Genomic DNA, 114,013 nt, shown 5'->3' on the forward strand with positions numbered 1-114,013 from the left:
ATCTTCGCCGCCAGCGCCGGATCGAGGGTGCCGCGCACGGTCCAGTTGTAATCGAAGTAGGCCGGGGTGGTGGCGAAGACCTTGACCTTGTTGGTGTCGACCTTGCCGGCGTCCACCAGTTTCTGCCAGACGCTGGCGTTCAGCACACCGGCGTCGACCTTGCCGGCCTGCACCCAGGCGACGGTGGCGTCGTGGGCGCCGGAGTAGCCGACGCGGCTGAAATAGCTTTCCGGTTTGATGCCGTCCTTGAGCATGAAATAGCGCGGCATCAGGCTGCCGGAGGTGGACGACACGGAGCCGAAAGCGAAGGTCTTGCCCTTGAGGTCGGCGAGGCTTTTGACGTTCGGGTCGGCGGTGATGAATTTGCTGGTGAACTGCGCGTCTTGCTCACGCTGCACCAGCGGAATGGCGTTGCCGGTTTTCAGCCGCGCCTGAACGAAGGTGAAACCGCCGAGCCACGCCAGGTCGAGGCGGTCAGTGGCCAACGCTTCGACCACCGCCGGGTAATCCGCCACGGGAACGAACTGCACGTCCATGCCCAATTGCTGTTGCAGGTACTTGCCCAGAGGTTCGAACTTGCGCAGCAGCTCGGTCGGGGCTTCATCGGGAATCGCGCTGACCTTCAACACCTCCGCGGCTTGCGCCAGCACGGCGGACAGGGACAGGGCCAGACCAGCGGTCAGTGCCAGGGTTCGCTTGAGCATGGAATTCTCCGTTTCGTGGGCATCAAGGTCGATGCACCCGTCGATGGGCAATCATCGTCGGGTGCAACGTCAGGTTAGACGAAACGGTGAAAGTGCGAGGGCGCCGAGATCACTTCAAGCGGTCAACGAGGGTCTTGCCCACGGCCAGGGCCGACGCCGGGTTCTGTCCGGTGACCAGTTCGCGATCAACCACTACGTGGCTGGCCCACGGCGCCGTGTTACTGCTGAAAACACCGCCAGCCTTTTCCAGTGCCGTCTGCGGATAGAACTTCATCGCACCGCCGTTCAACAGGCCTTTGGCGATTTCTTCTTCCTGATTGCTGATGACCGTGAATGTGTAGCCGGCATACGTCCAGTTGTTTGCCGTCGTGGTTTTGCCGGTTTCCAGTTGGCGGGTGAATGCGGTCGGATCCGTCAGGGTCGACAGCAGTGCAATCGGGCCGTGGCACACAAGGGCTGTGGTTTTGCCTGTTTGATGGAAGTTGTTCAGCAGTTTGCCCAGCGCCTGGCTGTGCAGCAGATCCTGCATCGGTGCGTGGCCACCCGGAATGTAGACGGCATCGAAATGCTCGTAGCCGACTTGCTCCACCCGCGACAGGCTGATGACCGGCGATTCACCGGGCGAGGTGATCTTCAGTTGTTCCAGCAGCGCCTTGTGGGTCTGCAAGGCTGCCACGTCATTGTTGAAATACATCTTGTCGTCGGAGGAGCGATCCAGCGTCGGCGCCTTGCCGGTCGGGGTGGCGAAGGTCACGGTGTGGCCGGCATCGAGCAGCAGCTTGACCGGTTGCATCAGTTCGTTGAGGTAGAAACCGGTGCTGAAGACCTTGCCGTCCTTCAGATCGAGATGGTCGGAGTCCGACAGCACCACCAGCACATTGGCCGCCTGGGCGTTCAACGCGGCAACGGAGAGAGACAAGGCGAAAGCAAGACGTGTAATTGAGCGCATGGCGATTCCAGAAGATGAAGGAAAGTGCGGCTCACTGTATTGATGCTCATCGCGGCGATAAACTCGCGCCACAGCAAAGCATTTGTTCTCTGGAGATCAAGATGAGTCGCCGATTCGATTATCTGGCCGACGTCGAAGTGTTCGTCACGGTGGTGGAGAAGGGTTCGCTGAGCGCCGGTGCAGTGTTTCTCGCAACCACGCCGTCGGTGGTCAGCCGGGCGATTTCGCGGCTGGAGGCGCGCCTGGGTGTGCAGTTGCTGCGGCGCACCACGCGGCGTTTGAGCCTGACCGACGCCGGTGTGTTGTATCTGGAGCAGTCGCGGGCGGCATTCGGCCTGATCGACGACGCCGAGCGGACGATTCAGGGACAGGACGGCGAACTCAGCGGCCGCGTGCGCCTCAGCGTGCCGACCACTTACGGTCACTATCGTTTGCCGGCCATGCTCGCCCGATTCACCCGGCAACATCCGCAAGTGCGCGTTGAGTTGAGCATCAGCAATCGTAATGTCGATCTGGTGGCCGAAGGCTTCGACCTGGCTATTCGGCTGGGCGCGTTGCCGGACAGCGGGCTGATCGGACGCAAACTGGAAGACGCGGATTTATGTGTGGTGGCCGCGCCGAATTATCTGCGACGGGCCGGAACACCGCAGAGCGTCGACGATTTGCAGCGGCATGCGTGCCTGCCATTCGTGATGCCCAGCACTGGCCGTGTTGGACCGTGGCTGTTCCGTGAGCAGGGCGAAGACCGCGAATGGCTGCCCAGCGCCAATATTCAGGTGTCCGACGATGTGCTGGGGATTGTGTCGCTGGCGGAGCAGGGGCTGGGCATCTGCCAGACCTATGACTTCATCGTCCGCGAGCGGATCGAAAGCGGGCGACTGGTGCGCGTGCTTGAACAGTCGGGCGGGCGCTCCCGACCGTTCTCGGTGATCTACCCGCCGCACCGGCAGCTGTCGGCATCGGCGCGGGCGCTGATTGATTGTCTGACCCGGGAGGTCAGTCAAGGCACTGGGGAAGGCCTCGTCTGACGCGATTCAAACGACGGGCAGACGCGTCACCCATTTCCCGCCACCCGCGCCGTCCTTCAGGGCGCGCAAGGCCTGGGGCAATTCATCGAAGTTGAACATCTGCAGCGCCGGGCCGATCAGGCTGCCGTCGAGCAGCGCTTGCAGCAACTGCTCGCCGTTGCGGCGCAAGGTCTGGCGATCGTGCAGGCTGGCGTGGACGTGGAAGCTGTTCAATGCCACTTCATGCAGCGAAATCGCGGTGGTGAACGCCGGCAGCGGCGCGCTTTCCTGACGATCCTGAATGCACACCAGATGGCCGTTGTAGCCCAGCAGGTCGGCCATTTTCGCCGCGTGAGCGCCGCTGACCGTGTCGAATACGGCGTGCAAACGACGTTCGCCGAGGCTGGCTGCGAGTGCGCTTTGCCAGCCCGGTTCGCGGTAATCGAATACGCCGACTGCGCCCAGGGCCTTGAGCTTTTCATGATGCGCGCCGGACGCGGTCGCCCAGACCCGCCATCCGCGTTGTACCGCCAGTTGCACCAGCAGCAGGCCGACCGCGCCGCCGGCGCCGATCACCAGCACATCGGCCGCGCCATTCGCGGGGACTTTTTCCACGGCTTGCCACGCGGTCAGTCCGGGGCAGGGCAGTGACGCCGCCGCGGCATCATCGAGCGCGGCGGGCACCGACAGCACGGTGGCGGCGTCCAGCAGGCAGTATTCGGCGAAGCTGCCATCGTTCGCCAGTGATTGGTGATACGCCACGCGACTGCCGGGTTGCAGTGTCACGCCGGCGCCGGCCGCGACCACCACACCCATGCCGTCGACACCCGGCACACGGCCGGTGCTCCAGGCGGGATGGCCCCACTCGATGATCTTCCAGTCCACCGGGTTCAAGGCGATGGCGCGGTTGGCCACCAGCACTTGCCCGGGGCCGGGTTGCCGGAGAGGTTTGCGGGTCAGTGTCAGGCCATCCAGCCCTTGGCCGGACGTCCAGGCCCAGGCAGCGTAGTCGGTTTGCATTGTGCGGTTTCCCATGACTGTCAATGGCCGCCAGTATCGGTGGCAACGTGCATTAGAAGAACAGGCCCTGGGTCAAAGGTGTTTTGCGTAAAAGTCAGCAATGCTCCCGCAGCACCTCAATCGACCTGCGCAAACCGCTCCACCAGCCAATCAATGAACACCCGCACCCGATTGCTCAAATGCCGGTTCGGCGGGTACAGCACATGAAACGGATACGCTGGCGGACGCCAGTCCTCGAGGATCGGCACCAGTTCGCCGCGCTCGATGGCGGTCCTGACCGTGTAGCTGAAGGTGTGGATGATCCCCAGTCCGGCGAGCCCGGCCGCCAGGTGCGCGTTGCTCTCGTTGACGCTGATCAGGCCTTTGCCTTCGATCTGATGGCGTTCGCCGTTGCGCTGGAAGTTCGACGGCAGGATGCGCCCGGTGGAGGCCGAGCGGTAGGCGATCAGCTGATGGCTGGCCAGGTCGAGCGGGTGGCTCGGGGTGCCGTGGCGTTGCAGATAATCGGGCGTGGCGCAGGTGGTCCAGGACACTTCGCCGAGGCGGCGTACCGCGAGGGTTTGTTCGGTCAGTTGGCCGCCGCGAATCACGCAGTCCACCCGCTCACTGATCAGGTCCACCGGGCGGTCGCTGACGCCCAGATCAACCTGGATATCCGGATAGCGTTCGAAGAACTTCGGCAGTTCGGGGATCACCAACATCGTCGCGGTCGAGCCGCCGATGTCTACGCGGATCTTGCCGCGCGGCAGGCCTTGGGCCTGGCTGAAGCCTTGGTCGATGTCGTCCAGTTGATGCAGCAGTTGTTGGGTCAATTGGTAGTAGGAGGCGCCGTCAGCGGTGACGGTGAGGCGGCGGGTGGTGCGTTGCAGCAGGCGCACGCCGAGGTGGTTTTCCAGTTGGCCGATCAGTTTGCTGACCGTGGTTTTCGGCAGGTTCAGCGAATCGGCGGCTTTGGTGAAAGAACCGCTTTCCACGACGCGGGCGAAGGTGCGGATCGCCATTAACTGATTCATCGGTTCGGGCTCGGTGGAGTAGATGCGGTTGAGTATTGTGCATGTCTGTGCACAAACAAAACCGATTTTGCGGATTTTTCAATTCAATCGATCGGCCTAAAGTCGCTTCCAACGGCTCACCTACGACCCGTCACCTACCTCGAAACGGTTACTGGAGATTCATCATGAGCAACAGACTTGAAGGCAAAATCGCACTGATCACTGGCGGCACCACCGGCATCGGCCTGGCCTCGGCGCAGGAATTCGTCGCCCAGGGCGCCACCGTATTCATCACCGGCCGCCGTCAGGCCGAACTGGACAAAGCGGTCGCCGCCATCGGCCCACGGGCCATCGGCATCCAGGGCGATGTGGCGAAGCTGGAGGATCTGGATCGCATCTACAGCGAGATTTCCGCCAAGGCCGGGCACCTCGACATCCTGTTCGCCAACGCCGGCGGCGGGGACATGCTGCCGCTGGGCTCGATCACCGAAGAGCACTTCGACCGGATTTTCGACGCCAACGTGAAGGGCACGCTGTTTACCGTGCAGAAGGCCTTGCCGCTGCTGCGCGATGGCGCCTCGATTCTGCTGACCTCGTCGACCACGTCGGTGCAGGGCACGGAGAACTTCAGCGTCTACAGCGCGAGTAAAGCGGCGGTGCGCAACTTCGCGCGTTCGTGGCTGCTGGACCTGAAACCACGGCGCATCCGCGTCAACGCCATCAGCCCTGGCCCGGTGCGCACGCCAGGGCTGGCAGGGCTGGTGCCGGCGGAACACACCCAGGGGCTGTTCGATCAACTGGCGTCTATCGTGCCGATCGGGCGTCTCGGCGAGCCGAGCGAGATTGCCAAGGCTGCGTTGTTCCTGGCCTCGGATGACAGCAGCTTCGTCAACGGCATCGAGTTGTTCGTCGACGGTGGCACCGCGCAGATCTGATCTGATTTAAACCGCTTGATGCCCCGGCACTTGTTCAGTCGAGTGCCGGGGTTTTTCCGTTTCTTCGTCCGGCGCGTTATCCCAGATCAGGCGCGGGTCGAAACTCATGGCCGAGAGCATGGTGAACACGACCACCAGGCCGAAAAACAGAATCCCTACGCGCGGCTCGATATCCCCCAGCGCCTGGAATTTCACCAGCGCCGCCACCAACGCGACCACCAGCACATCGAGCATCGACCAATAGCCGATCAGCTCGACGAAGCGGTACAGCTTCGAACGCTCCTTGCGCGCCCAGTGGCTGTCCCGTTGCACGGTGACCAGCAGCAAGGTCAGCGCCACGAATTTCACCCCCGGCACGGCGATGCTGGCGACGAAGATGATGACGGCGATGTCCCACGCACCGTGTTCCCAGAACTCCAGCACGCCGCTCATGATGGTGCTGTCGGCGCCACTGCCGAGCAGGGTGGTGTTCATCACCGGCAGCAGATTGGCCGGCACGTAAAACGCCAGCGCGGCGAACATGTAGGCCCAGGTGCGGGTCAGCGAGTTGGTCTTGCGCCGGTGCAGCGGCGCATCGCAGCGCGGGCATTGGTGCGGTTCGCCGGTCATGTCGCAGGCCAGCCCGCAGCTGTGGCACAGGCACAGGTTAAGTTCGCTGGCAGTCGGTGGCCGTTTCATAGGATGTCCCACAGTTCACGCACGTCGCGCCCGGCGATGCGGATCAGCAACAGGCTGAGCACGGCCAGGGCAAACAGGCCGATGCCGGGAATGACATCGAGCATGCCCGCCAGTTTGAACACCGCGACCATGGCACCGAGCAAACACACTTCGAGCATGCTCCACGGCCGCAAGGTTTCCAGCCAGCGCATGCACAACTTGAACCCCGGGGAACGGCGTGAGGCGAGGGCGAAGCTCAAAACCCAGATCAACAAAACCAATTGGAAGGCCGGGGCGATGATGATCGAGATCGCCGCGACCATCGCCATGAAGGTGATCGGCCCCTGACTCAGGGCCAGCACTGAATCCCAGAGGGTCGCGCTGTTTTTCAGGCCCTTCATGCTGATGCTCATCACCGGGTAGAAATTGGCGAACAGCCACAGCATCGCCGCGGTGAAGCTCAGGGCCAGCCTTTGCTCCACGCTCAGGTTGTTGTAGCGCTGGAGCACGGCGCCGCAACGCACGCAGAGGGTCTTCTGGTGTTTGGCCAGCACGACTTTTTCGTACACGCAGTCGCAATGCTCGCAGATGATCAGTTGATCGGTGCTGGCCATGGGGCGCTCGACGGGAGGAGGGCTTGAACCCCTTCACTATAGAAGCGCTGGGGCATTCGGCAACCGGGGTGCCATTCGTCCAATACCGGGCACTAAGCACCACTCACTCGTTTCACACCTTCAGGTACGAAAATCCCGCAACAAAACGGAGCCCTCCATGGACATTGATGAAGATGCACCCGGCAACCTGTCACAACAGGCCGTGACGCGCACCACCGACAACGAAACCGGCCATGATCCGCGCAAGGATGAGTCGCCAGTCCCCTTGCCGCCGGACGATGAAGCACCACTGGAAGAAGACATGAGCGATGTGGCGGCCAACAATTCGGTGGGTTCTGAGCATCCGCAGGACAGCAACGGCTCGGGAAGCGCCGACGCCGACCCGCAGAGCACCGCCAAGGATGATGAAGACAGAGAGGCGCGGGGCCTGCCGGCGAGCGATCCGGAGTCGGGCGCCTGACTGAGCGACAACCCATCTAAGAGTGTTCAGCGCAACCGATCGTCTCAGAGGACCGGTTGCGTGGCGTCTTCTGCCGCGATGGCCGCCCGCACACTGGGCCGCTCGGCGATGCGCGACATGTAGCTCGCCAGCGCTGGCCAGTCTTCGATGGCGATACTGAATGTCGGCAACCACTTCAGCACGGTGAACAGATAGGCATCCGCTACGCCGAAGGCCTGCATCAGAAACGGCTGGGTCGCGAGGAGGCGGTTCAGGTAATCCAGACGCTTGAACAGTTTGTGTTTGAAGATGGTTTTGGTGGTTTCCGGAATTTCGCTGCTGAACAACGGCGCGCTGCCGCCATGAATTTCCGAGCTGATGAAGTTCAGGTACTCCTGCAAACGCGAGCGCTCCCAGCTGCCATTGGCCGGGGCCAGCGCATGACCGGGCACGAGGTCGGCGAGGTATTGCAGAATGGCCGGCCCCTCAGTCAGCACTTCACCGTTGTCGAGCATCAGCGCGGCCACGTAACCCTTCGGGTTGATCTGGCGAAAGTCCCGGCCGTCGGCGGTTTGCTTGGTCTGGTTGTTGACCCGGATCAGCTCGAACGGCAGCTCCAGTTCGCGCAATACGATGTGCGGCGCCAGTGAACAGGTCATTGGGGCGAAGTACAGTTTCATGGGAGCTCCTTACAGATGGAGGCTCAGAATCCGCCATCGCCGCTCGGCTTCGCAAAGGACATATCCAGTGCTAGCGTATGACAAATTCTCATGGACTGAAGAGGTCATATGCTCCCCCGACTGCCATCGCTCAATGGATTGCGCGCCTTCGAATGTGCCGCCCGGCACATGAGCTTCACCCGCGCCGCCGAAGAACTGAACGTCACGCAAACTGCGATCAGCCATCAGATCCGTCGCCTCGAGGATGAACTCGGCGTGCGTCTGTTCATGCGTTTGAAAGACGGTTTGGCATTGACCGATGAGGGCAATGCGTACTTGCCCGGCATTCGTTCGGCGTTTCTTGAATTGCGCTACTCGACTGAAAAGCTGCTGGAGTCGAGCAACAACAGCGTCCTGACGATCAGCACCCTGGTGTCGGTGGCGTCCAAATGGCTGTTGCCGCGCCTGCCATCGTTTCGCGAGGCGCATCCGCAGATTGATGTGCGGATCAGCGCCTCCACCGAGTGGGTGGACTTTCGCAAGGGTGGCATCGATGCGGCTATCCGCTACGGCGACGGGAACTGGCCGGGGCTGCGGGCTGACTGGTTGATGGCCGACGAGATCTTCCCGGTGTGCAGCCCGCGCTTGCTGACCGGCGACAAGCCGTTGAATACGCCGGTGGACCTGGCCCATCACCCTTTGCTGCAAGTCAGCGGCGTGACCGCCAATGACTGGAACGACTGGCTGCATGCGGCAGGCCAGCCACCGCTGACGGCCAATGGCCCGCGATTGACCTTCGACCTGGCGATGATGGCGGTGCAGGCGGCGATTGACGGGCAGGGCGTGTGCATCGGTCGCTCAACCTATGTCGATGACGATCTGCGCGCGGGCAGGCTGGTGGCGCCGTTTGATCTGCGCTTGAAATCCGCTTCCGGCTTCTACCTCGTCACGCCCCACGATCAGGCCGAATCGAAAAAGATCGTGGCGTTCAGAGGCTGGCTATCGCAGGTGCTGGCCAAACCCTTTGTATAAGCGTGTATCCATCGCGCCGCCGTACACAAACGGGTAACAAACCCCGACCTCAGGACACATCCCGAGTACATGCCCCGCTCAAAGTAGTGGCCAACACATCACTACTTCCAAGAGGACAACACCATGCGCCGCACACTGCTGATGACCGCTGCCGCCGTACTCGTTTCGCTGACCGGCCTCGCACAGGCGGCTGAAACCCCATCTGCCGCCCCGGCGAAGAACTGGCAACAAGGCCTGAGCCGTACCGATCTGGTCCGTCAGGATCTGGGTGCTGCGGATCGCGAGGTGATCCAGGCTCGCGTCGATTTCGAACCGGGTGTTACGTCGCCCAACCATGCGCATCCGGGTGTGGAGGTGGCTTACGTGATCAGCGGCACCTTCGAATACCGACTGGAAGGCCAGGCACCGGTGACGCTCAAGGCGGGTGATTCACTGTTCATCCCGGCGGGTGTGGCGCATATCGCCAGGAACGTCGGCAACGAGAAAGGCTCGGAACTGGCGACCTACATCGTCAAGAAGGGCGAGCCGCTGCTGATTCTCAAGCAATAACGAACAGCGCCGACAAAAAAGGCCTGCCGATGTGGCAGGCCTTCTTGCGTCTGGCGTGCAGCCAAAGTCGTGGGTCGCGGCGAACGTCAGTTTCAACTGTCGTTTTCGAGTGCCGACTCCACGGCCCTGAGCAGCACATCACCGGAGAACGGCTTGCCCAGGCAGGCGAAGGCGTTGTAGCGACGGGTCTCGGCCAGGGCGGCGTCGTCCCAATGGGCGGACATGCAAATGACCGGGAATTTCCTGTCTCGGGACGCCAGCGCCTGCATCACCTCGATCCCTGACAAACCGTGCATTTTCAGGTCCAGCAACAGGCACGCAATGTCCTCGAAATGTTCCTGCGCCAGGAAATCCTCGCCACCGCTGTATAACCGGGCGTGGTAACCGGCGGAGCGCAGCAGGTTGGCGAGGCTTTTACGTACGGACGCATCGTCGTCGACGATGCAGACGATAACCGCGCTGACAGCGAGCGCGGGCGTGTCGGTGTCCTGACTCATGAAGGGTTCTGCACGCCGGACGGTGGCGGCGCGCTGATCAGGCCATACAGCTCGACGAGCCCGACCAGCGAGCGCGTCTGCATTTTCACCATGATGTGTTTGCGATGAACCTTGGCCGTCACTTCACTGGTGCCCAGCTTGTTGGCAATGTGCTTGTTGGACAGACCCGCGACGATCAACGGCAACACTTCACGTTCCCGTGGCGTCAGCAGGGCGGCTCGCTGGCGCACGCTCTGGACCCGCTGCCATTGCTGGAAATCAACCGCTGCACGTTGGCGGGTCGCTTGCAGGATGGCCAGCAACTGGTCGTCGTCGAACGGCTTGGTCAGAAACTCGACGGCGCCCGCTTTCATCGCTTGTACCGACATCGGGATGGTGCCGTAACCGGTCATGAAAATGACCGGCCATGGATGTCCTCGCTCGCCGAGTGTCGACTGCAGCTGCAGACCGGTGGCCTCCGGCAGGCTGACGTCGAGCAACAGGCAGGCGGGTCCGGCCTCGAGATCAGCGCCAAGCAGTTCTTCAGCCGAATTGAAGATCCGGTGGGGCACGCCTTCGGCCCGCAGCAGGCGGCTGAGTGCCGTGCGCACGGAAGCCTCGTCGTCCACGATGAACACTGGCACGCTGTCCGGATCGATCGCAGGCTGAACCTCTGTTGCAGGGGCGCTCGCAACGACCGGGTGGAACGGGGGCAGGGAAGGGGCACTGTCTTTCAATAATCGGTAACCTCGGCGCGGGACCGTCTGGATGATCTCATTCTCTCCAAATAACTTGCGCAGCGATGAGATCTGCACTTGAAGATTGTTTTCCTCGACGACGGTATCGGGCCAGACCTGGGTGAGCAATTCATCTTTGCTGACGATCCGGCCATCGGCCTGCATCAACACCGACAGCAGTTCGAACGCCCGTCCTCCCACGCGCAGCGGCCGCCCGTCAAGAAAGGCTTCACGCCGCTCCAGGGAAATAGTCGCTTGGCCGAGTCGGATCATACGGTTCTCTGCGTGGTGTCGAGGGAGTGGCACAGGGCGCCGGTTCATCAGGACGACACGCTAGGCGACGACCTCGCACAATGCAATTATCCCGAGGGATAAGGCCGGTGGTTTTTCAATCTCTGCAACCGGTCGGGACAGGCGCTCGACGGCCATGATGGTGCCGGATGCGGACATGGGCATCACCACGAAACCTCTGCGCCAGAGCCTTGCGTATACTCCTGCGCCAGGCCTGAAACGAATAATGAGCGGTGACAGCGAATGCCCGGCAGACTTTCCTCCTCTCCAGCCCTCTGCAACCCGGATGTTGTGCCGGATGACGCCTGGCTGGAGGGCTGTGCATTCGAGCTGCTGCGCCGGGAAAACGACCTGACCTGGTTCACCATCCACGATCCTCGGTCGGACTTCCGCTGGCTGGCCGCTCGCGCACCGATCCAGCGTCCTGACGTGGGCAAGCGTCTGGAACGGGATTTTCATCTGCGCCCGGATTCAGCCTGGGCCATCCGGCCGGTCGCCTTCATCCGTTCGGCAGAAGGGCCGTTGCTGGTCTACCCCGAGACGGGCGTGGCCCTGTCTGATCTGCTCGGTCAGCCTGGCCTGCCGCCGGGCCGCTTGCTTGCCATCGCGGTCGCGGCGGCCCATGCGCTGGTCAATGCCGGGAAGGCCGGCGCACGACAGTCCAATCTCTTGCCCTGGCACTTGCGGGTGGGCGCCGATGATTCGGTGAGCCTTCTGGGTTATCACACCGACGAGCAGGCGGGCGCCGTCGCCGAGCTTCCTGCGCTGGAGCACTGGCCCTACCTGGCCCCCGAGCAGGTTCGGCGCGATGGCGCCGGTTTCGATGAGCGCAGCAATGTCTACGCGCTGTCGAGCATTCTTTACCACGCCTTGACCGGCCAGCCGCCCCTGACGGCGCGTGACCCGTCGCACTGGCGGCATGTGCATGCCGCGGTCCAGCCGGCATCGCCGGCCGTGCATGTCGCCGACCTGCCGGAAGGTCTCTGTCGCGTGTTGCTAAAAGGTCTGGCCAAGGAGCCGGGCGCTCGCTATCAGAGCATGGAGTCGATGGCCACCGACCTTGTCTGGTGCCGTCAGCAATGGCTGGAGCATGGCCATGTGAAGGCTTTCAGGCTGGGCACCTTCGATGCACTGCCATCCGTTGCTGACGACCCGGTGCTGTTTGGTCGGGAGGCGGAGCGCGCACAACTGCTCGAGCAGATCAGCCAGGTGCGCAGCGACGGTATCGCCCGAGTGCTATTGGTGGGCGGTACACCGGGGGCGGGCAAGTCAACCCTGATCCATCAGGGCGTGCGGCCGTTGGTTCCCGGCTATTGGGCCAGCGGCAAGATCAACCTGTTGCAGCAGGAAATCCCCAATGCGCCGCTGGCGGAAATCTTTCGTTCGCTGATGACTCAGTTGCTGGGCAAACCCGCACTGGAACTGCAAACCCTCGGCGCGCAACTGATTGAACGGCTCAAGGGGCGCGGCAGGATCCTGGTGGATCTGGCCCCCGAGGCCGAGCTGGTGATCGGTGCCACGCCGGAACTACCCAACATGCCCGCCCGGCACGCGCTTGAGCGGGTCAATCGCACGCTGCTCGATGCGCTGGACGTGTTTGCCCAGCCCGGGCGGCCGCTGGTGCTGTTCGTGGATGACGTGCAGTGGGCGGACGATTCGACGCTTGCGTTTCTGCGCGCTTTCTTCGCCCGGCCACCGCGGCATCTGGTACTGATCCTGGCGTACCGCGACAGCGGGTCGAAGGCCTTTGCGCGGGAGGACGCCATACTCGACGCGCTGCGCGGCGAACAGGCATTGCCCGGCATTCACATCACGCTGGGCGCCTTGTCGGTGTCCGCCGTCGCGCAACTGATGGCCGCAGAACTGGACACCGATCCCGCCAGCATTGAAGTGCTCGCCCAGGTCGTGCATTTGAAAACGGCCGGCAATCCGCTGTTCGTCAGTCAGGTGCTGCGGGCGCTGATCGATGAGCGTCTGGTGCGTTTCGACGCGGCGGCGGATCGCTGGGTCTGGAACCAGAGCGACGTGGACAGCTATCGCTATGCCGACAATGTCGCGGAGTTGATGGTCCAGCGACTGGACCGTCTGACGTTGGCCGAACGAGACGTCCTGCGCACGGCGGGTTACATCGGCGGTCGCTGTGACGAGTCGCTGCTGGGCCGGTTGTTGCCGTTTGATTCGGTGCAACTGGCGCGCGATGTACAAAGTCTGGTCGATGGGGGATTGCTGCTGCGCGCCGGCGCGCAACTGGTGTTCGGCCACGACCGGGTGCTCGAGGCGGCCTGTCAGCTGCCTTCGCCGGTGGGGCGTGGCAGTGAGCATGCGCGCATCGCCGCTGCCATGCTGGACCTGTGGGGCGAACAGGCCCATGAGCGCGTATTCGAGACTGCCGGTCAGATCCAGCGTGTCGACGATGCTGCACTGACGGAGCCGCAGCGCGCTGCGTTTATTGATGTCCTGGTCGAGGCTGCCGAGCGCGCGAGGGATTCGGCCGCCGTGCAACTGGCGGCGGATTATCTGCAGACGGCCGGACGCCTGCTCGGTCAGAGCGGCTGGACCCACCTCTATCCGCAAGCGTTCGCCAGCACCTGGCTGGCTGCCGAGTGCGCGATGCTGCTGGCGGATCTGGCGGGGGCCCGGGGACGTCTCGATGATTGCCTGAACCACGCGCTCACGGACGCGGACCGCGCGAAAACCTATCGCTTGCGTGCCACGTTGCGCACGCTGCACTCCGACTATGAAGGGGCGATCACCGAGGCTTTGACCGGCCTGGCGCTGCTGGGCATCACCTTGCAACGCAAACCTCCCGAGGATCATCTGACCCGGGCCTTTGCGCAGGTGCGCGACCTGATCGGCACGCGAGCGATCGCCGATCTGGTTCATTTGCCCAAGGCTGAGGATGCGCAGATCGAGGCGGCCATGGAGCTGCTCGGCACATTGATTCCTTCGTTCTTCGTCGATGACGATCTCCGCTTGCTGCACCTGGCGAAAATGGTCGAACTCACGCTCGAGCACGGCACTACGCCAAGCAGTGGCTACGGATTTGCGTGGTTTGGCGTGATGATCGCCGAGCGTTTCGGCGAATACGTGGACGGACTGGCATTTGCGCAAGTCGCCCTGAAACTGACTGACCTGCATGGCTATGAGGCCGGTCGCACAGGCACCCTGGTGGCGCTCGATCAGGTCAGCCCATGGACCCGGCCGATGGCGTATGCCCGGCAGACAGCGCTCGCGGCGTTCGAGTGCGGTCAGGCCGGGGGTGACCTGGGCATGTCCTGCTATGCCTGCAATCACATTGTTTCCGACTTGCTGTTCATGGGCGAACCCTTGCAAAAGGTGCTGGACGAACTGGAGCACGGTCTGGCCTGGGTGAGGCAGTTCAATTACGTCGATATCGAACGCATTCTGCTGGCGCAGCAGGCGTTCGCCATCGACCTGCGTGACGGTCGCCCCGTGCGGCCGCTGTCTGAACTGGAGGGCGTGGAACACGACCGTTTCGGCCCCATCGATCGAGCCTGCGTTTCGCAGTCGACGTTGTTCCTGTCGTGGCTGTATTCCGGCATGTCGGCCTTTTATGCAGGCGATGCGCTGTATGCCTGGCGGCGTTTCGAAGCCGCCGCGACGGTGGCCTGGTCCATTCCGGCGCATATCAATCTTGCCGATTACCATCTCTTTCGCAGCCTCGCACTGGCCAGTACGCAAGTGCCGGGTGACGTTGAGCGAAAACTGCAAGTGCTTGAGCAGCAACGCCAGCGATTTCTTGCATGGGCCGCGCTCAATCCGGCGACGTTCCGCAATAAACTGCTGTTGATCGACGGCGTGATCGCGCGCTTGCGCGGTCAGGACCTGATTGCCATCCGTTGCTTCGATCAATCGCAGATCGCAGCGGCCGCCGCCGGTTTCGTTCACGAACAGGCACTGGCGCACGAGCAACTGGCCGACGTCTGCATGTCCAATGAGCTGGTCTCGGGGGCTCATCACCACCTGCGTTTTGCCCGGGATTGCTACGACCTCTGGGGGGCGAGCGCCAAGGCGCGGCAACTGGAAAACCGCCATCCGTTTCTGCGCACGGAACCCGCTTCGCAACCTTCACAACCGATCAACCGGGGCCGGCTGGACCTGGAGGCGGGTATCGAGGCCGCGCGGGCACTTTCCCAGGAAGTCTTGCTGGATCGGCTGGTCGAGACCTTGATGAACCACCTGATGGTTCAGGCCGGGGCTGACCAAGGTGTGCTGATGATGGTCGCTGAAGGCGACCTGCGCCTGGCGGCCGCCGCGTCGATGGAAGCCGGCAATCTGCTGATTGCGCTGGACAGCGATCAGGCGCTCGAGGCGCTGGCGCCTGCGTCGGTGCTCAATGCAACGATGCGTACCCGTGCACCCCTGGTGCTCGACGACGTGCGGGTCGATTGCCCCGAAGCCTATGGCGCCGATCTGCGTCGGCGGCAGACCCGCTCGATGTTGTGCCTGCCGCTGCTCAGACAAGGCACGTTGATCGGTCTGGTCTATCTGGAAAACAGCCTGGTACCCGGCCTGTTCAGTGCCGAACGGCTGACCATGCTGGAAATTCTTGCCTCCCAGGCAGCGGTGTCGCTGGAGACCGCCCGGCTGTATGCGCAATTGGTGGAAGACAACCGCTTGCGGGCGCAGATGGAAGCGGATCTGCGCAGCTCCCGCGCCGAACTGGCGCGCAACTCGCACCTCAAGGTCATGGGCGAACTTTCAGCCTCCATCGCCCATGAGATCAGTCAGCCGCTGCTTGGCATTCAGTCCAATGCCTCGGCCAGCCTGCGCTGGCTCAAGCGTGAAAAGCCCGATCTGGACGAGGCGATTCAGGGCCTGGAAGACATCCGCTCGGACAGCACGCGGGCCGCCGACATTGTCCAGGCCTTGCGCGCACTGGCCAGGCAGGCGCCGCTCAAGCGCTTGCCGGTGCAGATCGACGAGTTGGTGAGTGGTGTCGTTCAACTGACAGCGACCGAACTGGCCAACCGCAACGTTGCCCTGCACACCCGACTCGAAGCGCAATGTCAGGTGTGGGTCGACTCGGTGCAGATCCAGCAGGTGGTGTACAACCTGATCACCAATGCGATGGAGGCGATCGCCGGCGCCGGGGTGCCGGATGGGCGCATCGTCATCAGCTCCACCGTCAGGGACGGCCATGTGCGGGTGACGTTCCAGGACAACGGGCCGGGGATTGGCGTGCCTCAGCGCGAGCAGGTATTCGATGCCTTTTACACCACCAAGGGCAGCGGGATGGGAATGGGCCTGGCCATCTGCAGGTCGGTGATCGGCGCACATGGCGGGACGTTGCTGATCGAGGACAGCGAGCAGGGTGCCCGACTCAGTTTCGACCTGCCGCTGGAACCGGCTGGCGCCGAATAAAAAAAGGCCGCATCAGCGGCCAAAGGGGAGGAGCGGGTAACGTCAGGTTCGGTCAGGTCACGCGTGCGAGGGGTGGGCGTGCCCAGCGTTGTGCACGCTCCAGAGTGCAGCGTCGAGTTCGATGGCAGGCAACTGAAGCGCGATGGGCGCGCGGTTGGCGACGAAGGCGCGACGCCATTCTCGGGGCGGCATGCCTTCGAGGCGGTTGAAGGTGCGGGTGAAGTGCGAATGGTCCGAAAACCCGCATTCGTAGACGACCTCGGTGATCGGCATCGAAGTGATCAGCAGGCTTTTGGCTTTCTCGATCTTCATCCTCAGCCACCACTCCTGCGGTGAGTACCCGGTGTTCTTTTTGAACGCACGGGAAAAATGACTGCGCGAAAGATTGCAGAGGCCGGCGATCTCGCTGATGCGCGCGCTGCGGCTCAGGTCCCTGAGCATCAGTTCCTTGGCGCGACGTTCCTGCCAACTGGTCAACGATCCCAGCGGGCGCATCAGGGGGCGTGGATGGTCGGAAATCAGCGATTGCGGGCTCATGTTTGCTCTCCTTATCGTTGTGCAAAGTCTCTGCGTCGACGCCCTTTAAAGTCCTTAAACAATCCTGAAGAGTTATTAAATTCCCTCGGTCAGCCCCCTGCGGTCAGCGGGTCAGGCATGGGACGGGTAGTCAATGTAGCCACGCTGATCGCCGCCAAAGAACGTGCTCGGGTCCGGTGTGTTGAGCGTCAGGCCTTCGCGGATTCGCCGAGGCAGATCAGGGTTGGCCAGAAACGGTCGGCCGAACGCGATGATGTCGGCGCGTCCGTCGGCCAGGGCCTGTTCCGCCGACTCGGGGTCGTAGCCGCCGGCGATCATCAGCACGCCATCCCATGCCGCACGCAACTGAGCGATGATCGCGTCCCAGCGTGGGTCGAAATTTTCGTCCTTGACGGTGCCGACCACCGCCGGCTCGACCAGGTGCAGGTAGGCCAGCTTCCAGCGGTTCAGCGAACGCACGATGTAGCCGAATGTGGCCTCCGGCGATTCATCGCCCATGCCCATGAAGCGACCCATGGGCGTCAGGCGCACGCCGACACGGTCGGCACCGACTTCGTCGACCACGGCCGCCACCACTTCCAGTAACAGGCGCGCACGGTTTTCCAGGGTGCCGCCATAACCGTCCGTGCGCTGGTTGCTGTTGCTGTTGATGAACTGGTCCAGCAGATAGCCGTTGCCGGCGTGAATTTCCACGCCATCCATCCCGGCGCTCAGCGCATTGCGGGCGGCGCGGCGGTAGTCGCTGATGATGTCGGCGATTTCCGAAACCTGCAGTGCGCGCGGCACTGGCACGTCGCCCCAGACACCGTTGCCCTCGGCATCGACGATGAAGGTCTTGCCCGGTACAGGCAATGCGCTCGGCGCCACCGGCAGTGCGTTGTCCGGTTGAAAGCTTGGGTGCGATACGCGGCCCACATGCCACAGCTGCATGAAGATCAACCCGTCGGCCTCGTGTACCTGGCGGCTGACTTCGCGCCAGGCTTGCACTTGTTCATCGTTGTAGATGCCAGGCGTCCACGCATAACCCTGGCCCTGACGGGAAATTTGCGTCGCCTCGGTGATGATCAGCGCGGCGCTCGCCCGCTGGCGGTAGTACTCGGCGTTCATGGACGTCGGGATGTCGCCCGGTTGCCCGGCACGGGAGCGAGTCAACGGCGCCATCGCCACCCGATGGGGAAGTGTGTAGGGGCCGAGGGCGATGGGGCGGAACAGTTGTTGTGTCATGGGGGTTCTCCAGTCTTCGAAAAAGGTCGGTGGACGGTGTCGGACATTGGGTCCGGCACCGGATGGCCCTACGTTAAGCGGCTGACCGGTGCTTGATAATCCACACGCGACGCCACGCTGCATTGCGTGAAATGCAACGTGGCGCGGTTCAGGAAGGCTGTTGCGAGCGGGTCAGGGGCAGGTTCAGCCAGCGCCGTCCGGTGGCGTTCGCCACGGCATTGCCGATGGCAGCCGCCATGGGGCCTTGGACGATTTCGGCGGCACCGAGAAACGGTTGCCCCGGCTGGTCGAGCAGGTGAACGTCGACCTTTTTGGGCACTTGCGAGAAGCGCAGAATCGGGTAGCCGCTCCAGTCGTAGCTGCGGATGCCGCCGGCGTCATAGGCGACCTTTTCATACAGCGTCCAGCTGGTGGACTGCACGATCCCGCCCTCGACCTGGTTGCGCAGGCCATCGGGACTGACGATCTGCCCCACGTCCACTGCGGTGACGACGTGGTCAATCTGCACTTCGCCGGTCTGCGGATGCACCCGCAGACGCACGGCGATGGCGCAGTAGCCCATGATGTTTTTGTAGCGCGCGAAGGCGAAGCCAAGGCCTGCGCCGGGTTCACTGCTTTTTTGCGCCCAGCCGACGGCATCGCGAACCTTTTCCACCACCGCCCGTGCCCGAGGATCGGTCAGGTGTGCCAGGCGCAGGGCAACCGGATCGACTGCGGCCTTGGCGGCCAGCTCGTCGATACAGGCTTCGATGGCGAAGACGTTGATGTGCGCCCCCAGCGAGCGCATGGCTGAAGTGCGAAACGGCATCTCGGTGACGAAGTTCATGTCGATCCGCGAGGAGGCCACGGTGTACAGCGGCACCGCGTTGCGATCGCCATCGCCCTCAGGCTGGGCGATCGGCACCGAGGGTGCGGAAGCGAACGGCCGGGCCAGCAGGCGTGCGGGCAGCAAGCGCCCGGCGTTGACGATGCGTTCGTTGTGCGGCGTGGTCCATAGCTCATAGTTCCAGTCCTGCAGCCGACCTTGCGCATCAAGGTTGGCTTGCACCTCGCTGACCATCGCCGAGCTGTAGGGCTCCCAGAGGTTTTCCTGCTCGCGCATCCATTGCACCCGCACCGGCGTGCCCGGTACGCGCATGGCAATCAGCGCCGCGTCGGCTGCTGCATCGTCCGCGCCGTTGTGGCCGTAACAGCCGGAGCCTTCGGTGTGGATGCAGCGCACGCGCTCGGGTGGCAGCCGCAGCATCTCGGCGATTCCGGCGCGCAGCGGATACACGCCCTGAGTGTGGGTCCAGACGGTGAGGGTGCCGTCCTTGAACCAGGCCACGGCGCAGGACGGGCCGATCGAACCATGCATCAGGTATTGCTTGGTCACTCGGGCGCGGTATTGGTTGGCGGTCGCGCCCTGGGGCGTGCCTTCACGGCTGATCGGATAACGACGCGAGGGCAGGCGCTTGAGCAGCGCATGGATGTCGCGCGATTCGGGAATCGCCTGTCCGCCGCTCCAGCGCGCCGAGGCGTATCCATGACGCATGGCTTTGATCGCTTGCCATTCGTCCCGCGCGACCACGGCCAGATAATTGCCGTCGCGAATCACCTGCACCACCCCGGACAGCGTCTTGATCGATTCAATATCGATGGCTTCCAGCGTGCAGCCGGGACGCGGCGGGCGGATGACCCGGGCATGGAGCATGCCCGGCAGGCGAATGTCCTGCACGAACGCGGCGCCGCCGCTGACTTTGCCCGGAATGTCCAGGCGTGGCAGCGAATGGCCGATGAGCTTGAACGACGCCGGCGGCATCGAGGGTGACTCGGACGTTGCATAGCGGTGCAGATCGACCTGCTGCACGGCGTCGGCGTAGGACATGTGTTGCCCGGTCGGGCCGAGAATGCTGCCGTCGCGAGTCGTCAGCAGTGCCGGCGCAACGTTCCAGCTGCGCCCGGCCGATTCCAGCAGCATCTCGCGCACTTGTGCCGCCGCGTTGAACAGCGCGGTGCCGCTGTCGAAAATCGTGTGGCTGCCGGCGGTGTAGCCTTCGTTCGGCGTGAGTGCGGTGTCGGCGGTGAGCAGGTTGATCGCTGAGGGGGCGACCTCCAGCCGTTCAGCGGCAATTTGCAGTAACGCGGTTTTGACCCCGGTGCCCAGTTCGACCTTGCCGGTGTAGACGGTGATGCCGTCGGGGCCGACGCGGATCCAGGCATCGAGCCAGGGGTTGGTGCGCAGGCTGCCGGGCAGGTCCGGCGCCAGCACAACCGTGCCGAGGGTATCGACTTCGGTGTCAGCCAGGGCGCGGCGCGAGACCGGCACCAAAGCAAACGCCACCAGCAGCGCGCCCCCGCGCAGGAACGCGCGGCGACTTTGATCGACCTCATTGATCGTGGTCATTGCGCACCCCCGTTTTGCCGGGCGACCAGGCTGATCGCCTCGATGATGCGCAAGTGCGTGCCGCAGCGGCACAGGTTGCCTGCCATGTGCTCGCGAATGGTCTGCTCGTCGGGATGCGGATTGCTTTCCAGCAGTGCCTGCGCACGCATCAACATGCCGGCGATGCAGTAACCGCATTGAGCGGCCTGTTTGTCGATGAACGCTTGCTGCAGGGAGCCGGGGCGTTCGGCCGTGCCCAGGCTCTCGACCGTCCGCACCTTTTTGCCCTCAAGACCCGCGCAGGGTGTCAGGCAGGAAAACACCGGTTGGTCATCGACGATGACGGTGCAGGCGCCGCATTGGCCCAGGCCACACCCGTACTTGGCGCCGTTCAGGCCCAGGTGATTACGCAGTGCATAGAGCAGCGGCATGTCCGGTTCCAGTTCGAGAGCCCGGGAAGATCCGTTGACGTTGAGGGTGATCTGAGTCATTTCGTCTCCTGACGTAGCGCTTGGAGGGTGGCAGGAAGGTCGGTCCACGGTTGATCGGGGCTGGCCTGATGGCGCAGGTAGACGGCCAGGGCGTCGAGTTGAGCGTTGTCGAGACTGGCGGCGAACGAGGGCATCACCGGACCCGGTTGGCCGGGTTCTGCCGGGATGCCCTCGAGTACGGTTTTCACAAAGTTGCGCGGGCTGGCGGCCTGTAGTGCCGAGGTGCGATCCAGTGCCGGGCGGCCGTCGATTTCACGCATCGGCGCGCCTTGGGCATGGCAGCCGGCGCAGGCACTGGCGAACAGCAGCGCGCCAGAGGATCGATCCGCAGGTTCAGCGCTGGCGCTCGGAATTTCGTTGATCGCGGTTTTCGCCGGCAGACTCAGCAGGTATTCGGCAATCGCCTGAGCATCTTCCACGGGCAAGCGCGCCAGACCGAGACTGACCGGGCGCATCGGGCCCGCCGCCGTGCCGTGTCCGTCGACCACTTCGGCCCGCAGGTAACTCACCAGTTGCTCGCTGCTCCACGGGTTTGCCCGGTGCGCCATGCCCAGCAGTGAAGGCGCGTCCCAGCCATCCACGCTGCCGCCGGCCAGGTTTTCGCCGGATTTCTCGGCGCCGATCAGGTTCAACGGTGAATGACAGCCCGCGCAGTGACCGGGCCCCTCGACCAGGTAACGCCCGCGATTCCACGCCTGCGATTGCTCCGCCAGCGGCGTCAGCGGCTTCCCATGCAGGAACAGCAGGTTCCAGAACGACACCAGAGGCCGGATGTTCATCGGGAAGTTCATGCGGTTCTGTTGTGGCGGCGAGTCCACGGCCGGGCCGCTCATCAGGTACGCATAGGCGTCGGCGATGTCGTCCTGGCTCATGCGACGGTAATGAACGTAGGGGAAGGCCGGGTACAGGAAGTGGCCGTCGCGGGAGATCCCTTCACGCATCGCCCGCTCGAAGGCCGGCAGCGACCATTGGCCGATGCCGGTCTGTGGATCCGGGGTGATGTTGGTGCTGTAGAGGGTGCCGAACGGCGTCACCAGCGGCAGTCCGCCGGCCAGGTATTGGCCGCCAGGCCGCGTATGACACACCGCACAGTCGCCCGCCTCGACGACGCGCGCGCCGCGTTGCAGTTGTGCGGAATCGAAGGTTTGCGGGCGTTCGACCGGCGCAATTGCCGGACGCCACATCAGCGCCAGGGCAGCGATTGCACCGATCGACGCGAGGGCTGCCGCGCTGACCCACAGCGCTCTGGATCTCATGAAATGGCCGTTCATGAGCGGTTGCCCAAGAGGCACGCGGTGGGCGTGAGGGACGGATTCGGCATCTTCGACAACTCCTTGAACGACCGGGGAAGGGCGCCGATGCAAAGCCCTGCGCCAGGTGCCCAAGGGTAGAGAAGGTGCAAACGTCCGAGTATTGCCAGACCGCGCAATAGCACGTTGCGCCAAGTGCAACGCCGAGGGTCGTTGCATTTGGCGCATCACTCAATTGCCTTTGGGATGGATACTCGAAGGCCTGCGCGACCCTTAGCCTTGGCGTCACTTTTCCAAACTCATCGAGGTGTCATCATGCTCACGGGCAATCCGGCAGCGGCGGCCAAGGCCGAACCATCCGCTTCTCTTTCCGGCCTGATGGTCGCGTTCCTGGCATTCTGCTGCGGCGCGGTCGTGGCCAACCTTTATTACGCTCAGCCGATCGTCGAACTGATCGCGCCGCAGATCGGCCTGTCCAGCGCCAATGCCAGTCTGATCGTTTCACTCACGCAGTTCGGTTATGCATTGGGCCTGCTGTTGCTGGTGCCGCTGGCCGACCTGATGGAAAACCGTCGGCTGGTGGTCGGGTTTACCCTCGCGGCGAGCGTGACGCTGTTGTGCGCCGGCCTGACGCAATCGCCGTCGATGTTCCTGGTCCTGTCGTTGCTGATCGGCCTGACTTCGGTGGCGGTGCAGATCCTGGTGCCGTTGGCCGCGCACCTGGCGCCCGAGGCAACCCGTGGGCGGGTGGTGGGCAACATCATGAGCGGCCTGTTGCTGGGCATTCTGCTGTCGCGGCCACTGTCGAGTCTGCTGGTGGAAGTGTTCGGCTGGCGCGGGGTGTTTTTCAGCGCAGCGGCGCTGATGGCTGTCATCGCCCTGATCATGGCGATTGCCTTGCCGCGCCGCGTCCCGAGCCATCAGGCGACGTACGTGGCGCTGATCGGCTCGGTGTTTGCGCTGGCCCGTCGGCACGCGGTTCTGCGTCAGCGTTCGCTGTATCAGGGCTTGCTGTTCGCCAGTTTCAGCCTGTTCTGGACCCTTGCACCGATCGAGCTGATGCGGCACCACGGTTTCAGTCAGGCACAGGTGGCGATATTTGCCCTGGTCGGCGCCGTCGGCGCGATCGCAGCGCCGATTGCCGGGCGCTTGGCGGATGCCGGGCACGGTCGGCGCGGGACGCTCGTGGCACTGTTGCTGGCGCCAGTCTCGTTGCTGATCGCCGCGCTGCCGGGCAGCAGTTATGTCTGGCTGGTGGTTTGCGCGGTGCTGCTGGACTTCGCCGTGCAACTGAACATGGTGCTGGGCCAGCGCGAGGTGTACGCCATCGACCCGCACAGCCGGGCGCGCCTGAATGCCGTGTACATGACCAGCATTTTTGTCGGCGGCGCGCTGGGATCGCTGGTCGCCAGTCCGCTCTACGAGCATTTTGGCTGGAACCTGTCCGCCGTGACCGTGGCGTTGCTGCCGGCACTGGCCCTGGCGCTGTTCCTGAGCCGCAAGGCCGATGCCTGAACCGCAGGCACCGCTGAGTCCGATGAAGCACGGTCCTACAAGACGATTGGCGAACGGTGATGCACAATCATCACCGTTTCCTTTCGATCGGGCTCCACTTATGGACAAGTTGCTGGCACTGAAGATGTTCGTTGAAACCGTACGTTGCGGTGGTTATTCCTCGGCGGCGCGCAAACTCGGCATCTCCACCTCTTCGGTGACACGCCAGGTGGCGGGGCTGGAAAACGAATTGGGCGCCAGCCTGCTCAACCGCACGACACGCAACACCAGCGTGACGGTCGCCGGCCAAACCTATTTCGAGAAAGCGGTGGCCATTCTCGATGCCATCGATGAGGCCGACGCGGTTGTCGCCGACCGTGGCAGCGAGGCGCAAGGACGCCTGCGCATCAGTGTGCCGGTGGAGTTCGGCCGGCAGATCATTGCACCGCAACTGGGGGAATTGCTCGACCGCCATCCGGGGCTTGAAATCAGTGTGTCGTTGAGCGATCAGGTCAGCGATCTGCTGAGCGAGCAGATCGATGTCTCGGTGCGGCTGGGATCGTCGGTGGTCAGTGACGATATCGTCAGCAAGCGCGTGGGCGGATTCCAGCGCTGGATTGTGGCGAGTCCGGATTACCTGAGCGGTCACGCTGTTCCGGCGCATCCACGAGACTTGCTCGAGCATCAATGCCTGCGCTTCGACTACGCTGGTTCGCACCAGCACTGGACGTTCCAGGGCGACGAGGAAACCATCCAGCTCAATGTCCATGGCCGCCTGCAAAGCAACAACGCCGACATCCTGCGCGAAGCGGCGGTGGCGGGGCGCGGGGTGGCCCTGCTGGCCGACTGGCTGGTGCGCGCCGACGTCGAGGCCGGTCGGTTGACGCGGCTGCTGGAGGGTTATGAAGTCAACCCCGGTAATGCGAGCTGCTGCATCAATGCGTTGTACCTGCCCAATCACCGGGGCTCCAGTCGTATCAATGTGTTCATCGACTTTCTGGAAGACATTCTGGCAGCGGAGCCATCGACTCAACGCTAGAGTGCCGTTTATTGCCGCCCGACGCTTTGTGAGTTCTGCATAAAAAAAAGCGCCCGCCAAAAAAACCGTGGCGGGCGCCTGGGAATGCGCAGCGATAGGGAAGTGTGAACCGTCGCGTGATCAGGCCACCGGAATCAACGGGTCGGCCGCGGCCAGTGCGGTTGCACGATCGGCGGCCGGCGGGTAGATCCACACGGTGTTGATCTGGGTCTTGAGGTCCTTGGCCTCTTGTCCGACCAGTTTCAATTGACGGTCCCAGCCCTCGGTGAACACCGCGCCCCAGGCACCGAGGTCAAGGCAGGTCACGTACTTGGGCTGGCGGTAGGTGATCGGCGCGACACCGATCAGGTCAGCGGCCACATTGTTGCCGGCATAACGGCCCAGGCTGATCGCATGCTGGCAGGACATCGCGGCGTAGTTTCCGAGATCATCCGTGGCGGCATAAGCGACGTCGCCGGCGGCGAAGACATCCACGTGCCCCAGCACTTTCAAGTGGCCGTCGACGTGCAGGCGACCTTGCGGATCACGGCTGCCAGGCACCTGTTCGGTGAGCGGGCTGGCGCGGAAGCCAACGGTCCAGATGACGGTGTTGGACTCGATACGTTTGCCGTCGGCCAGGGTCACGCCGCCGGCATCCACCGAGGCGACCGAGGCGTCGACTACCCATTCAATGCCCAGCTCTCGGGACGCTTCCACAATGGACGGGCGAATACCGTCACCCAGCGTCGCGGCGATTTGCGGCGAACGATCCACCACGATGACCCTGATCGGCGCATCGTCACCCAGTGCGGCACGCAGGCGGGCCGGCATTTCGGTGGCGGTTTCGATCCCGGTAAAACCACCACCGGCGACCACCACGGTATTACGCGCAGCGCTCGACGGCTGGTCCTTCAACGACTTGATATGGGCTTCGAGGCGCGCGGCTTCTTCGATCTGATCGACATCGAAGGCGTGTTCGATCATGCCTTTGAGCGGTGGGCGAATCACGCGACTGCCGGCGGCCAACACCAGTCGGTCATAGCTCAGTGTGCCTTGCGTACCGAAGGCATCGCTGTAGGTCACTTGCTTGCCGGCGGTGTCGATGTTGTCGGCGATGCCTTTGACAAATTTCACGCCCACGGCATCGAACAGTTCACCCAGCGGCGCTTTCATGTTGTGGACATCCGGCTCGTAGAAGCGCGGACGGATGCGCAGTTCTGCCTGGGGTGCGAGGACGGTGATCTGCACGTCGTTACGATCATGCTGGTCCAGCAGACGTGCGGCGCTCAGGGCGCTCCAGACTCCACCAAACCCTGCGCCTATCACTAAAATGTGTTGTTTCATCGGATGACTCCTGTGGAAATTCTGGTCGTTGAACGGTTTGTCCGTTCATGCGTGAGCGTCTGCCGCACTGCACGAAGCAGGTGGTTGTGAACAACCGCAGAGCCGGTTCGATTCGCTGGGGAAGATGCTATCGGGGAAGGTGCGGCGAGACACTTCTACATAGGGTCAGTGCCGACATGCTTAGGTATGGGGTGAGGTATACACAGGTATAGAAAGAGGGCCGTCAAACGGCGCGATTGAATGCGCTTTCGATGCAGGTGATGAGTTCGCCGCACGGGAAGGGTTTAGGGAAATAGGCGAGGGGCTCGGGGAATGCGGCGTTGACCCTTGGCGGACGCCCCTGGTAACCCGTGATGAAAATGATCGGGATGCGCACGCCTCGGGCGCACAGCTCATCGTACATCTCGATGCCGGACAGACCGGGCATCTGGATGTCCGAGATGATGCAGCCGGGGCGGGGCGGCGCCTTCATCGCCAGAAAAGCCTCCGCGCTCGGGTACAACTGCACGGTGTAGCCGTGAGAGCGCAACAGGCTGTCCAGCGCCATGCGCACGGACTCATCATCATCGACAACCGATACAACAGCGGTGTGGGACATTGCTTTACCAGGGCTGATCTCGGGTAGCCCGTCGAGGACGCCCGCCATTGCCGCACGATACGCCGCTCGGTCCGGCGGCGGACTTATACGTGTGTATAGCGACCGTATTTAAACGTCTGCGAGCCCGGCGCCATTGCGCTGTGTGGCGTCAGCGCGAGAACCGGCTGCGGTATTCCCGGGGCGAGACCGAGAGGTGACGGTAGAAGGTGTCGCGCATGCGTTCTTCGTCGCCGAACCCGCACAACTGTGCGATCTGGTCGATGTTGCGCTGAGAGTCTTCGAGCATTCGTCGCGCCGCTTCCAGGCGAAACAGCTCGAGTGCCTTGGCCGGCGTGCGGCCGATCTTGCGTTTGTAGACCCGCGCGAAATTGCGCGGGCTCATCTGCGCCTGTCGGGCCAGCGATTCGACGCTCAATTGCGGGTCGCCGAGGTTTTCGCTGATCCACAGGTGCAATTCTTCGAAGCAGCCTCTGTCGTCGATCTGCGCTTGCAGCAACTGGCTGAACTGCGCCTGACCGCCAGGACGTTTGAGAAAAACCACCAGCTCCCGCGCCACCTTCAACGCCACGGCGCGGCCGCAATCGGCCTCGACCAGCGCCAGCGCCATGTCGATCCCGGTGGTGACCCCGGCGGAAGTCCAGACGTTGCCTTGCTGGATGTAGATCGCATCAAGGTCGACGTCGACACTCGGAAAACCACCCTTGAGCATGTCGCACATCCCCCAGTGGGTGGTTGCGCGCAAGCCTTCCAGCAGCCCGGCCTGGGCCAGCAGAAAGGTGCCGCTGCACACCGAGGCGGTGCGTCTGGCCTTGGCCGACGCCGCGCGCAGCCAGTCGACCAACGCAACATTGTCGAGCATGGCCTGACGGATGTTCGGCGCACCGGGCACGATCAGCGTATCGATGGTTGTCTCGTCAAAGGTGCGCAGGGCCAAGGTGTTGACCGACAGCCCTTCGGCGGTGGCGATCAATCCGCCGTCCAGGCTTGCGGTGTGCAACGCGTAGCCAGGCAAGCCGCGTTCGGCCATCGCCTTGGACGCGGCCCAGAACACGGTTTGTGCGCCGGTCAGGTCCAGCAAGCCCATCTGCGGATACGCCAGGAACACCAGCGTGCGCGGTTGCGCGAGCAAGCAGGTGAGAGGGTCGGGTTGGTGAAAAATAGAGTTCATGACTGCTCAGGGACCTGATGATCGCCCGCTTTTCGGCGATCCGGTGCGCCGTAGTTTCGGTGTTTGCGGGCAGGAGCGCGAATATACATTGGTATGGGCCACAGCCACCTCAACAGCGGCGTTACTCGGTCGATGTGGTTCAAGCCCTATACCCGCGTATGGTGTTGGACGTCGTGGTCGCGATGCACACTCGATTTCAAGGCGCGCCATTCAGCGCTTGCGCCAGCAAGGGCATTCGTCCGGGAAATTTTGACTCAGCCAAGAGGAAAGCGACCATGTCAACGTATCTGAATCACTCCAATCAAACCAACGCAACCGATGACCGGCAGGCGTCCGTCACCCGCCAGCCATTCGCTCCGGCGCAGGAGCTGGTGCCATCGCGCTACGCGCTGCAGGTCGGCGACATCGACGTGGTGGTGATCAGCGACGGCGTGCTGCCGCTGCCGACCTCGACCATGTCCACAAATGCCGACCCGCAGGCTCGCGCCGCGTGGTTCAAGGACATGTTCCTGGGGCCGGACGCGTTTGACTGGGCACTCAACGTGCTGGTCGTGCGCAGCGGCGAGCAGATCATTCTGGTCGACGCCGGACTGGGCGGGCAGTTTCCCGGTTTCCCCCGGGCCGGCCAGTTGCCGAAACGCCTGGAAGCGGCGGGCATCGATCTGGCCAGCGTGACTGACATCGTGATCACCCACATGCACATGGACCATGTCGGCGGTCTGCTGGTCGACGAGGTGAAGAGCCGGTTGCGTGCGGACGTGCGCATTCACGTCTCGGCAAAAGAGGTCGAGTTCTGGGAGACGCCGGACTTCACCCAGACCGTCATGCCGGCGCCAGTGCCTGACGTTCTGCGCGCGACGGCCAATCAATTCATCAACGATTACCGCCGCCAGGTGCGCACCTTCGAGGATGAATACGAAGTGGCGCCGGGGGTGGTGGTGAAACTCACCGGCGGGCATACGCCGGGGCACAGCATTGTCTACGTCAACTCGGGCGGCGAACGCCTGACCTTTGCTGGCGACGCCCTGTTTCCGGTGGCCTTCGAGCATCCGGAATGGCACAACGGTTTCGAGCATGATCCTGAAGAGTCGGTGCGTGTTCGCATGCGTCTGATGCGCGAAGCGGCGGCGAGTGGCGAGTGGTTTGTCGCCACCCACCTGCCGTTCCCGTCGGTAGGTCGAGTGGCGGTCGATGGCGATGCGTTCCGCTGGATTGCAGCGTTCTGGGATTACTGATCGGCTGTCGGCGGCCCGGCTGCATTCGGCCGGGCTCGATAAAAATCAGGCCCCGCAAGTGACGAACTTGCGGGGCCTTTTTTTGCTTTGAGGTTTGTCGGTCGGGCAGCGGCGGCTTTGCATCGAGTTGTTCGAGAGGACCGCTCAACGACGGCGCATCAGCGCCTGCTCGATGCAAGCCAGCAGAGCCTCGGTATGGAACGGTTTGGAGAAATAACCTTCCGGCGTCCTTACCCGGGCACTGAACTCGGGGGGCAGGCCCGGTTTGCCCGTGATGAAAATCGTCGGAATATGGATCTTCCTGGCCGCCAGCGCCTCGTACATTTCGACCCCGCACATGCCTGGCATCTGAATGTCCGAGATCAGACACCCGGTCTGCTCTGGCGCGCTCGATTCAAGAAATGCAAAAGCACTGTTGAATGTCTTGACCGTATAACCGCAAGACCGCAACAAACTGTCCATTGAAACCAGAACAAGTTCGTCATCATCGACAACTGAAACAATAGCTGAGTTGAACATGGGAAACCTTGCGTTCTTTGCGGGTGTCTGTCGCGCCCGCCATACTTGCAAGATACGCTTTCAAAAATTGTGGAATAGTATACGTGGGTATGTTTAGTTGGTTTTTTGTTAGTTGCGACAGTTAATCAATGTTCAGCAAATAAATGGTTGTTGATTAACGAAAGAAAGTAACTGTTATGTCGAGTGCAGGCTTCAAAGAGTTGTCGGCTGGCGTAGTCGTTGTTGGCAATTGCGCTGGCGCGACAGTCGCGGAACAAGGCATCGGCGGCCCGTAGTCGGCGCAGGGCACGGTCAATGCCTTTAAGGCAGTCGGCAAAGCATAAAGGTTCGGGAGCCTCGTTGAGGTGGTAGAGCGCGTCGCGCTGGGCATGGCCGCCCAGGTCGGTGATGCCGGTGACGAGAAAGTCGGCGTAACGGGTATTGGCATTCAACAGTCTGCGCAACAGTGTCTGCACCGGCAAAAAGCTGACGGTGCGCAATGTCTGCTGGCTGTGTCTGAGTCGCACCAGAATGCTCAGCGTCGCGCTCAGGGTCTGCGTCAATGCGTCGATGATCTCCACGCGCTCAGCGGTGGACAACGATGTGTGCGTGCCATAGCGGGTGACGCAGGGCGGGTGACTGACCAAATACAGTTTGTGCGGTGCGTTCATGACCACCGTCTCCGGCTAGCGCTCGTGCGCGATTGAATGTTGTGATTGCAGCAGCGGACTCCACTGTTTCTGGTTGTCCGGGCGTCGGTAGTACACCACCATGCGCCGGGCGACCTGCATGGCCAGCTCGCGACCGTGATCGGCCTCGACCAGTGCCAGCGCCAGATCGATCCCGGCGCTGACGCCGGCGGAGGTCCACACCGATGCCTGGTGAACGAAGATGGCCTCGCGATCCAGCTCGACCCTGGGGAACAGCCGCTCGAACATGTCAGCCATCAACCAGTGTGTCGCCACGCGCAGGCCGTCGAGCAGTCCGGCCTGAGCCAGGAAAAAAGCACCGCTGCATACCGACGTCGTACGGTTTGCAGTGGCTGACGTGGCGCGCAACCAATCGACCAGCGGCGCGTTGTCTCGCAACGCCTGGCTGATGAACGCCGAGCCCGGAACGATCAACGTATTGATCGGCTCGTCGCCGAGCTCATCCAGCCGCCGGGTTTGAACCACCAGGCCTTCGCCGGTCTGCACCGGCCCGCCTTGCAGGCTCGCGGTGTGCAAGGCATAACCGGGCAAACCGAGTTGCGCCAGTCCGCACGTCGCCGCCCAGAAAACGGTCTGCGCACCGGTCAGATCCAGCAGGCCCATTTGCGGGTATGCCACGAAAACGACGGTTCGTTCGTGTACCGGGGTTTCGGGTTCTGCGCCGGGGGTTGTACGTTGGATAGACAATGCGGGTCTCCATATCGCCACCGGGCGACATCAGGGGTGGATGGTTGTCATTGATCGTGTTCGAGCGCAGCCAATGGAATCGCAAACACAAACTGCGTGCCGACGCCCTCGGTGCTGTTGACCCAGATGCGGCCGCCGTGGAATTCAATGATCGAACGGCAAATCGAGAGGCCCATTCCCAGGCCGGTGGGCTTGGTGGTGAAGAATGGGTCGAACAGCGAAGGCAGGATGTCCTCGGCAATGCCAACGCCGGAGTCGGCGATTTCAAGCACGGCCTCGTTGTGCAGGATCGAGGTGGTGATCCGCAGCGTCCGGGCGCGGTCAAGTACATTGGCCATGGCCTGGCAGGCGTTGATGATCAGATTGATGATGACTTGCTGCAGCTGTACCCGGTCACCTTTGATTCGTGCCCCGTGAGTGCCCAGTCGGGCGTGCGGGCGCACCTCATGGAAGCTGATGTCATGTTGCATCAGCGTCAGCGAGTCACTGACGATGTCGTCGAACACTTCGACATTGCGTTGCACCTCGCTGTGTCGCGACAACGCCCGAATACAGGCGATGACATCGGAGACCCTGACCGAGTTTTGAATGATCCGGTCCAGCGAACGGCGGGCTTCTTCCAGGTTGGGTTCGGGCCGGTTGATCCAGCGTTTGCAGGATTCACCGCTGGTGATGACCGCTGCCAGCGGCTGATTGATTTCGTGGGCGATGGAGGCCGCCAGTTCGCCCATGGAAGTCAGGCGCGTGACGTGGGCGAGGGTGGCTTGCGAGTGAAACAACGCCTCTTCCGACTGTTTGCTGGCGGTGACGTCCATCAGCGCCCCGGCGTATTGCGTGCGCCCGCGATGTCTGGGCAACGGGCTGGCGATCATCTGCACGTGCTTGATCCGACCATCCGGCATGAGCAGCCGATGCTCGACTTCGACCAGCTCCTGCCGGCGCGCAAACTGCTCCAGCACCTGATCGATAACCGGCAGGTCGTCGGGATGAGTGCGTGACTTGACCAGCGCCAGTGTCGGGGTGACGTCCGGCGAATACTCGAAAATACGCGACGACTCTTGCGACCATGACACGCTGACCTTTTTATCGATGATGAAACCGATACTGCCGGTGTGGGTAAGTTTCTGTGCGCCCAGAAAGAACGCTTCCTTGCGCCGCAGCGTTTCAGTGGCGCGTTTGCTGCGCAACGCGAGCAGGGAAATGGTCGTCAGCGCGATCAGGCACCTGACGAATCCGGCGATGCTGCGGTGATCGCGATAACCTTCATCGACCAGGAAGTCGGCCGTCAGCAGCGTGAGGCAACCCAACGCGACGGCAAGAAATACCGGTACCGGGAAGATGTTCGCTGACATGAATACCAGCGTGATGTAGAACAACGTCGGCGCAACGTCCAGATCGAGGTACGCGTTGGTGATATAGATCATGCTGCCGACCGCTATGGCGCAAAGCCAGGCGAAGGCGTCTGAACATAGAAGTTGTGCGCGACGTTTGATGATAGACATTTATTCTTCCAGATTTTTGCTATCGGACGGCAGGGCGTGTTCTTTCGATGAAGCAGGCAAACGCTATGAAAGGCGTATTAATGAAGAGGTTAAAAAGTCTGAAGTTGTTTTTCAGGCATGACGGTTGTTGGCGACTGTCTGTCATTCACCAATCGTTGTATTGAGTAATGGTTATTTGAATAAAGATCTTATTCGAAGACTTCTACGCTGGCACTGCTGCATTGGGTCATTTGCAGTATGACTGCGTATGAACCGGCTATACCCAAGTGTTAGTTGTTCGGAACTTGAGTGTTGATTGTGCCGGCCAGCCACGGCGGCTTGAGCCATACCGTATCGTTTCATTCGGTCACCGATGTGCAGGCAGCGCCGCGATGACCTCGGCCATGCGCACCAGGTCGGCAAACGAGCGCGCGCCCATCTTGCGCATGGCCTGGCCCCGGTGGATCTTCACAGTGATTTCACTGAGGCCGATTTCCCCGGCGATCTGCTTGTTCATCAAGCCTGAGGCCGCCAGCGCCATGACCGTCTGCTCCCGGGGTGTCAACGTCCCATGACGGGCGCGCAGCTCATCGGCATGCCGCCCTGACTCGCGACGCTGCTTGTCCCGCGAGTGTGCGGCGCAGACGGCATCGATCAGGTCCTGCTCGCGAAACGGTTTGGTCAGGAAGTCCACCGCGCCGGCTTTCATCGCGCGCACGGTCATGGCGATATCGCCGTGTCCGGTGATGAACACGATTGGCACATTGATTCCGGCGGTGGCCAGTTCATTCTGGAAATCCAGCCCGCTGCTGCCTTGCAGACGCACGTCGAGTACCAGGCAACTCAGCGTGTCCGGACGTTGATACGTCGTGAACTCGGCGACCGATCCGAATAGCTCCACCCGCAGACCAATGGAGCGCAACAGGCTGCCGAGGGATTCGCGCAACGCGGCATCGTCGTCGACGATGAATACCACCGGCTCGCTGGGGTTGTTGCTGATGGGATTGTTGTTCATTGCTCTTTTCCCAAAAGGTTGTGACGTTGTGGCGAATCCCTTGGCCGGGCGGCCGGTGTTTGCTCGTGCGGGTTGATGCCCGACCAGAGACACGGTCCCGCTGGCGATAGCGCCGTGCGACACGTGGCGCAGGTGTGGGCGTGAGTAGATAGACGGTTAAGCATCGTAGTGGCGCAGCACGCCGTCAGCTAGGACAAAAAACCCGAAAAAACGGCCATTGCACCGGTCTTTCCGCGGCCCGATGCAGCTATCGGTTTCAAACCGTTCATACACAAGTATCAAAACACTCACCTAACGCATGATCTCGCTGTCCCCAAGTACCACAGACGTCCGGCAGGCGGGCCCTTAACCTTTATCAGCTCTCCGTCGATTTCAATGGCCGCGTGCCGGGTGGTGAACTTCATGAACAGAAATGAACTCCGTCGTGTCGACATCCATCTGCTGGTGGTCTTCGAGACGCTGATGCATGAGCGCAACGTCAGCCGGGTCGGCGAGAAGCTGTTTCTCGGTCAACCGACCATCAGTGCCGCGCTGGGGCGTTTGCGTGTGCTTTTTGACGATCCGTTGTTCGTTCGTGCGGGGAGGGTGATGGAGCCGACAAGGCGGGCCGAGGAAATTTTCGCCAACCTGACGCCGGCGCTGGATGGCGTTGTCGCGGCGTTGAGCCGTTGCCAGCCCTTCGACCCAGCTACCAGCGAGGTGACCTTTCAGGTCGGCCTGTCCGACGATGTCGAATACGCGTTGCTCCCGCGACTGCTGCGCCAGCTTCGTAGCGAGGCGCCGAATATTGCCTTGGTGGTGCTGCGCGTCGATCAGCAGCAGATGTCGCAGCGGCTGTTCAATGGCGAGATTTCTCTGGGCATCAGCCCTACGCTCGATCTGCCGGCCAACGCTCGACGCAAGAGTCTGCGGTCGATCCGGCCGATGCTTTTGCGCTCGGACACCCGTCCGGGGCTGCTGGCGCTTGATGAATTCTGCGAGCGACCGCACGCCATCGTGTCATCCATGGGCAAAGCCAAAGACGACACCGACCACGCGCTGGACCTGCTCGGACGTCGGCGCAAAGTGGTGCTGGCAGTGCCGCAGTTCAGTGCCTTGCCAAGGTTGTTGGCGCAGAGCGACATGCTGGTCATCGTTCCGGATTACGTGGCCAGGGCCATGGCCTCGGTGAATGGCATCAGGGCCGAGCCGGCCCCTCTGTTGCTGCCATCGCGGGAGCTTTCCATGGTCTGGCGTGCCGCTGCGCACAACGATTGCGCTCAGCGTTGGCTGCGTTCGCGCTGCCAGGCGTTTTTCGGTACGCCGATTGAATTGCAGGTAGTGCCAAAATTACGCCCGGCGTTGCCCGTCGATCAGACGTTGATGATGGCCCGGTAGATAACTGCAACGGCTGTGTGATTCGCCCAATAAAAAAGCTCCGACTCGATCGGAGCTTTTCTTTTCAGGGGGCTGTACGTGGCTTGTCGTGAGGGCGCGGCCCTGGAACCTCATGCATTGATAAACGCCAGAAGGTCCGCGTTGATGGTGTCGCCGTTTGTGGTGCACATGCCATGGGGCTGGCCGGGGTAGGTTTTCAGCGTACCGTGCTTGAGCAATTTGATTGAGAGGTGAGCCGAATTGGTGATCGGCACGATCTGGTCATCTTCACCGTGCAGCACCAGGGTCGGCACATCGATGTTTTTCAGGTCATCGGTGAAGTCGGTTTCGGAGAACGCGCTGATGCAGTCGTACTGCGCCTTGATCCCGCCGTTCATGCCCTGACGCCACCAGTTTTCGACGATCGCCTCAGACACTTTCGCGCCAGGGCGATTGAAGCCGTAAAACGGGCCGCTCGGGAAGTCTCGATAAAACTGGCTGCGATTCTGCGCGAGTGCCTTGCGCAACCCGTCAAACACCTCCATCGGCAGGCCTCCGGGATTTTTTGCGGTGCGCAGCATGATGGGCGCTACAGCGCCGATCAGCACGGCCTTGGCCACCCGGCCGCGACCATGCCGAGCCACGTAGCGCGCCACTTCACCGCCGCCGGTGGAGTGGCCGATGTGCACGGCGTTGCGGATGTTCAGGTGCGCCATCAACTCGGCAACGTCGGCGGCGTAGGTGTCCATTGCGTTGCCCATGGCCGTTTGCGAGGAGCGACCATGGCCACGTCGATCATGGGCGATGACGCGAAAGCCCTTGTTGAGGAAGAACAGCATTTGCGTGTCCCAGTCATCACTCGAAAGGGGCCAGCCGTGGTGGAAAACGATCGGCTGGCCGTGGCCCCAGTCCTTGTAGAAAATCTGCGTGCCATCCCTGACGGTGAGCATTCCCGAGCCACTGCCGTTGCCGGCGCTTTTGCTGCCCGCTGACGCGGATGCCGGTGTCTGCTGCGTCGCCAGCGCCGGTAATGCCACCGCCAGGGTAGCGGCCATGGCGCCCGTCGTGATCAAGCCACGACGGGTGGTTCCGTTTTTCTCGTCAGTCATTTTGAACACCCATTGAATTAAAGAAGTTGCACAGGCGGCGCAAGGCTGCAGCCCTGGCCGAAGGCAATCTTTGGGCAAAGGACAACCACTGACCACCAGACATGGGTTTTTGAAATTAACGCTTTGGTATGTAGGGCGTGGCGGGAGGAGTGCTGCGGGGTTGGCGCGTCCCTGCGCCTGGACAACTCAGAAGGTGTACTTGGCCGTCAGCATCATGTTGCGCGGCGTGCCATAGCTGTCGCCGCCGTAGCTGACGGAGTTGGCGATGGTGGAGTAGTACTTGCGGTCGAAGATGTTGTTGGCGTTGAGTTGCAGATCGAGGTTTTCATTGACCCGGTAGCCGGCCATCAGGTCGGTCACGGCGTACGCGCCTTGCTTGAGGCGGTAGTTGCCGCCATCAAGAAGTTCGATGTCGTTGTACATGCGGCTCTGCCAGGAGATGTTGCCGCCCACGCGCAGTTTTTCCAGCGGGCCCTGGAAGTTGTAGCGGGTGGTGAGTTTGAACAGGTGTTCCGGGGTGTCGGTGTCGAACTGCTTGTTGACGTTCTGCGGGTTCGCCTCGTCTTTGATGGTGTGCGTGCGGGCGTAGGTGTAGCCGCCGCCGATCTGCCAGTTGTCGGTGAGCGCGCCTTGCAGTTCGAAGTCGATACCCTGGCTGCGGATCTCGCCGGAGGCTTCATAGCAGGACGACTGCGGGCAGTTCGGGACGAACACTTGCACCGCGCGGTTTTCCTGATCGACGCGGAACACGGCGAGGCTGGCGTTCAGCGCGCCGCCCAGGTATTCGCCCTTGATGCCGACCTCGTAGTTCTTGCCCACGATCGGCTTGACCGGGTTACCGGAGGTGCCCTTGTTGCTCTGCGGGGTGAAGATGTCGCTGTAGCTGGCGTACACCGAATGATGGTCGTCCAGCTCGTAGATCAGGCCGGCATAGCGGGTGACGTTGCGGGTGACTTTGTAATCGCCGTCGCCATCGCGGTTGTCGTAGTCGTACCAGTCCAGGCGTCCGCCGAGGATCAGCTTCAGCGGGTCGGCCAGGCTCAGGCGAGTCGTCAGGTACACGCCGTCCTGAGTGGTGACTTCACGCGTGTTGTTGGTGTGAACGAAGTCCGGTTTGCCGGCGTTGATCGGCCAGTTTGTGTCATAGGGCGAGTAGTTGTGAGTGGTCAGGTCGTAGATGCGTTTGCTGGCGCCGACCACCAGTTCATGGCTACGTCCGAAGGCTTCGAACGGGCCGCTGAAGAAAGCGTCCAGACCGGCCTGATTTTCATCGGCCTTGGACTGGTAAACCGTGCGGGCCAGGGTGTCGTTGACCCAGCGCGACTGGTACGAGCCGGAGAACAGCGCGTTCTGTTCGGAATAGTTGGCGTTGACCTGCAGCTTCCAGTCGTTGGCCAGTTGCTGACGGATCTCGGCGAAGACCGTGTTGATCTCCTGATCCTTATCCTCCCAGGAGGTGCCGGGGTTATACGAGCGCGGCAGGTCGAGGTGATGGCCGTCGAGACCGATCATTGATGAACCCCAGAAGTAGTTGGTCCTGTCCTTCTGGTGCGAGAAGCCGAGGGTCAGAGTGGTGTCTTCGCTCAGATCGGTTTCGGTGACGGCGTAGAACAGGTTGTGTTGTTCGTCCACGTCATCGATGAAGCTGTTGGCGTCGTGGTAGGACGTGACCACCCGGCCGCGCAGGGTGCCGCTGTCGTTGAGCGGGCTGGAAGCATCGAGCTCGCCGCGATAGTTGTCCCAGGTCCCGGCGGCGCCGGTCAGGGTGACGCGCTGCTCGGCCAATGGCCGTTTGCGCACCAGGTTGATCGCCGCCGAAGGGTTGCCGGCACCGGTGACCAGACCGGTCGCACCCCGAACAACCTCGACCCGATCGAACATCGCCAGATTCGGCTGGGATCCGACGTTCACGCCGTCGTAGCCGCTTGGAATGCCGTCGTACATCAGGTTGTCGATGTTGAAGCCCCGGGCTTTGTAGGCCTGTCGGCCTGGGCCGCTGGAGTAGTCGAGGAACAGCCCTGGCGTGGCGTTGACCACGTCGTTGATGCTGGTCATCGCCTGATCGTCCATGCGCTGGCGGGTGATGACGGTGACGGCTTGCGGTGTTTCGCGCAGGGTCAACGGCAGTTTGGTGGCGGTGGCCATGGTGCCGGTGGTGTAGGACTCGGAGCCTTCGGTGGTGCTGCCCAGCTGTGTCGATGTGATGGCGGTCGCGCCGAGCTCGAGGGTGGCGGGCGGGGCGGTGTCCTGCGCCTCGCGGGTTTCATCGGCCAGCGCCGGGGCCATGACGGCCATGCAGATGGCCATGGACAGGAGGTTGCGTGACGGGTTGAAACGATGCGGCGAGGTAGGGCGCGACATGAAGGCTTCCTGATTTTTAAATAGCAAACAAAGAGCTGTTGAGAATCATTGCTAATAATTGTGTCAGGGTTTTTTACAGCAACAAAGCGCTTCGTGAAAAAAATGTGAAATTGCGCTGGAGGAGAGGGAGGGGACAAACGTGATCAAGGAACCGCTTAAGCGCGGCACTTGCAGCGCAGGAGCCGGTTACACCGTTGGTCAGCTTGCCATGCAAACCAACAGGTTGGTGTCTACTTTTGTGGCCGGGTCAGCCAAATGACAGGAGACATTCTGAAGTCATTAAGCGCTTTCGAGCTGACCCCGTGACGTTGATTTCAGGATGGATCTTGAATGAGGCGCGGAGCATCGCCCAGGCTATGCGTAACGGAGAACCCGCGCCTTTTGAGCTCGTTAAGGAGAACGCAGATGGCAATCAGCCGAGTCACCGAAACAACCGATAAAACCGCACTCGTCAAAGCCGAGGTGTACCGCTGGTACAACCTCTTTTTCCCGTGGTCGCGCGGTGTGGCTTCCCAGTCGGAAGACGCGATCAAGCCTTTGTACGATGCCCTGGCGAATGATTTTCGAGTGGTGCTCACGGACGGTCAGATCATGGACCGGGAAAACTACTGGGAACGCCTTTGGGGTCTGCACGGCCAGCGTGCCGGCAGCCCCGAATCGCACATCATCAATCTCTCGATCACGCCGCTTCCCGGTGACTTCTTCCTGACGGTTTTCGACCTGGTCAAGAACGGGATCACCAAGAAGAAAGTCGACTCGGCGCTCATGCGCCTCGACCCGGATTCGCCATCGGGAATCTCGTGGATTTACGTCCACGAAAGCGAGCACGAGACATCGTTCGCGTAAATCATTCAATGACCGTTCGCTCCTCTGGTTGTTTGAACCGGAGGAACGGCATCGCTCAACTCTGTAAAAAAAAACCGCCCGAAGCCGTGTATCGGGCGGTTTGCAGGATCAAACAGGGCTGATTCAGATCAACCGCAGGGTGACGTCGATGTTGCCGCGAGTGGCTTTTGAGTAAGGGCAGGTCTGATGCGCAGCGTCCACCAGCGCCTGGGCAACCATAGGCTCCAGCCCCGGCAGGCTGACATTCAAGCGCGCCTGAAGAAAGAATGCATCGCCGGCCTTGCCCAGATCGATTTCGGTTTCGACCGCCACATCCGCCGGAAGCCTGATCTTCTGTGCCGCGGCTGCCTTGCCCATGGCGCCGATGAAGCAGGCTGACCAACCGGCGGCCAACAGTTGTTCCGGATTGGTGCCGCTGCCATTTGAACCCGGTGGCGAAAGCTTGATGTCCAGGTTGCCGTCCGAGCTGCGTGAGGCGCCATCGCGCCCGCCAGTGGTGCGGGTCTTGCCGGTGTACAGCACGGTGTCGAGTTGATTGATCATGGAAATACCTGCCTGAGTGATGGGGGATGTCGGACAGCGAAGGTTCCGATGGCCCACACTTTTGCATTGGCATGTACCCGAGATGTGTCATGCAGCGGAGTTTTTGTATCGCTCTGTAGCCTTATCGGTGTGGAAGGGGTCACACCTGGCCGTTTTTAACCGGGTGCAGCGCAGGGGGGAGCCGAAAGCCCGGACCTTGCCGGGCGGGTGATGGACGTATTCAGCGCGAATCGGCGTTTCGCGTACGTTGCGTTGCAGATGCTTCGCGGCGTCTGCGAAGCCACGTGATGACCGCATGTACCGGGTGGAGGACGGCGACGAGAACGCCAAGCAGCATGATGGTGAAGATGATGATCAGCGGGATGCTTTCATGCGAGAACATGGTGGGTAACTCCTGTAGTCACTATGTCGGAACCCGCAGACTAGACGCTTGGAGCGATGTTTTAGATGAATGTATGTTCATTCGACGAGGTGTGGAATGTGCTACGGCGCAAGGGCGTTTCCACACGCAAGTCGATGGCTCCCGTCGGGTTTTCCTCTTAACGCATCTGCAGGATGATCGGACTGCTGCTGGCCGGATCGGTGTGCTCACGCAGCTTGCCAACCGTGTTTGCATCAACAGCACTGCCCTGATTGCCCCAGGTGCTGCGCATGAAGGTCAGCACCTCGGCGATCTGCTGATCCGACAGCTGCTCACGGAAGGCTGGCATGCGATAGGCATCCGGCACGCCGGCCGTCACCACTCGTTGCGATCCATTCAGAGTGATGTTGATTGCCGAGGCACTTTCCTTGGCCAATGCCGAGGTGGCGCCTGCCAGTGGCGGCATCCATTGCGATTGACCCTTGCCGTCCAGACCGTGGCACGACGCACAGCGCGTCACGTAGGTCTGTGCACCGGGCGATTCCAGACGTTGCGCTGCCGAAACCGCTTGATACTGCCAAGGCGCGCCATCCCGTTCGCGATCCCCGGGTAGCGACTTCAGGTAGTGGGCAATCGCGGTCAGATCGTCATCGCTCATGAACTGCGTGGAGTTGTTGAACGCCTCGGTCATCGAGCCGTAGACCACCGCGTGCTGGTTGCGACCGGTCTTGAGGAACTGCACGATCTCTTGCTCGCTCCAGCGGCCCAGCCCGGTGTTGTGGTCAGCGCGCAGGCTCGGTGCGTACCAGCCATCGAGCAGGGCGCCGGCGAGGTATGGCTTGCCGGACTCATCCAGTGCCTTCTCGTTGAACGCCAGGCTGCGCGGCGTGTGGCAACTGCCACAGTGCCCGGCGCCCTGCACGAGATAAGCGCCGCGGTTCCACAGCTCATCCTGCGACGGTTTGGTCACATAAGGTTCGGCGTCGACAAACACACCGTTCCACAGTGCAATCGGCCAGCGCAGGTTCAGCGGAAACGGAATCGCACTCGGGATGTTCGCCTGTTTGACCGGCGCCACGCCTTTCATGAAGAACGCATACAGCGCTCGCACGTCGTCATCACTGAGCTTGGCGTAGGACGGGTAGGGCATCGCCGGGTACAGACGGCGACTGTCGGGTGCCACGCCGTGGCGCACGGCACGATCAAAGTCCGCCAGACTGTAGTGGCCGATGCCGGTTTCCGAGTCCGGGGTGATGTTGGTCGCATGGATCGCGCCCAGCGGCGTGGCCATTTCCAGTCCACCGGCGAATGGCGCACCGCCTGGCACGCTGTGACAGGCCACGCAATCGCTGAGCCTGGCGACGTATTCGCCACGGGCGACCAACGCCGGGTCGATATCGGCCACGGCGATCTGAGTGTTTTCCAGGCGCGAGACAGGCTCGCGGGTGACATACCAGGCCAGCAGGCCTGCCGCGACCAGGCATGGCACCGCCAGCCAGCCAGCGGTTCTTGCGAATCGGCTGTTATTCATGGACGCTCCGGGGCTGATCAACTGAAGGTGTGTCGGCTCATGGGCAGGCTGCGCACCCGTTGACCGGTCAGCGCTGCGACCGCGTTAGCGACAGCGGGCGCGACCGCAGGCAACGGCGGTTCACCGATGCCACCCATTTTTTCTCCACTCTCGACCACACGCACATGAACCCGTGCCATCCGCGCAGGCGGCAGGATCGGATACAAGTCGTAGTTGCGCGCCCGGGGTTTGCCATCGATCCACACGGCTTCTTCCACCAGTGTTTGCGACAGGCCCAGCGCCACGGCGCCATTGACCTGAGCCTCGACAATAGCCGGATTGACGATGCTGCCCGGGTCAATCGCTTGCCAGATGTCATGCACCTTGACCTGGCCGTTCTCGATGGACACCTCGGCGATCACCGCCGTCTCCGTACCGAACGGCGAAGCCATGGCCACCCCGCGCGCACGTCGGCTGCCATCCTCGGCGGTAAACGGCCCACGTTTCCAGCCACCTGACAGTTCACCCACGGATTGCAGCAGTGTGGTCAGCCGTTGGTTGCCGCGCAGCAAATGCAGGCGCAGGTCGAACGGGTCCTTGCCACCCTTGTCGGCCAGTTCATCGAGGAACGATTCATAGAAGAAGTCGTTGAGGGAATTGCCCACCGAACGCCAATAGCCGAGCATCGCCGGGCCTTTGACGTAGATCTGCGCGATGCGCTTGTTGGGGATCGCATAGGACTTGCCCGACAAGCCTTCAAGTGCCGTCGGATCGAGCTTTTCACCCTGCTTGCCGGCGAGGGCTTCGGTCGGGCCTTCGGTGGCACTGATCGCTTCGATTGCCAGCGGCCAGCCGTCGTTGTCCAGCGCGGCACGGAAATTCACCGCGGCAACCGGGCGAAGCACGTCACGCAGGAACTCTTCCTCACGACTCCAGATCAGTTTGACCGGGCGACCAACCGCTTTGGACAGCGCGATGGCCTGAGGGTAGGGGCTGGCCGAGTCGTAGAGGAAATGCCGACCGAAGAACCCGCCCAGCAGCGGCGAATGCAAAGTGATGCGCGACGGATCCAGCCCGGTGCGTTTGGCGATGTCGGCGCGGAACATGTCCGGCGCCTGATTCGGCAACCAGACTTCCAGCGAACCGTCCGGATTGAACCGGGCCAGCGCGGAAGGCGGCTCCAGTTGGCCGTGGTTCAGGTATTGGTTGTGGTAAGTGGCGTCGATCCGGGTCTTGGACTCCTTGAGAATCGAAGCCACATCGCCCTCATGTTCATCGTCTCTGGCGGGGCTTTTATCTTCAGCGAGGCGCTTGAACCAGGCATCGCTGGAAAAGTCGGCGGGCATCGGCCGCACTTGGCTGTCGGCCGTCGGCTCTTGCCAGTCGACCTGGATCGCCTCGACGGCACGTTTGGCGTGCCACCAGCGCTCGGCGACCACCGCCACGGCACCCGGCAGACGATGCACGGAATGCACGCCTTTCATCGCCTTGACCTGGTCTTCATTGCGCAGGTTGCCCACGGTCATCCCCAGGCGCGGGGCATGTTGAACGGCGGCATGCAGCATGTCGTCGACCTTCAGATCGATGCTGTACAGCGCCTTGCCCGTGGACTTGTCGTAGGCATCGAGGCGCTTCACCGGTTTGCCGATCCAGCGGAACTGATTCGGATCGCGCAGCTTCACAGAGGCCGGATCGGGAACCGGCAAATCCATTGCGCGCTCGGCCAGTTCACCGTAGGCCAGCGAACGGCCCGATTTGGCGTGCACCACTTTGCCAGGCTCGGTGGTCAATTCACTTACCGGCACGCCGAGTTGCTGCGCGCCCGCCTGCAACAACATGGCGCGGGCGAGGGCTCCAAGGCGGCGCATGACCGGGTAACTCATGCGCACCGACATACTGCCGCCGGTGATGCGCATACCGTTTTCCATCACCACGTAGGCTTCGCCGGGCGGGGCGGCTTCGACCAGGAAGGTCGCCGGATCGGCATCCAGTTCTTCACCGACGATCTGCGCCATTGCGGTGAACGTGCCTTGTCCGCCTTCCATGAACGGGCAGAGCAGACGCACGCGGTTGTCCGGGCGGATCTCGAGAAACGCCGGGACCTGTGTGCCGCGCTCGGCCGTCGCAGAAGCGGCAGCTTGTACGCGCGTCGTACCCAGTGGCAGACCGAAGCCGAGCACCAGTGCGCCGACGGCGGTACCGGTCAGAAAACGTCTGCGCGACACATTGATCGGTTCCTGCAGATCCAGTACTGAAGCGTGTTGTGAAGGATCGATACGAACGTTCATCACGCGTCCCCCTTGCCGGCAAGCTCATGCACGGCGGCATGAATGGCGTTGTAAGTACCGCAGCGGCACAGATTGACCATCGCCGCCTCGATCTGCGCATCACTCGGTTTGGGGTTCTGCTTGAGCAGCGCAGTGGCGGCCATCACCTGCCCGGACTGGCAGTAGCCGCACTGGGCAACCTGCAGATCGACCCAGGTCGAGACCACCCGCTTGCCCACGTCATCGGCCTCGATGGCCTCAATGGTGGTGACCTCGCGGCCGACCACACCGGCCACCGGCGTGACGCAGGAACGCACCACATTGCCGTCCACCAGCACCGAGCAGGCGCCGCATTGCGCCAGTCCGCAGCCGTACTTGGTGCCGGTCATGCCCAGATCATCGCGGATCACCCACAGCAAGGGCGTATCGGCGTCGGCATCGACCTGATAGGTCTTCTGGTTGATTCGTAGTTCCATGATTCACCCGCTGATCATCGGTTGACGTGCATTGTTATGAGCGGTGACACGCAGCGAGGCGCATCACCGGTTTTCGTTCAATTCGCGACTGTGCCGAGCGCTTCTGCCTCGTAGGGCTGTCCGCGTAAAAGGGCCATGTCGCGGCTCGGTGCGGTACCGAACAGGCGGCCATATTCGCGGCTGAACTGCGAAGGGCTTTCATAGCCGACCGCAAACGCCGCCCGCGACACGTCCAGGCGCTCGACCAGCATCAGCCGCCGGGCTTCGTTGAGCCGCAGCCATTTCTGGTACTGCAGCGGACTCATGCCGGTGAGCTGGCGGAAATGATGGTGAAAGGTCGGCGTGCTCATCTGCACCCGCGCGGCCAGATCGTCGATGCGCAGGGCATCGGTGTAGTTGACCTTGAGCCAGTCAATCGCCTTGGCGATGCGATAACCCTGACCGTCGACGGCAGTGATCTGCCGCAGTCGTGGGCCTTGGTCGGTGTGCAGCAGCCGATAATGGATTTCGCGCAGAATCAGCGGTGCCAGGACCGGGATCGCCTCGGGTTCATCGAGCAATGCCAGCAGGCGATCGAGCGCGTCCTCCAAAGCTGACGACAGGCTGCCAATCGCAGCGCCCGTACCCGTTGATGGCTGGCGCTTGGCCGGCAAGCCGCTCTTGGTGATGACCTCGGCAAGCATGCTGACATCCAGCTTCAGCACGAAGCCGACACAGGGCCGCTCGGGACTGGCGAGCATCACTTCGGAGTTGGCGGGCAGATCCAGCGACGTGACCAGAAACCGCGACGGGTCATAGCTGTAGCCCTCACCACCGACCCACAAACGCTTTTCGCCGCGACCCACGAGAATCAGGCTGGGTTCGATCATGCACACAACGGGGGGCGCCGGCTGGTCGCGACGAAACAGCGACAGCCCGGGTATCGACGTGGCGAAGTCACCCGGTGCGTTCACACGCGGGTCGATGTGCCGTGCCAAAGGTGATTCCTGGGGCAGAGGGGTCGGGATCATGTGGGCTCACTCCTTTGACTGAACTCTAATGCGCGCGCGAGACGTTTCCTATCTATCACCCTGCATCCCCAGAGGATCAGGCAAGCATTCAAGAGGAATGCACTAGGGAAGCACCGGATTGACCGGGAGAATGTGTCCATCTGTTACAGGGGCAGTGCCCGGACGGGCGACAAACTGCTTGCCCCTGCGCATCACCCCCTACGTTTTTCGCATCACAGGTAGTTTCCATGACGTTTCCTTCTACAGATCCTTCTAAAAGAACAGGCGGCTGGAGCGCCGTGCTGGCGATGTCGCTGGCCGCATTCGCTCTGGTCGCTTCAGAGTTCATGCCCGTCAGCCTGCTGACGCCGATTGCGGCAGACCTGCACATCACCGAAGGCCAGGCCGGGCAGGGGATTTCCGTGTCCGGTGGCTTTGCCTTGATCACCAGTTTGTTGATCGCCTCGGTCGCCGCTCGCATCGAACGCAAGCAGCTTCTGCTGGGCCTGACCTTGCTGATGATCGTCTCCGGAACGGTCGTCGCGCTCGCCCCGGGCTATCCGTCATTCATGTTTGGACGTGCGCTGATCGGGATTGCGATCGGTGGTTTCTGGTCGTTGTCGGCGGCGACTGCCATGCGCCTGGTGAAGCCTGAACAGGTTTCCCGCGCGCTGGCCATCGTCAATGGCGGCAACGCTTTGGCCACGGTCATCGCCGCTCCGGTGGGCAGCTTCCTTGGCTCATTGATCGGCTGGCGCGGCGCATTCTTCTGTGTGGTTCCGGTCGCGGTGCTTGCCGCCGTGTGGCTACTGATCAGCCTTCCGTCTTTCAAGGCCGAGCGCCAGGTCGGTAGCGGCAACGTTTTGCGGCTGATGAAGCAATTGCCAGTGGCCTTGGGCATGGTCGCCGTCAGCGTCTTTTTCATGGGCCAGTTCATGCTGTTCACCTACCTGCGACCATTTCTTGAGGGCGTGACGGGCGTCAGTGTCTCAACCTTGTCGTTCATGCTGCTGGGGCTGGGACTGGCCGGTTTTATCGGCACCTTTCTGATCGAACGGTTTATGGGTCGCGGCCTCTACCGCACGCTGACCGCCATTCCGCTGATCATGGCGGTGATCGCGCTGGCGCTCATCAGTTTCGGCAAATCGCCGGTGCTGACCGCCGTGTTGCTCGGACTCTGGGGGCTGGTCGCCACGGCCGCACCGGTCGGCTGGTGGACATGGCTGGCGCAGACGCTCCCGGATGATGCTGAGGCGGGAGGCGGCTTGCTGGTAGCCATCGTCCAACTGGCAATTGCCGGCGGCGCAATCATTGGCGGTCTGGCCTTTGATTTGAGCGGCTACAAAGCCACCTTCGAGCTTAGCGCCGCTGTCCTGGTCGCCGCTTCCGTGCTGGCCTGGCTGGCCGGACGCAATGCCACGCAAATTCATCTTGTCGAGTCGAGCGCGACAGCCTGACGAGATCACCTGCAACCTTCCTCATGGCTCAAGCATCAAACTGCGCCAAACGATAACGGGCGCTTGAACCTGCACATCATCCGGTTGAAGCACTTGCTGCTCCTCTGGCGAAATCACTTCGGCTGAGGGCCGCTCCAGCAGTAAAGGCTGTGCAGTGTCTACGTTCGATTCAGAAACAGGCGGCGTGGTCATTTGAGCGCAACAACGACCTTGCCCTTGGCGCGTCCCTGCTCAACGTACTTCAATGCTTCAGCCGTTGATTCAAAGGGGAAGGAGCGATCAACCACAGGTTTGATGATTCCGCCCTCAACGAGCGCGGTGATGCGTTGCAGTTGAGCGCCATTGGCTCGCATGAACACAAACGCATAGCTGACGTCCTGCTTGCGCGCTTTGCGACGAATGCAAAGGCTCAGCAGGCGCATGACTTGCTGCAATGGCCAGGACAACCCTTGCTCCTGTGCGAACTGCACAGTGGGTGGGCCCGAGATGGAAATGAGTTGGCCGCCGGGCTTGAGGACCTTGAGCGACTTCTCCAGCACGTCGGCGCCGAGGCTGTTCAGCACCACGTCGTAGTCTTGCAGCACTTTTTCGAAGTCCTGCTGTGTGTAGTCGATCACCAGATCGGCCCCCAGCGCCTTGACCCATTCGACATTGGCGGTGCTGGTGGTTGTGGCGACAAACGCACCGAGGTGTTTGGCAAGCTGAATGGCAATGGTGCCGACGCCGCCTGAGCCTGCGTGAATCAGCACTTTCTGGCCCTTTTGCAGCCGGGCGGTTTCAACCAGTACTTGCCAGGCAGTCAGTGCAACAAGGGGCAAGGACGCGGCTTGTACCATGTCGGTATTGGCAGGTTTCAGGGCAACCGCGTTTTCGTTCACGGCGATCAATTGGGCGAACGTCCCGATCCGCGCTTCGGGCGGGCGAGTATATACCTCGTCTCCCGGTTTGAAGCGTGTCACCTTCGAACCGACTTCAACCACGACTCCCGCCAGGTCATTGCCCAGGATCAACGGAAAGGCGTAGGGCAGGATCAGCTTGAACTCGCCTTTGCTGATCTTCGAATCCAGCACGTTGACGCTGCTCGCATGGACCTCGATCAAGACATCGTGGGCACCGACTGCGGGGGCGGGCGCTTCGCCAATGCGTCCGGGGTTCTTGCCATAGCCATCAATCAGAAATGCTTTCATCGTGGTGCGGCTCTTGCTGGTTGTACGGAGGGTAGTCGGTGGGTTGCGGTGTTGCTGCGTGACGTGATCAAGCATTGAGAAACGCCTGCGCCTTGGCCACAAAGTCGGCGTGATGCTGGAAAATCCCGCCGTGCCCGGCATCCTCATAAATCACCAACTGTGCGTTGGGGATAAGCCTGGCCAGTTCAAACGAGTTAACGCTGGGCACCATGATGTCGTTGTCGCCGTTGACGACCAGCGTCGGTGTGCGCAAGCGCCCAAGCGCTTGCCGCGGTTGTTTGCCCCACGCCGTGATGGCTTTCAATTGCCGCAGGAAGGCGCGTGGCGTCGGGCCCTTGTCGCGATTGTTCTTGCGTGCCTTGAGGCGTCTTAAATACTGCGAGGCAGACCGTCGCCCATTGGCCGACGAGGTGAAGAAAAGGTAGAACTTGGGATCGCGCAGGGTCAGCAAGCCTTTGAGGATCAATGGCCATGACACTGTGCCGACCTTGTCGATGCCGGTGCCGCCCGCCGGTCCAGTACCGGTCAGAATCAACCGGCGTACCAAGTCAGGCGCCTTGAGGGCAATGTCCTGAGCGACGAAACCTCCGAGGGAAAATCCGAGCACATCCACGGTTTTCAGCCCCAGCGCCCTGATCAGCTGGATGGCATCGTCGGCCATTTCACCCACCGTCAGTGGCGCGGTTCCACCCGAGTTGCCGATGCCGCGATAGTCGGTGGTGATGACGCGTCTGGTTTGCGCTAGGCCATCGATGATCGCGGGGTCGAAGTTGTCCAGCACCGCGCCCCAATGGTTGAACAGTACAAGCGGCACGCCGGTTGCGGGCCCGGTGTCGCGGTAGGCGAAGGGAATGCCGTTGACCGTGATCGACTGGTTCGCCGCGTCGATGAATGACGTCGGCGAACCCGGGCGGGAATTTGTCTGTATTGAACTCATTGTCACTCCGGCCAGCGGGCAGGATTCGATGCAATGCCATGTGCCTGCATCGAATCTGCCGCGAATGCTCGCTAGCAAAAAATCACTGTGGCGTCTGGTAGCGTTGGGCGACCGCAGACTGGCGGATTTGCCCCAGCAGGGCCTGGCGTGCGCCCTGCAGGTCATCCCAGCGCTCGGCTTCGTGCAGCGGCGGGATGGTCACAGGTTCGCGGCGATCAAAACCGACCAGTGCGGCATCCACCAGATCACCCACTTCCATGATTTCGCTCAGGGTGTTGATGTCGACGCCGGAACGATCCCAGATTTCCGTGCGAGTGGCGGCGGGCAGCACGGCTTGCACATAGACACCCTGCGGCGACAGTTCCAGGCTCAGTCCCTGGGACAGGAACAGCACGAAGGCCTTGGTTGCACCGTAGACGCTCATGCCGAACTCCGGCGCCAGGCCTACCACCGAACCGATGTTGATGATTGCGCCGTCGCCGGCCTTGGCCAGGCGTGGGGCGATGGCGCTGGCGAGCCGCACCAGCGCCGTGGTGTTGAGGGCAACCAGTTGCGCAACGCTGTCGGTGCTTTGGTCGACAAAGTGGCCGGACAGCGCAGCGCCGGCGTTGTTGACGAGAATGCCGATACGGGCGTCGTCGCGCAGGCGGCTTTCAACGGTGGTCAGATCGCCGAGTTGGGTCAGGTCTGCCGGGATGACATCGACGGCGACGTCGTGCTCGCTGCGCAAGCGCGCTGCCAGTGTGTCCAGGCGAGCCTGATCACGGGCGACCAGTACCAGATCGTGACCGCGTTGCGCGAAGCGTTCGGCATAGACGGCGCCAATGCCGGTGGAGGCGCCGGTGATGAGAACAGTAGGGCGAGTGCTCATGGGGTATCTCTCTTTCAGAAGGTGAGAAACGGAACGCGCTCAGCTTGCGCTGACGCTCGATTCAGCGAGAGTCGGGTAGTCGATGTAGCCCGCCGCGCCGCCGCCGTAGAGGGTGGCGGGATTGAACGCGGACAGCGGCGCGCCCTGCTTGAGGCGCTCCACCAGATCCGGGTTGCCAATGAACGGGCGACCGAAGGCGATCAGGTCGGCCTGGTCTTCGGCGAGCCGCGCGTTCGCCAGGTCCAGGTCATAGCCGTTGTTGGCGATATAGGTGTTTTTGAAGCGCTGGCGCAGGGCGCCGAAATCGAAAGGGGCCACGTCGCGCGGGCCGCCGGTCGCGCCTTCGACCACGTGCAGATAAACCACACCGAGGGCGTCGAGTTGCTCGACGACGTAATTGAATTGCGCCTGCGGATCGCTGCTGGATACGCCGTTGGCCGGCGACACTGGAGACAGACGCACACCGGTGCGATCCGCGCCGATCTCATTGACGACCGCCTCCGTCACTTCGAGCAACAGACGCGCACGATTTTCAATCGAACCGCCGTAAGCGTCGGTGCGCCGATTGGCGTTGTCCTTGAGGAATTGATCCAGCAAGTAGCCGTTTGCACCGTGAATCTCCACGCCGTCGAACCCGGCGGCGACCGCGTTGGCTGCAGCCTGGCGGAAATCGGAAACGATCCCTGACAGTTCGCTGGTTTCCAGCGCGCGGGGTTCGGAAACGTCTTCAAAGCGGTTGTTGACGAACACTTTGGTAGCGGCACGCAGCGCAGAAGGAGCCACCGGTGCTGCGCCGTTTTCTTGCAAGTCAACGTGCGACACGCGGCCGACATGCCATAGCTGCAAGAAGATTTTTCCGCCTTTGGCGTGGACGGCATCGGTGACTGTGCGCCAACCGTCTATCTGCGCCTGCGTGTAGATCCCGGGGGTGTCCTGATAACCCTGACCCTGTCGGGAAATCTGCGTCGCTTCGCTGATCAGCAAACCGGCGCTGGCGCGCTGGCTGTAATAGGTCGCCGCGAATTCGCTGGGGACAAAACCCTGGCCTGCGCGGTTGCGTGTCAGCGGTGCGAGAACGACGCGGTTCGACAGCGTGAGACTGCCCAGGGTGTAAGGGGTGAACAGAGTCTGTTTGGTCATCTGATGAATCTTCCGTGCCCGTGAATGGAGATCGGTGGGTGTGAAATTAGGATGATGATCGAAATCTAAACTGTCAACGGTTTTGATTATGGGCGACATCTATGTATCATCGGAGGCAGGAATTCCCGCTAAACACGAGGTATTGCACGTGAGAGTGACCAAGGCCCAGGCGCAGGCCAATCGAGAACACATCGTTGAGACGGCCTCAGAGCTGTTCCGTGAGCGTGGCTTTGACGGCGTCGGTGTGGCGGATCTCATGGCGGCTGCCGGTTTCACCCATGGGGGCTTCTACAAGCATTTCGGGTCGAAGGCCGACCTGATGGCCGAAGCTTCGGCCTGCAGTCTCGGCAAATCGTTGACAGGTGCCCAGGCGCTCGATGTCCCCGGTTTCATCAACGTTTATGTGAACAGAGAACATCGCGACGGACGCGGCAGCGGTTGCACGATGGCCGCACTGTGTGGCGACGCGGCGCGTCAGTCGGACGACGTGAAAGCAACGTTTGCCGAAGGCATTGAACGCACCCTGCAAACTCTGGGGGAAAAATATCCGACAGGGCCGGATGCCGCGGAGGGCGAGGGCAGGAAGAAAATGATCGACTTGCTGTCGCGTGCGGTCGGCGCAATTGTCTTGTCACGCGCCTGTCCGGATGATTCCGCCTTGGCGGATGAAATCCTTGAGGTATGCCGCGCCGAAATGTTTGCTTCATTGCCGGTGTTGCCGGTCGATGAAGTGGAAACGCCGTAGAAGGGCCGATCCGCCCTGTTCGACGGCTTGAACGTCAGCCCGTTTCACACAGCCGTTTTTCGTGAATATGTACTCTATTGGTCACGATTTGTAAGACCTCGACAGGCTGAGTAAGCTACGCCCATGAATCAGCCATCGATATCTTCGCCCGGCCCACGTGGCCCAGTCGATCACGACATTCGTGATCAGATTGTCGCGGCAGCCAATGAACACTTCAGCCAATACGGCTATGGCAAAACCACGGTTTCCGATCTGGCCAGGGCCATCGGTTTTTCCAAGGCGTACATCTATAAATTCTTTGATTCCAAGCAGGCGATCGGCGAAGCGATCTGCTCAAATTGTCTGGGGCAAATGGTTGCAGCGGTCGAACAGGCTGTTAACGCAGAGGGGATTTCGCCGACCGAGCGTTTCCGCCGGCTGGTGAAGACCGTGATTGCCACGGGTGTGGACCTGTTCTTCAATGATCGCAAGCTTTACGACATCGCGGCATTCTCGGCAGCGGAGCGTTGGCCAAGTGCTCAGCTGTATGAGGAGCAGATCAAGCGCTTTATCTTCGACATCGTGCGTGAAGGGCGAGAGCTCGGAGAGTTCGAGCGCAAGACCCCGCTGGACGAGACCGTCGAGGCGATTCATCTGACCCTGCGTCCCTTCGTCAACCCGTTGTTGCTGCAGCACAATCTGGATTTTATCGAGGTAGCGCCCACGCTGACCTCCAACCTGATTCTGCGTAGCCTGATGCCCTGACCTGAAAGCGATCTGGTGGTGCTGCTCAGCGTGCCGCTACAGGTTGTGATTCAGTGGGTTGCCAGCCCCCGCCCAGCGACTTGAATACCGCCACCGCCGCACGGGCCGATTCCGTCCGCGCCTGCGCTCTGGCGTCGGAGGCCTGCAGCAATGTTTCGTCGGCGTGCAGAACATCGATCAGGCTGGCGGTGCCTTTTTCATAGGCGGTGAACGAGGACTGGCGAGCTTGAGTCAGCGCCGCTTCGCCGCCGGTCAGGGTGGTGGTCTGGGTTTGCCGATTCACCAGTGAAGACAACGCGTTCTCTACATCTTCGGTGGCACGCAGTACCGACTGGCGATAGGCCGCCAGTGCTTCAGATTCCTGACCTTTGGCCTGATCGATCCGGGCGTTGATGCGTCCGAAGTCAAATAGCCGCCAGCGCAAACCCAACACACCGGCCGACTGGCTTGCGCCGCCGGTGAAAAGATTGCCGCCGGATACGGCTGTCGCGCTGCCGAGCAAGGCGCTGAGGGAAAATTTCGGGTAGTACTCGGCAATCGCTTCACCGATACGCGCGTTGGAGGCCGCGAGGCGGCGTTCAGCCACGATCAGGTCCGGTCTGCGCCGCAGCAGATCTGCCGGTGTGCCCAGCGCAGTCAGCGACGGCACATCGGGAATTTCGCCCTCACGTGCCAGTTGCGTGCGGTGAGTGCCGGGAGGCGTGCCGAGCAGCACGTCCATTGCATTCATGGCCGCCTCCAGACCGCTTTGCAGTACCGGAACGGTCGCCTCGACTTGCGACAACTCACCCTCGGCCTGGCGCACCTGATACTCCGCGGCCAGACCCTTGCCGTAAAGCAACCGGACCTTTTCCAGCAACGCGCGCCGGGTATCGACTTGCCGGTTGGCGATGTCCAGCCGCGCCTGTAATCCGCGCAGGGTGATGTAGATATCGGCCGTTTGCGCAGCGATCGCCAACCTCGTCGCCGTGACACCCGCTGCTGAGGCCTGATACTCAGCCAGTGCCGCCTCACGCCCGCGGCGCAGTCCGCCAAAGACATCGACTTCCCAGCCCGCCTCGAGATTGGCCTCGTAGGCATTGCCGTAACGGTCATAGCCGGGTGTTGAATTCAACACCTGGCCCAGTGGCGTCTCGACGGACTGATAAGCGCGTGCCGCCTGTGCGCTGATGTTCGCCGAGGGCAGCAGTGCTGCATTTGCGGCGCCCAGGCCGGCCTTGGCCTGGGTGACGCGCGCCGAAGCCTGTGCCAGATCCAGATTCTGCTGCAAGGCTTGGTCGATGAGGTCGGTCAGTAGCGGATCATTAAAGCTTTCCCACCAGGCGGCAAGGCTGTCCGGTGTCGATCCGGATCGCGGTTCGACAGCAGGCTGCCCCAGGTAATGATCTGAAAGCGGGGCGTCTGGACGATGGTAATCCGGACCCACCGCACAACCTGCCATGAAGCTGGCGGTAACCAAAAGAGCAATCGGGCGCAGGGGAGGCATCGGCGTTCCTTAACGAGATTTTCGTGACCATATTACGTAATGGTCACAACGTGTCAATTAAGGCTTGAAAAGGCAATCACGGCATTAATGATAAAAATGGAGCGTCGAATACCTCATGGAATGTGACTGTTGACGATATTAGTCACAAAGATGAGAATATGATGGTCATCCTATTTCAGTAAGTGAACCTATGCGCCGGCTTCGAATTTCCCCTATTGCCGCATGCCTGTTGCCACTCGCCCTGGCGGCGTGCGGTGATTCCTCATCCGTTGCAGACCCGCGCACACAGGCGCCTCTGGTCAGGTTCACCGCCGTTCAGGCTGCGGCTGACGGTTCCCGCACCTTCACGGGAGTGGTGACTGCGCGCATTCAGGGCGACCTGGGGTTTCGCGTTTCGGGCAAGGTGCTCGAGCGTCTGGTTGACACGGGGCAGAGCGTCAAACGCGGTCAGCCGCTGATGCGGCTCGACCCCATCGACTTGGGGCTGCAGGCACGCGCGCAGCAGGAGTCGGTCATCGCCGCACGGGCCCGCGCCAGGCAGACAGCCGATGACGAAGCCCGCTATCGCACTCTGGTCAGCGCCGGCGCCATTTCCGCATCGGCCTACGATCAGATCAAAGCCGCCGCAGATACCGCCAAGGCCCAACTCAGCGCCGCTGAAGCGCAAGCGGACGTAGCTCGCAACGCTTCCGGTTATGCGGTGCTGGTTGCCGATGCCGACGGCGTTGTGGTGGAAACACTCGCCGAACCCGGACAAGTCGTCAGCCCTGGACAACCGGTGGTTCGACTGGCGCGGGCAGGCCAGCGCGAGGCCATCGTGCACTTGCCCGAGACGTTGCGCCCCGCAGCAGGATCCACTGCGCAAGCCACGCTCTATGGCGACGCCTCGGGTGCTGTGACCGCGAAACTGAGGTTGCTTTCGGATTCGGCGGACCGCACGACGCGTACGTTCGAGGCCCGCTATGTACTGGAAGGCGCGCTGGCCAATGCTCCGATAGGTTCGACAGTCACCCTCAGAATCGCCGAGGGTTCGACACCTGCCGCATCGTTGCAAGTGCCTGTTGCCGCGCTTTACGACGCGGGTCAGGGTCCTGGCGTGTGGATCATCGCCGGCACCCCGCCAACCGTGACCTGGCGAGCGGTTCGGGTGCTGGGGTTGAGCGACGATTCGGCCCGAGTCGCTGGCGATCTCCGGGTCGGCGAACAGATTGTGGCGCTGGGCGCTCACCTGTTGCGCGAAGGTGAAGCAGTAAGAATGCCCGTGCCTGATGCGGCGACCGTTGCCGGGAGTCGTCCATGAGCGAGGGCCGATTCAACCTTTCCGCCATCGCCGTTCGCGAGCGTTCGATCACGGTCTTTCTGATTTTCCTGATCGCCGTTGCCGGCACCCTGGCGTTCTTCCAGCTGGGGCGTGCCGAAGATCCTCCGTTTACGGTCAAGCAGTTGACCGTCATCACGGCGTGGCCGGGGGCGACCGCACAGGAGATGCAGGATCAGGTCGCGGAGCCACTGGAAAAACGCCTGCAAGAACTCAAATGGTACGACCGCTCGGAAACCTATACGCGACCAGGGCTCGCTTTCACGATGGTCTCGTTGCTCGATAGCACGCCGCCCTCGCAAGTGCAGGAAGAGTTCTATCAGGCGCGTAAAAAACTCGACGATGAAGCGATCAAGTTGCCGGCGGGCGTCATCGGGCCGATGGTCAACGACGAGTATTCGGACGTGACCTTTGCGCTGTTCGCCCTGAAAGCCAAGGGCGAGCCGCAGCGTCTGCTGGTCCGCGATGCGGAGTCCATGCGCCAGCGCCTGTTGCATGTGCCGGGGGTGAAGAAGGTCAACATCATCGGCGAACAAGCCGAACGGATTTTTGTTTCCTTTTCGCATGACCGGTTGGCGACCCTGGGCTTGTCACCGCAGGACATCTTCGCCGCGCTGAACAGTCAGAACGCACTGACCCCGGCCGGATCAATCGACACCAGCGGGCCGCAGGTTTTCCTGCGTCTCGATGGTGCGTTCGACAAGCTGCAAAAAATCCGCGACACCCCTGTGATCGTGCAGGGGCGGACACTCAAGTTGTCTGATGTGGCGACGGTCGAACGCGGTTACGAAGACCCGGCCACCTTCCTGGTGCGCAATAACGGCGAAGAGGCGCTGTTGCTCGGTGTGGTGATGCGTGAGGGCTGGAACGGTCTTGATCTGGGCAAGGCGCTGGATGCCGAGACCGTCAGGATCAATGAGGAAATGCCACTGGGCATGAGCCTCTCCAAGGTCACCGACCAGGCAGTGAATATCGACTCCGCCGTCGGCGAGTTCATGGTCAAGTTCTTTGTCGCGCTGCTGGTGGTCATGCTCGTCTGCTTTCTGAGCATGGGCTGGCGTGTCGGCGTGGTGGTCGCCGCTGCGGTGCCGTTGACCCTGGCGATCGTGTTTGTGGTGATGGCGGCCACCGGCAAGAATTTCGACCGTATTACCCTCGGGTCATTGATCCTGGCGCTTGGTTTGCTGGTCGACGATGCGATCATTGCCATTGAAATGATGGTGGTGAAAATGGAGGAGGGCTACGATCGCATCAAGGCGTCTGCCTATGCCTGGAGCCATACGGCGGCGCCGATGCTGTCCGGAACCCTGGTGACGGCGATCGGTTTTTTGCCCAACGGTTTCGCTCAGTCCACGGCCGGCGAATACACCAGCAACATGTTCTGGATTGTGGGCATCGCTCTCATCGCTTCATGGGTCGTGGCGGTGGCGTTTACTCCTTATCTGGGCGTGAAACTGTTGCCGGACATCAAGGCAGTCGAGGGTGGACATGCGGCGATCTACAACACGCCGCGATACAACCGCTTCCGTCGGATTCTGACCCGGGTCATTGCGCGCAAATGGCTGGTCGCGGGCATGGTTATTACGCTGTTCTTCGTGGCGGCGGCAGGCATGGGCCTGGTGAAGAAACAGTTCTTCCCGACCTCTGACCGTCCCGAAGTCATGATCGAGGTGCAAATGCCCTACGGCACCTCCATCGAGCAGACCAGCGCCACGGCCGCCAAGGTCGAAGCCTGGCTGCACCAGCAGGATGAAGCAAAAATCGTCACGGCCTATATCGGCCAGGGTGCGCCGCGTTTCTTTCTGGCCATGGCGCCGGAACTGCCCGATCCGTCGTTCGCCAAGATCGTAGTGCTGACCGACAGTCAGGAAGCGCGGGAAACCCTCAAGTTGCGTTTTCGTGACGCGGTCGCTCAAGGGCTCGCCCCGGAGGCGCGTCTCAGGGCAACGCAAATCGTGTTTGGTCCTTACTCGCCGTTTCCGGTGGCCTACCGGGTGATGGGGCCTGATCCGGCCAAGTTGCGGGTGATCGCCGAGCAGGTGCGGGGCGTGATGCAGGACAGCCCGATGATGAGAACCGTGAACACTGATTGGGGGCCGCTGACTCCGTCGTTGCATTTCAATTTGGATCAGGACCGTCTGCAGGCTGTGGGGCTGACATCGACTGCGGTTGCACAGCAGTTGCAGTTCCTGCTCAGCGGAGTACCGATCACGGCGGTGCGTGAGGATATTCGTTCAGTGCAGGTCATGGGGCGGGCAGCGGGCGATATCCGGCTCGATCCACAGCAAATCGAAGGCTTCACCCTGGTCGGTGCGTCGGGGCAGCGGGTCCCGTTGTCGCAGATAGGCGAGGTCGATGTGCGCATGGAGGATCCGATCCTGCGCCGGCGTGATCGCACTCCGACCATCACCGTGCGCGGCGACATTGCCGAAGACTTGCAGCCACCGGACGTTTCCAGTGCGCTGCTGAAGCAACTGCAGCCGATCATCGAGAAACTGCCTTCCGGTTACCGGATCGAGCAGGCGGGTGCGATCGAAGAGTCCGGCAAGGCCGGCAAGGCGATCCTGCCGTTGTTGCCGATCATGATCGCCATGACCCTGGTCATCATCATTGTGCAGGTCCGTTCGATCTCGGCGATGATCATGGTGTTCCTGACCTCGCCGTTAGGCTTGATTGGCGTGGTGCCGACACTGCTGATCTTCAATCAGCCGTTTGGCATCAATGCGCTGGTCGGATTGATTGCACTGTCGGGGATCCTGATGCGCAATACGCTGATTTTGATCGGTCAGATTCATCACAACGCGCAAGAAGGGCTGGATCCGTTTCACGCTGTCGTCGAAGCCACGGTGCAACGTGCGCGACCGGTGCTGTTGACGGCCCTGGCGGCGATCCTGGCGTTCATTCCCCTGACACACTCGGTGTTCTGGGGGACGCTGGCCTATACCCTGATTGGCGGTACGCTCGTCGGCACCGTCATGACGCTGGTGTTCCTGCCCGCGATGTACTCGATCTGGTTCAAGATCGGTCCCGACGCCAGGGCGCCGACTGCAATAGTCAAACCGGTGTAGCGATTGGCGCCGGGAACATCCCGAGAGAGGCAGGGAGGCGGCAAGTCCCGAGAGCTCGCCGCCGTTCCTTGATTGCGGATATCGATTACAGGGTTGAGATCGTACCGCCGTCGATACGGTGTTCGGATCCAGAGATCGATGCAGCCCGGGAGGATGCAAGGAAGACGATCAAGTCCGCAACTTCTTGGGGCTTGGCCGGCCTTCCCAGTGGGATTCCGCCTATCGACTCCATGACAATTCGTTTGCCGCCTTCGTAGTCGGTTCCCGCTTGTTCAGCCAATCGCTCGGCAAACCTTACGGACGCCTCTGTCTCAATCCACCCCGGCGCGACACTCAGCACACGAACGCCCTTGGGCATTACTTCTTTTGCAAGAGACTTGCTGTAAGTGGTGAGAGCCGCCTTGGCGGCGGCGTAGGCGGTGGTTGACTCATACAGAGGCATCATGCGCTGGATCGAGCTCACATGGATGATGACGCCTGAGCCTTGGGCCAGCATGGATGGCAGTAATGCGCGGTCCAGGCGTACGGCAGGCATCAGATTCAGATTCAGTTCTGCCAGCCATTGCTCGTCACTGATGGCGGCAAAACCACCACCCGGCGTGTTTGACCCTCCGAGCACGTTGATCACGATGTCGACACCACCCCACATCTCAAGGACCGTTTTTGCGAGGTGAGCAACGCCTGTTGCGGTGGTCAGATCTGCACCGATATAGGTGACACCCTCCATCGGTGGTACTGACACGTCGCGCGCCGAGGTCGCCACCCTTGCGCCTGCCTCCACGAGAGTCTGAACGACTGCAGCGCCAAGGCCCATAGTGCCGCCGGTGACCACGGTGCGCAGGCCATCGAGTTGAAGGTCGAAGTTCATGCTGTTACCTCCAGCGATGCGATCAGGCCGCCTTCAAGACGAAAGCGGTACGACAGAACGGTCGGGCTGCCGGGGAAGTTGCCGCTAACCCTGGCGCGGACGAGTTGCAATCCGTCCTCTCGCTCAATGGTCAGGGGAACGGTAGTAGCGCTGTACTTGCGCGATGCCTCGGCCAAGAGGCCCTTGATGGCATTGATACCCGCGTAGGTATGACCGAAGTCCGTCATGACGGCTTGCGCCGTGAAGCAATGCGCCAGTGCTTCGGGGTTATGTTCAGCCGCGAAGTAAGCGGCAATTGGTTCGGGTAGGGTCAAGACAGGCATGTTGTCGGCTCCATGGGGTCGGTGATAGCCCTAGGATGCGTACCGGACAGAATTAATTGAATCGCCTAGAATCAGCATTGGTCATGTAGAGAACAATGCATAATGCGCGGATCCGAATTTGCTGAGCTGAAAGCCTTCGTGGCGATCGTCGAGCGCCAGAGCTTCGCTCGCGCGGCAGAGCATCTGGGGCTCTCACCCTCCGCACTCAGCCAGACCATTCGGCATCTCGAAGCTCGCCTTGGCGCACGCCTGCTCAATCGCACCACTCGCAGCGTTGCTCCCACGGCGAGTGGTGAGCTGCTTTACAGCCGTATCGCCCCCTTGTTTCGAGAGATGGCTGTTGCAGTCGCCGAAGCCAGTGAGGCAACAGGGCAGATAAGCGGCACGCTGCGTATCAATACGCCAGGGATCGCCGCCAGAACCCTCATTGCGCCTCGCCTGGCACGCTTCCATCAGGCCCACCCTAATGTGCTGCTCGACATTGTGGTGGACGACGCACTGGCCGATATCGTGCGCGGCCGATTTGACGCGGGCATCCGTGTAGGTGGTCGGCTTGAGAACGATATGGTGGCCGTGCGCCTCACCCCGGACCTGAACATGGTCGCTGTGGCATCTCCGGACTACCTCGCACGTCGTGGCACGCCCCGGTCACCTGCCGAGTTGCAGGATCACGCTTGCATCAACTGGCGGTTGCAGATGGACGGCAGACCCTATCGCTGGGAGTTCCAGGAGCAAGGGCAGCCAATGGAGGTGGCGGTCGATGGTCCCGTCGTCACCAATCATCCCGACATCGGTATCGCTGCAGCCGTGCAGGGGCTCGGCATTGCGTACCATTTCAAGAGAGAAGGCGTGGGTGAGCTCCTGGCCGAGGGGCGGTTGGTCCAGGTTCTCGCTGACTGGTCGATCTCGCGCCCAGGGCTGTTCCTCTATTACCCGAACAGACAGTATCGACCAGCCGCCCTGAGTGCGTTCATCGACTGTCTATTGGATCGCAACTCGTTTGATCGGCCGTGTGCCGAAAATCATCGGTGATAGGCGCCAGGTAATGGGATTGAGCATCTCAAACCGCGGCGGTAGCTTTGCAAAGAGTGTTCCCCACACCCGTTGAAGGTGCCCACGAAAGGCACCTTTTTCAGTTCCATCCCAATCTGGCCAGACTCAACGCAAGTCTTCAGGCTGCATCGTCAGAATGATTTTCCCGACGTTCTCGGAAGACTCCATTCGGCGGTGAGCATCGGCAGCCCGTGATAACGCAAAGGTGCTATCGACGACAGGCTCAAGACTTGCGGCACCCTCAAAGCGACCAAGCCAGTGCTCACGGAAGCGCTTGATCATGTCGTGCTTCTCCGGTTGTGTGCGCGACTTCATCACCGTGCCGATGATTTGCAAATGGCGGTAAAGAATGTCCTCCAGCGCTACGGTCACGTTGCCGCCTGCGCCGAGGATGCCCACCTGAACCAGGCGACCGCCCTTTGCAAGGGACGCGATGTTGCGTGCGAAGTAGGGCGCCCCGATAAAGTCGATGATGACATCGACGCCGCGACCCTGGGTTTTGGCGGCGATTACGTCAGCGAAATCCTGCGTCTTGTAGTCGATCGCCACGTCAGCGCCCAAATGCTCGACACGCGCCAACTTGCTGCCGTCGGTCGTCGCATACACCGTGGCACCCGTGGCGTAAGCCAGCTGCACCGCGGCCGACCCGACGCCGCCGGCGGCCGCATGAATCAACACTGAATCGCCAGCCTTGAGCCGAGCCAGATGCATCATCGCTTCATGGGCGGTGACGAATACCTCGGGAATGGCTGCCGCGTGTACATAGTCAAGCTGCGCGGGGATGTGCATGGCCATGCGGTAATCGATGCGTGCCAGTTCGGCGTAGGCACCGCCTCCAACCACGCCCATGATTCGATCTCCCACCTCGAATCCTGTTACCGCGCTCCCTTTGCCGATCACTTCGCCGGCGATTTCCAGGCCGATGATCAGCGAGTCGCCGAAATTCGGACGGCCGTACCCACCGGTCCGGTGAGTCAGGTCCGCACGGTTCACCCCAGCGGCATAGACACGTACCAGAAGGTCGTCAGGACGGACTTCAGGGCTGGCAACTTCTACGAGTTCGAGGACGTCTGGCGCACCAAACGCTCTGATGTCGATGGCTTTCATTCAGTTGTTCTCCTTTGCGCTGAACGTGGCGTTGGCGATCGCGGATGCGGTGATGGCGGCAGGGAAACCTACGTAAAAAGCCAGGTGCGTGATCGCTGCCGCCATTTCGTCCTGGGTCACACCGTTGCCAGCCGCGCGGCGTAAGTGGGCAGGCAACTCTTCCGAGTGACCAGCGGCAATCAATGCCGCCACGGTGATCAGGCTACGGTCGCGCGGGGACAGCGCCGGATCGCTCCAGATTTGCGGATAAAGCGTCGAGTCGACGAATTGCGCCAGCTTTGGCGTGAACGCGCGCGCGGCTTCGCGAGGACTGTTGAAGTTGATCCTGGACATGGGCGAGCTCCTTAAACCTGGCTGATGAATTTGTGGGTGAGATAGTGCTCGATACCTTCAATGCCACCTTCGGAGCCGTGACCGCTCTCTTTCATCCCGCCGAAGGGGAGCTCGGTAGCGACGATGCGGTATTGGTTGATCCCGATCATCCCGGCCTCCAATCCGTCCGCGACGTCAATGGCCGTGCGAGCGCTGGAGGTGAACGCGTAGGCAGAGAGGCCGTAGGGCAGGCGGTTGGCTTCTTTCAAACCATCTGCCAGTTCATCGAACGGCATCAGCACGGCGATAGGGCCGAAAGGCTCTTCGTGCATCACGCGGGCATCCATCGGCACATCCGCCAGAACCGTGGGTTGGAAGAAGTAGCCTTCGCCTGACAAGGCTTCACCACCGACCAATACCCGCGCACCTTTTTCGACGGCGTCGGCGACCAGTTCTTCCATCTTTGCCAATTGCCTTGGGTTGGCCAACGGTCCGACCTGGGTGTCAGGATGCAAGCCGTCGCCGATCCGCAGGGCCTGTGTCGCAGCGACAAAGTGATCAACGAAGGCTTGATAGGCACCACGCTGGATCAGAAACCGAGTGGATGAAATGCATACTTGCCCGGTCCCGCGAAACCGATTGGCGACACCTTCGATGGCGGCTTTTTCAATGTCGGCATCTTCGAATACCAGAACCGGTCCGTGCCCACCCAGTTCGAGGGTGATGGGCTTCACGCCTTCAGCCGCTCGTGCAGAGAGCAGGCGCCCGATGGGCACCGAACCGGTGAACGTCACTTTGCGAATGATCGGCGAGGCGATCAGATGGCTGGACACTTGATCCGGTACGCCAAAGACCACTTGCAGCACACCCTTGGGCAATCCTGCATCGTCGAGTGCACGCGCCAGGGCCAGCGCTGTGGAGGGGCTTTCTTCACCTGGCTTGAGAATGACGCTGCAACCCGCAGCCAGCGCTGCCGCGAGTTTGCGTGCCGGGGTGATGGCCGGGAAATTCCAGGGCGTGAATGCGGCCACCGGGCCGATGGCCTGGCGTTTGACCAGTTGCAGCACGCCTGGTCGATTGGCCGGGACCACACGGCCGTCGATGCGCCGGGCACTTTCGGCGAACCATTCGAAATACTCCGCCGCGCGGGTCACTTCATCCAGGCTTTCACCCAGCGGTTTGCCTTCCTCCAGGGTCATCTGCGCAGCAATCTGCGGTGCACGTTCGAGGATCAGGTCGGCGGCGCGTTTGAGAATTTTTGCGCGTTTGTCGGGCACGGTCTGGCGCCATTGCTCGAAGCTCAGTCGAGTCACTGCCAGGGCGTGATCAAGGTCGCCTGCGGTGGAGAGTGGGACGCGTCCGATTTCCCGGCCGGTTGCCGGGTTAACCACGGCGGCAGTCTCGCGCCCTTCGGCGTTGAGCCATTCACCACCGATGAAAAGATAAAGCGGATCGTAGGAAGTCTTCATGATGTAGCCTTCAGTTGGTTGTGAGATTCGTATGAAGCTCGGTGCCTGATGGGCTGTGCCGCAGAGCCTGATCAGGAAGCTTGTGCAACCAAGTCTATGGAAGGAGGGCCCGTTGATTTAGTCGGGCCGAAGGGAATCATTGTTGTCTGCAGAGGTAATATCGGGCTGCGGGCCGACCGTGTAGCATCCTGAAAAAAGCGGTTATCACGGGTGTGCGCCAGATCCACAGGAAGGTCGCGATGGATAAGCTTTCGAACATGTCGGTGTACATAAAGGTTGTCGAGATGGGCAGTTTCACGGCCGTGGCCAATCATCTGGACTCCACGGTCGGTAACGTATCGCGTGCTGTATCTGCGCTTGAAAACGTGCTCGACGCACGGCTGTTGCAGCGCTCGACGCGGCGCCTGTCGGTCACCGATGCGGGGCGACGGTTCTATGAGCGCTGCACGAAAATTCTGGCTGATCTGGAAAGTGCCGAAGCCGAAGCCAGCAATGCGGCGCTGGAGCCTCGGGGAACACTGCGGGTGCATTGCGTCCCCGGACTGGCTCGGCATCTGGTCACGCGGGCCGTGCTGGATTACCGCCAGCAATTCCCGGACGTGTCTGTGGATTTACTGCTTTCACAACGCATGCCTAACCTGTTGGAAGACCAACTGGATGTCTCGATTCTGATCGCCCGAGCGCTACCCGATTCCGCGTACGTCAGCCAAAAGATCGGTGTCAGCCATTGTGTTCTGGTGGCGTCGCCAGACTACCTGGCCCGGCATGCGCCTCTGGAGACGCCTGAAGATCTGCGTGATCACCAGTGTTTGCTGCTGGGTACGGTGGACTATGCGCGGGATGAGTGGCAGCTCAAAAGCAAGGCGGGGGACGCGACATTTATCCCGACAGGGCCGAGTTTCAGCGTCAACGATATGGATGCGATGGCGCTTGCCATTCGAGAGGGTGCCGGGATTGGCTTGCTGGCCGGGTTCACGGCCATCGACGATCTGCGCTCCGGCAAGCTGGTGCGGGTTTTGCCTGACTACCATACCTACGAGCGTAACGTGTATGCCGTCTATACCTCGCGACAGTTCGTCGATGCAAAAATCACGCGTTTCATCGAAACGTTGAAAGATCAGGTTGGCAGTCAGCTGGCAGCCACGGCCAAAGCACTTATCGGTTGAAACGCTGCGGGGCAGAAAGGTATTTGCGCCTCGATGAAGCAACTTCCCGAGGCGCAATGATCGGCGAACAGGTTACTTAGCCTTGGCTGCACCGGCCCATGACCTTATAGGCCAGTACGTGTTGTTTGCCTTGTGAATCCTGGTAGGTCAGGTGTGTCGGTACGACTGCACAAATATCCGGCACCGGGTCTTCAGAGATGACCTTGGCGACATCAAGGTGGGTGCCGTAGCCATATTGCTCGACCTGTTGATTCTTGGCATTACCGTCCTGTGCCGCTACCACAGAGCTGAAGCCCAAGAGTGCGACGATGATCATTGCAGTTTTCATGATGAGATTTCCTGAAGTAAGGGTGATCTTGCTGGCAGGACGAACTTTAGGCTCGAGGGATTTGTGGAAACAGGAGCGAATCAGGGAAAGACTTTTCTACATTCCGAACACAATCGTCAGGTTTCGGACGTTAGAACGCTTGATTTTGGGACTGTCGGCTTTTGACTGAAAACCGCATGTTGAAGACAGCTGCCTCCCTCAGTTGCGAGGTGGAGACAACTAAATTTTTTTGGGGGCGCGCGCAGCCGTGTCGGAAGAGCAGGGGTGCGGAAATGACCGAAAAGATGCGCAAACCATCCTGAGGGAGAGGAGTCAAATTTCTGGATGCCAGAAACGACAAAGCCCTGAATAATCAGGGCTTTGTCGTACATAAGATGGCGGAGGCGATGGGATTCGAACTCATGGACCTGTTACAGTCGACGGTTTTCAAGACCGTTGCCTTAAACCACTCGGCCACACCTCCGTTGCGTTGCGGGCGCCATAATACCTGAATGAAACACACTGTCAAACTCTGTGCATGGCTTGTTACAGAGCGTCTGTTATGATCTTTGCGACTGAACGTTTCAAACCAACAGGAGTGTCGCCATGCGCGAACAGGATTACGCAGTTCACAACAGCGTGCAGGCTGAGCAGCTAGAGGTTAGCCGCGTCCTGCGCAACACTTACGGTCTACTGGCGCTCACCCTCGCATTCAGCGGTGTGATGGCGTTCGTGGCCCAGCAGATGCGGGTCGGCTACCCGAATATTTTCGTGGTGCTGATCGGTTTCTACGGGCTGTTCTTCCTCACCAACAAGCTTCGTGATTCCGCCTGGGGCCTGGTGTCGGCGTTTGCCCTGACCGGTTTCATGGGTTTCCTGCTCGGCCCGATCCTCAACCGTTACCTGGGCATGCAGGGCGGCGCTGAAGTGGTCAGCTCCGCGTTCGCGATGACCGCACTGGTGTTCGGTGGTCTGTCGGCCTACGTGCTGATCACCCGCAAGGACATGAGCTTCCTCGGTGGTTTCATCACCGCCGGTTTCTTCGTTCTGCTGGGTGCGACGCTGGCAAGCATGTTCTTCCAGATCAGCGGCCTGCAACTGGCGATCAGCGCAGGTTTCGTACTGTTCTCCTCGGTTTGCATCCTGTTCCAGACCAGCGCCATCATCCACGGCGGCGAGCGCAACTACATCATGGCGACCATCAGCCTGTATGTATCGATCTACAACCTGTTCGTCAGCCTGTTGCAGATCTTCGGCATCATGAGCCGCGACGACTGATCGCTGCACCGCTATAAACAGAAAACCCGCGAAAGCGGGTTTTTTGTTGCCTGCGAAGAAGAAAGCAGACGTTCAATTGATCACGATGCTGCCATCGGCCTGTTGTTTGTAGATCGTGTAAGGCAGCAGCAACGTATCGAGCACTCCCGACACGGCTGCATCGACCAGCAGACCCGGCGTCGCGTTCTTGTAGTTGAACGCATCGACGTCATCCGGCTTTTCGGCGTGCAGCATGCAGAAATCGTACGTCACGCCGCTGTAGATGCGCGGTACAGCGCCGCAGTAGGATTTTTTAGTCTTCAACTGGTCGGTGGAAGACTTATCGCTGAACGCCACGGTCTGCACCGTCCCGCACCCGGCCAGCATCAACATCGCCAGCATCATTGCCTGAATTTTCATACCGCCAATCCTTCGCCGGAAAAAACACAATCTATGCCGCTCACGCCATCGGCGGCAATCGACGTTTCACCGGGGTCTTCTTGACGATCGCGGTATTGGTTTCCGCCAGCGTATTCAACCGGTCAAGCAGGGTGTCCAGCTGCTCCATCGAGCGCACATGCAGGCGCGCGATAAAACAATCTTCTCCGGTGACCTTGTCACACTCGGTGAACTCGGGAATCGAAAGGATCTGCCGCTCCACTTCCTGCAACTGCCCCGGCAATGGCCGCACCCGGACAATCGCCTGTAACTGATAACCGAAGCATTTCGGGTCAATCTCTACGGTGTAACCCTTAAGCACGCCACGCTCCTCCAGACGCCGCAGGCGCTCGGCCACGCTGGGCGAGGACAACCCGCTGATTTGCGCAAGGGCCTTGAGCGAGCGGCGCGAATCCTCCATCAGAGCTCCGATCAGGATCTGGTCGATATCGTCGGTCATACAAGAAACTCCCGCATTAGGCGAATGGCACAAACCACCCTTGATAAAAAAGGCAGAAACCGAGTTTAGCCTGCTTTTTGCGCTGGAGAAGTTTCGGTCTCGCTTGGCATACTTTTGCCACACATTAAGGAGATTGATGATGGACAACACACTCCGTCGCGGCTCATTCGAAATGACCGCCGCCATGCTGATATCCGGGACAATCGGCTGGTTCGTGCTGGTGTCGGGGCAACCGGTGCTGGACGTGGTGTTCTGGCGCTGCGTATTCGGCTCCGGGACCTTGCTGCTGATCTGCGCCGCATTCGGCTTTCTGCGCCCAGGCATCCTGACCCGCACCATTTTCCTGCTGGCGGTGCTCAGCGGAATGGCAATCGTCGGCAACTGGGTGCTGCTGTTCGCCTCGTATTCACGGGCATCGATTGCCATCGGCACGGCGGTGTACAACGTGCAGCCGTTCATGCTGGTGGGTTTGGCGGCATTGTTTCTGGGCGAGAAGATCACCCTGCAGAAGCTGTTCTGGCTGGCGATTTCATTTATGGGAATGCTGGCCATTGTCAGTGCCCATGGGGGGCAAGGCGAGGGCGGCAGTGATTACCTGACGGGGATCGCGCTGGCGCTGGGTGCGGCGTTTCTGTACGCCATCGCGGCATTGATCATCAAGCGCCTGACCGGCACACCGCCGCATCTGATTGCGTTGATCCAGGTCTGCACCGGTGTGTTGCTGCTCGCGCCGTTCGCGCATTTTTCAGCAATGCCCGAGGCGCCAAGTGCCTGGGCCAGTCTGGTGACGCTGGGCATCGTCCACACCGGTCTGATGTATGTGCTGCTTTACGGCGCGATTCAGAAACTGCCGACCGCATTGACCGGCGCGCTGTCGTTCATCTACCCGATCGCGGCGATTTTCGTCGACTGGTTTGCCTTCGGCCACCAACTGCAAACTCTGCAATGGGTCGGCGTGGCGGCAATCCTGCTGGCAGCAGCCGGCATGCAACAGGGTTGGGGATTGAAGTCACGTCGTCTGCTCGCTCAGTGAATTCAGATCTCCTTGACCGCGGCTTTGAACAGTCCTCTTAGTTGTTGATTGCCGGCATCGACCAGATGGTTATCGTCGAAATACAACGGCACACCTTGCTTTGACCCCATGCAGTTACCGTCCGGACAAAGCAGCGGGGTCGGGTCCAGCACCTGTGCATTGCACCGTTTCGCCACAGTTTCAATGGCATCGTTGGCGATTCGGTTGCGTTGCTCGTAATCCTGCAACGGGATGGAAATATCGGCAGTGTCACCAAAAATGCGTTGATGCAGATTCAGGCCTTTATAGACGCTGAACGGCATCTCCGGGATTGGTTTGACGATGTAAACCGGATGGTTTTCGGCGATGGCGCACACGGTGTTCGCGTATTCAGCGACGTAGGCCTCGCTGAAAGACATTGGCTGCTGATCGGGAAAGCGAATCCGATAGCTGTTGTTACGACTCGGATCGGCATACAGCGCCGCTCTGCTGAACAGCACCACTGGAATTCCCGTGTATGAATTCTTCAATATTTGCAGTTTTTCGTGATTGAACGCCTGACATTGACGCTCGAGTGTTTTGTCGTGCATCTGGAAGTTCTGCAATGTCGGACAACCACCCAGGGACCACGACAAAGCTGCTTGCGGATTATCCATCTGCACGGCAGCGGCGGTGGATTGCGCATGACTGTCGCCAAACAGAATGACTGACACCTCGCCGTTGCCCAGTTTGCAATCGGCGGCGCCATGGGCATTCGGGCGGCATTCCTGGGTATAGAGTTTGCTGGTGTACTCGGGTTGCCCGAGGTCGACAAAGGCAAAGCGAAGTGATGGGTGATTCTTGACCAGCGACGCCGTCGCGGCAGACACGACAACCATTCCGGTCACCCACGATGCATACCTGAAGAGCGTACCGCGTACCGACTTTATCGGCTTGATCCTGGATTCCACCAGGTAATACGACCCGGCACCCAGAACAAATGACAACGCCACCGCGCCCCAGACGTGTGGCCAGCTATTGAGCAGGCCACAAGTGTAGAGAAGAACCACCAGTGGCCAGTGCCACAGATAAACCGAGTAGGAAATGGTGCCGGTCAATTGCAGTGGCTTGAACGTGCTGAAAACCGATCGGGTATTACCGTAGATCACCAGTACCGTGCCCAGAACCGGCAAGAGTGCCAGGTAACCCGGCCAAAGGTCCTGTTCCGAAAAACACAACACACTACCCAAAATTGCCAGAAGCCCAAGGCCTTCACAGATGGAGCCGTTGCGCTTGCTCAGTTGCAAGGGAAAGAGAAATACGAGGCCACCGGCAATCAATTCCCAGGCTCGGGTCGGCAGCATGTAGAAGGCAAACACCGGATCCGAGCGTGTGATGACAGTCGAGGCGGCAAAAGACGCAGCAGCCAGTATCAACAAGCTGTAGCGGGTCTTTTGTGCGCCCAGGCACTTGTAAAGCGCCATCAGCAGCAAGGGATACAGCATGTAGAACTGCCATTCGACTGACAGCGACCAGGTGTGCAGCAACCAGTTCTCGTGCAGCGGTGCGTCGAAGTAGCTGCCACCCTTGGCGAACATGAAGTTGGAACTGAACAGCAGGCTGCTTTTGATCGTTCTGATGACGTCGCGAAAGTCATCCAGCGGCAGAAAGACGAAACCGAACAGCAGCAGGGCGAGACACACCACCAGCAATGCCGGGATGATGCGTCGGGCTCTCGAGGCGTAAAACCCCAGTAACGAAAAGCGCTGCTGTTCCAGGCCCGTGAAGATGATGCCGGTCATCAGGAAGCCGGAAATGACGAAGAACACGTCTACGCCTGCAAAACCGCCACCGAATCCTGGAACCGCGAAGTGATAGAGCACCACCGACAGCACGGCAAGCGCCCGCAAGGCATTGATATTCGTCCTGAATTGCATTGAAGCATCCATCCACGTCCGTTGTGGGGGCGCATTGTAGAGAGTATGTAGAGTTTGTTACATCGGAAAAGTCTCAGATATTCCAGCGCGGCGCAGTCTTCGCCAGACGCTGGCGCATCTCGCCGATGTTGGCTGCCAGTTGTCGGGTCAGCAGACGGTAGCCATCCAGCGGGCTGTAAATCGGCGTGTCGAGGCTGGCGTCCGGCAATTCCACCGGACGTCCCAGTCGCTGGACCGCACCGGATTTCAACGCTCGGGCCATGCCGATCAATTGCACGCGAATGTGCCGGTGTTCGGCCTTGAGCGCCGCTTGCAGGTGCGTCATGGCGTCGGGGTCGTTGGCGTCCGGGCGGATGTTGCCGAGGATTTCCAGAGTGCTGATGCACATGCGCAGGTTGCGCTGGATAGCGTCCAGCTCGGTCATCGACACTTTGACTTCCTTGGACACAGAAGGCATCAGCGAACGCAGTTGCACCATCACCGCGTTCAGCCGGTTCATCAACTTCAAGTGTTCGTCGGCGGTCACCGGTTGGCCGCCGATGATCCGTCCGTACACCGTCGCGCAATCGCGCAGCGCGTCGGCCAGGTTGTAGCGCCACGAGTACACCGCGTACAGCGGCAGGGCGAAGGAAAAGGCCAGGGCCAGGGCGATGCCGATCAGGATATCGACCCCACGCCACAGCCCGTCGGTGATCGGGTTGTCGCCATGCCCGGCGACGATGAACACGGTGATGGCCGAGAGCAGGGCGGTGTAGCCGCCCTTGCCGATGGCGTGATACGAGAAGAATCCGCACACCACCGCCATCGCAAAATAGGTCAGCCACGGCATGCCCAGCCACGCCTGCTGCGCCACTATCAACAAACCGACGCCGGCACCGATCAAGGTCCCGGTGGCGCGTTCGGCGGCTTTCTTGCCGATGTTGCCGTGGTGCTGCAAGCCGCCGATCACCACCAGCATGGTCACCGACGCCCACTCGCCGTGGGGCAGGTTGATGCCGGTGGTCAGCAGGATCGTCGCCAGCAATCCCAGCGCGACCCGCACCGCGTGAATCGTTCGTGCATGGCGATAACGTCGATACGGGTCGAGCAATGGCCGCAGGATCCGCCGCAACAGCGGCGGCCAACGGTGGGGGCTGAAAGTGCTCAGCGGTGTTTCCTCCTCAGAAGATGTAGTCGGTGGCGATGAAGTTCGAATCCCGTCCGCGAATGATTTCGCTGATCAGATCTTTATTGGGTTCCTGGAACTTGGTGGCCACCAGCGTACGGATCGAAAACACCCGCAGCGCATCGTGTACCGACAGCGTGCCTTCGGCGGAGTTCTTGCGCCCGTTGAACGGGTAAGTGTCCGGGCCGCGCTGGCACTGGGCGTTGAGGTTGATCCGCCCGACCTGGTTGGCGAAGGTGTCGACCAGGCGGCCGACGGCGACCGGGTTGGTGCCGAAGATGCTCAGTTGCTGGCCGAAGTCCGATTCCAGCACGTAGTCGATCACGGTATCGAGGTGACGGTACGGCACGATCGGCACCACCGGGCCGAACTGTTCTTCCTGATAGACACGCATCTGCGGCGTCACCGGGTACAACACCGCCGGGTAGAAGAACGAGGCCCGCGCTTCGCCGCCATTCGGGTTGACCACCCGGGCGCCTTTGCTCTGCGCGTCAGCCACCAGCCCATGCAGGTAATCGACCTTGCCTGACTCTGGCAGCGGCGTCAGCGAAACCCCGCTGTCCCATGGCATGCCTGGTTTGAGGCTGGCCAGTTTGGCGTTGAATTTCTCGATGAAGCTGTCGACCACATCTTCATGCACGAACAGAATCTTCAGCGCGGTGCAGCGCTGGCCGTTGAACGACAGGGAACCTGTGACCGCTTCGCTGACCGCGTTGTCCAGATCCACCTCGGGTAGGACGATCCCGGGGTTCTTCGCATCCAGGCCCAGCGCGGCACGCAAGCGGTGTGGTTTCGGGTGCAGCTTTTTCAGGTCGCTGGCGGCCTTGTTGGTGCCGATGAAGGCGAAGATGTCGATCTTGCCGCTGGCCATCAGCGCGCTGACGGTCTCGCGGCCGCTGCCGTAGATCACGTTGATTACACCGGTGGGGAAGCTGTCGCGGAAGGCTTCGAGCAGCGGACGGATCAGCAGCACGCCGAGCTTGGCCGGTTTGAACACCACGGTGTTACCCATGATCAGCGCCGGAATCAACGTGGTGAACGTCTCGTTCAGGGGATAGTTGTAAGGGCCCATGCACAGCGCCACGCCGAGCGGGACGCGGCGGATCTGGCCGAGGGTGTCCTGTTCCAGTTCGAAACGACTGGAGCGGCGGTCGAGTTCTTTCAGCGCGTTGATGGTGTCGACGATGTAGTCGCAGGTGCGGTCGAACTCTTTTTCCGAATCCTTGAGGTTTTTGCCGATTTCCCACATCAGCAGTTTCACCACGGCGTCGCGTTGCTGGCGCATGCGCCCGAGGAAGGCTTCGACGTGCTGGATGCGTTCGGCCACGCGCAGGGTCGGCCACAGGCCCTGGCCCCGGTCGTAGGCGCGCACGGCGGCGTCGAGCGCGGTGAGGGCGGTGTCGGCGTCCAGCAGTGGCGTGCTGCCGAGGATCACTTGTTCGTCGCCGTTGTCGCCATGCAGATAGACCGGGCTGCGTACGGTGGCGAGCGGGCCGTCCCAGCGGCGCAACTCGCCATCGACCAGGTATTCGCGTTGCTCGACCTGACCGTCGAGGCGGTATTTTTCCGGGATGTCGCTGACAGAAGGGAACAGGTTGCCAAGGATGTTTGCTGTGGTCATGTCGCTACCCCGTAGAAGATGTCGGCGGGCCGATTGGAAAAGGCTTTACAGGTTATACGCCTGAATTCACTGAAATTTAAACCCGCAAATGTCACGGGAATGTCACGCACGGCATAAGACCTGACTGGCCCCGTATGCCCCCCTCACTGTCCCGCAATGCCCTCAACCCGCCGCCGTCGCTGCCTTAAGGTGGGATCACAACAATAAGCGGCACCTCACGCGAGGATCTTTATGCGGGCATCCCGATTCACTTGGCTGCTGATGCTGGCCGTTGCACTGGCCGGTTGCGGCGAAGACGCCAACTCCCCGACCTCATCCGGCATCGCCCGTAGCGCCATGCCCTCCGACCCGGCGCTGGCGCAGATCTACGCCAACAGCTGCCAGCTCTGCCACGCCAACCCCGCCGCCAATGCGCCGCTGACCGGTGACCGCAAGGCCTGGGAGCCGCGCATCCAGCAGGGCGCCGACACGCTGCTCGACCACGCCATCAACGGCTACAACGGCATGCCGCCGATGGGCCAGTGCGTCGAGTGCTCGGAAGAACAATTCCTTCAGTTGATCGGCTTCATGGCCGACCAGCCGCTCCCACAATAAGGACCCTGGCATGCCGATAGATCTGACACGCCGGCAGTTGTTGCAACGGGCAAGCATCGTCGGGGCGTTCAGCGCGCTGGCTTCCAATCCGGCGCTGGGCCAGTTGATGCGCGCACCGCGGCTGATTCCCTGGCGCAACTGGTCGGGCGGGCAGAGTTGCCTGCCGGCGGCGCGGGTGGCACCGAAGAATCTGGATGAACTGACGGCGGTGATTCAACAGGCACCGGGCAAGATTCGTCCGGTCGGTTCGGCGCATTCCTTCAGCGCGCTGGTGCCCACCGATGGCACGTTACTGTCCCTGAGCTACTTCAACGGTCTGCTCGATCACGACCCGAAAACCCTGCAAGCCGAATTCGCCGCCGGCACGCCAATGTCGCGAATGGGCGTGCCGCTCAAGGACATCGGCCAGGCGCTGCAAAACATGGCCGACATCGATTACCAGACCCTCGCCGGGGCGATTTCCACCTCGACCCACGGCACCGGCAAAACCTTCCAGTCCTACTCGGCCCACGTCTGCGGGCTGCAACTGGTGACCGCCAGTGGCGAGGTGCTGGATTGCGACAGCCAGCGTCATCCCGAAGTGTTCAACGCCGCCCGGGTATCCCTCGGCGCGTTGGGCGTGGCCACCAAAATCCGCCTGCAAAACCGCCCGGCCTATCGCCTGCGGGAAACCCAGTGGATCGCCAAGACCGAAGAACTGCTCGAAGACCTGGACAAGAACACCCGCGAAAACCAGCACTGGGAAATGCTCGTCGTCACCCATTCCGATTACGCCCTGTCGATCGCCCTCAACGAAACCACTGACCCGCCCACGCCGCCGATTCCGCCCGAAGAGGAGGGCGGCAACGAGTTCGTGACGTTGATCGAGAAGATCGACAAGTACGGCAGCGATTTCCCGAACCTGCGCAGTTCGCTGCTCAACAGCCTGCGGCATCTGGCGAGTTTCGACGACCGGGTCGGCGACTCGTTCGACATCTACGCCAACGTGCGCACCGTGCGCTTCAATGAAATGGAATATTCGGTGCCCGCCGAACACGGCCCGGCCTGCCTGCGCGAGATTCTCAAACTGATCCGCGACAAGGACCTGCGCACCTGGTTTCCCATCGAGTACCGCTACGTGAAGGCTGACGACATTCCGCTGAGCATGTTCGAAGGCCGCGACAGCTGTTCGATCTCGGTCCACCAGCATTACCAGATGGACCATCACAACTTTTTCGCCGCCGTCGAGCCGATCTTCTGGAAGTACAACGGCCGCCCGCACTGGGGCAAGTTGCACACGCTCAACTCCCGCACGTTGCAAACGCTCTATCCGCGCTGGCAGGAATTCATTCAGGTACGCCAGGCGCTGGACCCGAGCGGCAAGTTTCTCAACGGGCATCTGTCGTCGATTCTGGGGGTGAGCTGATGGCGGTCAATCGACGTAATTTCGTACTCGGGACTTTGGGTGTTGGCGCTTTGCTGGTCGGGGTTGGCGCATGGCTGCGTCCGGGAGATCGCGGCGGGCCTTACAGCGACTATTTCCGAGCGCTGAACAACGAACTCAAGGCCAACGGCCCGATGCGCCCGGTGTTGCTGATCGATCTGGATCGCCTCGATCACAACATCGACGTGGTGATGCGCTCGGTCAAACGCACGGGCAAGCAGTTGCGGCTGGTGGAGAAATCCCTGCCGTCACCGGGGTTGCTCAGCTACATCGGCCAACGGGCGGGGACGCAGCGGCTGATGTCGTTTCATCAGCCGTTTCTCAATCACGATGCGGTGACGTTTCCGCAATCCGACATCCTGCTGGGGAAGCCGCTGCCGGTGCGTTCCGCCGAGATCTTCTATCAGACCCACAAAGGCCCGTTCGACCCGACGAAGCAACTGCAATGGCTGATCGACGGCCCCGAACGCTTGCAGCAATACCTCGCACTGGCCCAGGGGGTGGGCACGCGGATGCGGATCAACATCGAGCTGGACGTCGGCCTGCACCGGGGCGGCGTCAGTGACGTGAACGTGCTCGGGCAGATGCTCACGCTGATCGCCGCCAACCCGCAGCACCTGGAGTTCGCCGGGTTCATGGGCTACGACCCGTTCGTGGGCATGGGCGTGCCGGGGATTCTCGGTTCGCCCGAGGAACTGTTCGCCAAGGTGATGGTGATTTATCAGCGCTGCGTCGACTTCACCCGGCAGCAATATCCGGCGCTGTGGCATGACGGCTTGTGCCTGAACACCGCCGGCAGCCCGAGTTATCGCATGCATGAAAACGAACACCTGAGCAGTGAAGTGTCGGTGGGGACAGCGATGCTCAAGCCGACGCATTACGATCTGCCGTCGCTGGTCGAACATGAACCTGCTGCGTACATCGCCACACCAGTGTTGAAAAGCACAGGGGCCGTGAACATTCCGGCGCTGGATGACAAGTCGAGGCTGTTTTCGTGGTGGGACACCAACCAGCGGCAGACTTTCTTTATCTACGGCGGCAACTGGATGGCCGAATTCGAATCGCCGCCCGGATTGCAGAGCAATGGCGTTTACGGGCGCAGTTCGAATCAGGAGATGGTCAATGGTTCGAATGCCGTGGGGCTGACGGTGGAGGATCAGGTTTTTCTAAGGCCGACTCAGACCGAGGCGGTGTTGCTGCAGTTTGGTGATTTACTGGCGGTACGCGGCGGCAAGATTGTCGATACCTGGCCTGTGTATACCTGAAGGTTATTCGGGTTTGAACCCCGGCAGGCCTTGGGATATGCGCCATTCTTTAATGGTTCGGGTTATTCCTTCCGCTGAGTCATCGGCCTCGGGCAGCGGACGATAGATCAGGTTCATCTTCTCCGGATGCCCGACGATCTTGTTGAAGTGGCGAACCAGCAAGTCGGCGCGGGTATCAGAAGGCGCCTGGTCCTCTTTGAATATTTCTTCCAGAAAACTAACGAACTCGCGCTCCGTGTATTCAGAAATGTTGTTTTTGATAAAGGGATCCTTCATTTTCTTTCCTTAATTCTGATGTACGTCAATGTGGTTTCGAGGTGTGTTAACTCGCATGTTATCGACGTCGTAAACCGGACCACCCTCTGAAATCAGCTCCACGTGATGTATCTCATGCGTGATCCTTGAGCCTGCCACATCCGAAATATCGACACGCGGGGCTTTTCCTGCTCGCATACGATCCAGATCCCTGCGCGAAAACTGGGAACTCAATTCCGGCCTTTTCGATACGGCGGTCCAGAACGCTCGTCGGAATGTATCGAAGCTGGAGAAACGACGTCCTCTTAATTGACTGGCCATATTGGTTGGAATTGGCGCTCCGAGTCCGGAACGGGCAGTGTCGAGCCATCGTCCCTCCACATCCTCACCCACCCCCGTCACAATCCCCGGCTCATACCGCGTGCTGAGCACCACATAAATCGGTGCCAGCCCCGCATTCGCCGGAAACCAGACGATTGCGTCGTGATAATCCGGCGGATGCTGCGGATTGACGAGGATGCGGTCAGTCTTCTCGCCCGGCGGATACACCCAGATCGTCGGCAGCGGCGGGGCGCCTTCGAGGGCCGGGATGGAGGGGGCGTCATCGGGGTTGGCGGCGGGTGTCCAGGTCAGGCCGATGCCGTGGCCGAGGTCGGCGACGAAGTGTTCGCCTTCTTGCCGGGCTTTGATGACCGGGACGAACTCCCAGTCTTTCTTGCCACCCGTGTAGAAGCCGTAGGCACTGATGGAGCCGTCGGGCAGTGTCTTGGCATTGAAGCGCACGCGGGTACGGCCGCTGGTGAGCTGCGCGTATTGTTCGTTGGTGTAGAAAGCGCTGTCGGACGAGATATCGGTGTTGGGGATCAACAATGCCAGGGTGCCGGCGGCACTGGCGCCGCTCAGCAGGCTGAGCCCGAGCGAACCACCGAGCCTTTGCCCCAGCGCCCGACCGGTGCCGGAGCCCGCCATCCACTTCAACGGAACGCCTTCAGCGCTGATTGGCACTTGGCTGCCGAGGACGGCCCACTGACCATACTCGGCCAACCGTTCGGTCGGGATGAAACCGGCCGGATTATTGTGATCGATCACGCCGTCCGAAAGGTTGCAGCTTTTGGCGAACACACAACCCCGACCGGGCGCTTGCTGACGCTGCTCGATCTGGCGCAAGTACCGCTCTTCATGTGCCTGTTGGCGAGCGATGATTGCCTCGTATGTCGCTTCGCGGGCTTTGAATTCGGCGAACTCGGTCGATGTCATGTCCCGTGGGACAAGCCTGCCGTGTCCGGCGCCGCCATTGCCGCCCCGGTATTCCCAGACCTGGGGAATGTCCTTGTCCCGCGCCATGGTTGTTTATCTGTAGGTAACGGAAGAAGCCCGCAACCTAACTGGGACGCCCCCTACCTGGCGTTAGGACCTTTCCTAAAAGATGCGCGGAAATTTCCTGTTTCGGAGTGTTGCGGCCATGATCCGAAGACCCACTCGATTTTCGTAATGAAGCTTTTATGACAAAAGTTCGGTAGCACATCGCCAGTCCGGTCATGCCTATGTAACGCGCTTGAGGGGCCCTGAGGGGCGCTTTTCACAAGCCGAGGCGGGACGCCGGGAGTGAGGCAATGGGGACTATGGAACGCTACTCGAAAGTGGGCATGCAGGAACTCGATCAACGCTTGTCGAAGATCGTCGAGGCCGCGCGCAAGAAGCCGGTTTCGGTGTATCGCTACGGCGCGCCGTGGGTCTGGATCGTGTCGCAGGATGACTGGCAGGGCGCCTTGAAAGAGGTCTCCAGCTACATTCCGCCGGGGCATTCGCTGGTGCTGCTGCGCCCGCAGATCGACGACCTGCTCGACGCTCACCGCGACCTCCTGCACGACCTCAATGCCCAGCCCGGCATGCTGATCGCCCCGCAGACGGTCATGCACATCCTGCTCCTGCAACTGCTGTATTCGGTGCCCAGCGAGCAGCAGCTCTACGAACAGCTCAATTACAACCTGCTGTTCCGCTGGTTCGTCGGCCTGGGCCTGAACCAGAAAGTCTGGAGCTTCAACGTCCTCAGTCGCGACATCGCCACGCTGCTCAACGAGCCGCGTGCGGTGCAGCTCATCCAGAAAATCATCGGTGAAGTGTTCTGCGGCGCGCTGCTGCAAATGCCTGAGTTCTCCTTGAACTTCGCGCTGCTGCACACATGGCTGGGCAAGCACACCGGGGCCTCGCACGTCAGCAATTAACAATGCCAGTCATTGACGCACACGCAAGGCGCAAAAGCGCCAACAGGTCATCGCGAATTTCAGGGGGTAGTGTGGAGCAGATTTTCACGTCACGGCTGGCGCTGTGGGGCTGGCTGCTGGTGACGGCCGGCGCGCAGCCGGCGTTCGCCGAAGAGGCCGAGAACGCAGCGGCGCAGCGTCTGGTGGACGTCAACGAATACTTCGTGCGCGGCAACACCGTGCTCGATGCACGGGCGATCGAAGAAGCGGTGTACCCGTTCCTCGGCCCGCAAAAAGCCTTGAGCGACATCGAAGGCGCGCGGGATGCCCTGCAAAAGGCCTATCAGGAGCGCGGTTATCAATCGGTGTTCGTCGAACTGCCGGAGCAGGCGGTGGCCGACGGCATCGTCTACCTGCAAGTCAGCGAAACCAAGGTCGGCCGGGTGCGGGTGGTTGGCGCCAAACACTATTCGCCGCTGGATATTCGCGACAATGTCCCGGCGCTCAAGGAAGGCGAGGTGCCGGACTTCGCCAAGGTTCAGGGCGAACTGGCCCAACTCAACAAGACTCCGGGCCGCCAGGTGATGCCGCTGGTGCGTGAAGGCCAGCGCCCCGGCACCATGGATGTGGACTTGCAGGTCGAAGACCAGAACCCGTGGACCGCCAGCGTGGGGCTGAACAACGACTACAGCGCCGACACCGAAAAACTGCGCACCGTCACCAGTCTCGGTTACAACAACCTTTGGCAGTTGGGGCACAGCGTCAACCTGACGTTCTTCACCGCGCCGCAGGAGACTGACAACGCCAAGGTCTGGTCCGGTTCCTACACCGCGCCGCTGACCGAGCGCTGGAGCGTGCAGTTCTCCGGTTACCAGTCCGACAGCAACGTCGCCACCATCGGCGGCAGCAACGTGCTCGGCAAGGGCCATTCCTACGGCGTAGCGGCGATCTACACGATCCCGTCCAGCGGCAACTGGTCGAACTCGCTGTCGGCCGGCATCGACTTCAAGGATTTCGACGAACGCCTGACCCTGTCCGGCGAGAGCGACAAGGTGCCGCTCAAATACGCGCCATTCACCTTCGCCTACAACGGCTATCGCTACAGCGAAAAGAGCCAGCTCGGCCTGGGTCTGAGCCTGGTCGCCGCCACTCGCAGCCTCTTCGGCTACGGCAGCTCCGACGAAGACTTCGACTACAAACGCTACCGCGCCAACCCGAGTTTCGCCGTGCTCAAGGGCGATACCAACTTTACCTGGACCTTCGACAACGACTGGCAGAGCGCGAGTAAAGCCGCGTTCCAATTGGCGTCGGGGCCGCTGGTTTCCAACGAACAATTCTCCGCCGGTGGCGCCACTTCGGTACGCGGTTATCTGGCCGCCGAACGCACCGCCGATGACGGCTTCCTGCTCAGCGAAGAGCTGCGCACGCCGTCGCTGGCCAAGTACGTCGGCGGCTGGATGCAGGACTGGCGCTTTTACGCCTTCGCCGAGGGCGCGCAACTCTACCTGCGCGACGAACTGCCGGATCAGGACGCCAATTACGCCCTGGCCAGCGTCGGCCTCGGCACCCGTGCCAGCCTGAGCAAATGGCTGTCCGGCAGCCTCGACTGGGGCTACCCGCTACTCGAAGGGCCGAACACCTCGAAACAGGAATCGCGCCTGCACTTCAACCTTCAGGCCACTTTCTAACAAGGAGCACCTCCATGCAGCGCCTTTTCCTTTCGTTGTTGATCTGCCTGGGCTTCGTGCTCCCGGCCACGGCTCAGGCCTGGTGGCAGGACGACTGGCATTACCGCAAACAGATCGCCGTCGACACCACGCCGCAAGGCGCCGCGATCAATCAGGCCCTGGGCCGCACCGCGCTGTTGGTGCGCCTGCACACCGGTAATTTCACCTTCGACGGCGTGAAAGAGGACGGCTCGGACCTGCGCTTCGTTGCCGCCGATGACAAGACCGTGCTCAACCACCAGATCGAAAGCTTCGACGCGTTGATGGGCATGGCGCTGATCTGGGTCGATGTGCCGAATGTCGAGGGCGGTCAGCGTCAGGACATCTGGATGTATTACGGCAATCAGAAAGCCCCGGCGACCGGCAACGGCCAACTGACGTTCGATCCGAATTACACCGCGCTCTATCACTTCGACGGTGCCACTGGCACTCCGGCGAAAGACACCACCGCCTACGGCAACACCGCGCAAAGTGCGACCGGCGCAAGCATTGACGGCGTAGTCGGGCGGGCCTTGCAGTTCAGCGGCCAGCCGTTGCTGTTGCCGGCCAGTCCGTCGTTGCAGCACAACGCTGGCAGCGCGTTCACCTTCAGTGCCTGGCTGCGACTGGATCAGGCCAATGGCGAGCAACTGATCCTGGCCCGCCGCGAAGGCGCCAACAGCCTGCTGGTCGGTGTGAATCAGGGCGTGCCGTTCGTGGAAATCGATGGCCAGCGCACTGTGGCCACGCAACCGCTGAATCCGGGCCAATGGCAGCACGTCGCGCTGACCGCCGAAGGGGCGAAAGTGACGCTGTACATCAACGGTCGCGAAGGCGCGGCACTGGCTCAGGCGATGCCGGCGTTCAACTCGGTCATGGCCATCGGTGCCGACCTGCACGAAGGTCCTTTCCAGCCGTTCGTGGGCGCCATCGATGAACTGCGTCTGTCGAAAGTGGCCCGCCCGGCGCCGTTGCTGCTGGCCGACGCCACTTCCCAGGGCGCCGAGTCGAAACTGGTGGCTTACGGCGTCGATGAAGAACAGTCCGGTTTCGGTTTCGGCAGCCTCGGCTTCCTGCTCAACGCGGTGCCGGTGGATGCCTGGGTGATCATCGCGGTGCTGGTGCTGATGATGTTCCAGTCGTGGATCATCATGCTGCGCAAGAACCGCACCCTGAGCCGCGTCACTGCTGCCAACGAAGACTTCCGCGTGCAATTCGCCAAGGTCGGCACCCGCCTGGAAATGTTCGCCGACGACACTCAACTCGCCCAGCGCCTGCAGCACTCGCCGCTGTGGCGCCTGTACCTGGTGGCAGTGAAAGAAATCCGCACCCGCCGCGAGCAGGGCGCCGATACCTCGTCGGTTTCGGCGGCGACCATCGAAGCGATCCGCTGCTCGATGGACGGCGTGCGCACCCGGGAAAACCAGCAACTGAGCTCGAAACTCTCGACCCTGTCCAACGCCATCGCCGGCGGCCCGTACATCGGCCTGCTCGGCACGGTGCTGGGGATCATGGTGGTGTTCCTCGGCACGGCCATGGCCGGCGACGTCAACATCAACGCCATCGCACCAGGCATGGCCGCCGCTTTGCTGGCCACGGCCATGGGCCTGTTCGTCGCGATCCCGGCGCTGTTTGGCTACAACCGCCTGATTACCCGCAACAAGGAAGTCAGCGCCGACATGCGCGTGTTCGTCGACGAGTTCATCACCCGTCTGGCGGAGATGCACGGCGAAGGCCAGTCCAGTGAAGCGGCGCATCAGCGCGGTCATCACGCCAACCACTCCGTACCGGCCTGAGGAGCACTGACATGGCGTCCGTAAATGCCTCCCATGACGATGACGAAGATGCCGCAGTGGACAGCATCAACATCACGCCACTGGTGGATGTGCTGATGGTGGTGCTGGTGATGTTCATCCTCACCGCCACCGCGCAGGTCTCCGGGATCCAGATCAACCTGCCCAAGGCCAGCGCCGCCGTGTCGCTGTCCGAGGCCAAGACCAAGGCGATTTCGGTCAACGACGGCGGGCAGGTGTTCCTCGACGCCTACCCGGTGACTCTGCCGGAGCTGGAAGAACGCCTGCGCATCGAGAAAGCGCAAAACCCGGACTTCCCGGTGATCGTGCGCGGCGACGCCACGGTGCAGTACCAGAAGGTCATCGAAGTGCTGGATCTGCTGCGCCGGCTCGAACTGTCCCAGGTCGGTCTCGTCACCGGCAAACCGACGCAGGGCTGAGTGATGACTGCACAACTGCCAATCGAGCCTTTGCCGGTGAAGAAGTCGCCACTGCGTTACGTGAAGTGGGGCGCCGGACTGCTGCTGGGCGCTGTCGCGGCGTTCCTGTTGTGGCAGTGGGCCAACGACATGAGCGGCATCCGCCGGGAAGCGCCGAAGGTGCCGACGATCATTCCGTTGCCGCCACCGCCACCTCCGCCGCCGGAAAAACCGCCAGAGCCGGAAACCCCGGTCGAGGAAAAAATCGTCGAGCCCGAGCCAACGCCCGAGCCGCAAGAGGTCAAGCCCGAGGAAGAAGCGCCGCCATCGCCGGCGGACGACCTGGCCAATCCGATGCAGATCGACGGCGACGCCCAGAGCGGCAGCGACGCCTTCAACATCGGCGCGGGCAAGGGCGGCGGCATGGCGGGTTCCGGTAGTGGGCGACTGGGCAACGGCACCTACAGCCAGTTCCTCGCGTTCACTTTCCAGAAGCTGCTGCGCGAGAACCCCGACCTGCGCAACCTCGCGTTTTCGCTGCAGGCCGATGTGTGGCTGAGCAGCGTCGGCGAGATCACCCGGGTCGAGCTGATCAAGTCCAGCGGCAACCCCGAGATCGACAGTCAGGTGCTGGCCGCCTTGCGTAACGCGCCCCACCTGAGCGAACGGCCACCGGCCTCCATCACCTTGCCTGTGCGCATGTCCCTGCAAGGACGGCGTCCGGGTTAACCGAATTCATAAAGCTGTATGAAAAGGAGTTGTGTGCAGATGATTTCCAACGTGAATCGATTGTCCCTGGCGGTCGGCATGGTCATCGCGACCCTGGTCGGTCAGGCCGTGGCAGCGCCTGCGCCCTCGGAGAACGCCACGATCAATCTGATCCGCTTGCTGGTCGAGCAGGGCATTCTGAAACAGGACAAGGCCGACGCGCTGATCGCCCAGGCCCAGAACGAGGCGGCCCAGGCCAAACAGGCTGCGGCGTCCACCGCCGTGGCAGCCGGGCCGGTCGCAGCGCCTGGCGATGTGCGGGTGCAATACGTACCGGCGGCGGTGCGCGACCAGATCCGTGATCAGGTCAAGGCCGAAGTCATGGCCACCGCCAAACAGGAAAACTGGGCCGCGCCCAACACGTTCCCGGACTGGGCGTCGCGCATCAGCTTCGATGGCGACATTCGCCTGCGTGACGAATCGCGCTATTACTCGGGCAGCAACAGCAACGAAATCGTCGACTTCGCCAAGCTCAACAACAACGGCCCGTACGACGTGAACCCCAACAGCAGCACCGCGTTGCCGCCGTTGCTCAACACCCGCGAAGACCGCGAAAACCTGTTCCGCCTGCGCGCCCGGCTGGGCATGAAAGCGGAGATTTCGCCGCAATGGACCGCCGGCATCCGCATCGGCACCGGCTCGGACAACAACCCGGTGTCGACCACCCAGAACCTCGGCGGCGGCTTCTCGAAAAAGGACATCTGGCTCGATCAGGGTTACCTGACCTGGAAGCCGTCGGATGAACTGACCCTGACCGGTGGCCGTTTCGCCAACCCGTTCATGTCCACCGACATGCTGTATTCCAACGACCTGAACTTCGACGGTGTGGCGGCGATTTTCGACCACAAGCTGAGCCGCGACTGGGGCGTGTTCGGCACCGTCGGCGCGTTCCCGGTGGACTACACCAACGACACCACCACCAGCAACGGCTTCGACAAGGAAGAAAGCGACAACAAATGGCTGTACGGCGCGCAGATCGGCGCCAAATGGGCGATCAACAGCAACAACCGCTTGAAAGGCGCGCTGGCCTACTACCGCTTCGACGACATCGAAGGCCAGCGCTCCAGTCCTTGCGAACCCTGGGCCGGCGCACCGGGCTGCGACAGCGACGGCACCCGCGCAGCATTCATGCAGAAGGGCAACAGCGTGTTCCTGCTGCGTGACATCACGCCGAACCCGCTCAACCCGACCACCACGCCGCAACCGCAGTTCGTTGGTCTCGCTTCCGAGTTCAACCTGCTGGACCTCAACGTGGTGTGGGACGCCGACCTGCCGGAAGACTTCAAACTGCGCAGCCAGGGCAACTACATCCACAACCTTGGTTACGACGAAGGCGACATGCGCAAGCGTTCGGCCGGGCAACTGGTCAACAACCTCGACAGCAACGGCAACATCGAAAGCGGCGCCAATGCGTGGATGGTCCAGTTCACCCTCGGCAACGCGCTGGAGCTGAAGAAGCAGGGCGACTGGAACCTGTTCGCCGGCTACAAGTACATCCAGCCGGATGCCTTGCCGGACGGCTTCAACGATTCGTCGTTCCACCTCGGCGGCACCAACGCCAAGGGCTACTTCCTGGGCGGCAATTACGGTCTGGCGAAGAACGTCTACGCCACCGGCCGCTGGCTGAGTTCGGAGGCGGTGTATGGCGCGCCGTTCGACATCGACGTCATGCAGCTTGAGATCAACACGCGCTTCTAAGCGCGGGGAGAGGGTTATGAAAAACCGCTGTTTATGGCTTGGGCTCGGCATGTTGATCGCCACCGGGGCGAGCGCCGAAGGCATGGAGGAACGCCTGCGCACCCAGTTGCGCAGCACCACCCAGCAGCTGCAAACCCTGCAAAGCCAGCAGGCCCAGGCCAGCGCCGCGCAACTGGCGGCGCAGAACGAAGCCAAGGCTGCGCAGGCGCAAATCAAGCAATTGACCGCCGAACTGGCCAAGGCCAAAGGCCTCGCCGAGCAACTGGCCGGGCAGCAGCAAGCCTTGCACAGCCAGGCCCAGGCGCAGGTCGCGGCCAGCAACGAACAGACCGGCAAGTTCAAGAAAGCCTATGACGAGTTGTTGGTCATGGCCCGTGCCAAAGAGGCAGAACGGTCTAAGCTTCAAGCGCAATTGACTGAACGTGACACACAAGTGCAGCAATGTTCGGTCAAGAATCAGCAGATGTATGGCGTGGCCAAGCAGATTCTCACCGCCTACGAAAACATCGATGTGGCCGAGGTGATGAAGATCCGCCAGCCCTTCGCCGGCAGCGCCCGGGTCAAGTTCGATGAACTGGCTCAGGGCTTTGGCGATGAACTGTACAAGACTCAATTCGATGCGCCGCAAGCCGCGATCGCGCACTGATTAAAAGACTCATGGACAAGGAAGAAGTAATGACTCAATTGATCTCCCACGTATCCCCGCAATCCCTGACCGACGTGCTGCAAGCCGCCGGTTACCGCGTCAACCAGACCGAACAGAACGGCATCGTTCAGTTGCTCAGCGCCAGCCAGGGCATCGGTTATGCCGTGCGTTTCGGCAACCCGGCGGTGGCGGAGCTGGGCAGCTACGTCGACTTCACCTTCAGCTGTGCGCTGCGGGTACAGGGTGAATTGCCGGCGGGTGTGGCCGAGCAGTGGAACGCGACGCGCCGGTTTGCCCGGTTGTCGTTGCAGGGCGAGTTTCTGGTGATGGAAATGGACGTGGTGGTGGCCGCTGGCGTCAGCGGCGATTACCTGCGCGGCAACCTGGAACTGTGGGATCGCCTGTTGCAGGAGTTCATCGTGTATCTGCGTGATTTCACCCAGAACGCTGCTGCCACCCAGGCTCCAAAGGTTGAGCAAGAGGAAGTCGCGCTGTGACAAAACCTGCCATGGTAATCAGCGCCGCTGCGGTGGCGCTGTTGGTGGTCGCCGTGGCGCTGGTGGTGCGGCCGGGCAATGACCCGGTCGCCGCCCAGCAACCGGCGCCGGTCATTGCGGCCAACAGCGGGCCTGCGGTGGCGCGGTTGGGCAATCAGCAGGTGTCGCCGGAGGAATTGCAGGCGCTGCTGGCCGCCGTACCGCCACAGACCCGCGAGCAACTGCGTGGCAATCGCGAGGCGCTGGAGCGCTGGATTCGTTCACGCCTGGCTGAAAAAGCCGTGTTGGAGCAGGCCGACGCCCAGGGTTGGGCGCAGCGTCCGGACGTGGTTCGGCAAACCCGCGCCGCCACCGAACAGATCGTGTTCCGCGACTATTTGCAGTCGGTGAGCCAAGTGCCGGCCGATTATCCGAGCGCTGCAGAGTTGCAGCAGGCGTATGACGCGGGCAAGGCCAACTGGCAGACGCCGGCGCTGTATCGGGTCAGCCAGATTTTCCTCGGGGTGAATGAGCCGCAGAATCTTGAGGCGGTGCGCAAGCAGGCGACGGAGTTGAGCAAGAAAGCCCAGGCAACTTCGGCGGACTTTGCAGCACTGGCGAAGGAGTTTTCTCAGGATCGCCTCACCGCTGAACGTGGTGGAGATACCGGCCTGCAACCCTTGCAGCAACTGGTGCCGGAAGTGCGCGGTGCGGTGGCGCGACTCAAGGTTGGCGCGGTTTCAGATCCCGTTCAAAGCAGCGCCGGGTTTCACGTGATCAAACTCACCGAACAACAACCGGCCCGCACCGCAACCCTCGACGAGCTGCGCGATCAACTGACCCAGGCCTTGCGGGCACAGCGTCAGGAACAGATCGCCCAGGCCTATCTGGACGGCATGCTCAACACCGCAACGCTGAGCATCGACGGGGCCGAGCTCAACAAGGTGCTGGAGGAAAAACTGTAATTCAGACTCACCACTGAACCTTGTGGGAGCGGGCTTGCTCGCGAAGGGGCCATGCCAGACAACTTATTCGTTGGATGACACACCGCTTTCGCGGGCAAGCCCGCTCCCACATTAGAGCCGTGACGCTTTCCAAAAATACAAAGATCGACAGGGAGTCATCGATGTCATTCACCGAACCCGCAGCACGACAGAGCAGCGCCGATTTCCGCTGGCCCCGGGACAAGGACGAACCCTGGCTGGCGCAAGCGGCGACCCTCGACGGCGACGTCGCGCAGTACTTTCTGGTCAGTGCCCGTTGCGGCTGCTTCATGCAGGCCGCCCGCAGCCTCAACGTGCGCTCGACCCTGCTCCGCAAGCAACTGGCGCAGCTCGAACAGCAACTGCAATGCGCGCTGTTCAGCTTTCAGGGCAGCGCCCTCAGCCTGACCCGCGAAGGCCAGCAATTGCAGGCGCAACTGATCGCTTTGGCCCACGAACGCAAGCTGCCGGTGATTGAGCAGCCCTTGATCAGGCTGGCCGTCGCCGAATCGATCCTGCATGACATCCTCGGCCGCGACCTCATCGCACTGCTGCGCCGCAACGCCAGCGTGCGCCTCGAGATCATCGCCCTCGACAGCGAACTGGCCCTGCGTGCGGTCAGCGCCGACATCGTGCTGTGGCTCGCCCACGGCGAAACCCCGCACCCCGGCCCGACCTTCGCCACCAGCGAACCGCAACGCCTCGCGCAACTGGAATATCAGCCGCACATCGCCAAACGCTACTCCCGCGTGACCGCGCGCCCGGAAAGCCCGGACGACCTCGCCGATTTCATGCTGGTGCAATGGCAGCACGATCGGCAGATCGACAGCTTTCGGCCGTGGAATGAACTGGTTGAACAGCGTCTGGCGGGCGTGGTGCAGATGCAGTCTTACGAGCTGATGCTGGAGATGATTCGTTGCAGCGCGTGTATTGGTTTGCTGCCGATGTACATGAGCCGGTTTGATCGTGGGTTGGTGGCGTTGCCGGGGTTGTTTGAGGAGGCGATGCGGTTGCAGGCTTGGTTGGCGGTGAACAGTGAATCGCAGGAGGTTGAAGAGGTGCAGGTACTAGTGGAGTTGATACGGCGGACGTTCAATGAGCGACAGGAGTGGTTTGAATAGCTGCATAAATTTTGTTCTGGTTTTTTAAACAGACTCAAAAAACGGCCCATGCAGGGCCGTTTTTGGTTTCAGCACTCAGGGCCGCGGCTCAGCCGCCAACTCCAGATTATCCAGCGCACGATTCACCGCCAGTTCCCCAAGCATGATCAGCTGCGCAATCCCCAACAGCACATGCCGATGCGAGCCGTCCACCAGCCCGGCGAAATCGGTGGCCATGGTTTTGGCCGAGGTCAGGGTTTCGCAAGCGTCGGCCAGCAGTTCTTCGCTGTCGATGCCGGGGGCGATGAGGTAGCGGGTGTTGGGTTTGAGCAGCGGTTTTCTGGGGAGCAGGGGATTGAAGTAGTGGTCGAGGGCGCGTTCGGCGGCTTCGTGGAATGTCTTGGAATCGAGGGATTCGTAGGGCGAGGTAGTATCGGTTTCGGGTGGATTTGGCGTTGGTTTGATCATGGTAGTACTCCCTGATTGATGGAGCTGCCACGGTTCGCTGCGAAACGAATGGAGGTGGCAGCTGTACGCGGGTTCGCAGACCGGGAATCAAGGAACCCGGCATACCCGAAGGTATCCCGCGCACAACCGCCATTACGCGACCAGCAAAGAATGCTGAACGGAAACGACGCTCTGGGCGCCTTGATTGATCCGGGCTGCGAAACCCGATCGCTGATTCGTCAGCGACCCGGAAACGATAGAGCTGGCCCTCAAGGCGCACAAGCCGGCGGATTCTGGCGGATGCGTAGGCAATGGCGCAAGGCGTTGTGGCTTTCTGGACGTTTCGGTCAACGGCTTTAAACAGTCGTGGCGAATCCGTGAAGAAGCGGTTTACAGTGACCGGCCACGCACTGATCCAGGAGGGATCTTTCATGCCTGAGCACAACCCCGCCATTCACCTCGAACGCTTCAGCGAGTCCCACGTCGAAGGCGTCACCGCGCTTTACAACGACCCTGCCGTGACCCGGCAGGTGCTGCAGATGCCGTTTCAGTCTGCCGAAATCTGGCGCCAGCGGCTGATGCCGGAAAACGAACGGATGGTGAAACTGGTGGCGCTGCATCAAGGTGCGGTGATCGGGCATCTCGGGCTGGAGGCTTTTTCGCGAATTCGCCGCAGCCACGCCGGCAGTCTCGGCATGAGCGTCGCGGTGGCGTGGCAGGGCAAGGGTGTGGGCTCGAAGCTGTTGTCGGCAGCGCTGGACATCGCCGACAACTGGATGAACCTGCACCGGGTCGAGCTTTCGGTGTACGCCGACAACGAGGCAGCCATCGGCCTCTACCGCAAGTTCGGCTTCGAAAATGAGGGCCTGTTCCGCGATTACGCCGTGCGTGACGGGCAATGGGTCGACACCCTGAGCATGGCGCGTCTGCGCAAACGCTGACCTTCTGTCCGTCAATGGCCGACGAGGCGACCGTGCAGGCAAATGACTTGCACGGCCGTCATCGGCATCTGCCATGCTCGGAGTCCGCAGCACTGCTTCCTCAAAGGAACACCGCAATGGACGACGTACAGCAACTGGGCGAAATGCTTCGCCACTATGCCGACAGCGAAGCGCACAAGAAGCAACTGTTCGAGACGCAATCGGCGGCCTGGGCCACACGGATTACCGAGTTGTTCGGGCAGATTCAGCAATGGCTGGAACCGGTGCAGGCACCGGGGTTGCTGGAGGTGAGTCGGGAGGCTTATGTGGCGTTTGGGCCGAGCACTCCGGTTGAGACCTCAACCTTCAAGACTGAAAAACTGAGCATCGTGATTGCCGGCAAACCGGTGGAGTTCGTGCCGGATGTGATGGGCAGTGGCGGGCAGATTTCGCTGGCGGTGATGGGGCTGACGGCGGCGCGGTATGGGAGTGTTTCGTTGGTGGGACTGCCGGGCGGGGAGTGGCAGTGGCGCAAGACCAATGGGTTGAAGGATCCGGATACCTTTGCCTTCGACGCGAATTTCCTCGCGCAGCAATTGCAGAGCCTCATCCCTCGCGATCGAGGTTGACACACTTGATCGTTCCCACGCTCTGCGTGGGAATGCAGCCCGGGACGCTCCGCGTCCCTTCCAGAGCTGGAACGCGGAGCGTCCCTTGAGGCATTCCCACGCAGACGGTTCGACGTGGGAACGATCAGCTAGGGGGGGCTCACATTTCGAGGTTGATCCAGCCCGGTTTGGCTATCTCCGGCGCCACCGCTTTCACGGTTTTACCGGTAGCCAACTCAACCCGCCGAGCCACCTCCGGATCATCCGCAAACGGCGTCAGACTCGCCTCATCCAGACTTTCGGCCGTCTCGTGCCGCAGGCAGTACTCAACCGCCAGCCACAGAAACACCACGCCCAACACATTCAATAAAACATCGAACATGACCAGCTCCCTTGATCAGGCGATCTGCGCTTCACGATGGGCGAGTGCAACGTCGGCAATCCGCACCGTGCGCCACACGTTATAGGCCATCAGCAACATGCCGCTGAGGAAGAACACCCCGCCGGCAAAGCGCACGATGAACCCCGGATGACTGGCCTGCAGCGCTTCGACGAACGAATAGGTCAGCGTGCCGTCCTCGTTGATCGCCCGCCACATCAGGCCCTGAGTAATGCCGTTGACCCACATCGACGCGATGTACAACACCGTGCCAATGGTCGCCAGCCAGAAGTGCAGGTTGATCAGCGGCGTACTGTGCATGCGCTCGCGGCCAAACACCTTGGGCACCATGTGATAGGTTGCGCCGAAGGTGATCATCGCCACCCAGCCCAGCGCCCCGGCGTGGACGTGGCCGATGGTCCAGTCGGTGTAGTGGGAGAGGGCATTGACGGTCTTGATCGCCATCATCGGGCCTTCGAAGGTCGACATGCCGTAGAACGCCAGCGACAAAACCAGGAAGCGCAGGATCGGGTCGGTGCGCAATTTATGCCACGCGCCGGAGAGGGTCATCATCCCGTTGATCATCCCGCCCCAGCTCGGCGCCAACAGGATCAGCGACATCGCCATGCCCAGCGACTGCGCCCAGTCCGGCAGCGCGGTGTAATGCAAATGGTGCGGGCCGGCCCAGATGTACAGGGTGATCAGCGCCCAGAAGTGCACGATCGACAACCGGTACGAATACACCGGCCGATTCACTTGCTTGGGCACAAAGTAATACATCATCCCGAGGAAGCCGGTGGTCAAAAAGAAGCCCACCGCGTTGTGGCCGTACCACCACTGCACCATGGCGTCGGTGGCGCCGGAGTACACCGGATAGGACTTGAACCAGTCCACCGGAATCGACAGGTGATTGACCACGTGCAACATGGCGATCACCAGGATGAACGCGCCGAAGAACCAGTTGCCGACATAGATGTGCTTGGTCTTGCGCTGCACCACGGTGGTGAAAAACACCACGGCGTACGCGACCCAGACCACCGCCATCCACACCGCGCCGGAGAATTCGATCTCGGCGTATTCCTTGGTGGTGGTGTAGCCCAGCGGCAGGGTGACCAGCATGATCACGATCACCGATTGCCAGCCCCAAAAGGTGAAGGCTGCGAGTTTGTCCGAGTACAGCCGCACCTGGCAGGTACGCTGCACCGCGTAGTAGCTTGCGGCGAATTGCGCGCTGCCGGCGAAACCGAAAATCACCAGGCTGGTGTGCAACGGTCGCAAGCGGCCGAAGGTGGTCCACGGCAAGTCCAGATTCATGTCCGGCCATACCAGTTGCGAGGCGATCCATACCCCCATCGCCATGCCCACGACACCCCAGAAAACAGTCGCGATGACGAATTGGCGGACGACCTTGTAGTTATAAGCCTGTCCGATTGTTGCTGTGCTCATGGTCAGTTCATCCACGGTTGCAAAGTCTTGCCAGGCCACCCGGTCTGGCACGAACTGCACTGTAGAAACCCCACCGGAAACAAAACAGGCTCAGGAATTGATCATTTATGCGGATCAGATCCAGGCGCTGCCTGCGGCCATCTGCCGCGCCCTGATACGGTTTTTATGCGTTCAGGTGAATCTGTTGTGCACTGCGCCGTTCGTCCATAGTCGTAAAAAATCCTGTGGGAGCGGGCTTGCTCGCGAATGCGGTGTGTCAGCCAACAAGTCAGTTGCCTGACACACCGCATTCGCGAGCAAGCCCGCTCCCACAGTTCTTGACCGCGATCAAAACTGATGAGGTAGCCACTGCATGTACCAGTACGATGATTACGACCGGGCGCTGGTGTTCGAGCGCGTTGCGCAATTTCGCGATCAGGTCGAGCGCTTCATGGCCGGGGAGTTGAGCGACGAGGAATTCCTGCCGCTGCGTCTGCAGAACGGTCTGTACATGCAAAAACACGCCTACATGCTGCGGGTGGCGATTCCCTACGGCACCTTGAGCGCCGAACAGATGCGCACACTGGCAAGCATCGCCCGGGACTACGACCGTGGTTACGGCCACTTCACCACCCGGCAGAACATGCAGTTCAACTGGATCGAACTGCACGAGGTGCCGGACATTCTCGAGCGTCTGGCGCAGGTCAACATGCATGCGATCCAGACCTCGGGCAATTGCGTGCGCAACATCACCACCGAAGCCTTCGCCGGAGTCGCGGCGGACGAGTTGATCGACCCGCGTCCGCTGGCGGAAATCCTGCGGCAATGGTCGACGATCAACCCGGAATTCCTGTTCCTGCCGCGCAAGTTCAAGATCGCCATCTGCTCGGCGAAGCAGGATCGCGCGGCGATCATGATGCACGACATCGGCCTCTACCTTTACCCCGGCCGTGACGGCCAGATGTTGCTGCGGGTGATCGTCGGCGGCGGTCTGGGGCGCACGCCTATCCTTGGTCTGCAGATTCGCGACGGCCTGCCGTGGCAGCACTTGCTGTCCTACGTCGAAGCCGTGCTGCGGGTCTACAACCGCCACGGCCGACGCGACAACAAGTACAAGGCGCGGATCAAGATTCTGGTCAAGGCGCTGGGCATCGAGGCGTTCGCCAAGGAAGTCGAAGAGGAATGGCAACACCTCAAGGACGGCCCCGCGCAGTTGACCGAAGATGAATACCAGCGGGTCGCCAGTGCTTTCGTGCCGCCGAACTACCAAGCGCTGGCGGGCACCGATCTGGATTTCGGCACGCACCTGGCGGAGAAACCGGCGTTCGCCCGTTGGGTCGCGCGCAACGTTCAGCCGCACAAAGTGCCGGGCTACACCAGCGTGGTGCTGTCGACCAAACCGGGCCTGGCCTCGCCGCCGGGGGACGTCACCGATGCGCAGATGCAGGCCGTGGCCGAGTGGTCCGAGCGCTTCGGTTTCGGCGAAATCCGCATCGCCCACGAGCAGAACATCGTCCTGCCGGATGTGCCCAAGTCCGAGCTGTATGCGTTGTGGCAACTGGCGAAAGAGCACGGGCTGGGCGCCGCCAACGTCGGCCTGCTGACCGACATCATTGCCTGCCCTGGCGGTGATTTCTGTGCGCTGGCCAACGCCAAGTCGATCCCGATTGCCCAGGCGATTCAGGCGCGGTTCGACAACCTCGATTACCTGCATGATCTGGGCGACATCAGCCTGAACATCTCCGGCTGCATGAACGCCTGCGGCCATCACCACATCGGCAACATCGGGATTCTCGGCGTCGATAAAAACGGCAGCGAGTGGTACCAGATCACCCTTGGCGGCGCCCAGGGCAAGAACAGCGCACTGGGCAAGGTCATCGGCCCCTCGTTCAGCGCGGCCGAAGTGCCGCAGGTGATCGAGCGGATCATCGGCACCTTCGTGCGTTATCGCGAGGCCGAAGAACTGTTCGTCGATACCGTGGCGCGCATCGGGTTGGAGCCGTTCAAGGAGCGGGTCTACCCGAAAGCGTTGGAGGCCTCGGTATGAACAATCTGCTGCGGATGGAGGCGAGTGGGGCGCGAATCGTGCTCGATGATCCATGGACGCTGATCCGCTCGCCTGAAACAGAGCCCAGCGCCGGGATGTTGATTCTGCCGCTGGCCCACTGGCTCGAATCACCCTCGACCCATGCGGTCTGGCTCGGCCCGGACGACGGCGTCGAAAGCCTGCTGCCGTGGCTGAGCTCGTTGCCACTGATCGCCCTCGACTTCCCGAGCTTTCGCGACGGCCGCGCCTACAGCCAGGCCTATCTGCTGCGCAGCCGTTTCGGCTGGAAAGGCGAGTTGCGGGCGATTGGCGACGTGCTGCGCGACCAGCTCAGCCACATGCGCCAGTGCGGTTTCGACAGCTTCGCCGTGCGCGAGGACAAATCCGCCGACGATGCGCTGAAAGGGCTGGCGGGCATGAGCGTGCTGTACGGGCGATCAGTTATTGAGCCACGACCATTGTTTCGAAGGCGCTGATCCTTAACACTTGGTCTGGAAATTGTCACCTGTCATATATGACAGTGTGCGATTCCGATTTATTGCGCTCTAATCTGAACCAAGGATTCAGATGCATCTATCAACGTTTCTGTTCGCGACGGAGGAGCATGATGGAAAAGCTTCGCTTTGAGCAGGCATTTTGGATTGTGTCGCAACAGAATTTATTGAATGAGAGCGTGGATCCAAATTGGAGGCAGGCAAATTATGCGTGTTGTCGTGCCCTTATCGTCGAAGCAGTCGAGGCCCTCGAATTTTACGATTGGAAGTGGTGGGCTAAAACTGAAACAGACTATTTCCAGATGCAACTCGAACTGGTTGACGTACTGTGTTTCGCAATTTCTTTCTATATAAAACAACACCCCGGTGAACTGAGGGCCATTGCTGAGTCGCTAGCGCTTGAATCTAATCCGGATCTTCAGGTGTGCCGTTATCAACGTAAATCTGTGAAGCTCGTCGATTGTGATATTCCAAGGTTGCTGGATATAGTCATTGGTTATGCAACGATGAGGTGTATTCGATTGCCATTGCTCGAACGATTGTTTTTATTGAGTGGGTTGATTAGCTGGGAAGAAATAATTTTACGCTATCGGCAGAAATATGCGCTCCATGTCTATCGCCAAGTCAATGGTTATCGAGTGGGTCGATATAACAAATTTTGGCCACTTGTTGAGGATTCTAACTACTTGCAAGGCGTGGTGACGGGGTGCTGTTCGATATCGACGCAGGAGAAATTAATTAAAGGTTTGGAACACTTATATCGAGCGTCACACAAGTGGAGTCAGTGAGGGCGTAATGTTATCGATCAAAAAACTTCCGTCGCCGGCTGGCATTCCCTTGCTCGGGAATATTCTACAGATCAAGCCGTCACGCATTTATCAAGTCTTGTGTGACTGGGCAAGAGAACTTGGTGGGTTTTATACCTTTAAAATTGGATCGAAATGTATTCTCGTTGTGACTGAGCCTGACGTGATGGCTGAACTGCTTCACGAGCGGCCGGGGAAATTCAGACGCTGGGTAAAGATGGAAGAACTAGGGCTTGAAGTGGGAGCGGATGGGGTTTTTGTAGCCGAGGGGGATAAGTGGCGCCGGCATCGAAGGCTGATCACACCGACGTTCAATTTGTTGCACATAAAAAATGCGTGGGAGGCAATCGACGCTACAACCCGACGCTTACAACAACGCTGGTTAAATTTTGCGGTTGATGGTAGTTCGGTTGATATGCGTCAGGAAGCTATGAGCTATACCGTTGATGTAGTGACTGGATTTGCTTTTGGTTATGAACTTAACACGCTGGAAGAGTCTGCTGGAGAGTTACAGGGCGCGCTATCTTCATTTCTGCAAACAGCCGCTCGCCGTCAAGCAGCGGTGTTTCCTTATTGGCGATATATAACGCTGAAGTCTGATCGCGAGTTCAACGTGGCGCTGACGAGGATCAATCACTTGGTGAGCGGTTTCATCAAGAGCGCACGCGAACGTATGGAAAATGGTTCGTCGCCTCCATTGCCGCCAGTAAATATGATCGAAAAACTGGTTGCCCACCAAAACAGCGCAGGTAGTGAATCACTCTCTGATGGCGAGATTATCGGCAACGTTCTGACCTTTTTATTAGCAGGGGAGGACACAACGGCTAATACGATTGCCTGGGCCGTCTATTTTATTGCCAGACACCCCGTGGTTCAGGAAAAGTTGCAAATGGAAGTGGACCGAGTGCTAAACAGTACCGCCGTAATTCCTACGATAGATCAGCTGGATAAGCTGCCTTACGCGCACGCAATAATTCAGGAAACTATGCGCCTCAAGCCGGTTTTTCCGTTACTAACACTTGAGCCAAATGAAGATGTGGAAATTCAGGGTGTAGAAGTCTTGAAAGGCACACCTGTTTTTTTGTTAATCGGTTACCCGGGCCAGGATACACGGCACTTCATCCGCGCCGGAGAGTTTCTCCCGGAACGATGGCTCGAGAGTCAAGCATATGAGCAGGACAATAAGAAAGCGTGCACTCCGTTTGGCATCGGACCTCGACACTGTCCGGGACATCAACTTGCGATGCATGAAGCGCTGATGGCCATTTCCATGTTGGCGAAGAACTTTGACGTAAAAGCTGATGAAAGCGCAGGCCCGACAGAAGAAATTTATGCGTTCACACTTTGTCCTTCGCATGTTTCAGTCTGTTTAATGAAACGTCACGAATAGGTTTTACTTCAGTCGAGGTAAGTATGAGTGAGCAACGTCAGGTTTATTTGATGGGGGAAGGTGCAGCTGAGCAAGAGCGCTTGGCAATACTTTCCGATATTTACGAACAAGGCAGCGTCAGATTCTTGCGTAGCCAATTACCGCCTGATGCCAAAACCGTGTTGGATATTGGTTGCGGTCATGGCCAGATGTCGTGCTGGCTAGGGAGGGAGTATCCTTCGATGCAGGTAATAGGAGGGGACTCTTCGGGTTCGCAATTGCATATCTGCGATCAACTTCTCAAGGCTGGCAATTTATCCAATGTCAGGTTCGAAAACTTGAATCTGATGGATACGTGGCAAGACAGGCAGCAAGTTGATGTTTTGTATGCTCGGTACGTACTTATGCATATTCCAGACTGGAATAGTGCATTCGCAAATATGTTGACCGTTTGCCGCGCGGGTGGGTCTCTTTTGCTTGAAGAGCCCGGATTTCCGTTCGTCAGTTATCCAGCGCATGACTCTTTGAATAAGGCCAACGAGTGGGGACAGGCGTTGACTAAGAAAATGGGGATGCGTTTTGACTGTATTGAGCCATTGTGGTCTTACGTTCATGGGTTGGACGGTGTCGCTGTAGATCACTGGGCATTCGACCAGCCGTTTTTCAGCGACGCCTATCGAAAAAGCCTGCTGTGGCGATCCTTTATGGTGATCATGGATCCTCTTGTTGCAAGCGGTATGGCGGCCAGAAATGAGGTGGAGAAAGTACTATCAGACTTGAAAATGATAGCCGTAAATCCCTTTTATGTTGTGGGTGCTTTGCGGATGATTCAGTTGCATTTGGTGAAACTATAGCGGAGAGGGTCTCCAAACAAATCGGGAACGGCCTTGTCTCTTATGCATTCTGGGTTGGGTTTTGGTTTTCAGTGTCGGTAATTGTTATAAAAAACTGTTATTTCTTACAGTGGAACAGACACTCGTATCGAATTTTAATAAATGCTGGCAAAGCGTCCTTCAATACGGGTTGCCATCAAGGTCTTGTACTCAAATAAACGAGCGTAAGGAGTTTTTTATGTCTATCAAATCGAAAAGAATATTGTTTTCGGCACTTCCTGCCGCTGTCCTGAAAGAAAATCAGGACGGTCTCCACTTCTCTGCCCCGGCGATAAAAATAGCTACAGAACACGAAGTCATAGTTTTTGCTATTTCCGACGCAGGAGAAGGGCTTGCCTTAGATGTTCAGGTATCTAAAGAGCAGATAGGGCATCCCATTAATATTCTTATCCCGGAATCCGACCTGCCTCGTGGGAACCTGACGGTCGATTACGGAGTTCTGCAGAGTGAAAAATCAGTTTTCCGTTCGAAGGTTTCTCATTACAAGCCGAAATAATCGTCCGCCGCCCTTCGCTCCAGTTTTTTAACTTGGGGCGATGGTGGCATTTTGGTAGAGTCCTTTTCGCCGTCGGATTATCGGCTGAGCAAATCAGGAAGGGAGTCTGCTGTTGTGAGTGTTGGCAAAAAAATTCTGGGCATCACCGCGTTGCTGCTGATGGTGACGCTGTGGGCCGGTTACATCTATGTATTCAACGAAAACCGTGGCGGTCAGCTCGGCGGTGTCGGCGAAAGCACCGCCTGGTGCGGCACACCGCCGAATTCGGAAGCGGCGCTGCTGGGCAAGGATCAACTGACCCTGCGCATCACCAACAACCTGCGCGGCGAGTTCATGCTCAGCGGCGCGGTGGTGGTGTCCGAACGTACCTTCAACCGCTATGACCTGGGCCGAAACGAACTGCGTCTTCGCCTGGAACCGTTGCAATGGTCGTTTGGTGTCACGCCGATCTTCCTCGAACAGGTGAAAGTCCTGCCCCTGAGCCGCAACCTCGCCTCGACCGACAAGAGCGCCTTCGCCGAACTCGAATCGCGGCCGATCAGCGTCCAGGGCCGGGTCACCGAATTTCCCTTCGACACCTATCGCTACGGCTACAAACCGGTGCTGTATTACCTCAAGGGCAGCGAGCGCATCGACCTGCGCTTCAAGAACATCACCACGCTGATGGAGATGTCCAACACCTTCACGCCGATCCAGAAATACAACCGCGCCGACTACATCAACGAGAAAAACTCGATGATCCGCGACGAGGACTACAAGGCCTACGGCCCCCACGAATGCGCATTCAGCGTCGAGCGCAAAGGCTCGTTCAAGGTCGTGGTGCTGTTGATGCTGCTGGTGCTGTGCCTGCCGTTGCTACTGGTGTTCTACCGCGATGAGCCGGGGATCGACTTCCTTGCCACGCTGGTGGGGATTGGCGTAGTGCGCACGGTGCTGGTGGGGCCGGTGCAGGATTTCCAGCTGTACAACATTGATTTTCTGTTCGGTGCGGCGATTTTGCTGGTGGGGACGGTGTCGCTGATCAAGGCGATGCGGGCCAACAGTCGGCGGGAGATGGCGTTGAGGAGTGGGGAGACTTCGAGCTGGTAGAAGAAAGCCTTGAGCACCTGTGATGGTCCGGACCTTTCAAAGGTCCGGACCCGACGTTGCGCAATGTTGGGGTTTCTGATCGCAAACGGCGCGAATTTAGCTATACCTGTAACTCCCCCGACGCAATAAATTCGGCCTTCCGACAGGAGTTACAGCATGAAGCTAGCCGTAATGATGAGCACCCTGTGCATTGCCACGCTGGGCGTGGTGGGTTGCTCCAGCAAAACCGTCGCACCCGACGAGTACTCAGGCTTCCTCAAGGACTACAGCCAGCTGAGGGAGGCCAAATCCCCGTCGGGGGCCGAAGTGATGCGCTGGATCGACCCGAACGTCGACATCGGCAAATTCACCAGCTTCTACGTCGAACCGACCCAGCTCTATCCCAAACCGCAACCCACCGTGAAGATTCCGCAGCAGACCCTCAACGGCATCACCAGCTATTACGATCAGGCGCTCAAGCGTGAACTGGGTAAATCCTTGCCGCTGGCCTCAGGCCCAGGGCCGGGTGTGATTGTGGTACGCGCGGCGATCACCGCCGTGAGCAGCAAGACCGAAGGCCTGCATGCCTATGAAGTGATTCCGGTGGCATTGGTGGCGGCAGCGGTCAGCACCGCCAGCGGCATTCGCGATCAGGAAACCACGCTGGCGACCGAGGCGGTGTTCCTCGATGGCGGCACCAACAAGGTGGCGGCGCAGGTGGTGCGCAAAGGCACCGGCAAACCGCTGGAAAACGATTCGCAGGTGATGAAGGCCGATGACGTGAAAAGCGTGATCGATGGCTGGGCGGCGGATCTGCATCAGTCCTACCTCAAGCTCAAGGCCAAGTAAGACCGGCACGCCGGGTCGCCTCTGAGGACGATCCGGCGTGTGCACTGCGTCAGAAGCTGGCGCGGGCCAGGCGGTTGTAATGGCTGAGCAAGCCGTCGTAACGGCGGGTCACGGCGTAGTAGTCCTCGCTCAAACGCTCGGGCTTGGCGTGGTTCTGCCAGTCGGTGTGCAGCGTGTTCAACGCTTCGAGATAGCTTTGCCCCGGCTCGCCGATGCGCAGCCACAGATCCCGTGCGGCATCGGTCTTGTTCTGGAATCCACCCGTACGCGGCGCGAGGTAGGGTTCGCGACGGTTCCACGCCTGTTGCAGCTTTGCGGTGGTGTCGGCCAGCAACTTCGGGGTCAGGGTGCGGTTTTTCATCGCTTCGTCGAGCACGTCGATGGTCTCCCGCGCCTGAATCATGTACGCCAGCAAGTCCCAGTGAATGTCCCGGCCCAGACGCGCCTCGATCAGCTTGAGCTGTTCGGGACGTTGCGCGGCGTCGAGCGACATCAGGCTTTGCCGCAGAGCGGTCGAGGCGCCGATGTACTCCTGTGACACACGCTCGATGGCAGCGAGTTCTCCAGAGGAGGGCTGTTGTGATCCGGAGCTGAAGCTCGCCTCTCGGTAAAACCGCGTGGGTGCAATGGTGGTCGTGACGTGAGTCAGTGCCCGGACATACTCGTTGGCCTGTCGCGCCAGTTCAGGCTGCCAGGCCAACAGTTCGAGTTTTTCCGTGAGGCCCTGACCGCAGACATCGCGCTGAATGTCTCGCACATTGAACGCGTCGCTGTCGTCGAAATCATTGAGACTCTTCAACCAGCGTTGGTCGCGGGGCAAGGGCGGTTGAGGGTTCTTGTAACGGTCGTAGGCCACTCGCCATTGCACGTCGATCCGGTTGACGCAGGCGATCACCGGACTCAGCGCATTGGCCTGGGCGGTGACCGGGCCATCGCGCTCGTCCAGCCAGAGATCGAGCTGCAGGAAAGGGCGGGTCGCGCCCGTCAGCCCCATGATCACCAGCGCGAAGAAGATACCGACGCAAAACATCACTCTCGTGGTCATGGGCGTGCCTCCTTGCCGTACCACTGCTCAACGGTGGCCGGTGCGCTGCATTCGGCGGTAGTGGCCGGCAAGCGGCTGCACAGGCGTTCGGTCCAGGGTTGCAGGCCCTGATTGCGATTGACCGTGCCTTGGCTGGCGACCACTTTGAACACGCCGAGAACGACCGCCAGCACCACGATCCCGAGGATTGTCACGCCAACTTTCAGGGCCGGCCCGCTTTCTTCCCAGGAAACCCGGGGCCTGGATTGCCAGCGCCGCACCAGTCCGAAGGTCGCCAGGGTCAAGGCATACACCCCGCCGGCAATCGGGCCGAAAAACCAGCTGAGCCCGGCCACCATCAACGCGCCGGGCACCAGGTCGCGCAACACGCCGAACGGCGGCGAGTCTTTGAGGGATCCGGGGCAAAGAACAGCGCTGAGCCGGTCATCCAGCCGCCATACGCGATGGGCGACGTTGTGTACCAGCCAATTGAGCCCGGCCACGATCACGCCGAACACCACGGTCGAGATCATGACGATATTGATCAGCCCGCTGAGGCGCACGCCCAACGGAATGTAATGGGTGAACGCGCCGATCAGGCAGGCCAGCACCACGCCCACGTAGGTCGGCCAGTCATTGAAGCTCAGTTCCCAGTCACGCCAGAAAAACGCGGTGCCGCCGGGCATGTGCGCGCAGACCTTGGGATGATTGGCGTACAGCTCGGAACTCAACTTGCGGCACTGCGCCCAATCTTCTTCGCGCAGGCGTCGGGCCAGCGCACGACGGGCGCTGAACGAGCCGGTGCCCAGCAGCAGACGGGCGGCGCGGTGTTCAGAGGTGGCGGGCGGTTCCAGGGCGAGTTGTTGCTGGCGCGCCAGGAAAAACGGCGCATTTTGTCGAGCCAGCAGGCGTTGCCATTCGCCGTCAGGACAGGGGTTTCCCGTGCAGCCGTTCCAGCCTTGACCGGTGCGCACCCGTTCGAAAATATCGGGATACCAGACTGGCGCATCCAGCAGTAAATGGCTGAGCATGCGGTTGAACCATTCCTGTTGCAGTGCAATCGCGAGCCAGTTGTGCTCCCCGCAACGCTCGTAGGCCTGGAGGAAACCTTCAACGTCTTGTCGTTCGAGGGCATCGCGCATCGGGTGCACCATGCGCGCGCGTTGTCGATCCAGCAACAGGTCTATCGATATGTGGTCGAGATCGAGGCGTTGCCAGGCGCTGAACCAGAAGAAAGTCGGGATGGCCCAGTCCACCAGCGTCTGCGAAGTGTCAGGGTATTCAATGCAATGATGCAGCACCGTGTCTTCGAAGATGTGCGCGCAGCCCTCTTCGCGGGTGATGGCAAGGCGACGGTTCAGCTCTTCGATGCCGAGCCCGTCCAGCGGGCGGATCGCCAGTTTCAGGGCATCGACCTCGACCACGGTAAGACCGCTCAGGTCCCAGGACTCTTGAATGTCCTGATTTTGCTCCTCATCCTGCTCTTCGTACCGCTGCCATGTCTTGTAGGCCAGCGCCTGCTCATAGGCATCGCGCAGCCGCTGGAAACCCTCGGGGTCGTCGTCCGGGCGGGTCTGTTTGAGCAGGACGGCATATTGGCGTTTGATGGTGCGCACATCGGCGTCGGCCGACAGGCCAAGGACGGTCCAGCAACTCATTGCGATGACAACTCCATAAAAAACGAGACGCGATCCAGTGGTGGCATTGTGATGTTGCGCACCCTACCTGTTTCGCGTCGAAAAGTCCCCGTGTCTCGCTCAGTCGTCACCGGCCTTACGGAAAATGCTGACGTGCTCGATTCGGGGCTTCAGTGTTTTTTGGCTTGCTCGCGTATGCGTTCTTCCTGCTCGCGCAGTTCCGGGGTGAACTCGGCGCCGAAATCTTCCGCGCTGAACACCTGGCGAATCTCGATTTCCGATTCAGTGCCCGGCATGGGATTCGGGCAACGCTTGACCCACTCGATAGCTTCCTCTTTGGACTTGACGTCCCAGATCCAGTAACCGGCGATCAGCTCTTTGGTCTCGGCGAACGGGCCGTCGATCACGCTACGTTTTTCGCCACTGAAACGTACGCGGGCGCCTTTGCTGCTGGGGTGCAGGCCGTCGGCTGAAACCAGGATGCCGGCCTTGGCCAATTCTTCGTTGTAGTTGCCCATGTCGGTCAGCAACTGTTCGCTGGGCATCACGCCGGCTTCGGAATCGTGGCTGGCTTTGACAATGATCATGAAGCGCATGGTGTTTCTCCGCAGGTGAGTGGGGGATTCACTGCTTAGTCGAACGGGCCGGGCTTGAATCGACAGATAGATCAAAACGTAAGCACTGTCATTCACCGGCTATGCCCCTCAAAAATGGCTTCCTCGGCGCTAGTTTTTTAATGGTTATTGAAACGCCACTTAATATGCTTAGCTGATATAAAAAACTGTCATTTATAACAGTTGGATAAACGCGTTGCTGGATATAGGTTGAACTTTTAACAGGAGAGTTTCAGTTTGCCGAAAATTTCCTGATGGTACATGTTGAAAACATCTACGCAAATGGAGAAAGTCATGAGCACGGACAGACCGAAAGATGATACTGCGCAAACCAGAAATGTACTGGTTCCTTTATTAAAGGAGGCTATCGCAGCCTCCCGGTACCAGGCTGTCGATATCACATTAACTCCGACAACGGGAAAGGAAGGTCCCGGCGAACGGGAGCCGCTTCAAACCGGAGAGAGAATGCTTACGGCACAAACCGGCGGCATTCACCCATTTCGCGGAGAAATGTATTTCAAATGGCGATCCTTGGATGCAGGGGTTCGATTTGAAACAATTCAATACAGGATTGATAAGGGAAATAACAGCGGAGGAAACAGTGCCAATGTTGGAGCTATTCTCGTTGGCGGGTCTCTAGCCAGTGCGGAAATAGACAACGGTATTCAAGACAGGGAATGGCATACCTTGGCCACCAATCTCGATGTCATCCGGTCCAGCACGATCCTGCTCGCAGCCACTTTCGTATTTGATAAAAGCTGGGCTGGTGATCCCGAGGCTAGTGCAATCGATATTATTACCCCCTGACTTGGTGATGGCTTGAGTGGATGGGGAGCCGCCGATACTGATCACAGCATGCCACTGTTGGTTCAGTATCGGCATAGGCTGCAGACGTCATTTCGTGGTTAACTTCGGCCTCGAGATTCTCACCCATAACATTCAGAAGGACTCCGTTCATGGCTCAAGTCACGCTCAAAGGCAACCCGGTTCAAGTCAACGGCCAACTGCCACAAGCCGGTTCCAAGGCGCCAGCCTTTTCCCTGGTAGCCGGCAATCTGTCCGACGTCACCCTGAAAGACTTCGCCGGCAAGCGCAAAGTGCTGAACATCTTCCCAAGCGTCGACACCCCGACCTGCGCCACCTCCGTGCGCAAGTTCAACGCTCAGGCCAACGACATCAGCAACACCGTGGTGCTGTGCATCTCGGCTGACCTGCCGTTCGCCCAGGCTCGTTTTTGCGGCGCCGAAGGCCTGGAAAACGTACAGAACCTGTCGACCCTGCGCGGCACCGAGTTCCTCGAGAACTACGGTGTGGCCATCGCTGACGGTCCGCTGAAAGGCCTGACCGCCCGTGCGGTGGTTGTTCTGGACGAAAACGACAACGTCCTGCACAGCGAACTGGTCAAGGAAATTGCCGAAGAGCCTGACTACGAAGCGGCGCTGTCCGTTCTCAAGTAAGCGCTTTTACAATTGTTAACGGCCTGGCTCTGTCCAGGCCGTTTTCATTTGTGTATCAGTGTTTTGCCTCACACCTTGAAACGTAAGTGGAAGGTAAATTGCCGGTAAAGCTGCTTTGCTAAATCCCGGCCAGTGCTTATCGTTCAGCCTCCCGTAAAAGAAGCCCACGCGCCCAATGGTTAATCACTCCATGCAATCCTCCTCCCGTAACTCCCGTCGCTGGCTGCTGAGCCTGCTTGTCCTGCTGGTCATTGCCGGTCTGTGCTGGAAATTCTGGCCCGCCGGTTCGGCCCACAAGGAGGGCGGCGAGAAGGCGCAGGCCGGCCATACCGGCCGTTCGGGGATGATGCGTCCGGGCTTCGGCGGGGCGGCCGGGCCGATTCCGGTACGCGTGGCGCCGGCGGTCACCGGGGACTTCCCGCTGTACTACAAGGCCTTGGGCACGGTCACGGCGCTCAACACCATCAATGTGCGCAGCCGGGTCGGCGGCGAACTGGTGAAGATTTATTTCGAGGAAGGGCAAATGGTCAAGGCCGGCGACCTGCTGGCGGAGATCGACCCGCGTCCGTACCAGAACGCCTTGCTCCAGGCTGAAGGCACCTTGCTGCAGAATCAGGCGCAGTTGAAAAACGCTCAGGTCGATGTCGAGCGCTATCGCGGCCTGTACAAGGAAGACAGCATCGCCAAGCAGACGCTGGACACCGCCGAAGCCCTGGTCGGCCAGTATCTCGGCACCGTGAAAACCAATCAGGCGGCGGTCAACGACGCCAAGCTCAATCTCGAATTCACCAAGATCCGCGCACCGATTGCCGGTCGCGTCGGCCTGCGTCAGCTCGACGTCGGCAATCTCGTGGCGGCTAACGACACGACCTTCCTGGCTGTGATCACCCAGACCCAACCGATCAGCGTCGCTTTCACCCTGCCGGAAAACAGCCTGGAAACCGTGCTCGCCCGCTACCGCAGCGGCGCCAAACTGCCGGCGGAGGCCTGGGATCGTGGCGACACCAAACTGCAGGCCACCGGTGTGCTGCAAAGCCTCGACAACCAGATCGACGTGACCACCGGTACCCTGAAATTCAAGGCGCGCTATGAGAACCGCGATCAGTCGCTGTTCCCCAACCAGTTCGTCAACGTTCACCTGCTGGCTGACACCTTGAAAGGTGTGGTGCTGGCTCCGTCGGCTGCCATTCAGTTCGGCACCAACGGCACCTTCGTTTACGCGCTGGACGGCGACAAGAAAGTCACCATCCGCCAGTTGAAGATCGGTGCCAGCGACGGCGAAAACACGGTAGTCACCGAAGGTCTGGCCGCCGGCGACCGGGTGGTGCTGGAAGGCACCGACCGTCTGAAGGAAGGCAGCGAAGTGGAAGTGGTCAACGACAGCAAGGATGTGCCGACCACCCCGACCGAACACCTGCAAGGCAAGTCCGCCGCCACCGCGCCTGACGCCACCGTCACCGACAAGGCCAAGAAGGGCGCATGAACATTTCGCGTCTGTTCATCCTCCGCCCGGTCGCCACCACGCTGAGCATGCTGGCCATCGTGCTGGCCGGTCTGATCGCCTATCGCCTGCTGCCGGTTTCGGCCTTGCCGCAGGTCGATTACCCGACCATCCGGGTCATGACTTTGTATCCGGGCGCCAGCCCGGACGTCATGACCAGTGCCGTCACCGCGCCGCTGGAGCGTCAGTTCGGGCAGATGCCGGGCCTCACGCAAATGGCCTCGACCAGTTCCGGCGGCGCGTCGGTGCTGACCCTGCGGTTCAGCCTCGACATCAACATGGACGTCGCCGAACAGCAGGTGCAGGCCGCGATCAACGCCGCGACCAACCTGTTGCCGACCGACTTGCCCGCGCCGCCGGTGTACAACAAGGTCAACCCGGCGGACACCCCGGTGCTGACCCTGGCCATCACCTCGAAAACCATGTTGCTGCCCAAACTCAATGACCTGGTCGACACGCGCATGGCGCAGAAGATCGCCCAGATCAGCGGTGTCGGCATGGTCAGCATTGCCGGCGGCCAGCGTCAGGCGGTACGGATCAAGGTCAACCCTGAGGCCCTCGCGGCCAACGGCCTGAACCTGTCGGACGTGCGCACGCTGATCAGTGCGTCCAACGTCAACCAGCCCAAGGGCAACTTCGACGGCCCGACCCGGGTGTCGATGCTCGACGCCAACGACCAACTGACGTCGCCCAAGGATTACGCCAACCTGATCCTGGCCTATGCCAACGGCGCACCGCTGCGGCTCAAGGATGTCGCGCAGATTGTCGACGGCGCCGAGAACGAGCGTCTGGCGGCGTGGGCCAACCAGAATCAGGCCGTTCTGCTGAACATCCAGCGTCAACCGGGGGCCAACGTGATCGAGGTGGTCGACCGGATCAAGGCGCTGCTGCCGAGCATCACCGATAACCTGCCGGCCGGTCTCGACGTGGTCGTGCTGACCGACCGCACCCAGACCATCCGCGCTTCCGTCACCGACGTGCAACACGAATTGCTGATCGCCATCGCGCTGGTGGTGATGGTGACGTTCCTGTTCCTGCGGCGTGCCAGTGCGACCATCATTCCGTCGGTGGCCGTGCCGCTGTCGCTGATCGGTACGTTCGGCGTGATGTACCTCGCCGGCTTCTCGGTCAACAACCTGACGCTGATGGCACTGACCATCGCCACCGGTTTCGTGGTCGACGATGCGATCGTGATGCTGGAGAACATCGCGCGTTTCATCGAGGAGGGCGACAGTCCGATGCAGGCCGCGCTCAAGGGCGCGAAGCAGATCGGTTTCACCCTGATTTCCCTGACCCTGTCGCTGATCGCGGTACTGATTCCGCTGCTGTTCATGGCCGACGTGGTGGGGCGTTTGTTCCGCGAATTCGCCATCACCCTGGCGGTGGCGATCCTGATTTCCCTGGTGGTCTCGCTGACCCTGACGCCGATGATGTGCGCGCGTCTGCTCAAGCGTGAGCCGCAAGCCCATGAGCAGGGCCGTTTCTACCGCGCCAGCGGTGCGTTCATCGACTGGATGATCGCCGCTTACGGGCGCAAGTTGCAGTGGGTGCTCAAGCACCAGCCGCTGACCCTGCTGGTGGCCATCGGCACGCTGGCCCTCACCGTGTTCCTTTATTTGGTGGTGCCCAAGGGCTTCTTCCCGGTGCAGGACACCGGGGTGATCCAGGGCATTTCCGAAGCACCGCAGTCGATTTCTTTCGCGGCGATGGGCGAGCGTCAGCAGGCGCTGGCCAAGGTGATTCTGGAAGATCCGGCGGTGGAAAGCCTGTCGTCCTACATCGGCGTCGACGGTGACAACGCCACGCTCAACAGCGGCCGGCTGCTGATCAACCTCAAACCCCATGGCCAGCGTGATCTGACCGCTACCGAAGTGATTGCCCGCCTGCAACCGCAGTTGGACAAGCTTGTCGGCATCCGCCTGTTCATGCAGCCGGTGCAGGATTTGACCATCGAAGACCGCGTCAGCCGTACCCAGTATCAGTTCAGCATGTCGTCGCCGGATTCCGAATTGCTCAGTCAGTGGAGCGGCCGTCTGGTCGAGGCTCTGGCCCAGCGGCCGGAACTGACCGACGTCGCCAGCGACTTGCAGGACAAGGGTTTGCAGGTGTTCCTGGTGATCGACCGCGACGCCGCTTCACGGCTGGGCGTGTCGGTCTCGAATATCACCGATGCGCTGTATGACGCGTTCGGCCAGCGGCAGATTTCGACCATCTACACCCAGGCCAGCCAGTACCGCGTGGTGCTGCAGGCTCAGGCCGGAGAGAAGATCGGCCCGCAGGCGCTGGATCAGATTCACGTCAAGACCACCGATGGCGGGCAGGTGCGGTTGTCGAGTCTGGCCCACGTCGAGGAACGGCAGGCGCAACTGGCGATCACCCACATCGGCCAGTTCCCGGCGGTGATGATGTCATTCAACCTCGCACCGGGCGTGGCGCTGGGGCATGCGGTGGACATCATCGAGCAGGTGCAAAAGGACATCGGCATGCCGATCGGCGTGCAGACCCAGTTCCAGGGCGCCGCCGAAGCGTTCCAGGCGTCGTTGTCGAGCACCTTGCTGCTGATTCTGGCGGCGGTAGTGACCATGTACATCGTGCTCGGCGTGCTCTACGAGAGCTACATTCACCCGATCACCATTCTGTCGACCTTGCCGTCGGCGGCGGTCGGGGCCTTGCTGGCATTGCTGCTCAGTGGCAATGATCTGGGGATGATCGCGATCATCGGCATCATCCTGCTGATCGGTATCGTGAAGAAAAACGCGATCATGATGATCGACTTCGCCCTCGACGCCGAACGGACCCAGGGCATGGCGCCTGAGCAGGCGATCTATCAGGCGGCGCTGTTACGCTTCCGGCCGATTCTGATGACGACGCTGGCTGCGCTGTTCGGCGCGGTGCCGTTGATGCTGGCCACCGGTTCCGGCGCTGAATTGCGTCAACCGCTGGGTCTGGTGATGGTCGGCGGGTTGCTGGTGAGTCAGGTGCTGACGCTGTTCACCACCCCGGTGATCTACCTGTACTTCGATCGTCTCGGCCGGCGCTGGGGCCGTGCTCCTTCGGCCGTGGAGCCGGTGGAACAGTCATGAACCTGTCCGGTCCTTTCATCAAACGCCCCGTGGCAACCATGCTGCTTTCATTAGCGATCATGCTGCTGGGCGGTGTGAGCTTCGGCCTGCTGCCGGTGTCGCCGCTGCCGCAAATGGACTTTCCGGTGATCGTGGTGCAGGCGAGCCTGCCCGGCGCCAGTCCGGAAGTCATTGCGTCTACCGTGGCCACGCCGCTGGAGCGCTCGTTCGGCGCCATCGCCGGCGTCAACACCATGAGCAGCCGCTCCAGCCAGGGCTCGACCCGGGTGATTCTGCAATTCGACCTCGACCGCGATATCAACGGCGCGGCGCGGGAAGTGCAGGCGGCGATCAATGCCTCGCGCAACCTGCTGCCGAGCGGGATGCGCAGTATGCCGACCTATAAGAAGGTCAACCCGTCGCAGGCTCCGATCATGGTGCTGTCGCTGACCTCGGACGTGCTGGAGAAAGGTCAACTTTACGACCTGGCCTCGACTATCCTGTCCCAGAGCCTTTCCCAGGTGCAGGGCGTCGGTGAAGTGCAGATCGGCGGCAGCTCTTTGCCGGCGGTGCGCATTGAGCTCGAACCCCAGGCGCTGAACCAGTACGGCGTGGCGCTCGACGATGTGCGCAAGACCATCGCCGAAGCCAATGTGCGCCGGCCCAAGGGCTCGGTCGAAGACGACCAGCGGCTGTGGCAGATCCAGGCCAACGATCAACTGGAGAAAGCCAAGGATTACGAATCGCTGATCATCCACTACAACGGCGGGGCGGCCCTGCGTCTGAAGGACGTGGCCAAGGTCAGCGACGGCGTCGAAGACCGCTACAACAGCGGTTTCTTCAACGATGACGCGGCGGTGTTGCTGGTGATCAACCGCCAGGCCGGCGCCAACATCATCGAGACGGTCAACGAGATCAAGGCGCAGCTGCCGGCGTTGCAGGCGGTGCTGCCGGCCAGCGTCAAACTGAATCTGGCGATGGACCGTTCGCCGGTGATCAAGGCCACCCTGCACGAAGCGGAAATGACCCTGCTGATCGCCGTGGCGCTGGTGATTCTGGTGGTGTTCCTGTTTCTCGGTAACTTCCGCGCGTCCCTGATTCCGACGTTGGCGGTGCCGGTGTCGCTGGTCGGCACCTTTGCGGTGATGTACCTCTACGGATTCTCGCTGAACAACCTGTCGCTGATGGCGCTGATTCTCGCCACCGGGCTGGTGGTGGACGACGCCATCGTGGTGCTGGAGAACATTTCCCGGCACATCGACGAAGGTGTCAAACCGATGAAGGCCGCGTACCTCGGGGCCAAGGAAGTCGGGTTTACCTTGCTGTCGATGAACGTCTCGCTGGTGGCGGTGTTCCTGTCGATCCTGTTCATGGGCGGGATCATCGAAAGCCTGTTCCGCGAGTTTTCCATCACCCTGGCCGCGTCCATTGTGGTGTCGCTGGTGGTTTCTCTGACGCTGACCCCGATGCTCTGCGCCCGCTGGCTCAAACCCCATACGCCGGGCGAGGAAAACCGCCTGCAACGCTGGAGCCGCCGCACCAACGACTGGATGGTCGGCAAATACGCCACCAGCCTCGATTGGGTGTTGCGTCATCGGCGCCTGACCTTGCTGAGCCTGATCATCACCGTCGGGGTGAACGTTGCCCTGTACGTGGTCGTGCCGAAAACCTTCATGCCGCAGCAGGACACCGGCCAGTTGATCGGTTTCGTGCGCGGTGACGACGGTCTGTCGTTCAGCGTGATGCAGCCGAAAATGGAAGTCTTCCGCCGCGCCGTGCTCAAGGACGAAGCGGTCGAGAGTGTGGCCGGGTTCATTGGTGGCACCAACGGCACCAACAACGCCTTCATGCTGGTGCGCCTGAAACCGATCAAGGAGCGCAATATCTCGGCGCAGAAGGTCATTGAGCGCCTGCGCAAGGAAATGCCCAAGGTAGCCGGTGCGCAGTTGATGCTGATGGCCGACCAGGACCTGCAATTTGGCGGCGGCCGCGAGCAGACCACTTCGCAGTACAGCTACATTCTGCAAAGCGGTGATCTGGGTGAGTTGCGCGAGTGGTACCCGAAAGTGGTCACCGCGCTGCGGGCCTTGCCCGAGCTGACCGCCATCGACGCCCGCGAAGGCGCGGGTGCGCAGCAGGTGACATTGATCGTCGACCGCGATCAGGCCAAACGCCTGGGCGTGGACATGGAAATGGTCACTGCGGTGCTTAACAACGCCTACAGCCAGCGGCAGATTTCCACGATCTACGACAGCCTCAACCAGTATCAGGTGGTGATGGAGGTCAATCCGAAATACGCCCAGGACCCGGTGACGCTCAAGCAGGTCCAGGTGATCACCGCCGACGGTGCACGAATTCCGCTGTCGACCTTCGCTCATTATGAAAACAGCCTGGAAGACGACCGGGTCAGCCACGAAGGCCAGTTTGCTTCCGAGAGCATTTCCTTCGACATGGCCGAAGGCGTGACGGTGGAGCAGGGCAGCGCCGCCATCGAACGGGCGATTGCCAAACTCGGCCTGCCGGAAGACGTGATCGTGAAAATGGCCGGCACCGCCGATGCCTTCGCCGCTACCCAGAAGAGCCAGCCGTTCATGATCCTCGGTGCGCTGCTGGCGGTGTATCTGGTGCTGGGCGTGCTGTATGAAAGCTACATTCACCCGCTGACGATTCTGTCGACGCTGCCTTCGGCCGGGGTCGGTGCCTTGCTGTCGATCTATGTGCTGGGCGGCGAGTTCAGCCTGATCTCGCTGCTCGGATTGTTCCTGCTGATCGGCGTGGTGAAGAAGAACGCGATCCTGATGATCGACCTGGCGCTGCAACTGGAGCGTCATCACGGCATGGCGCCGCTGGAGTCGATCCGCAGCGCCTGTCTGCAACGCTTGCGGCCGATCCTGATGACCACGCTGGCGGCGATCCTCGGCGCCTTGCCGTTGCTGCTGAGCCGGGCCGAAGGCGCGGAAATGCGCCAGCCGCTGGGCCTGACCATCATCGGCGGGCTGATTTTCAGCCAGGTGCTGACCCTTTACACCACGCCTGTGGTTTACCTCTATCTCGACAAGTTGCGCCATCGTTTCAACAAATGGCGTGGCGTGCGCACTGATGCCGCTCTGGAAACTCCGCTATGACTGACCGTTCGCTTATCAATCTGGCCACTGTCCGCGGCTCGCGCCTGCTGAGCCTGTCTCTGTGCGTGGCGATGCTCAGTGCCTGCGCCGTCGGCCCGGACTACCAGCGCCCGCAGAGCGCCGAAATCGCCCAGTACAAGGAAGCCGAAGGCTGGCGTCAGGCCAACCCGAGCGATTCCCTGGCGCGCGGCGCGTGGTGGGAGCTGTATGGCGACCGTCAGCTCAACCAGTTGATCGAGAAACTCAACAGCTCCAACCAGACCGTCGCCCAGTCCGAGGCCCAGTACCGTCAGGCCCAGGCCTTGGTGCGCAGCGCGCGCGGCGCGTTTTATCCGAGTATTGATCTGAGTGCTGGCAAGACCCGTTCCAGCCAGGGCACCGGCAGCAGCAGTTCAAGCCTGAGCAGTTCCTCCAGCGGTATTCGTGACACTTACAGTGCGCAACTGGGCGTGAGCTGGGAAGCCGATGTCTGGGGCAAATTGCGCCGTGGCCTGGAAGCCAATGAGGCCAGCGCTCAGGCGAGCTATGCCGATCTGGCGGCGATGCGTTTGAGCCAGCAATCCGAGCTGGTGCAGAACTACCTGCAATTGCGGGTGATCGATCAGCAGAAACGCCTCCTCGAATCGACAGTGGCCGCTTACGAGCGCTCGCTGAAAATGACCATGAACCAGTACAACGCCGGGGTTTCCGGGCGGGACGCGGTGGCGCAGGCGCAGACCCAGCTGAAAACCACTCAGGGTGATCTGGTGGACCTGATCTGGCAACGGGCGCAGTTCGAAAACGCCATCGCGGTACTGACCGGCCAACCCCCCGCCGAATTCAACATTGCCGAATCCCAGGACATTCCCAAGCTCCCGCAGATCCCGCTGAGCCTGCCGTCGCAATTGCTCGAACGCCGCCCGGACATCGCCTCGGCCGAGCGCTCGGTGATCGCCGCCAACGCCAACATCGGCGTGGCCAAGGCCGCGTATTACCCCGACTTCAGCCTGAGCATGAGCGGCGGCTACAGCAGCAGTACCTCGCAGAACCTGATCAGCCTGCCGAACCGCTTCTGGTCGGTAGGGCCGAAAATGACCCTGCCGCTGTTTGACGGCGGCATCCGTTCGGCCGAAGTCGACCGCACCGAAGCCGTGTACGACCAGACCGTGGCCAAATACCGCCAGACCGTGCTTGATGGCTTCCGCGAAGTGGAAAACTATCTGGTGCAGTTGAAGGTGTACGAAGACGAAGCCGCGGTGCGCCAGGAAGCCCTCGATGCGGCACGGGATTCGTTGCGTCTGACCGAAAACCAGTACAAGGCCGGGGTGATTGCTTATCTCGATGTGGTGACGGTGCAGGCGACGGCTTTGAGCAACGAGCGCAGTGTGTTGAACGTGTTGCAGAGCCGTTTGATCGCCAGCGTGCAGTTGATTGCGGCGCTGGGCGGTGGTTGGGATGGGCAGCTGGAAACCACTGATAACCGCTGACGTGAAGTCATGATCGTTCCCACGTCGAACCGTCTACGTGTGAATGCCTCTACGGACGCTCCGCGTTCGGCTTTGGAAGGGACGCGGAGCTCCCGGGCTGCATTCCCACGCAGAGCGTAGGAACGATCTGCGGGCGAGGGTGGACGCTCTGTCAAAACAGCACTCCAGAGCCTTGTCCGACGATCAAACA

Annotated in this window: 102 protein-coding genes, 1 tRNA gene and 1 pseudogene (1 of these 104 running past the window's edge); 49 read left to right on the plus strand and 55 right to left on the minus strand. The window is 60.9% G+C overall.

Annotation, left to right across the window (positions count from 1 at the left end; translation table 11 throughout):
* Together K3819_RS13515 and K3819_RS13520 are read right to left on the minus strand one after the other, a co-directional pair.
* Positions 1-704, minus strand: partial view of a putative selenate ABC transporter substrate-binding protein gene (locus K3819_RS13515; RefSeq protein ID WP_007955223.1) — the 5' portion only. Its footprint begins 148 nt before the window's first position; the window shows 704 of its 852 coding nt (coding positions 1-704); it begins with the start codon at positions 702-704; its stop codon lies off the left edge, out of view.
* 109 nt (positions 705-813) lie between these two features.
* Positions 814-1,653: a type 1 glutamine amidotransferase domain-containing protein gene (locus K3819_RS13520; RefSeq protein WP_221399534.1), complete on the minus strand. Its 840-nt coding sequence runs from the start codon at positions 1,651-1,653 to the stop codon at positions 814-816.
* 101 nt (positions 1,654-1,754) lie between these two features.
* Here K3819_RS13520 and K3819_RS13525 point away from each other — a divergent pair, with 101 nt between their 5' ends.
* Positions 1,755-2,681: a LysR family transcriptional regulator gene (locus K3819_RS13525; protein ID WP_221399535.1), complete on the plus strand. Its 927-nt coding sequence runs from the start codon at positions 1,755-1,757 to the stop codon at positions 2,679-2,681.
* A gap of 6 nt (positions 2,682-2,687) precedes the next feature.
* On the opposite strand, the gene K3819_RS13530 is transcribed toward K3819_RS13525, so the two are convergent.
* Both K3819_RS13530 and K3819_RS13535 read right to left on the minus strand, forming a co-directional pair.
* On the minus strand, positions 2,688-3,680 hold the full coding sequence (locus tag K3819_RS13530; RefSeq protein WP_221399536.1) for a zinc-binding dehydrogenase: 993 nt from the start codon (positions 3,678-3,680) through the stop codon (positions 2,688-2,690).
* A 116-nt stretch (positions 3,681-3,796) separates the two neighbouring features.
* Positions 3,797-4,693 carry a LysR family transcriptional regulator gene (locus K3819_RS13535; protein ID WP_085646394.1) on the minus strand — a complete coding sequence of 299 codons (897 nt, stop codon included), beginning with the start codon at positions 4,691-4,693 and terminating at the stop codon, positions 3,797-3,799.
* A 164-nt stretch (positions 4,694-4,857) separates the two neighbouring features.
* Between K3819_RS13535 and K3819_RS13540 the strand changes: the two genes are divergently transcribed.
* Positions 4,858-5,607 carry an SDR family NAD(P)-dependent oxidoreductase gene (locus K3819_RS13540; RefSeq protein ID WP_011333861.1) on the plus strand — a complete coding sequence of 250 codons (750 nt, stop codon included), beginning with the start codon at positions 4,858-4,860 and terminating at the stop codon, positions 5,605-5,607.
* Positions 5,608-5,613: 6 nt separating this feature from the next.
* Here K3819_RS13540 and K3819_RS13545 read toward each other — a convergent pair whose 3' ends face one another.
* Positions 5,614-6,285, minus strand: a complete 672-nt coding sequence (locus tag K3819_RS13545) for a paraquat-inducible protein A (protein ID WP_064381884.1) — start codon at positions 6,283-6,285, stop codon at positions 5,614-5,616.
* Positions 6,282-6,878 carry a paraquat-inducible protein A gene (locus K3819_RS13550; RefSeq protein ID WP_011333863.1) on the minus strand — a complete coding sequence of 199 codons (597 nt, stop codon included), beginning with the start codon at positions 6,876-6,878 and terminating at the stop codon, positions 6,282-6,284. The genes K3819_RS13545 and K3819_RS13550 overlap by 4 nt, the downstream gene beginning before the upstream one ends.
* Positions 6,879-7,035: 157 nt before the next feature.
* On the opposite strand from K3819_RS13550, the pseudogene K3819_RS29585 reads away from it, so the two are divergent.
* Positions 7,036-7,227, plus strand: a pseudogene (locus K3819_RS29585) (hypothetical protein); the annotation flags it as partial.
* 155 nt (positions 7,228-7,382) lie between these two features.
* Here K3819_RS29585 and gstA read toward each other — a convergent pair.
* Positions 7,383-7,997 carry a glutathione transferase GstA gene (gene gstA / locus K3819_RS13560; protein ID WP_221399538.1) on the minus strand — a complete coding sequence of 205 codons (615 nt, stop codon included), beginning with the start codon at positions 7,995-7,997 and terminating at the stop codon, positions 7,383-7,385.
* 108 nt (positions 7,998-8,105) lie between these two features.
* On the opposite strand from gstA, the gene K3819_RS13565 reads away from it, so the two are divergent.
* Positions 8,106-9,008, plus strand: coding sequence for a transcriptional regulator GcvA (locus K3819_RS13565; RefSeq protein WP_221399539.1), 903 nt, complete (start codon positions 8,106-8,108; stop codon positions 9,006-9,008).
* Between the two features lie 123 nt (positions 9,009-9,131).
* The gene (locus K3819_RS13570; RefSeq protein WP_221399540.1) at positions 9,132-9,557 is read left to right on the plus strand and encodes a cupin domain-containing protein; all 426 of its coding nucleotides are present in this window, start codon (positions 9,132-9,134) and stop codon (positions 9,555-9,557) included.
* A 92-nt stretch (positions 9,558-9,649) separates the two neighbouring features.
* Here K3819_RS13570 and K3819_RS13575 read toward each other — a convergent pair whose 3' ends face one another.
* Both K3819_RS13575 and K3819_RS13580 read right to left on the minus strand, forming a co-directional pair.
* A complete protein-coding gene (locus K3819_RS13575; RefSeq protein WP_221399541.1) occupies positions 9,650-10,054 on the minus strand; it encodes a response regulator transcription factor in 405 nt (134 codons plus the stop codon).
* Entirely contained in the window at positions 10,051-11,043 is a 993-nt protein-coding gene (locus tag K3819_RS13580; protein ID WP_221399542.1) for a response regulator, read from the minus strand. The genes K3819_RS13575 and K3819_RS13580 overlap by 4 nt, the downstream gene beginning before the upstream one ends.
* Positions 11,044-11,391: 348 nt before the next feature.
* On the opposite strand from K3819_RS13580, the gene K3819_RS13585 reads away from it, so the two are divergent.
* On the plus strand, positions 11,392-16,446 hold the full coding sequence (locus K3819_RS13585) for an ATP-binding sensor histidine kinase (RefSeq protein ID WP_221399694.1): 5,055 nt from the start codon (positions 11,392-11,394) through the stop codon (positions 16,444-16,446).
* Positions 16,447-16,503: 57 nt separating this feature from the next.
* Here K3819_RS13585 and K3819_RS13590 read toward each other — a convergent pair whose 3' ends face one another.
* The 5 genes from K3819_RS13590 to K3819_RS13610 all read right to left on the minus strand — a co-directional run bounded on the left by K3819_RS13590 (position 16,504) and on the right by K3819_RS13610 (position 22,319).
* Positions 16,504-16,983, minus strand: a complete 480-nt coding sequence (locus tag K3819_RS13590) for a helix-turn-helix domain-containing protein (protein ID WP_039772141.1) — start codon at positions 16,981-16,983, stop codon at positions 16,504-16,506.
* A gap of 111 nt (positions 16,984-17,094) precedes the next feature.
* A complete protein-coding gene (locus K3819_RS13595) occupies positions 17,095-18,207 on the minus strand; it encodes an alkene reductase (RefSeq protein WP_221399543.1) in 1,113 nt (370 codons plus the stop codon).
* 148 nt (positions 18,208-18,355) lie between these two features.
* Complete coding sequence (locus K3819_RS13600; RefSeq protein WP_221399544.1) at positions 18,356-20,593, minus strand: molybdopterin cofactor-binding domain-containing protein; 2,238 nt, start codon at positions 20,591-20,593, stop codon at positions 18,356-18,358.
* Complete coding sequence (locus K3819_RS13605; protein WP_221399545.1) at positions 20,590-21,063, minus strand: (2Fe-2S)-binding protein; 474 nt, start codon at positions 21,061-21,063, stop codon at positions 20,590-20,592. The genes K3819_RS13600 and K3819_RS13605 overlap by 4 nt, the downstream gene beginning before the upstream one ends.
* Complete coding sequence (locus K3819_RS13610) at positions 21,060-22,319, minus strand: cytochrome c (RefSeq protein WP_221399546.1); 1,260 nt, start codon at positions 22,317-22,319, stop codon at positions 21,060-21,062. The genes K3819_RS13605 and K3819_RS13610 overlap by 4 nt, the downstream gene beginning before the upstream one ends.
* 309 nt (positions 22,320-22,628) lie before the next feature.
* Between K3819_RS13610 and K3819_RS13615 the strand changes: the two genes are divergently transcribed.
* Both K3819_RS13615 and K3819_RS13620 read left to right on the plus strand, forming a co-directional pair.
* On the plus strand, positions 22,629-23,828 hold the full coding sequence (locus K3819_RS13615) for an MFS transporter (RefSeq protein ID WP_221399547.1): 1,200 nt from the start codon (positions 22,629-22,631) through the stop codon (positions 23,826-23,828).
* Positions 23,829-23,928: 100 nt separating this feature from the next.
* Positions 23,929-24,846: a LysR family transcriptional regulator gene (locus K3819_RS13620; RefSeq protein ID WP_221399548.1), complete on the plus strand. Its 918-nt coding sequence runs from the start codon at positions 23,929-23,931 to the stop codon at positions 24,844-24,846.
* A 120-nt stretch (positions 24,847-24,966) separates the two neighbouring features.
* Here K3819_RS13620 and K3819_RS13625 read toward each other — a convergent pair whose 3' ends face one another.
* The 3 genes from K3819_RS13625 to K3819_RS13635 form a co-directional block, all read right to left on the minus strand.
* Positions 24,967-26,169 (minus strand): NAD(P)/FAD-dependent oxidoreductase, encoded by a 1,203-nt coding sequence (locus tag K3819_RS13625; protein ID WP_221399549.1) that lies wholly within the window; start codon positions 26,167-26,169, stop codon positions 24,967-24,969.
* Positions 26,170-26,392: 223 nt separating this feature from the next.
* A complete protein-coding gene (locus K3819_RS13630) occupies positions 26,393-26,767 on the minus strand; it encodes a response regulator transcription factor (RefSeq protein WP_178076464.1) in 375 nt (124 codons plus the stop codon).
* Positions 26,768-26,915: 148 nt separating this feature from the next.
* Positions 26,916-27,935 (minus strand): GlxA family transcriptional regulator, encoded by a 1,020-nt coding sequence (locus K3819_RS13635; protein ID WP_011333875.1) that lies wholly within the window; start codon positions 27,933-27,935, stop codon positions 26,916-26,918.
* Positions 27,936-28,210: 275 nt separating this feature from the next.
* Here K3819_RS13635 and K3819_RS13640 point away from each other — a divergent pair, with 275 nt between their 5' ends.
* Positions 28,211-29,170, plus strand: coding sequence for an MBL fold metallo-hydrolase (locus K3819_RS13640; protein WP_011333876.1), 960 nt, complete (start codon positions 28,211-28,213; stop codon positions 29,168-29,170).
* A 144-nt stretch (positions 29,171-29,314) separates the two neighbouring features.
* Here the strand turns inward: K3819_RS13640 and K3819_RS13645 are convergent, their stop codons facing one another.
* The 5 genes from K3819_RS13645 to K3819_RS13665 all read right to left on the minus strand — a co-directional run bounded on the left by K3819_RS13645 (position 29,315) and on the right by K3819_RS13665 (position 33,561).
* Positions 29,315-29,689 carry a response regulator gene (locus tag K3819_RS13645; protein WP_221399550.1) on the minus strand — a complete coding sequence of 125 codons (375 nt, stop codon included), beginning with the start codon at positions 29,687-29,689 and terminating at the stop codon, positions 29,315-29,317.
* A 125-nt stretch (positions 29,690-29,814) separates the two neighbouring features.
* Positions 29,815-30,339 carry a hypothetical protein gene (locus tag K3819_RS13650; protein WP_221399551.1) on the minus strand — a complete coding sequence of 175 codons (525 nt, stop codon included), beginning with the start codon at positions 30,337-30,339 and terminating at the stop codon, positions 29,815-29,817.
* Positions 30,340-30,354: 15 nt separating this feature from the next.
* Positions 30,355-30,996 carry an AraC family transcriptional regulator gene (locus K3819_RS13655; protein WP_311736340.1) on the minus strand — a complete coding sequence of 214 codons (642 nt, stop codon included), beginning with the start codon at positions 30,994-30,996 and terminating at the stop codon, positions 30,355-30,357.
* Between the two features lie 116 nt (positions 30,997-31,112).
* Positions 31,113-32,567: a sensor histidine kinase gene (locus K3819_RS13660; protein WP_011333880.1), complete on the minus strand. Its 1,455-nt coding sequence runs from the start codon at positions 32,565-32,567 to the stop codon at positions 31,113-31,115.
* Between the two features lie 346 nt (positions 32,568-32,913).
* On the minus strand, positions 32,914-33,561 hold the full coding sequence (locus K3819_RS13665; RefSeq protein ID WP_221399553.1) for a response regulator transcription factor: 648 nt from the start codon (positions 33,559-33,561) through the stop codon (positions 32,914-32,916).
* A 402-nt stretch (positions 33,562-33,963) separates the two neighbouring features.
* Here K3819_RS13665 and K3819_RS13670 point away from each other — a divergent pair, with 402 nt between their 5' ends.
* Positions 33,964-34,938, plus strand: coding sequence for a LysR family transcriptional regulator (locus tag K3819_RS13670; RefSeq protein WP_221399554.1), 975 nt, complete (start codon positions 33,964-33,966; stop codon positions 34,936-34,938).
* 110 nt (positions 34,939-35,048) lie between these two features.
* On the opposite strand, the gene K3819_RS13675 is transcribed toward K3819_RS13670, so the two are convergent.
* Positions 35,049-35,867 (minus strand): alpha/beta fold hydrolase, encoded by an 819-nt coding sequence (locus K3819_RS13675; RefSeq protein ID WP_221399695.1) that lies wholly within the window; start codon positions 35,865-35,867, stop codon positions 35,049-35,051.
* 345 nt (positions 35,868-36,212) lie between these two features.
* Complete coding sequence (locus K3819_RS13680) at positions 36,213-38,387, minus strand: TonB-dependent siderophore receptor (RefSeq protein WP_221399555.1); 2,175 nt, start codon at positions 38,385-38,387, stop codon at positions 36,213-36,215.
* Positions 38,388-38,792: 405 nt separating this feature from the next.
* On the opposite strand from K3819_RS13680, the gene K3819_RS13685 reads away from it, so the two are divergent.
* Entirely contained in the window at positions 38,793-39,233 is a 441-nt protein-coding gene (locus tag K3819_RS13685; RefSeq protein ID WP_103386860.1) for a hypothetical protein, read from the plus strand.
* A gap of 123 nt (positions 39,234-39,356) precedes the next feature.
* Here K3819_RS13685 and K3819_RS13690 read toward each other — a convergent pair whose 3' ends face one another.
* The 6 genes from K3819_RS13690 to K3819_RS13715 form a co-directional block, all read right to left on the minus strand.
* Positions 39,357-39,776, minus strand: coding sequence for an organic hydroperoxide resistance protein (locus K3819_RS13690; protein ID WP_221399556.1), 420 nt, complete (start codon positions 39,774-39,776; stop codon positions 39,357-39,359).
* Positions 39,777-39,996: 220 nt separating this feature from the next.
* Positions 39,997-40,158, minus strand: coding sequence for a hypothetical protein (locus K3819_RS13695; RefSeq protein WP_172829481.1), 162 nt, complete (start codon positions 40,156-40,158; stop codon positions 39,997-39,999).
* Positions 40,159-40,315: 157 nt separating this feature from the next.
* Positions 40,316-41,668, minus strand: coding sequence for a cytochrome c (locus tag K3819_RS13700; RefSeq protein WP_221399557.1), 1,353 nt, complete (start codon positions 41,666-41,668; stop codon positions 40,316-40,318).
* Positions 41,669-41,685: 17 nt separating this feature from the next.
* A complete protein-coding gene (locus K3819_RS13705; RefSeq protein WP_221399558.1) occupies positions 41,686-43,935 on the minus strand; it encodes a molybdopterin cofactor-binding domain-containing protein in 2,250 nt (749 codons plus the stop codon).
* A complete protein-coding gene (locus K3819_RS13710) occupies positions 43,935-44,390 on the minus strand; it encodes a (2Fe-2S)-binding protein (protein ID WP_027613020.1) in 456 nt (151 codons plus the stop codon). Before K3819_RS13710 ends, K3819_RS13705 begins: the two co-directional genes overlap by 1 nt.
* Positions 44,391-44,467: 77 nt before the next feature.
* Positions 44,468-45,400 carry an AraC family transcriptional regulator gene (locus K3819_RS13715; RefSeq protein ID WP_221399559.1) on the minus strand — a complete coding sequence of 311 codons (933 nt, stop codon included), beginning with the start codon at positions 45,398-45,400 and terminating at the stop codon, positions 44,468-44,470.
* 227 nt (positions 45,401-45,627) lie between these two features.
* Between K3819_RS13715 and K3819_RS13720 the strand changes: the two genes are divergently transcribed.
* A complete protein-coding gene (locus K3819_RS13720) occupies positions 45,628-46,836 on the plus strand; it encodes an MFS transporter (RefSeq protein WP_221399560.1) in 1,209 nt (402 codons plus the stop codon).
* Positions 46,837-47,024: 188 nt separating this feature from the next.
* Here the strand turns inward: K3819_RS13720 and K3819_RS13725 are convergent, their stop codons facing one another.
* From K3819_RS13725 to K3819_RS13740, 4 genes are all read right to left on the minus strand, one after another.
* Positions 47,025-48,023, minus strand: a complete 999-nt coding sequence (locus K3819_RS13725; RefSeq protein WP_221399696.1) for an NADP-dependent oxidoreductase — start codon at positions 48,021-48,023, stop codon at positions 47,025-47,027.
* 67 nt (positions 48,024-48,090) lie between these two features.
* Complete coding sequence (locus K3819_RS13730) at positions 48,091-48,960, minus strand: alpha/beta fold hydrolase (RefSeq protein ID WP_221399561.1); 870 nt, start codon at positions 48,958-48,960, stop codon at positions 48,091-48,093.
* Positions 48,961-49,042: 82 nt separating this feature from the next.
* The gene (locus K3819_RS13735) at positions 49,043-49,831 is read right to left on the minus strand and encodes an SDR family oxidoreductase (protein WP_221399562.1); all 789 of its coding nucleotides are present in this window, start codon (positions 49,829-49,831) and stop codon (positions 49,043-49,045) included.
* Positions 49,832-49,870: 39 nt separating this feature from the next.
* The gene (locus tag K3819_RS13740; protein WP_221399563.1) at positions 49,871-50,971 is read right to left on the minus strand and encodes an alkene reductase; all 1,101 of its coding nucleotides are present in this window, start codon (positions 50,969-50,971) and stop codon (positions 49,871-49,873) included.
* Positions 50,972-51,119: 148 nt separating this feature from the next.
* Between K3819_RS13740 and K3819_RS13745 the strand changes: the two genes are divergently transcribed.
* Both K3819_RS13745 and K3819_RS13750 read left to right on the plus strand, forming a co-directional pair.
* Positions 51,120-51,716, plus strand: coding sequence for a TetR/AcrR family transcriptional regulator (locus tag K3819_RS13745; RefSeq protein WP_172829529.1), 597 nt, complete (start codon positions 51,120-51,122; stop codon positions 51,714-51,716).
* A 123-nt stretch (positions 51,717-51,839) separates the two neighbouring features.
* Complete coding sequence (locus K3819_RS13750) at positions 51,840-52,460, plus strand: TetR/AcrR family transcriptional regulator (protein WP_085611770.1); 621 nt, start codon at positions 51,840-51,842, stop codon at positions 52,458-52,460.
* Between the two features lie 25 nt (positions 52,461-52,485).
* Here the strand turns inward: K3819_RS13750 and K3819_RS13755 are convergent, their stop codons facing one another.
* The gene (locus K3819_RS13755; RefSeq protein WP_221399564.1) at positions 52,486-53,946 is read right to left on the minus strand and encodes an efflux transporter outer membrane subunit; all 1,461 of its coding nucleotides are present in this window, start codon (positions 53,944-53,946) and stop codon (positions 52,486-52,488) included.
* Positions 53,947-54,136: 190 nt separating this feature from the next.
* On the opposite strand from K3819_RS13755, the gene K3819_RS13760 reads away from it, so the two are divergent.
* Positions 54,137-55,246 (plus strand): efflux RND transporter periplasmic adaptor subunit, encoded by a 1,110-nt coding sequence (locus K3819_RS13760; RefSeq protein WP_221399565.1) that lies wholly within the window; start codon positions 54,137-54,139, stop codon positions 55,244-55,246.
* Positions 55,243-58,332 carry an efflux RND transporter permease subunit gene (locus tag K3819_RS13765; RefSeq protein ID WP_221399566.1) on the plus strand — a complete coding sequence of 1,030 codons (3,090 nt, stop codon included), beginning with the start codon at positions 55,243-55,245 and terminating at the stop codon, positions 58,330-58,332. Before K3819_RS13760 ends, K3819_RS13765 begins: the two co-directional genes overlap by 4 nt.
* Before the next feature lie 85 nt (positions 58,333-58,417).
* On the opposite strand, the gene K3819_RS13770 is transcribed toward K3819_RS13765, so the two are convergent.
* Positions 58,418-59,200, minus strand: a complete 783-nt coding sequence (locus K3819_RS13770; protein WP_221399567.1) for an SDR family oxidoreductase — start codon at positions 59,198-59,200, stop codon at positions 58,418-58,420.
* Positions 59,197-59,523, minus strand: a complete 327-nt coding sequence (locus tag K3819_RS13775) for a nuclear transport factor 2 family protein (RefSeq protein WP_221399568.1) — start codon at positions 59,521-59,523, stop codon at positions 59,197-59,199. Before K3819_RS13775 ends, K3819_RS13770 begins: the two co-directional genes overlap by 4 nt.
* Before the next feature lie 102 nt (positions 59,524-59,625).
* Between K3819_RS13775 and K3819_RS13780 the strand changes: the two genes are divergently transcribed.
* Positions 59,626-60,555, plus strand: coding sequence for a LysR family transcriptional regulator (locus K3819_RS13780; RefSeq protein WP_221399569.1), 930 nt, complete (start codon positions 59,626-59,628; stop codon positions 60,553-60,555).
* Between the two features lie 126 nt (positions 60,556-60,681).
* On the opposite strand, the gene K3819_RS13785 is transcribed toward K3819_RS13780, so the two are convergent.
* Genes K3819_RS13785 through K3819_RS13795 form a run of 3 tightly spaced genes read right to left on the minus strand, consistent with a single transcriptional unit; the run spans position 60,682 to position 63,464 of the window.
* Positions 60,682-61,683, minus strand: a complete 1,002-nt coding sequence (locus tag K3819_RS13785; RefSeq protein WP_221399570.1) for an NAD(P)H-quinone oxidoreductase — start codon at positions 61,681-61,683, stop codon at positions 60,682-60,684.
* On the minus strand, positions 61,684-62,016 hold the full coding sequence (locus K3819_RS13790) for a carboxymuconolactone decarboxylase family protein (RefSeq protein ID WP_221399571.1): 333 nt from the start codon (positions 62,014-62,016) through the stop codon (positions 61,684-61,686).
* Positions 62,017-62,027: 11 nt separating this feature from the next.
* Positions 62,028-63,464 (minus strand): NAD-dependent succinate-semialdehyde dehydrogenase, encoded by a 1,437-nt coding sequence (locus K3819_RS13795; protein ID WP_221399572.1) that lies wholly within the window; start codon positions 63,462-63,464, stop codon positions 62,028-62,030.
* A gap of 239 nt (positions 63,465-63,703) precedes the next feature.
* Here K3819_RS13795 and K3819_RS13800 point away from each other — a divergent pair, with 239 nt between their 5' ends.
* On the plus strand, positions 63,704-64,630 hold the full coding sequence (locus K3819_RS13800; RefSeq protein ID WP_039772208.1) for a LysR family transcriptional regulator: 927 nt from the start codon (positions 63,704-63,706) through the stop codon (positions 64,628-64,630).
* 76 nt (positions 64,631-64,706) lie between these two features.
* Here K3819_RS13800 and K3819_RS13805 read toward each other — a convergent pair whose 3' ends face one another.
* Both K3819_RS13805 and K3819_RS13810 read right to left on the minus strand, forming a co-directional pair.
* Positions 64,707-64,958 carry a DUF2790 domain-containing protein gene (locus K3819_RS13805; protein ID WP_221399573.1) on the minus strand — a complete coding sequence of 84 codons (252 nt, stop codon included), beginning with the start codon at positions 64,956-64,958 and terminating at the stop codon, positions 64,707-64,709.
* Positions 64,959-65,333: 375 nt separating this feature from the next.
* Positions 65,334-65,421, minus strand: a tRNA-Ser gene (locus K3819_RS13810).
* Positions 65,422-65,543: 122 nt separating this feature from the next.
* Here K3819_RS13810 and K3819_RS13815 point away from each other — a divergent pair.
* Entirely contained in the window at positions 65,544-66,215 is a 672-nt protein-coding gene (locus tag K3819_RS13815; RefSeq protein ID WP_007955123.1) for a Bax inhibitor-1/YccA family protein, read from the plus strand.
* A gap of 72 nt (positions 66,216-66,287) precedes the next feature.
* Here K3819_RS13815 and K3819_RS13820 read toward each other — a convergent pair whose 3' ends face one another.
* Both K3819_RS13820 and K3819_RS13825 read right to left on the minus strand, forming a co-directional pair.
* Positions 66,288-66,614: a YceK/YidQ family lipoprotein gene (locus tag K3819_RS13820; protein WP_085611759.1), complete on the minus strand. Its 327-nt coding sequence runs from the start codon at positions 66,612-66,614 to the stop codon at positions 66,288-66,290.
* A 40-nt stretch (positions 66,615-66,654) separates the two neighbouring features.
* The gene (locus K3819_RS13825) at positions 66,655-67,092 is read right to left on the minus strand and encodes an Lrp/AsnC family transcriptional regulator (protein WP_064381847.1); all 438 of its coding nucleotides are present in this window, start codon (positions 67,090-67,092) and stop codon (positions 66,655-66,657) included.
* A 139-nt stretch (positions 67,093-67,231) separates the two neighbouring features.
* Here K3819_RS13825 and K3819_RS13830 point away from each other — a divergent pair, with 139 nt between their 5' ends.
* On the plus strand, positions 67,232-68,125 hold the full coding sequence (locus tag K3819_RS13830; protein ID WP_221399574.1) for a DMT family transporter: 894 nt from the start codon (positions 67,232-67,234) through the stop codon (positions 68,123-68,125).
* Positions 68,126-68,127: 2 nt separating this feature from the next.
* Here the strand turns inward: K3819_RS13830 and K3819_RS13835 are convergent, their stop codons facing one another.
* The 3 genes from K3819_RS13835 to K3819_RS13845 form a co-directional block, all read right to left on the minus strand.
* Positions 68,128-70,020: an acyltransferase family protein gene (locus K3819_RS13835; protein ID WP_085611757.1), complete on the minus strand. Its 1,893-nt coding sequence runs from the start codon at positions 70,018-70,020 to the stop codon at positions 68,128-68,130.
* 73 nt (positions 70,021-70,093) lie between these two features.
* Positions 70,094-71,134 carry an FUSC family protein gene (locus K3819_RS13840; RefSeq protein ID WP_178076469.1) on the minus strand — a complete coding sequence of 347 codons (1,041 nt, stop codon included), beginning with the start codon at positions 71,132-71,134 and terminating at the stop codon, positions 70,094-70,096.
* A gap of 46 nt (positions 71,135-71,180) precedes the next feature.
* Entirely contained in the window at positions 71,181-72,806 is a 1,626-nt protein-coding gene (locus K3819_RS13845; RefSeq protein ID WP_221399575.1) for an NADP-dependent glyceraldehyde-3-phosphate dehydrogenase, read from the minus strand.
* Positions 72,807-73,037: 231 nt separating this feature from the next.
* On the opposite strand from K3819_RS13845, the gene K3819_RS13850 reads away from it, so the two are divergent.
* From K3819_RS13850 to K3819_RS13860, 3 genes are all read left to right on the plus strand, one after another.
* Positions 73,038-73,400 carry a cytochrome c5 family protein gene (locus tag K3819_RS13850; RefSeq protein ID WP_085611754.1) on the plus strand — a complete coding sequence of 121 codons (363 nt, stop codon included), beginning with the start codon at positions 73,038-73,040 and terminating at the stop codon, positions 73,398-73,400.
* A 76-nt stretch (positions 73,401-73,476) separates the two neighbouring features.
* On the plus strand, positions 73,477-74,805 hold the full coding sequence (locus K3819_RS13855) for a D-arabinono-1,4-lactone oxidase (protein ID WP_221399697.1): 1,329 nt from the start codon (positions 73,477-73,479) through the stop codon (positions 74,803-74,805).
* Between the two features lie 74 nt (positions 74,806-74,879).
* Positions 74,880-76,088, plus strand: a complete 1,209-nt coding sequence (locus K3819_RS13860) for a DSD1 family PLP-dependent enzyme (protein WP_221399698.1) — start codon at positions 74,880-74,882, stop codon at positions 76,086-76,088.
* Positions 76,089-76,091: 3 nt separating this feature from the next.
* Here K3819_RS13860 and K3819_RS13865 read toward each other — a convergent pair whose 3' ends face one another.
* Positions 76,092-76,364: a bacteriocin immunity protein gene (locus tag K3819_RS13865; protein WP_221399576.1), complete on the minus strand. Its 273-nt coding sequence runs from the start codon at positions 76,362-76,364 to the stop codon at positions 76,092-76,094.
* A gap of 9 nt (positions 76,365-76,373) precedes the next feature.
* The gene (locus K3819_RS13870) at positions 76,374-77,687 is read right to left on the minus strand and encodes an S-type pyocin domain-containing protein (protein WP_221399577.1); all 1,314 of its coding nucleotides are present in this window, start codon (positions 77,685-77,687) and stop codon (positions 76,374-76,376) included.
* Positions 77,688-77,956: 269 nt separating this feature from the next.
* Between K3819_RS13870 and K3819_RS13875 the strand changes: the two genes are divergently transcribed.
* The 10 genes from K3819_RS13875 to K3819_RS13920 all read left to right on the plus strand — a co-directional run bounded on the left by K3819_RS13875 (position 77,957) and on the right by K3819_RS13920 (position 88,157).
* Positions 77,957-78,568, plus strand: a complete 612-nt coding sequence (locus K3819_RS13875) for a transposase (protein WP_080511013.1) — start codon at positions 77,957-77,959, stop codon at positions 78,566-78,568.
* A 71-nt stretch (positions 78,569-78,639) separates the two neighbouring features.
* Positions 78,640-80,235: a ShlB/FhaC/HecB family hemolysin secretion/activation protein gene (locus K3819_RS13880; protein WP_221399578.1), complete on the plus strand. Its 1,596-nt coding sequence runs from the start codon at positions 78,640-78,642 to the stop codon at positions 80,233-80,235.
* A gap of 14 nt (positions 80,236-80,249) precedes the next feature.
* Positions 80,250-82,049 carry a DUF2341 domain-containing protein gene (locus tag K3819_RS13885; RefSeq protein ID WP_221399579.1) on the plus strand — a complete coding sequence of 600 codons (1,800 nt, stop codon included), beginning with the start codon at positions 80,250-80,252 and terminating at the stop codon, positions 82,047-82,049.
* Between the two features lie 11 nt (positions 82,050-82,060).
* Positions 82,061-82,486 carry a biopolymer transporter ExbD gene (locus tag K3819_RS13890; protein ID WP_007955109.1) on the plus strand — a complete coding sequence of 142 codons (426 nt, stop codon included), beginning with the start codon at positions 82,061-82,063 and terminating at the stop codon, positions 82,484-82,486.
* A gap of 3 nt (positions 82,487-82,489) precedes the next feature.
* Positions 82,490-83,194, plus strand: coding sequence for an energy transducer TonB (locus K3819_RS13895; RefSeq protein WP_221399580.1), 705 nt, complete (start codon positions 82,490-82,492; stop codon positions 83,192-83,194).
* Positions 83,195-83,233: 39 nt separating this feature from the next.
* Entirely contained in the window at positions 83,234-84,931 is a 1,698-nt protein-coding gene (locus K3819_RS13900) for a putative porin (RefSeq protein ID WP_221399581.1), read from the plus strand.
* A 16-nt stretch (positions 84,932-84,947) separates the two neighbouring features.
* Positions 84,948-85,577 (plus strand): DNA repair protein, encoded by a 630-nt coding sequence (locus K3819_RS13905; RefSeq protein ID WP_221399582.1) that lies wholly within the window; start codon positions 84,948-84,950, stop codon positions 85,575-85,577.
* Positions 85,578-85,606: 29 nt separating this feature from the next.
* Positions 85,607-86,074 carry a YbjN domain-containing protein gene (locus K3819_RS13910; protein ID WP_221399583.1) on the plus strand — a complete coding sequence of 156 codons (468 nt, stop codon included), beginning with the start codon at positions 85,607-85,609 and terminating at the stop codon, positions 86,072-86,074.
* A gap of 11 nt (positions 86,075-86,085) precedes the next feature.
* Entirely contained in the window at positions 86,086-87,018 is a 933-nt protein-coding gene (locus K3819_RS13915) for a peptidylprolyl isomerase (protein WP_409348352.1), read from the plus strand.
* Between the two features lie 161 nt (positions 87,019-87,179).
* The gene (locus tag K3819_RS13920) at positions 87,180-88,157 is read left to right on the plus strand and encodes a LysR family transcriptional regulator (RefSeq protein ID WP_221399585.1); all 978 of its coding nucleotides are present in this window, start codon (positions 87,180-87,182) and stop codon (positions 88,155-88,157) included.
* A gap of 75 nt (positions 88,158-88,232) precedes the next feature.
* Here the strand turns inward: K3819_RS13920 and K3819_RS13925 are convergent, their stop codons facing one another.
* On the minus strand, positions 88,233-88,604 hold the full coding sequence (locus K3819_RS13925) for a DUF6124 family protein (RefSeq protein ID WP_085646442.1): 372 nt from the start codon (positions 88,602-88,604) through the stop codon (positions 88,233-88,235).
* A gap of 410 nt (positions 88,605-89,014) precedes the next feature.
* Here K3819_RS13925 and K3819_RS13930 point away from each other — a divergent pair, with 410 nt between their 5' ends.
* Both K3819_RS13930 and K3819_RS13935 read left to right on the plus strand, forming a co-directional pair.
* On the plus strand, positions 89,015-89,524 hold the full coding sequence (locus K3819_RS13930) for a GNAT family N-acetyltransferase (protein ID WP_085611742.1): 510 nt from the start codon (positions 89,015-89,017) through the stop codon (positions 89,522-89,524).
* A gap of 116 nt (positions 89,525-89,640) precedes the next feature.
* The gene (locus K3819_RS13935; protein WP_085611741.1) at positions 89,641-90,132 is read left to right on the plus strand and encodes a hypothetical protein; all 492 of its coding nucleotides are present in this window, start codon (positions 89,641-89,643) and stop codon (positions 90,130-90,132) included.
* A gap of 139 nt (positions 90,133-90,271) precedes the next feature.
* Here K3819_RS13935 and K3819_RS13940 read toward each other — a convergent pair whose 3' ends face one another.
* Positions 90,272-90,493 (minus strand): CcoQ/FixQ family Cbb3-type cytochrome c oxidase assembly chaperone, encoded by a 222-nt coding sequence (locus K3819_RS13940; RefSeq protein ID WP_085611740.1) that lies wholly within the window; start codon positions 90,491-90,493, stop codon positions 90,272-90,274.
* 15 nt (positions 90,494-90,508) lie between these two features.
* Positions 90,509-91,936 (minus strand): cytochrome-c oxidase, cbb3-type subunit I, encoded by a 1,428-nt coding sequence (gene ccoN / locus K3819_RS13945; RefSeq protein WP_221399586.1) that lies wholly within the window; start codon positions 91,934-91,936, stop codon positions 90,509-90,511.
* Between the two features lie 352 nt (positions 91,937-92,288).
* On the opposite strand from ccoN, the gene K3819_RS13950 reads away from it, so the two are divergent.
* The 8 genes from K3819_RS13950 (at position 92,289) to K3819_RS13985 (ending at position 99,937) form a co-directional block, all read left to right on the plus strand.
* The gene (locus K3819_RS13950) at positions 92,289-93,962 is read left to right on the plus strand and encodes a nitrite/sulfite reductase (protein WP_221399587.1); all 1,674 of its coding nucleotides are present in this window, start codon (positions 92,289-92,291) and stop codon (positions 93,960-93,962) included.
* A complete protein-coding gene (locus tag K3819_RS13955; RefSeq protein ID WP_085611738.1) occupies positions 93,959-94,438 on the plus strand; it encodes a DUF934 domain-containing protein in 480 nt (159 codons plus the stop codon). Before K3819_RS13950 ends, K3819_RS13955 begins: the two co-directional genes overlap by 4 nt.
* 131 nt (positions 94,439-94,569) lie before the next feature.
* Positions 94,570-95,244 (plus strand): dUTP diphosphatase, encoded by a 675-nt coding sequence (locus K3819_RS13960; RefSeq protein ID WP_158090090.1) that lies wholly within the window; start codon positions 94,570-94,572, stop codon positions 95,242-95,244.
* 7 nt (positions 95,245-95,251) lie between these two features.
* On the plus strand, positions 95,252-96,652 hold the full coding sequence (locus tag K3819_RS13965; RefSeq protein WP_221399588.1) for a cytochrome P450: 1,401 nt from the start codon (positions 95,252-95,254) through the stop codon (positions 96,650-96,652).
* A gap of 23 nt (positions 96,653-96,675) precedes the next feature.
* Positions 96,676-97,485 carry a bifunctional 2-polyprenyl-6-hydroxyphenol methylase/3-demethylubiquinol 3-O-methyltransferase UbiG gene (locus K3819_RS13970; RefSeq protein WP_221399589.1) on the plus strand — a complete coding sequence of 270 codons (810 nt, stop codon included), beginning with the start codon at positions 96,676-96,678 and terminating at the stop codon, positions 97,483-97,485.
* A gap of 217 nt (positions 97,486-97,702) precedes the next feature.
* Positions 97,703-98,020, plus strand: a complete 318-nt coding sequence (locus K3819_RS13975) for a hypothetical protein (protein WP_207864495.1) — start codon at positions 97,703-97,705, stop codon at positions 98,018-98,020.
* 114 nt (positions 98,021-98,134) lie between these two features.
* Positions 98,135-99,109: a hypothetical protein gene (locus K3819_RS13980; RefSeq protein ID WP_221399590.1), complete on the plus strand. Its 975-nt coding sequence runs from the start codon at positions 98,135-98,137 to the stop codon at positions 99,107-99,109.
* Between the two features lie 156 nt (positions 99,110-99,265).
* On the plus strand, positions 99,266-99,937 hold the full coding sequence (locus tag K3819_RS13985; RefSeq protein ID WP_221399591.1) for a DUF3313 domain-containing protein: 672 nt from the start codon (positions 99,266-99,268) through the stop codon (positions 99,935-99,937).
* 49 nt (positions 99,938-99,986) lie between these two features.
* Here the strand turns inward: K3819_RS13985 and K3819_RS13990 are convergent, their stop codons facing one another.
* The 3 genes from K3819_RS13990 to K3819_RS14000 form a co-directional block, all read right to left on the minus strand.
* Positions 99,987-100,982, minus strand: coding sequence for a DUF3829 domain-containing protein (locus K3819_RS13990; protein ID WP_221399592.1), 996 nt, complete (start codon positions 100,980-100,982; stop codon positions 99,987-99,989).
* Positions 100,979-102,619: a J domain-containing protein gene (locus K3819_RS13995; protein WP_221399593.1), complete on the minus strand. Its 1,641-nt coding sequence runs from the start codon at positions 102,617-102,619 to the stop codon at positions 100,979-100,981. Before K3819_RS13995 ends, K3819_RS13990 begins: the two co-directional genes overlap by 4 nt.
* A 149-nt stretch (positions 102,620-102,768) precedes the next feature.
* Positions 102,769-103,194: a YciI family protein gene (locus K3819_RS14000; protein ID WP_064596264.1), complete on the minus strand. Its 426-nt coding sequence runs from the start codon at positions 103,192-103,194 to the stop codon at positions 102,769-102,771.
* A 312-nt stretch (positions 103,195-103,506) separates the two neighbouring features.
* Between K3819_RS14000 and K3819_RS14005 the strand changes: the two genes are divergently transcribed.
* The 6 genes from K3819_RS14005 (at position 103,507) to K3819_RS14030 (ending at position 113,823) form a co-directional block, all read left to right on the plus strand.
* The gene (locus tag K3819_RS14005) at positions 103,507-104,019 is read left to right on the plus strand and encodes a hypothetical protein (RefSeq protein ID WP_221399594.1); all 513 of its coding nucleotides are present in this window, start codon (positions 103,507-103,509) and stop codon (positions 104,017-104,019) included.
* Positions 104,020-104,168: 149 nt separating this feature from the next.
* The gene (gene tpx / locus K3819_RS14010) at positions 104,169-104,669 is read left to right on the plus strand and encodes a thiol peroxidase (RefSeq protein WP_074690905.1); all 501 of its coding nucleotides are present in this window, start codon (positions 104,169-104,171) and stop codon (positions 104,667-104,669) included.
* Between the two features lie 175 nt (positions 104,670-104,844).
* Positions 104,845-106,152, plus strand: coding sequence for an MdtA/MuxA family multidrug efflux RND transporter periplasmic adaptor subunit (locus K3819_RS14015; RefSeq protein ID WP_221399595.1), 1,308 nt, complete (start codon positions 104,845-104,847; stop codon positions 106,150-106,152).
* Positions 106,149-109,253: an MdtB/MuxB family multidrug efflux RND transporter permease subunit gene (locus K3819_RS14020; protein ID WP_085611728.1), complete on the plus strand. Its 3,105-nt coding sequence runs from the start codon at positions 106,149-106,151 to the stop codon at positions 109,251-109,253. The genes K3819_RS14015 and K3819_RS14020 overlap by 4 nt, the downstream gene beginning before the upstream one ends.
* On the plus strand, positions 109,250-112,357 hold the full coding sequence (locus K3819_RS14025) for an efflux RND transporter permease subunit (RefSeq protein ID WP_221399596.1): 3,108 nt from the start codon (positions 109,250-109,252) through the stop codon (positions 112,355-112,357). Before K3819_RS14020 ends, K3819_RS14025 begins: the two co-directional genes overlap by 4 nt.
* Complete coding sequence (locus K3819_RS14030) at positions 112,354-113,823, plus strand: efflux transporter outer membrane subunit (protein WP_221399597.1); 1,470 nt, start codon at positions 112,354-112,356, stop codon at positions 113,821-113,823. The genes K3819_RS14025 and K3819_RS14030 overlap by 4 nt, the downstream gene beginning before the upstream one ends.
* The last annotated feature ends 190 nt before the right edge of the window (positions 113,824-114,013 follow it).

Source organism: Pseudomonas sp. 3-2 (genome assembly GCF_019710535.1).
GTDB lineage: Bacteria > Pseudomonadota > Gammaproteobacteria > Pseudomonadales > Pseudomonadaceae > Aquipseudomonas > Aquipseudomonas pharyngis.

What these genes read in the sequence shown, in the direction of transcription:
- K3819_RS13630 (WP_178076464.1), bottom strand. Translation starts at nt 26,767, where the DNA reads ATGTCCCACACCGCTGTTGTATCGGTTGTCGATGATGATGAGTCCGTG.
- K3819_RS13550 (WP_011333863.1), bottom strand. Translation starts at nt 6,878, where the DNA reads ATGGCCAGCACCGATCAACTGATCATCTGCGAGCATTGCGACTGCGTG.
- K3819_RS14000 (WP_064596264.1), bottom strand. Translation starts at nt 103,194, where the DNA reads ATGCGCTTCATGATCATTGTCAAAGCCAGCCACGATTCCGAAGCCGGC.
- K3819_RS13650 (WP_221399551.1), bottom strand. Translation starts at nt 30,339, where the DNA reads ATGAACGCACCGCACAAACTGTATTTGGTCAGTCACCCGCCCTGCGTC.
- K3819_RS13600 (WP_221399544.1), bottom strand. Translation starts at nt 20,593, where the DNA reads ATGACCACGATCAATGAGGTCGATCAAAGTCGCCGCGCGTTCCTGCGC.
- K3819_RS13640 (WP_011333876.1), top strand. Translation starts at nt 28,211, where the DNA reads ATGTCAACGTATCTGAATCACTCCAATCAAACCAACGCAACCGATGAC.
- K3819_RS13645 (WP_221399550.1), bottom strand. Translation starts at nt 29,689, where the DNA reads ATGTTCAACTCAGCTATTGTTTCAGTTGTCGATGATGACGAACTTGTT.
- K3819_RS13830 (WP_221399574.1), top strand. Translation starts at nt 67,232, where the DNA reads ATGGACAACACACTCCGTCGCGGCTCATTCGAAATGACCGCCGCCATG.
- K3819_RS13570 (WP_221399540.1), top strand. Translation starts at nt 9,132, where the DNA reads ATGCGCCGCACACTGCTGATGACCGCTGCCGCCGTACTCGTTTCGCTG.
- K3819_RS13530 (WP_221399536.1), bottom strand. Translation starts at nt 3,680, where the DNA reads ATGCAAACCGACTACGCTGCCTGGGCCTGGACGTCCGGCCAAGGGCTG.
- K3819_RS13615 (WP_221399547.1), top strand. Translation starts at nt 22,629, where the DNA reads ATGCTCACGGGCAATCCGGCAGCGGCGGCCAAGGCCGAACCATCCGCT.
- K3819_RS13595 (WP_221399543.1), bottom strand. Translation starts at nt 18,207, where the DNA reads ATGACACAACAACTGTTCCGCCCCATCGCCCTCGGCCCCTACACACTT.
- K3819_RS13775 (WP_221399568.1), bottom strand. Translation starts at nt 59,523, where the DNA reads ATGCCTGTCTTGACCCTACCCGAACCAATTGCCGCTTACTTCGCGGCT.
- gstA (WP_221399538.1), bottom strand. Translation starts at nt 7,997, where the DNA reads ATGAAACTGTACTTCGCCCCAATGACCTGTTCACTGGCGCCGCACATC.
- K3819_RS13995 (WP_221399593.1), bottom strand. Translation starts at nt 102,619, where the DNA reads ATGAGTTGCTGGACCGTCCTTGGCCTGTCGGCCGACGCCGATGTGCGC.
- K3819_RS13700 (WP_221399557.1), bottom strand. Translation starts at nt 41,668, where the DNA reads ATGAATAACAGCCGATTCGCAAGAACCGCTGGCTGGCTGGCGGTGCCA.
- K3819_RS13795 (WP_221399572.1), bottom strand. Translation starts at nt 63,464, where the DNA reads ATGAAGACTTCCTACGATCCGCTTTATCTTTTCATCGGTGGTGAATGG.
- K3819_RS13675 (WP_221399695.1), bottom strand. Translation starts at nt 35,867, where the DNA reads ATGCTCACCGTCAGGGATGGCACGCAGATTTTCTACAAGGACTGGGGC.
- K3819_RS14025 (WP_221399596.1), top strand. Translation starts at nt 109,250, where the DNA reads ATGAACCTGTCCGGTCCTTTCATCAAACGCCCCGTGGCAACCATGCTG.
- K3819_RS13865 (WP_221399576.1), bottom strand. Translation starts at nt 76,364, where the DNA reads ATGAAGGATCCCTTTATCAAAAACAACATTTCTGAATACACGGAGCGC.
- K3819_RS13820 (WP_085611759.1), bottom strand. Translation starts at nt 66,614, where the DNA reads ATGAAAATTCAGGCAATGATGCTGGCGATGTTGATGCTGGCCGGGTGC.
- K3819_RS13955 (WP_085611738.1), top strand. Translation starts at nt 93,959, where the DNA reads ATGAACAATCTGCTGCGGATGGAGGCGAGTGGGGCGCGAATCGTGCTC.
- K3819_RS13885 (WP_221399579.1), top strand. Translation starts at nt 80,250, where the DNA reads ATGCAGCGCCTTTTCCTTTCGTTGTTGATCTGCCTGGGCTTCGTGCTC.
- K3819_RS13960 (WP_158090090.1), top strand. Translation starts at nt 94,570, where the DNA reads ATGGAAAAGCTTCGCTTTGAGCAGGCATTTTGGATTGTGTCGCAACAG.
- K3819_RS13770 (WP_221399567.1), bottom strand. Translation starts at nt 59,200, where the DNA reads ATGAACTTCGACCTTCAACTCGATGGCCTGCGCACCGTGGTCACCGGC.
- K3819_RS13625 (WP_221399549.1), bottom strand. Translation starts at nt 26,169, where the DNA reads ATGAAACAACACATTTTAGTGATAGGCGCAGGGTTTGGTGGAGTCTGG.
- K3819_RS13715 (WP_221399559.1), bottom strand. Translation starts at nt 45,400, where the DNA reads ATGATCCCGACCCCTCTGCCCCAGGAATCACCTTTGGCACGGCACATC.
- K3819_RS13970 (WP_221399589.1), top strand. Translation starts at nt 96,676, where the DNA reads ATGAGTGAGCAACGTCAGGTTTATTTGATGGGGGAAGGTGCAGCTGAG.
- tpx (WP_074690905.1), top strand. Translation starts at nt 104,169, where the DNA reads ATGGCTCAAGTCACGCTCAAAGGCAACCCGGTTCAAGTCAACGGCCAA.
- K3819_RS13800 (WP_039772208.1), top strand. Translation starts at nt 63,704, where the DNA reads ATGGATAAGCTTTCGAACATGTCGGTGTACATAAAGGTTGTCGAGATG.
- K3819_RS13825 (WP_064381847.1), bottom strand. Translation starts at nt 67,092, where the DNA reads ATGACCGACGATATCGACCAGATCCTGATCGGAGCTCTGATGGAGGAT.
- K3819_RS13545 (WP_064381884.1), bottom strand. Translation starts at nt 6,285, where the DNA reads ATGAAACGGCCACCGACTGCCAGCGAACTTAACCTGTGCCTGTGCCAC.
- K3819_RS13950 (WP_221399587.1), top strand. Translation starts at nt 92,289, where the DNA reads ATGTACCAGTACGATGATTACGACCGGGCGCTGGTGTTCGAGCGCGTT.
- K3819_RS13895 (WP_221399580.1), top strand. Translation starts at nt 82,490, where the DNA reads ATGACTGCACAACTGCCAATCGAGCCTTTGCCGGTGAAGAAGTCGCCA.
- K3819_RS13535 (WP_085646394.1), bottom strand. Translation starts at nt 4,693, where the DNA reads ATGAATCAGTTAATGGCGATCCGCACCTTCGCCCGCGTCGTGGAAAGC.
- K3819_RS13605 (WP_221399545.1), bottom strand. Translation starts at nt 21,063, where the DNA reads ATGACTCAGATCACCCTCAACGTCAACGGATCTTCCCGGGCTCTCGAA.
- K3819_RS13750 (WP_085611770.1), top strand. Translation starts at nt 51,840, where the DNA reads ATGAATCAGCCATCGATATCTTCGCCCGGCCCACGTGGCCCAGTCGAT.
- K3819_RS13930 (WP_085611742.1), top strand. Translation starts at nt 89,015, where the DNA reads ATGCCTGAGCACAACCCCGCCATTCACCTCGAACGCTTCAGCGAGTCC.
- K3819_RS13725 (WP_221399696.1), bottom strand. Translation starts at nt 48,023, where the DNA reads ATGAAAGCATTTCTGATTGATGGCTATGGCAAGAACCCCGGACGCATT.
- K3819_RS13635 (WP_011333875.1), bottom strand. Translation starts at nt 27,935, where the DNA reads ATGAACTCTATTTTTCACCAACCCGACCCTCTCACCTGCTTGCTCGCG.
- K3819_RS13790 (WP_221399571.1), bottom strand. Translation starts at nt 62,016, where the DNA reads ATGTCCAGGATCAACTTCAACAGTCCTCGCGAAGCCGCGCGCGCGTTC.
- K3819_RS13760 (WP_221399565.1), top strand. Translation starts at nt 54,137, where the DNA reads ATGCGCCGGCTTCGAATTTCCCCTATTGCCGCATGCCTGTTGCCACTC.
- K3819_RS13910 (WP_221399583.1), top strand. Translation starts at nt 85,607, where the DNA reads ATGACTCAATTGATCTCCCACGTATCCCCGCAATCCCTGACCGACGTG.
- K3819_RS13710 (WP_027613020.1), bottom strand. Translation starts at nt 44,390, where the DNA reads ATGGAACTACGAATCAACCAGAAGACCTATCAGGTCGATGCCGACGCC.
- K3819_RS14015 (WP_221399595.1), top strand. Translation starts at nt 104,845, where the DNA reads ATGGTTAATCACTCCATGCAATCCTCCTCCCGTAACTCCCGTCGCTGG.
- K3819_RS13525 (WP_221399535.1), top strand. Translation starts at nt 1,755, where the DNA reads ATGAGTCGCCGATTCGATTATCTGGCCGACGTCGAAGTGTTCGTCACG.
- K3819_RS13805 (WP_221399573.1), bottom strand. Translation starts at nt 64,958, where the DNA reads ATGAAAACTGCAATGATCATCGTCGCACTCTTGGGCTTCAGCTCTGTG.
- K3819_RS13735 (WP_221399562.1), bottom strand. Translation starts at nt 49,831, where the DNA reads ATGAGCACTCGCCCTACTGTTCTCATCACCGGCGCCTCCACCGGCATT.
- K3819_RS13925 (WP_085646442.1), bottom strand. Translation starts at nt 88,604, where the DNA reads ATGATCAAACCAACGCCAAATCCACCCGAAACCGATACTACCTCGCCC.
- K3819_RS13900 (WP_221399581.1), top strand. Translation starts at nt 83,234, where the DNA reads ATGATTTCCAACGTGAATCGATTGTCCCTGGCGGTCGGCATGGTCATC.
- K3819_RS13985 (WP_221399591.1), top strand. Translation starts at nt 99,266, where the DNA reads ATGAAGCTAGCCGTAATGATGAGCACCCTGTGCATTGCCACGCTGGGC.
- K3819_RS13520 (WP_221399534.1), bottom strand. Translation starts at nt 1,653, where the DNA reads ATGCGCTCAATTACACGTCTTGCTTTCGCCTTGTCTCTCTCCGTTGCC.
- K3819_RS13845 (WP_221399575.1), bottom strand. Translation starts at nt 72,806, where the DNA reads ATGACCACAGCAAACATCCTTGGCAACCTGTTCCCTTCTGTCAGCGAC.
- K3819_RS13990 (WP_221399592.1), bottom strand. Translation starts at nt 100,982, where the DNA reads ATGACCACGAGAGTGATGTTTTGCGTCGGTATCTTCTTCGCGCTGGTG.
- K3819_RS13920 (WP_221399585.1), top strand. Translation starts at nt 87,180, where the DNA reads ATGTCATTCACCGAACCCGCAGCACGACAGAGCAGCGCCGATTTCCGC.
- K3819_RS13890 (WP_007955109.1), top strand. Translation starts at nt 82,061, where the DNA reads ATGGCGTCCGTAAATGCCTCCCATGACGATGACGAAGATGCCGCAGTG.
- K3819_RS13685 (WP_103386860.1), top strand. Translation starts at nt 38,793, where the DNA reads ATGGCAATCAGCCGAGTCACCGAAACAACCGATAAAACCGCACTCGTC.
- K3819_RS13850 (WP_085611754.1), top strand. Translation starts at nt 73,038, where the DNA reads ATGCGGGCATCCCGATTCACTTGGCTGCTGATGCTGGCCGTTGCACTG.
- K3819_RS13580 (WP_221399542.1), bottom strand. Translation starts at nt 11,043, where the DNA reads ATGATCCGACTCGGCCAAGCGACTATTTCCCTGGAGCGGCGTGAAGCC.
- K3819_RS13940 (WP_085611740.1), bottom strand. Translation starts at nt 90,493, where the DNA reads ATGTTCGATGTTTTATTGAATGTGTTGGGCGTGGTGTTTCTGTGGCTG.
- K3819_RS13540 (WP_011333861.1), top strand. Translation starts at nt 4,858, where the DNA reads ATGAGCAACAGACTTGAAGGCAAAATCGCACTGATCACTGGCGGCACC.
- K3819_RS13765 (WP_221399566.1), top strand. Translation starts at nt 55,243, where the DNA reads ATGAGCGAGGGCCGATTCAACCTTTCCGCCATCGCCGTTCGCGAGCGT.
- K3819_RS13610 (WP_221399546.1), bottom strand. Translation starts at nt 22,319, where the DNA reads ATGAGATCCAGAGCGCTGTGGGTCAGCGCGGCAGCCCTCGCGTCGATC.
- K3819_RS14020 (WP_085611728.1), top strand. Translation starts at nt 106,149, where the DNA reads ATGAACATTTCGCGTCTGTTCATCCTCCGCCCGGTCGCCACCACGCTG.
- K3819_RS14030 (WP_221399597.1), top strand. Translation starts at nt 112,354, where the DNA reads ATGACTGACCGTTCGCTTATCAATCTGGCCACTGTCCGCGGCTCGCGC.
- ccoN (WP_221399586.1), bottom strand. Translation starts at nt 91,936, where the DNA reads ATGAGCACAGCAACAATCGGACAGGCTTATAACTACAAGGTCGTCCGC.
- K3819_RS13755 (WP_221399564.1), bottom strand. Translation starts at nt 53,946, where the DNA reads ATGCCTCCCCTGCGCCCGATTGCTCTTTTGGTTACCGCCAGCTTCATG.
- K3819_RS13730 (WP_221399561.1), bottom strand. Translation starts at nt 48,960, where the DNA reads ATGAGTTCAATACAGACAAATTCCCGCCCGGGTTCGCCGACGTCATTC.
- K3819_RS13665 (WP_221399553.1), bottom strand. Translation starts at nt 33,561, where the DNA reads ATGAACAACAATCCCATCAGCAACAACCCCAGCGAGCCGGTGGTATTC.
- K3819_RS13915 (WP_409348352.1), top strand. Translation starts at nt 86,086, where the DNA reads ATGGTAATCAGCGCCGCTGCGGTGGCGCTGTTGGTGGTCGCCGTGGCG.
- K3819_RS13620 (WP_221399548.1), top strand. Translation starts at nt 23,929, where the DNA reads ATGGACAAGTTGCTGGCACTGAAGATGTTCGTTGAAACCGTACGTTGC.
- K3819_RS13835 (WP_085611757.1), bottom strand. Translation starts at nt 70,020, where the DNA reads ATGCAATTCAGGACGAATATCAATGCCTTGCGGGCGCTTGCCGTGCTG.
- K3819_RS13935 (WP_085611741.1), top strand. Translation starts at nt 89,641, where the DNA reads ATGGACGACGTACAGCAACTGGGCGAAATGCTTCGCCACTATGCCGAC.
- K3819_RS13815 (WP_007955123.1), top strand. Translation starts at nt 65,544, where the DNA reads ATGCGCGAACAGGATTACGCAGTTCACAACAGCGTGCAGGCTGAGCAG.
- K3819_RS13695 (WP_172829481.1), bottom strand. Translation starts at nt 40,158, where the DNA reads ATGTTCTCGCATGAAAGCATCCCGCTGATCATCATCTTCACCATCATG.
- K3819_RS13965 (WP_221399588.1), top strand. Translation starts at nt 95,252, where the DNA reads ATGTTATCGATCAAAAAACTTCCGTCGCCGGCTGGCATTCCCTTGCTC.
- K3819_RS13705 (WP_221399558.1), bottom strand. Translation starts at nt 43,935, where the DNA reads ATGAACGTTCGTATCGATCCTTCACAACACGCTTCAGTACTGGATCTG.
- K3819_RS13670 (WP_221399554.1), top strand. Translation starts at nt 33,964, where the DNA reads ATGAACAGAAATGAACTCCGTCGTGTCGACATCCATCTGCTGGTGGTC.
- K3819_RS14005 (WP_221399594.1), top strand. Translation starts at nt 103,507, where the DNA reads ATGAGCACGGACAGACCGAAAGATGATACTGCGCAAACCAGAAATGTA.
- K3819_RS13565 (WP_221399539.1), top strand. Translation starts at nt 8,106, where the DNA reads ATGCTCCCCCGACTGCCATCGCTCAATGGATTGCGCGCCTTCGAATGT.
- K3819_RS13975 (WP_207864495.1), top strand. Translation starts at nt 97,703, where the DNA reads ATGTCTATCAAATCGAAAAGAATATTGTTTTCGGCACTTCCTGCCGCT.
- K3819_RS13720 (WP_221399560.1), top strand. Translation starts at nt 45,628, where the DNA reads ATGACGTTTCCTTCTACAGATCCTTCTAAAAGAACAGGCGGCTGGAGC.
- K3819_RS13575 (WP_221399541.1), bottom strand. Translation starts at nt 10,054, where the DNA reads ATGAGTCAGGACACCGACACGCCCGCGCTCGCTGTCAGCGCGGTTATC.
- K3819_RS13590 (WP_039772141.1), bottom strand. Translation starts at nt 16,983, where the DNA reads ATGAGCCCGCAATCGCTGATTTCCGACCATCCACGCCCCCTGATGCGC.
- K3819_RS13680 (WP_221399555.1), bottom strand. Translation starts at nt 38,387, where the DNA reads ATGTCGCGCCCTACCTCGCCGCATCGTTTCAACCCGTCACGCAACCTC.
- K3819_RS13740 (WP_221399563.1), bottom strand. Translation starts at nt 50,971, where the DNA reads ATGACCAAACAGACTCTGTTCACCCCTTACACCCTGGGCAGTCTCACG.
- K3819_RS13660 (WP_011333880.1), bottom strand. Translation starts at nt 32,567, where the DNA reads ATGTCTATCATCAAACGTCGCGCACAACTTCTATGTTCAGACGCCTTC.
- K3819_RS13785 (WP_221399570.1), bottom strand. Translation starts at nt 61,683, where the DNA reads ATGAAAGCCATCGACATCAGAGCGTTTGGTGCGCCAGACGTCCTCGAA.
- K3819_RS13780 (WP_221399569.1), top strand. Translation starts at nt 59,626, where the DNA reads ATGCGCGGATCCGAATTTGCTGAGCTGAAAGCCTTCGTGGCGATCGTC.
- K3819_RS13690 (WP_221399556.1), bottom strand. Translation starts at nt 39,776, where the DNA reads ATGATCAATCAACTCGACACCGTGCTGTACACCGGCAAGACCCGCACC.
- K3819_RS13875 (WP_080511013.1), top strand. Translation starts at nt 77,957, where the DNA reads ATGGGGACTATGGAACGCTACTCGAAAGTGGGCATGCAGGAACTCGAT.
- K3819_RS13905 (WP_221399582.1), top strand. Translation starts at nt 84,948, where the DNA reads ATGAAAAACCGCTGTTTATGGCTTGGGCTCGGCATGTTGATCGCCACC.
- K3819_RS13870 (WP_221399577.1), bottom strand. Translation starts at nt 77,687, where the DNA reads ATGGCGCGGGACAAGGACATTCCCCAGGTCTGGGAATACCGGGGCGGC.